The organism is Aeromicrobium sp. CF4.19 (genome assembly GCF_051262555.1).
Classification (GTDB): domain Bacteria; phylum Actinomycetota; class Actinomycetes; order Propionibacteriales; family Nocardioidaceae; genus Aeromicrobium.
Window position 1 is genome coordinate 392,230 of the sequence record NZ_JBIMEU010000002.1, and the last position, 108,656, is coordinate 500,885.

114 protein-coding genes and 1 tRNA gene (2 of these 115 only partly in view) are annotated in these 108,656 nt (G+C 69.0%); 63 read left to right on the forward strand and 52 right to left on the reverse strand.

The window, feature by feature from the left end; translation table 11 throughout:
* On the forward strand, window positions 1–818 hold the 3' portion of the coding sequence (locus ACHAAC_RS06490) for a hypothetical protein (protein WP_435715241.1). 928 nt of this gene lie to the left of the window's left edge; the window shows 818 of its 1,746 coding nt (coding positions 929–1,746); its start codon lies beyond the left edge, outside the window; its stop codon occupies window positions 816–818.
* 200 nt (window positions 819–1,018) lie between these two features.
* Here ACHAAC_RS06490 and prcA read toward each other — a convergent pair whose 3' ends face one another.
* From prcA to ACHAAC_RS06510, 4 genes are read right to left on the reverse strand one after another with little or no spacing between them, the layout of a single operon-like run.
* Entirely contained in the window at window positions 1,019–1,717 is a 699-nt protein-coding gene (gene prcA, locus ACHAAC_RS06495; protein WP_435715242.1) for a proteasome subunit alpha, read from the reverse strand.
* A 10-nt stretch (window positions 1,718–1,727) separates the two neighbouring features.
* The gene (prcB, locus tag ACHAAC_RS06500; protein ID WP_435715519.1) at window positions 1,728–2,555 is read right to left on the reverse strand and encodes a proteasome subunit beta; all 828 of its coding nucleotides are present in this window, start codon (window positions 2,553–2,555) and stop codon (window positions 1,728–1,730) included.
* Window positions 2,555–2,761, reverse strand: a complete 207-nt coding sequence (locus ACHAAC_RS06505) for a ubiquitin-like protein Pup (protein WP_435715243.1) — start codon at window positions 2,759–2,761, stop codon at window positions 2,555–2,557. Before ACHAAC_RS06505 ends, prcB begins: the two co-directional genes overlap by 1 nt.
* Before the next feature lie 57 nt (window positions 2,762–2,818).
* A complete protein-coding gene (locus tag ACHAAC_RS06510; protein ID WP_435715244.1) occupies window positions 2,819–3,730 on the reverse strand; it encodes a LysR family transcriptional regulator in 912 nt (303 codons plus the stop codon).
* 72 nt (window positions 3,731–3,802) lie between these two features.
* Here ACHAAC_RS06510 and ACHAAC_RS06515 point away from each other — a divergent pair, with 72 nt between their 5' ends.
* The 4 genes from ACHAAC_RS06515 to ACHAAC_RS06530 are packed head-to-tail and all read left to right on the forward strand — an operon-like array spanning window position 3,803 to window position 8,744.
* On the forward strand, window positions 3,803–5,839 hold the full coding sequence (locus ACHAAC_RS06515; protein ID WP_435715245.1) for an FAD-dependent oxidoreductase: 2,037 nt from the start codon (window positions 3,803–3,805) through the stop codon (window positions 5,837–5,839).
* 42 nt (window positions 5,840–5,881) lie between these two features.
* A complete protein-coding gene (locus ACHAAC_RS06520) occupies window positions 5,882–7,114 on the forward strand; it encodes an aromatic ring-hydroxylating oxygenase subunit alpha (RefSeq protein WP_435715246.1) in 1,233 nt (410 codons plus the stop codon).
* Complete coding sequence (locus ACHAAC_RS06525; RefSeq protein WP_435715247.1) at window positions 7,111–8,199, forward strand: FAD-binding oxidoreductase; 1,089 nt, start codon at window positions 7,111–7,113, stop codon at window positions 8,197–8,199. Before ACHAAC_RS06520 ends, ACHAAC_RS06525 begins: the two co-directional genes overlap by 4 nt.
* A gap of 41 nt (window positions 8,200–8,240) precedes the next feature.
* Window positions 8,241–8,744, forward strand: coding sequence for a GNAT family N-acetyltransferase (locus tag ACHAAC_RS06530; protein ID WP_435715248.1), 504 nt, complete (start codon window positions 8,241–8,243; stop codon window positions 8,742–8,744).
* Window positions 8,745–8,774: 30 nt separating this feature from the next.
* Here the strand turns inward: ACHAAC_RS06530 and ACHAAC_RS06535 are convergent, their stop codons facing one another.
* On the reverse strand, window positions 8,775–9,329 hold the full coding sequence (locus tag ACHAAC_RS06535; RefSeq protein WP_435715249.1) for a TetR family transcriptional regulator: 555 nt from the start codon (window positions 9,327–9,329) through the stop codon (window positions 8,775–8,777).
* Window positions 9,330–9,416: 87 nt separating this feature from the next.
* Here ACHAAC_RS06535 and ACHAAC_RS06540 point away from each other — a divergent pair, with 87 nt between their 5' ends.
* Complete coding sequence (locus tag ACHAAC_RS06540; protein WP_435715250.1) at window positions 9,417–10,163, forward strand: SDR family NAD(P)-dependent oxidoreductase; 747 nt, start codon at window positions 9,417–9,419, stop codon at window positions 10,161–10,163.
* Window positions 10,164–10,175: 12 nt separating this feature from the next.
* Here ACHAAC_RS06540 and dop read toward each other — a convergent pair whose 3' ends face one another.
* Complete coding sequence (gene dop / locus ACHAAC_RS06545) at window positions 10,176–11,678, reverse strand: depupylase/deamidase Dop (RefSeq protein ID WP_435715251.1); 1,503 nt, start codon at window positions 11,676–11,678, stop codon at window positions 10,176–10,178.
* Window positions 11,679–11,787: 109 nt separating this feature from the next.
* Between dop and ACHAAC_RS06550 the strand changes: the two genes are divergently transcribed.
* Window positions 11,788–12,966, forward strand: coding sequence for a glycosyltransferase family 4 protein (locus ACHAAC_RS06550; protein WP_435715252.1), 1,179 nt, complete (start codon window positions 11,788–11,790; stop codon window positions 12,964–12,966).
* 15 nt (window positions 12,967–12,981) lie between these two features.
* Here ACHAAC_RS06550 and ACHAAC_RS06555 read toward each other — a convergent pair whose 3' ends face one another.
* The 5 genes from ACHAAC_RS06555 to ACHAAC_RS06575 form a co-directional block, all read right to left on the reverse strand.
* Entirely contained in the window at window positions 12,982–13,983 is a 1,002-nt protein-coding gene (locus tag ACHAAC_RS06555) for an alpha/beta hydrolase fold domain-containing protein (protein ID WP_435715253.1), read from the reverse strand.
* Window positions 13,980–14,453: a GNAT family N-acetyltransferase gene (locus tag ACHAAC_RS06560; protein WP_435715254.1), complete on the reverse strand. Its 474-nt coding sequence runs from the start codon at window positions 14,451–14,453 to the stop codon at window positions 13,980–13,982. The genes ACHAAC_RS06555 and ACHAAC_RS06560 overlap by 4 nt, the downstream gene beginning before the upstream one ends.
* Window positions 14,454–14,461: 8 nt before the next feature.
* Window positions 14,462–16,186 carry a proteasome ATPase gene (arc, locus tag ACHAAC_RS06565; protein WP_435715255.1) on the reverse strand — a complete coding sequence of 575 codons (1,725 nt, stop codon included), beginning with the start codon at window positions 16,184–16,186 and terminating at the stop codon, window positions 14,462–14,464.
* Between the two features lie 124 nt (window positions 16,187–16,310).
* On the reverse strand, window positions 16,311–17,201 hold the full coding sequence (locus ACHAAC_RS06570) for a tRNA (adenine-N1)-methyltransferase (protein WP_435715256.1): 891 nt from the start codon (window positions 17,199–17,201) through the stop codon (window positions 16,311–16,313).
* Window positions 17,198–17,953 carry a M50 family metallopeptidase gene (locus tag ACHAAC_RS06575; protein WP_435715257.1) on the reverse strand — a complete coding sequence of 252 codons (756 nt, stop codon included), beginning with the start codon at window positions 17,951–17,953 and terminating at the stop codon, window positions 17,198–17,200. Before ACHAAC_RS06575 ends, ACHAAC_RS06570 begins: the two co-directional genes overlap by 4 nt.
* Window positions 17,954–18,030: 77 nt before the next feature.
* Between ACHAAC_RS06575 and ACHAAC_RS06580 the strand changes: the two genes are divergently transcribed.
* Window positions 18,031–18,894, forward strand: coding sequence for a RecB family exonuclease (locus tag ACHAAC_RS06580; protein ID WP_435715258.1), 864 nt, complete (start codon window positions 18,031–18,033; stop codon window positions 18,892–18,894).
* A gap of 4 nt (window positions 18,895–18,898) precedes the next feature.
* On the opposite strand, the gene ACHAAC_RS06585 is transcribed toward ACHAAC_RS06580, so the two are convergent.
* A complete protein-coding gene (locus tag ACHAAC_RS06585) occupies window positions 18,899–19,549 on the reverse strand; it encodes an HAD family hydrolase (RefSeq protein ID WP_435715259.1) in 651 nt (216 codons plus the stop codon).
* A gap of 45 nt (window positions 19,550–19,594) precedes the next feature.
* Between ACHAAC_RS06585 and ACHAAC_RS06590 the strand changes: the two genes are divergently transcribed.
* From ACHAAC_RS06590 to ACHAAC_RS06610, 5 genes are all read left to right on the forward strand, one after another.
* Window positions 19,595–20,626, forward strand: coding sequence for an MFS transporter (locus ACHAAC_RS06590; RefSeq protein ID WP_435715260.1), 1,032 nt, complete (start codon window positions 19,595–19,597; stop codon window positions 20,624–20,626).
* Window positions 20,605–20,904 carry a hypothetical protein gene (locus ACHAAC_RS06595; RefSeq protein WP_435715261.1) on the forward strand — a complete coding sequence of 100 codons (300 nt, stop codon included), beginning with the start codon at window positions 20,605–20,607 and terminating at the stop codon, window positions 20,902–20,904. The genes ACHAAC_RS06590 and ACHAAC_RS06595 overlap by 22 nt, the downstream gene beginning before the upstream one ends.
* A gap of 130 nt (window positions 20,905–21,034) precedes the next feature.
* On the forward strand, window positions 21,035–24,775 hold the full coding sequence (gene metH / locus ACHAAC_RS06600) for a methionine synthase (protein ID WP_435715262.1): 3,741 nt from the start codon (window positions 21,035–21,037) through the stop codon (window positions 24,773–24,775).
* A gap of 34 nt (window positions 24,776–24,809) precedes the next feature.
* A complete protein-coding gene (locus ACHAAC_RS06605; RefSeq protein WP_435715263.1) occupies window positions 24,810–25,655 on the forward strand; it encodes a PAC2 family protein in 846 nt (281 codons plus the stop codon).
* 3 nt (window positions 25,656–25,658) lie between these two features.
* The gene (locus tag ACHAAC_RS06610) at window positions 25,659–26,216 is read left to right on the forward strand and encodes a dihydrofolate reductase family protein (RefSeq protein ID WP_435715264.1); all 558 of its coding nucleotides are present in this window, start codon (window positions 25,659–25,661) and stop codon (window positions 26,214–26,216) included.
* 33 nt (window positions 26,217–26,249) lie between these two features.
* On the opposite strand, the gene ACHAAC_RS06615 is transcribed toward ACHAAC_RS06610, so the two are convergent.
* A complete protein-coding gene (locus ACHAAC_RS06615; protein WP_435715265.1) occupies window positions 26,250–26,738 on the reverse strand; it encodes a hypothetical protein in 489 nt (162 codons plus the stop codon).
* A 160-nt stretch (window positions 26,739–26,898) separates the two neighbouring features.
* Between ACHAAC_RS06615 and ACHAAC_RS06620 the strand changes: the two genes are divergently transcribed.
* The 3 genes from ACHAAC_RS06620 (at window position 26,899) to ACHAAC_RS06630 (ending at window position 29,365) form a co-directional block, all read left to right on the forward strand.
* The gene (locus ACHAAC_RS06620; RefSeq protein ID WP_435715266.1) at window positions 26,899–27,156 is read left to right on the forward strand and encodes a hypothetical protein; all 258 of its coding nucleotides are present in this window, start codon (window positions 26,899–26,901) and stop codon (window positions 27,154–27,156) included.
* 34 nt (window positions 27,157–27,190) lie between these two features.
* The gene (locus ACHAAC_RS06625; protein WP_435715267.1) at window positions 27,191–27,991 is read left to right on the forward strand and encodes an FHA domain-containing protein; all 801 of its coding nucleotides are present in this window, start codon (window positions 27,191–27,193) and stop codon (window positions 27,989–27,991) included.
* A 156-nt stretch (window positions 27,992–28,147) separates the two neighbouring features.
* Window positions 28,148–29,365, forward strand: coding sequence for a DUF222 domain-containing protein (locus ACHAAC_RS06630; RefSeq protein WP_435715268.1), 1,218 nt, complete (start codon window positions 28,148–28,150; stop codon window positions 29,363–29,365).
* Window positions 29,366–29,411: 46 nt separating this feature from the next.
* Here the strand turns inward: ACHAAC_RS06630 and mshC are convergent, their stop codons facing one another.
* Window positions 29,412–30,617 (reverse strand): cysteine--1-D-myo-inosityl 2-amino-2-deoxy-alpha-D-glucopyranoside ligase, encoded by a 1,206-nt coding sequence (mshC, locus tag ACHAAC_RS06635; protein WP_435715269.1) that lies wholly within the window; start codon window positions 30,615–30,617, stop codon window positions 29,412–29,414.
* 92 nt (window positions 30,618–30,709) lie between these two features.
* Between mshC and ACHAAC_RS06640 the strand changes: the two genes are divergently transcribed.
* The 11 genes from ACHAAC_RS06640 to ACHAAC_RS06690 all read left to right on the forward strand — a co-directional run bounded on the left by ACHAAC_RS06640 (window position 30,710) and on the right by ACHAAC_RS06690 (window position 38,922).
* Window positions 30,710–31,663: a magnesium and cobalt transport protein CorA gene (locus ACHAAC_RS06640; RefSeq protein WP_435715521.1), complete on the forward strand. Its 954-nt coding sequence runs from the start codon at window positions 30,710–30,712 to the stop codon at window positions 31,661–31,663.
* A 115-nt stretch (window positions 31,664–31,778) separates the two neighbouring features.
* Window positions 31,779–32,288 (forward strand): hypothetical protein, encoded by a 510-nt coding sequence (locus tag ACHAAC_RS06645; RefSeq protein ID WP_435715270.1) that lies wholly within the window; start codon window positions 31,779–31,781, stop codon window positions 32,286–32,288.
* Between the two features lie 429 nt (window positions 32,289–32,717).
* Window positions 32,718–33,143: a very short patch repair endonuclease gene (locus ACHAAC_RS06650; protein ID WP_435715271.1), complete on the forward strand. Its 426-nt coding sequence runs from the start codon at window positions 32,718–32,720 to the stop codon at window positions 33,141–33,143.
* Between the two features lie 1,287 nt (window positions 33,144–34,430).
* Window positions 34,431–34,676 carry a hypothetical protein gene (locus ACHAAC_RS06655; protein WP_435715272.1) on the forward strand — a complete coding sequence of 82 codons (246 nt, stop codon included), beginning with the start codon at window positions 34,431–34,433 and terminating at the stop codon, window positions 34,674–34,676.
* A gap of 80 nt (window positions 34,677–34,756) precedes the next feature.
* Window positions 34,757–34,987 carry a hypothetical protein gene (locus ACHAAC_RS06660; protein WP_435715273.1) on the forward strand — a complete coding sequence of 77 codons (231 nt, stop codon included), beginning with the start codon at window positions 34,757–34,759 and terminating at the stop codon, window positions 34,985–34,987.
* Window positions 34,980–35,720 (forward strand): hypothetical protein, encoded by a 741-nt coding sequence (locus ACHAAC_RS06665; RefSeq protein WP_435715274.1) that lies wholly within the window; start codon window positions 34,980–34,982, stop codon window positions 35,718–35,720. Before ACHAAC_RS06660 ends, ACHAAC_RS06665 begins: the two co-directional genes overlap by 8 nt.
* Window positions 35,721–36,027: 307 nt before the next feature.
* A complete protein-coding gene (locus tag ACHAAC_RS06670; protein ID WP_435715275.1) occupies window positions 36,028–37,143 on the forward strand; it encodes a hypothetical protein in 1,116 nt (371 codons plus the stop codon).
* 2 nt (window positions 37,144–37,145) lie between these two features.
* On the forward strand, window positions 37,146–37,463 hold the full coding sequence (locus ACHAAC_RS06675) for a hypothetical protein (protein WP_435715276.1): 318 nt from the start codon (window positions 37,146–37,148) through the stop codon (window positions 37,461–37,463).
* Between the two features lie 147 nt (window positions 37,464–37,610).
* Window positions 37,611–37,919 carry a hypothetical protein gene (locus tag ACHAAC_RS06680; protein WP_435715277.1) on the forward strand — a complete coding sequence of 103 codons (309 nt, stop codon included), beginning with the start codon at window positions 37,611–37,613 and terminating at the stop codon, window positions 37,917–37,919.
* Window positions 37,920–38,234: 315 nt separating this feature from the next.
* Window positions 38,235–38,531 (forward strand): hypothetical protein, encoded by a 297-nt coding sequence (locus ACHAAC_RS06685; protein ID WP_435715278.1) that lies wholly within the window; start codon window positions 38,235–38,237, stop codon window positions 38,529–38,531.
* Entirely contained in the window at window positions 38,506–38,922 is a 417-nt protein-coding gene (locus ACHAAC_RS06690) for a hypothetical protein (protein ID WP_435715279.1), read from the forward strand. Before ACHAAC_RS06685 ends, ACHAAC_RS06690 begins: the two co-directional genes overlap by 26 nt.
* A gap of 61 nt (window positions 38,923–38,983) precedes the next feature.
* On the opposite strand, the gene ACHAAC_RS06695 is transcribed toward ACHAAC_RS06690, so the two are convergent.
* The 4 genes from ACHAAC_RS06695 to ACHAAC_RS06710 form a co-directional block, all read right to left on the reverse strand.
* Entirely contained in the window at window positions 38,984–39,196 is a 213-nt protein-coding gene (locus ACHAAC_RS06695) for a hypothetical protein (RefSeq protein ID WP_435715280.1), read from the reverse strand.
* 88 nt (window positions 39,197–39,284) lie between these two features.
* The gene (locus ACHAAC_RS06700) at window positions 39,285–40,016 is read right to left on the reverse strand and encodes a hypothetical protein (protein WP_435715281.1); all 732 of its coding nucleotides are present in this window, start codon (window positions 40,014–40,016) and stop codon (window positions 39,285–39,287) included.
* 157 nt (window positions 40,017–40,173) lie between these two features.
* Entirely contained in the window at window positions 40,174–40,929 is a 756-nt protein-coding gene (locus tag ACHAAC_RS06705; RefSeq protein ID WP_435715282.1) for a hypothetical protein, read from the reverse strand.
* 333 nt (window positions 40,930–41,262) lie between these two features.
* Window positions 41,263–41,949 carry a hypothetical protein gene (locus ACHAAC_RS06710; protein ID WP_435715283.1) on the reverse strand — a complete coding sequence of 229 codons (687 nt, stop codon included), beginning with the start codon at window positions 41,947–41,949 and terminating at the stop codon, window positions 41,263–41,265.
* A 700-nt stretch (window positions 41,950–42,649) separates the two neighbouring features.
* Between ACHAAC_RS06710 and ACHAAC_RS06715 the strand changes: the two genes are divergently transcribed.
* The gene (locus ACHAAC_RS06715; RefSeq protein ID WP_435715284.1) at window positions 42,650–42,880 is read left to right on the forward strand and encodes a DUF2188 domain-containing protein; all 231 of its coding nucleotides are present in this window, start codon (window positions 42,650–42,652) and stop codon (window positions 42,878–42,880) included.
* A 216-nt stretch (window positions 42,881–43,096) separates the two neighbouring features.
* Here ACHAAC_RS06715 and ACHAAC_RS06720 read toward each other — a convergent pair whose 3' ends face one another.
* The 3 genes from ACHAAC_RS06720 to ACHAAC_RS06730 form a co-directional block, all read right to left on the reverse strand.
* Window positions 43,097–44,521 (reverse strand): recombinase family protein, encoded by a 1,425-nt coding sequence (locus ACHAAC_RS06720; protein WP_435715285.1) that lies wholly within the window; start codon window positions 44,519–44,521, stop codon window positions 43,097–43,099.
* Between the two features lie 157 nt (window positions 44,522–44,678).
* Complete coding sequence (locus ACHAAC_RS06725) at window positions 44,679–45,380, reverse strand: SDR family oxidoreductase (protein WP_435715286.1); 702 nt, start codon at window positions 45,378–45,380, stop codon at window positions 44,679–44,681.
* Window positions 45,380–46,219 carry an undecaprenyl-diphosphate phosphatase gene (locus tag ACHAAC_RS06730; RefSeq protein WP_435715287.1) on the reverse strand — a complete coding sequence of 280 codons (840 nt, stop codon included), beginning with the start codon at window positions 46,217–46,219 and terminating at the stop codon, window positions 45,380–45,382. Before ACHAAC_RS06730 ends, ACHAAC_RS06725 begins: the two co-directional genes overlap by 1 nt.
* A gap of 48 nt (window positions 46,220–46,267) precedes the next feature.
* Here ACHAAC_RS06730 and ACHAAC_RS06735 point away from each other — a divergent pair, with 48 nt between their 5' ends.
* Together ACHAAC_RS06735 and ACHAAC_RS06740 are read left to right on the forward strand one after the other, a co-directional pair.
* Entirely contained in the window at window positions 46,268–47,230 is a 963-nt protein-coding gene (locus ACHAAC_RS06735) for an aldo/keto reductase (RefSeq protein WP_435715288.1), read from the forward strand.
* On the forward strand, window positions 47,230–47,415 hold the full coding sequence (locus tag ACHAAC_RS06740) for a DUF5703 family protein (protein WP_435715289.1): 186 nt from the start codon (window positions 47,230–47,232) through the stop codon (window positions 47,413–47,415). The genes ACHAAC_RS06735 and ACHAAC_RS06740 overlap by 1 nt, the downstream gene beginning before the upstream one ends.
* On the opposite strand, the gene ACHAAC_RS06745 is transcribed toward ACHAAC_RS06740, so the two are convergent.
* Window positions 47,390–48,793 carry a PLP-dependent aminotransferase family protein gene (locus ACHAAC_RS06745; RefSeq protein WP_435715290.1) on the reverse strand — a complete coding sequence of 468 codons (1,404 nt, stop codon included), beginning with the start codon at window positions 48,791–48,793 and terminating at the stop codon, window positions 47,390–47,392. The two genes, ACHAAC_RS06740 and ACHAAC_RS06745, sit on opposite strands and share 26 nt — an antisense overlap.
* On the opposite strand from ACHAAC_RS06745, the gene ACHAAC_RS06750 reads away from it, so the two are divergent.
* The 8 genes from ACHAAC_RS06750 to ACHAAC_RS06785 all read left to right on the forward strand — a co-directional run bounded on the left by ACHAAC_RS06750 (window position 48,792) and on the right by ACHAAC_RS06785 (window position 54,179).
* Window positions 48,792–49,793, forward strand: coding sequence for a DMT family transporter (locus tag ACHAAC_RS06750; RefSeq protein ID WP_435715291.1), 1,002 nt, complete (start codon window positions 48,792–48,794; stop codon window positions 49,791–49,793). The two genes, ACHAAC_RS06745 and ACHAAC_RS06750, sit on opposite strands and share 2 nt — an antisense overlap.
* Window positions 49,790–50,065 carry a hypothetical protein gene (locus ACHAAC_RS06755; protein WP_435715292.1) on the forward strand — a complete coding sequence of 92 codons (276 nt, stop codon included), beginning with the start codon at window positions 49,790–49,792 and terminating at the stop codon, window positions 50,063–50,065. The genes ACHAAC_RS06750 and ACHAAC_RS06755 overlap by 4 nt, the downstream gene beginning before the upstream one ends.
* 113 nt (window positions 50,066–50,178) lie before the next feature.
* Window positions 50,179–50,850, forward strand: a complete 672-nt coding sequence (locus tag ACHAAC_RS06760; RefSeq protein WP_435715293.1) for a hypothetical protein — start codon at window positions 50,179–50,181, stop codon at window positions 50,848–50,850.
* 268 nt (window positions 50,851–51,118) lie between these two features.
* The gene (locus ACHAAC_RS06765; RefSeq protein WP_435715294.1) at window positions 51,119–51,739 is read left to right on the forward strand and encodes a maleylpyruvate isomerase family mycothiol-dependent enzyme; all 621 of its coding nucleotides are present in this window, start codon (window positions 51,119–51,121) and stop codon (window positions 51,737–51,739) included.
* A 129-nt stretch (window positions 51,740–51,868) separates the two neighbouring features.
* A complete protein-coding gene (locus ACHAAC_RS06770) occupies window positions 51,869–52,342 on the forward strand; it encodes a TetR/AcrR family transcriptional regulator (RefSeq protein ID WP_435715295.1) in 474 nt (157 codons plus the stop codon).
* Window positions 52,339–52,698 carry a DMT family transporter gene (locus ACHAAC_RS06775; RefSeq protein ID WP_435715296.1) on the forward strand — a complete coding sequence of 120 codons (360 nt, stop codon included), beginning with the start codon at window positions 52,339–52,341 and terminating at the stop codon, window positions 52,696–52,698. Before ACHAAC_RS06770 ends, ACHAAC_RS06775 begins: the two co-directional genes overlap by 4 nt.
* Window positions 52,698–53,021, forward strand: coding sequence for a DMT family transporter (locus tag ACHAAC_RS06780; RefSeq protein WP_435715297.1), 324 nt, complete (start codon window positions 52,698–52,700; stop codon window positions 53,019–53,021). The genes ACHAAC_RS06775 and ACHAAC_RS06780 overlap by 1 nt, the downstream gene beginning before the upstream one ends.
* A 207-nt stretch (window positions 53,022–53,228) precedes the next feature.
* Window positions 53,229–54,179 (forward strand): class II glutamine amidotransferase, encoded by a 951-nt coding sequence (locus ACHAAC_RS06785; protein ID WP_435715298.1) that lies wholly within the window; start codon window positions 53,229–53,231, stop codon window positions 54,177–54,179.
* An 83-nt stretch (window positions 54,180–54,262) separates the two neighbouring features.
* Here ACHAAC_RS06785 and ACHAAC_RS06790 read toward each other — a convergent pair whose 3' ends face one another.
* Together ACHAAC_RS06790 and ACHAAC_RS06795 are read right to left on the reverse strand one after the other, a co-directional pair.
* Entirely contained in the window at window positions 54,263–55,240 is a 978-nt protein-coding gene (locus ACHAAC_RS06790; protein ID WP_435715299.1) for a GlxA family transcriptional regulator, read from the reverse strand.
* Window positions 55,241–55,280: 40 nt separating this feature from the next.
* On the reverse strand, window positions 55,281–56,489 hold the full coding sequence (locus ACHAAC_RS06795) for an APC family permease (protein ID WP_435715300.1): 1,209 nt from the start codon (window positions 56,487–56,489) through the stop codon (window positions 55,281–55,283).
* A 175-nt stretch (window positions 56,490–56,664) separates the two neighbouring features.
* Here ACHAAC_RS06795 and ACHAAC_RS06800 point away from each other — a divergent pair, with 175 nt between their 5' ends.
* The 3 genes from ACHAAC_RS06800 to ACHAAC_RS06810 all read left to right on the forward strand — a co-directional run bounded on the left by ACHAAC_RS06800 (window position 56,665) and on the right by ACHAAC_RS06810 (window position 63,611).
* Window positions 56,665–58,125 (forward strand): protein adenylyltransferase SelO, encoded by a 1,461-nt coding sequence (locus ACHAAC_RS06800; protein ID WP_435715301.1) that lies wholly within the window; start codon window positions 56,665–56,667, stop codon window positions 58,123–58,125.
* Between the two features lie 209 nt (window positions 58,126–58,334).
* A complete protein-coding gene (locus ACHAAC_RS06805; RefSeq protein ID WP_435715302.1) occupies window positions 58,335–59,204 on the forward strand; it encodes a hypothetical protein in 870 nt (289 codons plus the stop codon).
* A 237-nt stretch (window positions 59,205–59,441) separates the two neighbouring features.
* On the forward strand, window positions 59,442–63,611 hold the full coding sequence (locus tag ACHAAC_RS06810) for a hypothetical protein (protein WP_435715303.1): 4,170 nt from the start codon (window positions 59,442–59,444) through the stop codon (window positions 63,609–63,611).
* 178 nt (window positions 63,612–63,789) lie between these two features.
* On the opposite strand, the gene ACHAAC_RS06815 is transcribed toward ACHAAC_RS06810, so the two are convergent.
* Genes ACHAAC_RS06815 through ACHAAC_RS06825 form a run of 3 tightly spaced genes read right to left on the reverse strand, consistent with a single transcriptional unit; the run spans window position 63,790 to window position 66,205 of the window.
* Window positions 63,790–64,494 (reverse strand): hypothetical protein, encoded by a 705-nt coding sequence (locus ACHAAC_RS06815; protein WP_435715304.1) that lies wholly within the window; start codon window positions 64,492–64,494, stop codon window positions 63,790–63,792.
* Between the two features lie 7 nt (window positions 64,495–64,501).
* A complete protein-coding gene (locus tag ACHAAC_RS06820; protein ID WP_435715305.1) occupies window positions 64,502–65,797 on the reverse strand; it encodes a M20/M25/M40 family metallo-hydrolase in 1,296 nt (431 codons plus the stop codon).
* A gap of 9 nt (window positions 65,798–65,806) precedes the next feature.
* Window positions 65,807–66,205: an SRPBCC family protein gene (locus ACHAAC_RS06825; RefSeq protein ID WP_435715306.1), complete on the reverse strand. Its 399-nt coding sequence runs from the start codon at window positions 66,203–66,205 to the stop codon at window positions 65,807–65,809.
* 36 nt (window positions 66,206–66,241) lie between these two features.
* Here ACHAAC_RS06825 and ACHAAC_RS06830 point away from each other — a divergent pair, with 36 nt between their 5' ends.
* From ACHAAC_RS06830 to ACHAAC_RS06850, 5 genes are all read left to right on the forward strand, one after another.
* Window positions 66,242–67,123, forward strand: coding sequence for an AAA family ATPase (locus tag ACHAAC_RS06830; protein ID WP_435715307.1), 882 nt, complete (start codon window positions 66,242–66,244; stop codon window positions 67,121–67,123).
* An 8-nt stretch (window positions 67,124–67,131) separates the two neighbouring features.
* Window positions 67,132–68,505, forward strand: coding sequence for a VWA domain-containing protein (locus ACHAAC_RS06835; protein WP_435715308.1), 1,374 nt, complete (start codon window positions 67,132–67,134; stop codon window positions 68,503–68,505).
* Between the two features lie 74 nt (window positions 68,506–68,579).
* Window positions 68,580–68,798: a DUF6458 family protein gene (locus ACHAAC_RS06840; RefSeq protein WP_435715309.1), complete on the forward strand. Its 219-nt coding sequence runs from the start codon at window positions 68,580–68,582 to the stop codon at window positions 68,796–68,798.
* 130 nt (window positions 68,799–68,928) lie between these two features.
* Entirely contained in the window at window positions 68,929–69,120 is a 192-nt protein-coding gene (locus ACHAAC_RS06845) for a DUF6458 family protein (RefSeq protein WP_435715310.1), read from the forward strand.
* A gap of 78 nt (window positions 69,121–69,198) precedes the next feature.
* Entirely contained in the window at window positions 69,199–69,636 is a 438-nt protein-coding gene (locus ACHAAC_RS06850) for a PGPGW domain-containing protein (protein WP_435715311.1), read from the forward strand.
* A 73-nt stretch (window positions 69,637–69,709) separates the two neighbouring features.
* Here ACHAAC_RS06850 and ACHAAC_RS06855 read toward each other — a convergent pair.
* Window positions 69,710–69,795, reverse strand: a tRNA-Leu gene (locus ACHAAC_RS06855).
* A 466-nt stretch (window positions 69,796–70,261) separates the two neighbouring features.
* Window positions 70,262–71,536, reverse strand: coding sequence for a DUF445 domain-containing protein (locus ACHAAC_RS06860; RefSeq protein WP_435715312.1), 1,275 nt, complete (start codon window positions 71,534–71,536; stop codon window positions 70,262–70,264).
* Window positions 71,537–71,588: 52 nt separating this feature from the next.
* On the opposite strand from ACHAAC_RS06860, the gene ypfJ reads away from it, so the two are divergent.
* The 4 genes from ypfJ (at window position 71,589) to hrpA (ending at window position 78,428) form a co-directional block, all read left to right on the forward strand.
* Complete coding sequence (gene ypfJ, locus ACHAAC_RS06865) at window positions 71,589–72,488, forward strand: KPN_02809 family neutral zinc metallopeptidase (protein WP_435715313.1); 900 nt, start codon at window positions 71,589–71,591, stop codon at window positions 72,486–72,488.
* Window positions 72,469–73,230, forward strand: a complete 762-nt coding sequence (locus ACHAAC_RS06870) for a CPBP family intramembrane glutamic endopeptidase (RefSeq protein ID WP_435715314.1) — start codon at window positions 72,469–72,471, stop codon at window positions 73,228–73,230. Before ypfJ ends, ACHAAC_RS06870 begins: the two co-directional genes overlap by 20 nt.
* A 113-nt stretch (window positions 73,231–73,343) precedes the next feature.
* Window positions 73,344–74,726, forward strand: coding sequence for a DUF222 domain-containing protein (locus ACHAAC_RS06875; protein WP_435715315.1), 1,383 nt, complete (start codon window positions 73,344–73,346; stop codon window positions 74,724–74,726).
* Window positions 74,727–74,828: 102 nt separating this feature from the next.
* Window positions 74,829–78,428 (forward strand): ATP-dependent RNA helicase HrpA, encoded by a 3,600-nt coding sequence (hrpA, locus tag ACHAAC_RS06880; protein WP_435715316.1) that lies wholly within the window; start codon window positions 74,829–74,831, stop codon window positions 78,426–78,428.
* Window positions 78,429–78,431: 3 nt separating this feature from the next.
* Here hrpA and ACHAAC_RS06885 read toward each other — a convergent pair whose 3' ends face one another.
* The gene (locus ACHAAC_RS06885) at window positions 78,432–78,794 is read right to left on the reverse strand and encodes an FKBP-type peptidyl-prolyl cis-trans isomerase (protein WP_435715317.1); all 363 of its coding nucleotides are present in this window, start codon (window positions 78,792–78,794) and stop codon (window positions 78,432–78,434) included.
* A gap of 59 nt (window positions 78,795–78,853) precedes the next feature.
* Between ACHAAC_RS06885 and ACHAAC_RS06890 the strand changes: the two genes are divergently transcribed.
* Window positions 78,854–79,873 carry a zinc-binding dehydrogenase gene (locus tag ACHAAC_RS06890; RefSeq protein WP_435715318.1) on the forward strand — a complete coding sequence of 340 codons (1,020 nt, stop codon included), beginning with the start codon at window positions 78,854–78,856 and terminating at the stop codon, window positions 79,871–79,873.
* Between the two features lie 7 nt (window positions 79,874–79,880).
* Here the strand turns inward: ACHAAC_RS06890 and ACHAAC_RS06895 are convergent, their stop codons facing one another.
* From ACHAAC_RS06895 to ACHAAC_RS06905, 3 genes are read right to left on the reverse strand one after another with little or no spacing between them, the layout of a single operon-like run.
* Window positions 79,881–80,333, reverse strand: coding sequence for a MarR family winged helix-turn-helix transcriptional regulator (locus ACHAAC_RS06895; RefSeq protein ID WP_435715319.1), 453 nt, complete (start codon window positions 80,331–80,333; stop codon window positions 79,881–79,883).
* A gap of 46 nt (window positions 80,334–80,379) precedes the next feature.
* Window positions 80,380–81,594 (reverse strand): acyl-CoA dehydrogenase family protein, encoded by a 1,215-nt coding sequence (locus ACHAAC_RS06900; RefSeq protein ID WP_435715320.1) that lies wholly within the window; start codon window positions 81,592–81,594, stop codon window positions 80,380–80,382.
* A 13-nt stretch (window positions 81,595–81,607) separates the two neighbouring features.
* The gene (locus ACHAAC_RS06905; protein WP_435715321.1) at window positions 81,608–82,915 is read right to left on the reverse strand and encodes an acyl-CoA dehydrogenase family protein; all 1,308 of its coding nucleotides are present in this window, start codon (window positions 82,913–82,915) and stop codon (window positions 81,608–81,610) included.
* Between the two features lie 182 nt (window positions 82,916–83,097).
* Here ACHAAC_RS06905 and def point away from each other — a divergent pair, with 182 nt between their 5' ends.
* A complete protein-coding gene (gene def, locus ACHAAC_RS06910) occupies window positions 83,098–83,691 on the forward strand; it encodes a peptide deformylase (protein ID WP_435715322.1) in 594 nt (197 codons plus the stop codon).
* 6 nt (window positions 83,692–83,697) lie between these two features.
* On the opposite strand, the gene ACHAAC_RS06915 is transcribed toward def, so the two are convergent.
* Together ACHAAC_RS06915 and ACHAAC_RS06920 are read right to left on the reverse strand one after the other, a co-directional pair.
* Window positions 83,698–84,270: a 1-acyl-sn-glycerol-3-phosphate acyltransferase gene (locus ACHAAC_RS06915; protein ID WP_435715323.1), complete on the reverse strand. Its 573-nt coding sequence runs from the start codon at window positions 84,268–84,270 to the stop codon at window positions 83,698–83,700.
* A gap of 49 nt (window positions 84,271–84,319) precedes the next feature.
* Window positions 84,320–85,135 (reverse strand): TrmH family RNA methyltransferase, encoded by an 816-nt coding sequence (locus ACHAAC_RS06920; protein WP_435715324.1) that lies wholly within the window; start codon window positions 85,133–85,135, stop codon window positions 84,320–84,322.
* An 18-nt stretch (window positions 85,136–85,153) separates the two neighbouring features.
* Between ACHAAC_RS06920 and ACHAAC_RS06925 the strand changes: the two genes are divergently transcribed.
* Entirely contained in the window at window positions 85,154–85,681 is a 528-nt protein-coding gene (locus tag ACHAAC_RS06925) for a YbhB/YbcL family Raf kinase inhibitor-like protein (RefSeq protein WP_435715325.1), read from the forward strand.
* 7 nt (window positions 85,682–85,688) lie between these two features.
* Here ACHAAC_RS06925 and bluB read toward each other — a convergent pair whose 3' ends face one another.
* The 4 genes from bluB to ACHAAC_RS06945 all read right to left on the reverse strand — a co-directional run bounded on the left by bluB (window position 85,689) and on the right by ACHAAC_RS06945 (window position 88,790).
* Window positions 85,689–86,318 (reverse strand): 5,6-dimethylbenzimidazole synthase, encoded by a 630-nt coding sequence (bluB, locus tag ACHAAC_RS06930; RefSeq protein WP_435715326.1) that lies wholly within the window; start codon window positions 86,316–86,318, stop codon window positions 85,689–85,691.
* The gene (locus tag ACHAAC_RS06935; RefSeq protein ID WP_435715327.1) at window positions 86,315–87,394 is read right to left on the reverse strand and encodes an SPFH domain-containing protein; all 1,080 of its coding nucleotides are present in this window, start codon (window positions 87,392–87,394) and stop codon (window positions 86,315–86,317) included. The genes bluB and ACHAAC_RS06935 overlap by 4 nt, the downstream gene beginning before the upstream one ends.
* Before the next feature lie 40 nt (window positions 87,395–87,434).
* Window positions 87,435–87,878: an NfeD family protein gene (locus ACHAAC_RS06940; protein WP_435715328.1), complete on the reverse strand. Its 444-nt coding sequence runs from the start codon at window positions 87,876–87,878 to the stop codon at window positions 87,435–87,437.
* Between the two features lie 108 nt (window positions 87,879–87,986).
* The gene (locus ACHAAC_RS06945) at window positions 87,987–88,790 is read right to left on the reverse strand and encodes an ABC transporter ATP-binding protein (RefSeq protein ID WP_435715329.1); all 804 of its coding nucleotides are present in this window, start codon (window positions 88,788–88,790) and stop codon (window positions 87,987–87,989) included.
* Between the two features lie 92 nt (window positions 88,791–88,882).
* On the opposite strand from ACHAAC_RS06945, the gene serB reads away from it, so the two are divergent.
* Both serB and ACHAAC_RS06955 read left to right on the forward strand, forming a co-directional pair.
* A complete protein-coding gene (gene serB / locus ACHAAC_RS06950; RefSeq protein ID WP_435715330.1) occupies window positions 88,883–90,094 on the forward strand; it encodes a phosphoserine phosphatase SerB in 1,212 nt (403 codons plus the stop codon).
* A 4-nt stretch (window positions 90,095–90,098) separates the two neighbouring features.
* The gene (locus ACHAAC_RS06955; RefSeq protein ID WP_435715331.1) at window positions 90,099–91,268 is read left to right on the forward strand and encodes an MFS transporter; all 1,170 of its coding nucleotides are present in this window, start codon (window positions 90,099–90,101) and stop codon (window positions 91,266–91,268) included.
* Between the two features lie 3 nt (window positions 91,269–91,271).
* Here ACHAAC_RS06955 and ACHAAC_RS06960 read toward each other — a convergent pair whose 3' ends face one another.
* Window positions 91,272–91,487 carry a dodecin gene (locus ACHAAC_RS06960; protein WP_435715332.1) on the reverse strand — a complete coding sequence of 72 codons (216 nt, stop codon included), beginning with the start codon at window positions 91,485–91,487 and terminating at the stop codon, window positions 91,272–91,274.
* A gap of 43 nt (window positions 91,488–91,530) precedes the next feature.
* On the opposite strand from ACHAAC_RS06960, the gene ACHAAC_RS06965 reads away from it, so the two are divergent.
* Window positions 91,531–91,884: a DUF3099 domain-containing protein gene (locus ACHAAC_RS06965; RefSeq protein WP_435715333.1), complete on the forward strand. Its 354-nt coding sequence runs from the start codon at window positions 91,531–91,533 to the stop codon at window positions 91,882–91,884.
* The gene (locus ACHAAC_RS06970; RefSeq protein WP_435715334.1) at window positions 91,881–92,081 is read left to right on the forward strand and encodes an acetone carboxylase; all 201 of its coding nucleotides are present in this window, start codon (window positions 91,881–91,883) and stop codon (window positions 92,079–92,081) included. The genes ACHAAC_RS06965 and ACHAAC_RS06970 overlap by 4 nt, the downstream gene beginning before the upstream one ends.
* A gap of 25 nt (window positions 92,082–92,106) precedes the next feature.
* Here the strand turns inward: ACHAAC_RS06970 and moaA are convergent, their stop codons facing one another.
* Window positions 92,107–93,093: a GTP 3',8-cyclase MoaA gene (moaA, locus tag ACHAAC_RS06975; RefSeq protein ID WP_435715335.1), complete on the reverse strand. Its 987-nt coding sequence runs from the start codon at window positions 93,091–93,093 to the stop codon at window positions 92,107–92,109.
* Between the two features lie 70 nt (window positions 93,094–93,163).
* Between moaA and ACHAAC_RS06980 the strand changes: the two genes are divergently transcribed.
* The 3 genes from ACHAAC_RS06980 to ACHAAC_RS06990 are packed head-to-tail and all read left to right on the forward strand — an operon-like array spanning window position 93,164 to window position 96,697.
* A complete protein-coding gene (locus ACHAAC_RS06980) occupies window positions 93,164–93,931 on the forward strand; it encodes an SURF1 family cytochrome oxidase biogenesis protein (RefSeq protein ID WP_435715336.1) in 768 nt (255 codons plus the stop codon).
* 10 nt (window positions 93,932–93,941) lie between these two features.
* A complete protein-coding gene (gene asnB / locus ACHAAC_RS06985; protein WP_435715337.1) occupies window positions 93,942–95,441 on the forward strand; it encodes an asparagine synthase (glutamine-hydrolyzing) in 1,500 nt (499 codons plus the stop codon).
* Complete coding sequence (locus ACHAAC_RS06990; RefSeq protein ID WP_435715338.1) at window positions 95,438–96,697, forward strand: amidase; 1,260 nt, start codon at window positions 95,438–95,440, stop codon at window positions 96,695–96,697. The genes asnB and ACHAAC_RS06990 overlap by 4 nt, the downstream gene beginning before the upstream one ends.
* 11 nt (window positions 96,698–96,708) lie before the next feature.
* On the opposite strand, the gene ACHAAC_RS06995 is transcribed toward ACHAAC_RS06990, so the two are convergent.
* Both ACHAAC_RS06995 and ACHAAC_RS07000 read right to left on the reverse strand, forming a co-directional pair.
* Window positions 96,709–96,855 carry a hypothetical protein gene (locus ACHAAC_RS06995; RefSeq protein ID WP_435715339.1) on the reverse strand — a complete coding sequence of 49 codons (147 nt, stop codon included), beginning with the start codon at window positions 96,853–96,855 and terminating at the stop codon, window positions 96,709–96,711.
* Window positions 96,852–97,916 (reverse strand): DUF222 domain-containing protein, encoded by a 1,065-nt coding sequence (locus ACHAAC_RS07000; protein ID WP_435715340.1) that lies wholly within the window; start codon window positions 97,914–97,916, stop codon window positions 96,852–96,854. Before ACHAAC_RS07000 ends, ACHAAC_RS06995 begins: the two co-directional genes overlap by 4 nt.
* Window positions 97,917–98,030: 114 nt before the next feature.
* Between ACHAAC_RS07000 and ACHAAC_RS07005 the strand changes: the two genes are divergently transcribed.
* The gene (locus tag ACHAAC_RS07005) at window positions 98,031–98,417 is read left to right on the forward strand and encodes a VOC family protein (protein WP_435715341.1); all 387 of its coding nucleotides are present in this window, start codon (window positions 98,031–98,033) and stop codon (window positions 98,415–98,417) included.
* Between the two features lie 15 nt (window positions 98,418–98,432).
* On the opposite strand, the gene ACHAAC_RS07010 is transcribed toward ACHAAC_RS07005, so the two are convergent.
* The 9 genes from ACHAAC_RS07010 to ACHAAC_RS07050 form a co-directional block, all read right to left on the reverse strand.
* Window positions 98,433–100,031, reverse strand: coding sequence for an ABC-F family ATP-binding cassette domain-containing protein (locus ACHAAC_RS07010; RefSeq protein WP_435715342.1), 1,599 nt, complete (start codon window positions 100,029–100,031; stop codon window positions 98,433–98,435).
* A gap of 225 nt (window positions 100,032–100,256) precedes the next feature.
* Entirely contained in the window at window positions 100,257–100,628 is a 372-nt protein-coding gene (locus ACHAAC_RS07015; RefSeq protein WP_435715343.1) for a metal-sulfur cluster assembly factor, read from the reverse strand.
* Window positions 100,625–101,104 (reverse strand): Fe-S cluster assembly sulfur transfer protein SufU, encoded by a 480-nt coding sequence (gene sufU / locus ACHAAC_RS07020; RefSeq protein WP_435715523.1) that lies wholly within the window; start codon window positions 101,102–101,104, stop codon window positions 100,625–100,627. The genes ACHAAC_RS07015 and sufU overlap by 4 nt, the downstream gene beginning before the upstream one ends.
* Window positions 101,105–101,115: 11 nt before the next feature.
* Window positions 101,116–102,399, reverse strand: a complete 1,284-nt coding sequence (locus ACHAAC_RS07025; protein WP_435715344.1) for a cysteine desulfurase — start codon at window positions 102,397–102,399, stop codon at window positions 101,116–101,118.
* 2 nt (window positions 102,400–102,401) lie between these two features.
* Window positions 102,402–103,166, reverse strand: coding sequence for a Fe-S cluster assembly ATPase SufC (sufC, locus tag ACHAAC_RS07030; protein WP_435715345.1), 765 nt, complete (start codon window positions 103,164–103,166; stop codon window positions 102,402–102,404).
* Window positions 103,167–103,198: 32 nt separating this feature from the next.
* Complete coding sequence (locus ACHAAC_RS07035; protein ID WP_435715346.1) at window positions 103,199–103,516, reverse strand: non-heme iron oxygenase ferredoxin subunit; 318 nt, start codon at window positions 103,514–103,516, stop codon at window positions 103,199–103,201.
* Window positions 103,513–104,724 (reverse strand): Fe-S cluster assembly protein SufD, encoded by a 1,212-nt coding sequence (gene sufD / locus ACHAAC_RS07040; protein ID WP_435715347.1) that lies wholly within the window; start codon window positions 104,722–104,724, stop codon window positions 103,513–103,515. The genes ACHAAC_RS07035 and sufD overlap by 4 nt, the downstream gene beginning before the upstream one ends.
* Window positions 104,721–106,145: a Fe-S cluster assembly protein SufB gene (gene sufB / locus ACHAAC_RS07045; RefSeq protein ID WP_435715348.1), complete on the reverse strand. Its 1,425-nt coding sequence runs from the start codon at window positions 106,143–106,145 to the stop codon at window positions 104,721–104,723. The genes sufD and sufB overlap by 4 nt, the downstream gene beginning before the upstream one ends.
* Window positions 106,142–106,837 (reverse strand): helix-turn-helix transcriptional regulator, encoded by a 696-nt coding sequence (locus ACHAAC_RS07050; protein WP_435715524.1) that lies wholly within the window; start codon window positions 106,835–106,837, stop codon window positions 106,142–106,144. The genes sufB and ACHAAC_RS07050 overlap by 4 nt, the downstream gene beginning before the upstream one ends.
* 121 nt (window positions 106,838–106,958) lie before the next feature.
* Between ACHAAC_RS07050 and ACHAAC_RS07055 the strand changes: the two genes are divergently transcribed.
* Both ACHAAC_RS07055 and ACHAAC_RS07060 read left to right on the forward strand, forming a co-directional pair.
* Complete coding sequence (locus tag ACHAAC_RS07055; protein WP_435715349.1) at window positions 106,959–108,056, forward strand: DNA polymerase domain-containing protein; 1,098 nt, start codon at window positions 106,959–106,961, stop codon at window positions 108,054–108,056.
* Window positions 108,057–108,066: 10 nt separating this feature from the next.
* Window positions 108,067–108,656 carry the 5' portion of a GTP pyrophosphokinase gene (locus ACHAAC_RS07060; RefSeq protein WP_435715350.1) on the forward strand. It continues 199 nt past the right edge of the window, so the window shows 590 of its 789 coding nt (coding positions 1–590); its start codon is at window positions 108,067–108,069; its stop codon lies off the right edge, out of view.

Sequence of the window (108,656 nt, forward strand, 5' to 3'; positions counted from 1 at the left end):
GCACGACTCCCACCGCCAACCCGGACCTCGGAGCCGACACCGAACTCACGTTCGAGGTGCTCGGCCCTGAAGCTGATGTCCTGGCCCGCGCCGACGTCGACCGCACCGACCAGAGCAGCGGCACCGCCGGTCTGCGGACCGTACTCAGCGAGGTCGACGGAGTCTTCGAGATCGTCGCCATGCTCAACCTCAAGGATCAGACCATGGGCCTGACGCTGACCCTCAAGGACATCGAGGGACTCCCAGTCGCGCGGGCGCTACCTGCCGTCGAGTTCTTGGCCGCGTTCTGCCACCCGAACACCTATCGGCTCTTCCCCCGGCACGTGCCTGCTCACCTGGGCGTCAACGAGACCATCCCCACGGGCAACGACGAACTAACCCGACGAATGCTCGGGCTTGCACACCGTCTGCGCCCGCTCGACACCCTGCAACAGCACACCCGCTCGACCATCCGGGTACCCGACCTTGAGGCCATCGCCGGCCATTACCGCGAGTGGGCGTTCGTCGCGAAGATCGTCAACGGTGATGACGTCGCTGTCACAGCGAACGAAGGCGACGAGTTCCATGTCGTCCTCCCCGAGACCACGACGCTGCCGGACGTGACCTTCCGAGTCGCGCTGCCCCTGCGCACCCGGGTCGGCGACCAGCTCCTCGAATTCGGAACGGTCCTCGGCGAGTTCGTCGACCCCGAGATCCTCAGCAAGTCCGACCCGAAGGACGGACAGATCGTCTACGCCGTGCGAACCCCGGACCGCTCGATGCGGTATATCCCGGACACCGAGGACGTCGAACCACCCGAGAGCACCAGCGAGGCCTAGCTGCGAAGCGACCAGAGAGCGCACGTAACCGGCATCCGGCCCGCGGGAGGCAACGTCAGGGGATGGACCAGATCGCCGCGTTTCGGATGCCATCGCCGATACGACCGACCATCGGACCTGCGTCATTCTGAGCGGAAGGGCTACAAGGTCGACGGGCGGCCGACGTTGCCTTGAGGGGAGACGCGCCTTGAACGACTCAGTCAGTCGTGCGAGAGGGCTTCGGCGACGGCGTCGTCGCCGAGCCGCTTGAACTTGCGGGGCTGGCTGCGGGTGCGATCGAGCACGGCGACCTCCAGGTCGGGTGCGTCGATGCTGCGTGCCGGGCTCTGGTCCTGCCCGAGGGCCTGGACGGCCAGGGCGAGCGCCTCGGCGAGGGCAAGACCGTCCCTATGGTGCTCGGTGAGGTAGGCGTCCACCTGCTCGCTCTGGCCCCCCATGACGGCGTGCCCGCGGATGTCGGCCACGGACCCGTCGTACATGAGGCGGTAGATCTGGTCGCCCGAGGGCTCGTGGCCGAGCTCGGCCACGAAGATCTCGACCTCCCAGGGCTTCTCGCCGCCGGAGGAGAAGATCGTGCCGAGGGTCTGGGCGTAGGCGTTGGCCAGCCCGCGGCCGCTGACGTCGCGGCGGTCGTAGGAGTAGCCGCGCAGGTCGGCGAGGCGGACCCCGGCGATCCGCAGGTTCTCGAACTCGTTGTAGCGGCCAACGGCAGCGAAGCCGATGCGGTCGTAGATCTCGCTGATCTTGTGCAGTGCCCGTGAGGGGTTCTCCCCGACGAACAGGATGCCGTCGGCGAACTGCAGGACGGCCACGCTGCGGCCCCGGGCGATGCCCTTGCGGGCGAAGTCCGCCCGGTCCTTCATGAGCTGCTCGGGCGAGACGTAGAACGGTGCGGTCATGACAGGCTCCTCACGTGAGGGGGGCGGCTGGGCCGTCGGGGCGGGACATGCGTCCGGTGATGACCTCATCGGCGATGCCGGCGGTGGCGTCCTCGTCCCACGTGCGGTAGCCGTCGGCGGTGATGACCGAGACCAGCGGGAAGATGCGTCGGGTCAGGTCCGGTCCGCCGGTGGCGGTGTCGTCGTCCGCAGCGTCGTACAGCGCCTGGATGACGGCCGTGACGGCTGAGCGCTCGTCCATGCCCTCGGAGTAGAGCTTCTTCAGCGACCCGCGGGCGAAGGTGGAGCCCGAGCCGACGGAGTGGAAGGTGCGCTCCTCGTTCTTGTTGCCGGTGACGTCGAATGCGACGATGCGGCCGCAGCCCGCGGCGAGGTCGTAGGCGGCGAAGAGCGGGACGACGGCCAGACCCTGCATGGCCATCCCGAGGTTGCCCCGGATCAGGGTCGCGAGCCGGTTGGCCTTGCCGTCGGTGGAGAGCGTGGCGCCCTCGATCTTCTCGTAGTGCTCGAGCTCGACCTGGAACAGCCGCGTCATCTCGATGGCGATGCCGGCGGTCCCGGCGATGCCGACGCAGGAGTACTCGTCGGTCGGGAAGACCTTCTGGATGTCGCGCTGGGCGATGACGTTGCCCATCGTCGCGCGGCGGTCACCGGCCATCACGACGCCCTTGTCGAACGTCGCGGCCACGATCGTGGTCCCGTGCGTGACCCCCGCGAGCTCACCGGCGGTGGCCTGGCGGGCACCGGGCAGCATCTCGGGTGCCTGCGTGGCCAGGAAGTCGGCGAAGGAGGTGCCACCCACGGATCGGAAGTCCTCGGGCAGCATCGCCGAACCCATCATTGACCGCCCTTCTGCACGAAGCTGCGGACGAACTCCTCGGCGTTCTCCTCCAGGACGTCGTCGATGTCGCCGAGGATCGAGTCGACGTCGTCGTCGAGCTTCTCCTTGCGCTCTGAGTCCACTGCGGCGTCGACCTCGGTGGTGTCGACCTGCTCCTCGTCCTCGGTGGACTTCCGGGTGCTCTTGTGCTGCTGCTCGGCCATGTGACCAGCCTATCCCTCGAGCGTGCACACGGCCCTCCACCGAGGTCAGCCGGTCGATCAGGCGGTCACGACTCCCCCGGCGACCTCGTCGAGTGCGGCGAGGGCGGTGGCGATCGCCGGTTGGCCCAGGCTTCCGCGGCGCACGCCGGTGAGCACGTGCCGTGACGGAGCAGGCTCGCCACGCAGAGGCACCCGCACGATGCGGTAGCCCTCCGGCAGTCGGGCCAGGCGCGGGACCAATGCGACTCCGAGACCGGCGCCGACGAGCGCGGCGCCGGTCTGCCACTCCGCGGCTTCGTGCGCCGCAGCCGGTGTGAAGCCGGCCTGGCTGCACGCGGCGACGACGAGGCCATGGTGGGGACGGCCCGGGCGGTCCAGGATCCAGTCCGCCTCGGCGGCCTCGCTGAGCAGGACGGACGAGCGACCGGCCAGCTCGTGATCCTCGTGCACCAGCAGGTCGAGCGGGTCGTCCAGGAGCGGTCGCTGGTCGAACCGGGGATCCGCACGGGGCGGCAGCGACGCGGTGGAGACCGCGACGGCGAGGTCGGCCCGCTCGGTCAGCAACAGGTCGAAGCACTCCTCGGGGTCCGCCTCGATGATCTGCACGGTGCAGTACGGGAACGTGGCGCGCACGACCGAGGCAGCATGGGGCAGCAGGGCCGCCGCTGCGGTGGAGAAGCCGCACAGCCGCAGCGACTCGCTGGTCCGCTCCGCCACCACGGCCAGCTCGGCGCGGACCTCCTCCCAGCGCGCGGAGAGCTCATCGGCCCGTCGCAGCAGGACGTGGGCGGCGCCGGTCAGGCGGATGCCGCGCCCGGCCGGCTCGAGGAGCGTGACACCCAGGTCGCGGGCCAGTGCGCGCAGCTGGTGGGAGACCGTGGACGGTGTGTAGTTCAGAGCCTGCGCGGCGCCGGTGACGGTACCTCGGGCGGCGACGACGCGGAGCACCTGGATCCTGTGGTCGATCATGCAAGACCATGACACAGTTTCGTGCAGAAATGTTCACTTCTCTTCAGGGTTCTTCGGTCGCACACTCAGAAGATGCACGTCGCCGACCCGCTGCTCCAGCCCTACCGGCTGCGACACCTCACGCTGCGCAACCGGGTGGTCAGCACGTCCCACGAGCCGGCCTACGCCGAGGACGGCATGCCCAAGGACCGGTACCGGCGCTACCACGTGGAGAAGGCCCGCGGCGGGGTCGGGCTGACGATGATCGGCGGCTCGGCGGTCGTCTCCCCCGACAGCCCGCCGGCGTTCGGCAACCTCGAGCTCCACCGGGACGAGATCGTGCCCTGGTTGCGCCGGCTCGCCGACGAGGTCCACGAGCACGGGGCAGCGGTGATGACGCAGGTGACCCACCTCGGCCGACGGACCAGCAGCTTCTCCGGTGACTGGCTGCCGCTGGTCTACCCCTCCGCGCTGCGCGAGCCCGCCCACCGGTCCTTCCCCAAGGTCGCCGAGGTCTGGGACCTCGAGCGCATCATCGGGCAGTACGCCGACGCAGCGGCCCGCTGCTGCGAGGCGGGGTTGGACGGCATCGAGCTGCAGGCCTACGGCCACCTGCTCGATGCGTTCCTCTCCCCCGCCACGAACCACCGGGACGACGCCTTCGGCGGCGACCTCGAGCACCGGATGGAGTTTCCGCGGCGCGTGATCAGCGCCGTGCGCAAGGCCGTCGGTCCGGAGTTCATCGTGGGGATCCGCATGTCGATGGACGAGGACCGCGTCGACGGCCTGCACACCGAGGAGGCCCTGACGGCGCTGGACCGGTACGCCCAGGACGGCATCGACTTCCTCAGCGTCATCAAGGGCACGATCGAGAGCGACGCGAGCCTGGCCAAGGTGATCCCCTCGATGGGCACCCCCTCGGCGCCGTTCCTGGAGTTCGCCGGCCAGATCCGTCGGGCGGTGGACATCCCGGTGATGCACGCCTCGCGGATCGCCGACGTGGCGACGGCGCGGCACGCCGTCTCTGACGGGCTGCTCGACCTGGTCGGCATGACCCGCGCGCAGCTGACCGAGCCGTACCTGGTGGCGAAGCTCGCCGCCGGCCAGGAGGATCGGATCCGCCCCTGCGTGGGTGCGAACTACTGCCTGGACGCGATCTATGAGTCCGGTGACGCCAAGTGCATCCACAACCCCGCCACCGGACGGGAGCTGCACCTGCCGCAGGTCATCGCCCCGGGCCAGGGGGTTCGGCGCGCCGTCGTCGTGGGTGCCGGCCCGGCCGGGCTGGAGGCGGCCAGGGTGCTCGGCGAGCGCGGTCACCAGGTGACGGTGCTCGAGGCGGCCGACCGGCCCGGCGGGCAGATCCGCCTCGCGGCGTCCTCGACGCGGCGCCGCGACCTCATCGGCATCGTCGACTGGCGTGTCGCCGAGGCCGAGCACGCCGGCGTCACGTTCCGCTTCGGCACCTTCGCTGAGGCGGCCGACGTGACCGCCGAGGCGCCGGACCTCGTGGTCATCGCCACCGGTGGCACGCCCAATCGGGCGTTCCTGCCGGTGGGACAGGAGCTGGTCGGCGACACCTGGGACGTCATGGACGGGTCGCTGCGGCCCGGAGGCGAGGTGCTGGTCTACGACGACAACGGCGCCGAGGCCGCGCTGGACGCGACCGAGCTGCTCGCCGGCGCAGGCAGCCGGGTCGAGTACGTCACGCCCGAGCGCATCGTGGGCCCCGCCGTCGGCAGCATGAACTCCCCTGCCTACCTGCGCGCCTTCGCCGAGCACGACGTCACAGTGACCCTGGCCAGCCGGCTGGTCGGGGTGTCGCGGCGCGACGGACGGCTCGTCGCCGAGCTGCGCCACGAGTACGCCGACCGGACCGTCGAGCGTGTCGTGGACCGGGTGGTCGTCGAGCACGGGACCTCGGCGAACGACGAGCTGTACCTCGCGCTCGTCGACGGCTCGGTCAACCTCGGCGAGGTCGACCACGCCGCCCTGCTCGCCGGCAGCCCCCAGGCCGTCCGGACCAACCCCGAGGGCGGCTACCAGCTGTTCCGCGTCGGGGACGCGGTGGCGAGCCGCAACATCCACGCAGCGATCTACGACGCACTCCGACTCTGTCACCCGCTCTGAACCGTGCACCGTGACTGAGCACTCTGAATGGGGAGGTTACCGATGACTGTTCTCGCCGAACCCGGCCGAACGGCCGGCTACGCGCTCGACGCGGCGTACTACGTCGATCCGCAGGTCCACGAGCTCGACCTCGCCGCCATCTTCGCGCGGCACTGGATCTTCGTGGCGACGGAGGCGGAGGTCCGCGAGCCGGGTGACTACGTGACGATCGAGCTGGGCCGGTACTCGGTGATCGTGCTCCGTGACGACGACGGCACGGTGCAGGCGTTGCACAACGTCTGCCGGCACCGCGGCTCGCGGGTCCTCGCCGAGGCGCGCGGATCGGTCGGCAACCTGGTGTGCGGCTACCACCAGTGGACCTACGCCACGGACGGTTCCCTGCTGCACGCCGGCCAGCAGCCCGCCGGCTTCGACAAGAGCTGCCTCGGCCTGAAGAAGGTGGCAGTGCGCTCCGTGGCGGGGCTGGTCTACATCTGCCTCGCGGACGAGCCCCCGAACGACTTCGAGGAGGTCGCAGGGTGGATCACGCCCTACCTCGTTCCCCACGCGTTGGAGCGGACCAAGGTCGCCGCCCAGGAGGACCTGGTCGAGCACGCCAACTGGAAGCTGGTGATGGAGAACAACCGGGAGTGCTACCACTGCGAGGCGGGGCACCCCGAGCTGACCTCGACGTTCTTCCCCACCTACGGCTACGCGGTCGAGGAGATCCCGCCGCGGTTGATGCCGGCCCACGCCCGGTACGTCCGGGCCGAGGCGGAGCTCAGGCGGACCTGTGACGAGCGGGGCCTCCCCCACGCGCTCGTCGAGGAGCTGCACGGACGGCCGACGGCGGTGCGGATCGCCCGCGAAGCCCTGGACGGCGCCGGGGAGTCCTACACCCGCGACGGCCGAGCGGCCTCTCGCAAGCTCCTCGGCGATCTGGACACGCCCAGGCTCGGGCGGCTCAGCCTGCACCACCAGCCGAACGCGTGGTTCCACTTCCTCGGTGACCACGCGGTGACCTTCTCCGTGCTGCCGCTGGCCGCGGACCGGACGCTGGTGAGGACGACCTGGCTGGTCCACGAGGACGCCGTGGAGGGCGTCGACTACGACGTCGAGTCGCTCACCGAGGTCTGGCGGGCGACGAACGAGCAGGACGCGGAGCTCGTCGCCCGGGCGCAGGCGGGCGTAGGCAGCCCGGCCTACGAGCCCGGACCCTACGCACCCAACGAGTACCAGGTGGACGCCTTCGTCGCCTGGTACCTGGAACGACTGAAGGAGCACGTGACGTCATGACCGACCTCCTCGCACCTGAGACCCTCACCCCGGCCCGGGCCCCTGCCCTGCCGCCACGCTGGATCAACGAGGTCGACGGCCTCCTGCAGTGCACGGAGATCGTCGACGTCACGCACGACGTGAAGAGCTTCACCTTCGGGCTCCCCGGCGGAGCATCCTTGCGGTTCCTGCCCGGGCAGTACCTCACCGTCGGCCTCGACGTCGACGGTGTGCCGCTCGAGCGGTGCTACACCATTGCGTCGGCATCGGCGCGAACCGATCGGGTGACCATCACCGTCAAGCGCTCCCCGGGCGGAGTGGTGTCGAGCTGGCTGCACGACCATCTTCGCGTGGGCGACACGGTGACGGCCACCGGGCCGTTCGGGTGCTTCAGCTCGGCGCTCCACCCCACGGATCGGTACCTCTTCCTGTCCGCCGGCAGCGGCATCACGCCCTCGATGTCGATGCTGCGGACGGCGTGCGCCACCGACGATCCGGCCGACATCGCGTTCGTGCACAGCGCCCGCACGCCGGCCGACATCATCTTCCGGCACGAGCTGGACGACCTGGGTGCCCGTCAGGGCGTGGAGGTCACGGTGCTGTGCGAGACCGATGCGTCGCAGGAGGTCTGGGACGGGCCCCGTGGCCGGCTGAGCCTGTCCTCCCTGCTGACCCACGTGCCCGACCTGCTCGACCGGGAGATCTTCACGTGTGGCCCGCCGGCGTACATGGCGTCGGTCCGCGAGATGCTCGCCCTGCTCGGGGTCGATGCCTCACGCTGCCACGAGGAGTCCTTCGAGCTAGGAGGCTCGGCCTCAGACGCCGTGACCGTGGGCACCGGGGTCCAGCACCAGGTCGAGTTCCGTCGCAGCGGCGTGGTCGTCGACTGTGACGAGACCACCACGGTGCTCTCCGCAGCCGCACGTGCCGGTCTGACGTTGCCGTCGTCCTGCGCCGAGGGCGTGTGCGGCACCTGCAAGAGCGGACTGCTGTCGGGCAGAGTCGACATGCAGCACGCCGGCGGCATCCGTCCTCGGGAGATCGACCAGGGCAAGATCCTGCTCTGCTGCTCCACCCCGCAGGACGACCTGGTCGTCGACGCCTGAGGGATGCCGCTGCCGGCGGCCGGCGACGATATCGTCGCGAGATGGACGGACTCTCGACCTCTCGGCTCCTGCTCCCACCGCTGACGCGTGACCACTTGATAGACATGTCGGAGCTGTACGCCGATCCGGAGGTCGCCCGCTACGTCGGTGGTGACGCGCTCACTGCCGAGAGGATCGCTGAGCAGGTGGGACGGTTCGAGCAGGAGTGGACGACACGCGGCTACGGTCAGTCGGCCGTCATCCTGCGGACCAGCAGTGAGTTCGTCGGCAGGATCGGCCTGCACTACTGGCCGCACTGGGACGAGGTGGAGCTTGGGTACATCCTGAAGCGTTCGGCCCAAGGCATCGGCCTGGCCAGTGAAGGATCGCGAGCCTGGATCGCGTGGGCTGGGTCCACCGTCGACATCGACTCGCTCATCGCCAACATCGCTCCTCGCAACGCACCGTCCATCGCCCTGGCGGAGAGGCTCGGCTTCACCTTCGAGCGCCACGACGTCACCCCGACGGGCAAGCCCACGCTGATCTATCGCCTGCTGACAAGCTGAGTCAGGCTTCACGTCCGCCTCAGGTCGGGTTCACACCCGCAGCATCCGCTCGACCGCGGTGATGACAGCTGTCCGGTGTGCCACCAGCCGGTCACGGTGGTGGGGGTCGCCTTCTAGCCCCGTCAATCCCCGCGGTGACAGCTCCCAGGCTTGTGCGATGGCGTAGACGAAGACGAGGACGTCGACGGGCGTGAGTGGGCTGGCTCCGGCTGTCGCGACGGCGAGCGTCTTGTCGCGATACACGTCGAGCGGCTCGGCCATGGCTTCCGGTCGTTCGAGCTGGGCCCACATGCTCAACCGAAGCACCTCGGGGTAGCGCTGGTGATGGTCGAACACCTCTCCTGCCCAGCCGGGGAGATCCTCTGGTCGAGGTGGGACGTTCTCTGCCATGCGGCGCAGTGCCTGTGCGAGGGTCGCGTCGAACAGGCGGCTCTTGCCGCCGTAGTAGGCGTAGATCATCCGCACGTTGCTCGTCGCGTGGGTGGCGATGCGCTCCACGCGTCCGCCGGCGAAGCCGTGGGCGGCGAACTCCACGGTGGCCGCCTGGAGGATTCGTTCTTTCGTGGCGTCAGCGTCTCGGGCCATGACGGCCTCCTCACGGTGCGAATTGACTGGGTCGGGCTCGGAAGCTACCTTACAAGTAAGTATTCATTTACTTATCCTGGAGGCGACATGACCCGCATTGCCCTCATCACTGGAGCGAACCGCGGACTCGGGCGAGCCACGGCTCTCGCCCTGGGCCGCAAGAACGTTCGCGTGGTGGTGTCGTCACGAGACGGAGCCACGGACGTGGCCGAGGAGATCGTGGCGGCCGGTGGTGAAGCCCTCCCCCTCCGGCTCGACGTCGCCGAGCCCGCATCGATCGGGACCGGATGCGAGGCGCTCCTCGCCACCATCCGCCGGGAGTGGAACGCGGACAGCGTCGACATCCTCGTGAACAACGCCGGCGTGGGACTGTTCGCCCCGCTGGGTGCGCTCACCGTGGAGGACTTCGACACGACCTTCGCCGTCAACGTGCGCGGCCCGCTGCTCCTGACCCAGGCGCTCCTGCCGCATCTCGCCGACGGCGCCCGCGTCGTGAACGTCTCGAGCTCGCTGAGCCGGCACTCGAGCCCCGCGACCTCCGTCTACGCCGCGTCGAAGAAGGCGCTGGAGGCCATCACCCGCAGCCTTGCCCTGGAGCTCGGCCCCAGGGGTGTCCGGGTGAACTCGATCGCCCCCGGGCCGACCGCCACGGACTTCAACGGAGGTGCCATGCGCGACGACGAGGCCATGCGCGACGTTCTCTCCCAGCAGACCGCGCTCGGCCGAGTCGGACACCCGGAGGAGATCGCCGACGCCATCGTCGCGCTCGTCTCCGACGAGCTCCGCTGGGTGACCGGAGAGCGCCTGGAAGCCTCCGGCGGGGTACTCATGTGAACGATGCTCTCCTCAGCGGGCGGTGATGGCGCGGAAGAGCTCGGTCGCTGTGGCGCTGGTCTCGAACAGCTGGCCGACGTGGTCGGCCGTCCCCCGCAGCGGTTCCATCGTGGGGATGCGCTGGAGGGAGTCGTGGCCGGGCAGGTCGAAGATGACCGAGTCCCAGGAGGCTGCCGCGATGTCGGTCGCGAACCGGGTCAGGCACATCCCGCGGAAGTAGGCACGGGTGTCCCGGGGTGGCTCGCTCACCGCGGCGGCGATCTGGTCGTCGGTGAGCAGCCGCTCCATCCGACCGGCCCGTTCGAGCCGATGGTGGATGCCCCGCTCCAGCCGGACGTCGTGGTACTGCAGGTCCACGAGGTGCAGCTTGGCGTGGTCCCAGTCGAGCCCGTCGCGCTCGCGGTACTGCTCCAGCAGGGCGAGCTTGGCCACCCAGTCGAGCTCGCGGACGCACTCGAAGGGATCGCGCGCGAGCCGGGTCAGGATGCTCTCCCAGCGCTCCAGGACGTCGTCGGTCTGCTCGTCGGACCCCTCACGCGCCACGAAGGAACGCGCGTGCTCCAGGTACCGTTCCTGGATCTCCAGCGCGGTGATCGTCCGTCCGTCGTCCAGCGTGACCACGGCCCGCAGAGTGGGGTCGTGGGAGATGTCGTGCATCGCCTTGACGGGCTGGGCGAGGACGAGGTCCTGGGGCAGCGCACCGGCCTCCACCATCGCGAGCACGAGCGACGTCGTGCCGTGCTTGAGGTAGATCGCCACCTCCGAGCAGTTGGCGTCCCCGATGATCACGTGCAGCCGGCGGTACTTCTTGGGATCGGCGTGCGGCTCGTCGCGCGTGTTGATGATCGGTCGCTTGAGCGTCGTCTCCAGGCCCACGCCGACCTCGACGTAGTCCGCCCGCTGGCTGATCTGGAAGGCGTGGACGCTGCCGTCCTGGCGCTGCCCCACGCGGCCCGCCCCGCAGATGACCGGGCGCGAGGCGAAGAACGGGGTCAGGTGCTGGACCACGGCCTCGAAGGGGACGTCGCGCCGCATCAGGTAGTTCTCGTGCGAGCCGTAGGAGGCGCCCTTGTTGTCGATGTTGTTCTTGTAGAGGACGATCGGTGCGTTGCCGGGCAGCTCCCCCGCCAGCTCCGCGCCGCGGCGCATCACCAGCTCCCCGGCCCGCTCCCACCGCACGACGTCCAGCGGCGAGGTCACCTCGGGGCTGGCGTACTCGGGGTGCGCGTGGTCGACGTACAGGCGGGCACCGTTGGTGAGGATGATGTTGGCCAGACCGAGGTCCTCGTCGGTCAGCTGGGTCGGGTCGGCGACGTCCCGGCTGAGGTCGAAGCCGCGCGCATCGCGCAGCGGGCTCTCCTCCTCGAAGTCCCAGCGGGCCCGGCGCGTGAGCCCGTGGGCGGCCGCGTAGGAGTTGACGACGTGCGTGGCCGCCACCATCGGGTTGGCGCTGGGCTGTCCCTGGACGGTGATGCCGTACTCGACCTCGCTGCCCTGCACGCGTCGCACCGTCATGCTGGCAGCCTACGGTGCGCCGCGAGCAGCGCCGGATCGTTGCCCGGTGGTGGCCGACACGACACCGTGGCGTCGGTGTCGCGTCACCCGGGCTCACGAGGCTGGCGCCATGAAGGTTGCCATCATCACTGAGTCCTTCCTCCCCCAGACCAACGGCGTGGTGCACACCGTGCTGCGCGTCGTGGAGCACCTCCAGAGCCGTGGCGACGAGGTTCTCGTCATCGCCCCGGATGCTCGTGGCACCGTCCCGGCCACCATCGGCTCGTCGCGCGTCGTCACCGTCCCGGCGTGGTCCTTCCCCGGCTACGCCGACGTGCGGGTGGCCACCGGACGGGTCGCGCCGATCCGGGCGGTCCTGCGCGACTTCGCACCCGACGTGGTCCACCTGGCCTCGCCCTTCGCCCTGGGGTGGCGCGGAGCGATCGCCGCTCGCTCACTGGACCTGCCGATCGTCGCCGTCTACCAGACCGACGTGCCCGGGTACGCCTGCCGCTACGGCTTGAAGGCCACCGCCGCGCTGCTCTGGCGCCGGGTCCGCGACATCCACGGCCTCGCGACCCTCACCCTGGTGCCCTCCACCGCCACCCAGCGCGAGCTCGAGGACCAGGGCGTACGGCGGATCCGGATGTGGCGCCGCGGGGTGGACAGCGAGCGCTTCGCGCCGGAGCACCGTTCCCACGCGTGGCGGCGCTCGGTGTCGCCCGCCGGGGAGCAGCTGGTGGGCTTCGTCGGTCGACTCGCACCGGAGAAGCAGGCCCACGACCTGCTGGCGCTGCGCGACGTGCCGGGCGTCAAGCTGGTCATCATCGGGGACGGCCCCGAGCGCGATCGCCTGCAGAAGCTCCTCCCCCACGCCCACTTCACCGGGATGCTGCACGGTGACGAGCTGGCCCGCGCGATGGCCAGCCTGGACGTGGTGGTGAACACCAGCGAGACGGAGACGTTCTGCCAGGTCGTGCAGGAGGCGCTGGCCAGCGGCGTCCCGGTCGTGGCCTCGGCCGCGGGCGGGCCACTGGACCTGGTGGACCACAGCCGCACGGGCTGGCTCTACGCCCCGGGCGACCTGGACTCGATGGTGCGCCACGTGAAGGACCTCACCGGAGACGAGTCCAAGCGGGCTGCCTTCGGCCGAGCGGCCCGTCGATCGGTGGTCCTGCGCGGCTGGCGTCCGGTGTGCTCAGAGCTCGTCGGGCACTACGCGACGGCGGTGGAGCAGCACGACCCCTCGGGCCTGGACACCATCGGCCTGCGTCACCTCGGTGCCCGCCGCACCACCAGGGGCGCCTAGCAACCCACGGCGCGGCTAGAGATCCAGTCCCTCACGCAGCGCCGTACGGACACGCGCGCGGAACCCGGCAGTGGTGGTGGCGCGGTCCGCGTGGGAGATGTCGGCCGCGTGATGCATGCCCGGCACGACGTCGAGCTTCACGGGCACCCCGGCCTCCCGCAGGCGTCGTGCGTGCTCGACGTCCTCGTCGTGGAAGAGGTCGATGTCCCCGACACCGATCCACGTCGGCGGCAGCCCGGTCAGGTCCTCCCGGCGCGCCGGCGCGGCATGCTCCGGAAGGTCCCGGGCTCCGGGCCGGGTACCGAGGTAGGACTGCCAGGCGAAGCGGTTGGACCCGGGGGTCCAGACCAGCCGGGGGCCGCGGCTGGTCGGTCCGAGGACCGTTCGGTCGTCGAGCATGGGGTAGATCAGCAGCTGCAGGGCGGGCTCGAGCGGTCCCTCGTCGACCAGGCGGTGCACGAGCGCCGCGGCGAGACCGCCACCCGCGCTGGCTCCGGCGACAGCCACACGACCCGGGTCGACGCCCATCCCCGCGGTGGTCACGAGCCACTCCGCCACGGCGTGGCAGTCGTCCAGCGCTGCCGGGAAGGGGTGCTCGGGCGCGAGACGGTACTCGACGCTCACCACCAGGATGCCGAGGTCGCGGGCGAGCTCGCTGCAGGGCGTGTGGTCTCGCGCCGCTGCTCCGGCGATGTAGCCGCCCCCGTGCATCCAGAGCAGGGCGGCCCCGCCGTCCCAGCCGTCAGGCCGGTAGACGTGGGCGGTGGGCACGTGGCCGTCTCGGCCGGGCCGCGGCGCGTGCTCGGTGTGCACGACGCCATCGACGATCGGGGTGGGGATGGCCAGGACGCGACGCAACGGCCGCAGCAGCGGACCGCGGAAGGACAGCGGGACGTAGAGCGAGCGCTCGCGCAGATCTGGGGCCACCCGGGCGACCATCGCGTGGGTGCGTCGCACCCGCAAGGCGAGGGCCGTGGCGCCGGCCCCCACCGCGACGGCCACGACGCCCCGTCTCATCGGGGGATCGTCTTGGCGAGGTGCACGCTGAGCGGAGATGAAGCGTAGAAGCCGAACGGCTCGACGTCGGTGTACCCGCACGAGCGGTACAGGGCGATCGCCTCCGGCTGGGCCCGGCCGGTCTCCAGCACGAGGCGCACGACGCCCGCATCGGCGGCGCTGCGCTCGAGGTCGGCCAGCACGACGCGCGAGAGGCCCTGCCCCCGCCACGTCGGACGGACGTACATCCGCTTGATCTCGGCATCCCCCTCACCGTCCGGGCCCCCGCGGCGCCAGCCGCCCATCGCCACGGACTCACCGTCCACCGCGGCCACGACGAAGTACCCGTGCGGGGCCGCGAACTCATCGACGGCGATCGGCGCGACGTCGCCGGAACCGCCGTACCGCACGCCGTACTCGGCCTGCACCTGGGTCGTCATGTCCACGACGTCGACGTCGTCGTAGGCGCCGCGCCGCAGCACGGCGCGCACGCGCGTGCTCAGAGGTACTGCCCCGTGTTGGCGACCGTGTCGATCGAGCGGCCGGGCTCGTTGCCACCCTTGCCGGTGATGAGGGTGCGGATGAACACGATGCGCTCACCCTTCTTGCCCGAGATCCGCGCCCAGTCGTCGGGGTTGGTGGTGTTGGGCAGGTCCTCGTTCTCCTTGAACTCATCGACGCAGGCCTGGAGCATGTGCTGGACCCGCAGGCCGCGCTGGCCGGTGTCGAGCAGGTCCTTGATCGCCATCTTCTTCGCGCGGTCGACGATGTTCTGGATCATCGCGCCGGAGTTGAAGTCCTTGAAGTACAGGATCTCCTTGTCGCCATTGGCGTAGGTGACCTCGAGGAACTGGTTGTCCTCGGACTCCTCGTACATCCGCTCGACCGTGCGCTGGACCATGCCCTGGGTCGTGGCGACGGGATCGCCGCCCCACTCCCCCAGGTCGTCGGCGTGCAGCGGCAGGGTCGGCGTCAGGTACTTGCTGAAGATGTCGCGCGCGGACTCCGCGTCCGGTCGCTCGATCTTGATCTTCACGTCCAGGCGACCTGGACGCAGGATGGCCGGGTCGATCATGTCCTCACGGTTGGAGGCGCCGATCACCAGGACGTTCTCCAGGCCCTCGACACCGTCGATCTCGCTCAGCAGCTGCGGCACGATGGTGTTCTCCACGTCGGAGGAGACACCGGAGCCGCGGGTGCGGAACAGCGAGTCCATCTCGTCGAAGAACACGATGACCGGCGTGCCCTCGTTGGCCTTCTCCCGAGCACGCTGGAAGACCAACCGGATGTGCCGCTCGGTCTCGCCGACGTACTTGTTCAGCAGCTCGGGGCCCTTGATGTTCAGGAAGTAGCTGCGGCCCTCTTCCCCGGTGCGCTCGGTGACCTTCTTGGCCAGCGAGGACGCGACAGCCTTGGCGATCATCGTCTTGCCGCAGCCGGGCGGGCCGTACAGCAGCACGCCCTTGGGCGGCTTGAGCTCGTGCTCGATGAAGATCTCGGGGTGCAGGTACGGCAGCTCCACCGCGTCGCGGATGGACTCGATCTGGCCCCGCAGGCCGCCGATCGACTCGTAGTCGATGTCGGGGACCTCCTCCAGCACCAGCTCCTCGACCTCGCTCTTGGGCACGCGCTCGTAGACGTAGCCGGCCCTGGAGTCCATCAGCAACGAGTCGCCGGCACGCAGCTTCAGGCCGATGAGGGACTGCGCCAGCCGGACGACGGTCTCCTCGTCGGCATTGCCGAGCACGAGGGCACGCTCGCCGTCCGCGAGGATCTCCTTGAGCATGACGACCTGGCCGACGGTCTCGAACTCCAGGGCCTGCACGACGTTCATCGCCTCGTTGAGGATGACCTCCTGGCCCTTGCGGAGCTCGTCCTTGTCCACCGCGGGGCTGACGTTCACCCGCAGCTTCCGGCCGCCGGTGAAGACGTCGACGGAGTCGTCCTCGTTGCGCTGCAGGAACGTGCCGAAGCCGACGGGCGGCTGGGCCAGCCGGTCGACCTCCTCCTTGAGGGTGACGATCTGGTCGCGCGCCTCGCGGAGCGTCGTGGTCAGACGCTCGTTCTGCATGGTCGTGGTGGAGAGTCGTGCCTCGAGGTCGGAGAGCCGAGAATCGACGGTGCCCTCGGACCCCATCCGGCGCCGCAGGTGCTCGACCTCGGCGCGCAGGTAGGCCAGCTCGTGGTCCGCATCGCCGTGACGGGGAACATCGTGGTCGGTCATGAGTCGCCACCTCCTGCTCGTTGTTGACCGACCCTACCCGCGAGAAGGTGGCGCCGCCGTTGCACACGTCGCATCGTCGATGACGATCTGGTGGCGGCCCGTCGGCGGATCCAGCGGCGTGCCCTCAGGTCTGGGGCTCGGTGCCGGCCGGACGCGGGCCGGTGTAGTCCGGGCCGTAGGCGCCGGGCGCGGGACGTCGCGACTTCTCCAGCGCACGGTGGCCGGGAGCCATCCGGCGTGCCGTGACCAGGAAGGCGGTGTGACCCACCATCCGGTGGTCCGGCCGCACCGCGAGGCCCTCCAGGTGCCACTGGCGCTGCATCGTCTCCCACGCGACGGGCTCGGTGAACCCGCCGTCGACGCGCAACGTCTCGACGAACAGCGAGAGCTGCGTCGTCGTGGCGACGTACGCGCACACGACGCCCCCGGGCACCAGGCGCTGCGCTGCGAGGTCGACGCACGTCCAGGGGTCGACCATGTCCAGGATCAGCCGGTCGATCTCCGGCTCCGCCATGACCTCACGGACGTCGCCGACGGTGAGCGTCCACGCCGGGTGGTCACCGGCCACCTGCTCGACGTTGGCCCGGGCCTGCTCGGCGAACTCCTCGCGCAGCTCGTAGGACCCGAGGTGACCGCTCTCACCGACGGCGCGCAGCAGGTAGGTGGTCAGGCTGCCCGACCCCACCCCGGCCTCGACCACACGAGCGCCGGGGAAGATGTCGGCCATCGTGATGATCTGCGAGGCGTCCTTGGGGTAGATGATCGCGGCGCCGCGCGGCATGGAGACGACGTACTCGTGCAGCAGCGGGCGGAAGACCTGGTACTTCCCCTCCAGGGTGGACTCGATGACGATGCCCTCGGGCTCGCCGAGGATGTCGTCGTGGCGGATCTGACCCTTCTTGGTGGAGAACTCCCGCCCCGCCTCCAGGCGGATGTTGTGCTTGCGGCCCTTGGCGTCGTTGAGGCGCACCCACTCACCCTCGACGAAGGGTCCGCTGCGGATGGGGTCGGTCATGAGGGTCTCCCGGTGGGGTCGTGGTGGTCGAGGTGGCGGGCGGTGCGCAGCGCCTGGCCGGCTCCCGCCCACAGGAAGGCGCCGACGAGCAGCGCGATGGCGACGTCGAGCAGGCCGCCGGTCTCGCCGAGTCGCACGATGGCGACGACGAGGACGAGGGCACCGGCCACGACGCGGCCGCTGGTGCAGGCCGCGCGCACACCCGTGGCCTGGCGGCCGGTCCTGGCCCAGACTGCGGCCGCGAGCACGCGTCCGCCGTCCAGCGGCAGGGCGGGTAGCAGGTTGAAGGCGCCGACCAGCAGGTTGATCCAGCCCAGCGACCACAGCACCTGCTGCGTGGCCGGTGAGCTGGTGGCATCGACGAGTGCGAGGGACGTCGCTCCGACGAGTCCGGACGCGACCGGCCCGACGATGCTGGTCAAGACCTCCTGCGTGGGTGTCCGCAGCCCGCCGGCGATGATCGTCTCCCCACCGAGCAGGTGCAGGGTCACGCGCGGGACCCGCAGGCCGAAGGCCCGGGCGACGGCGACGTGGGCGAGCTCGTGCGCCAGGACCGAGAGGTAGAGGGCGAGCACGAAGACCACGGCGACGACGTACCGGTCCGTGCTGTCGCCGGCGAAGCGTGGCGCGAACAGGACCGCGATGACCGCGCCCATGAGGAGCAGGGACGGCCGGGCCAGCAGGTCCGTGGAGCCCAGGCGACCGAACCGGACGGTGCCGCGCGGTCGCGGCGTCGCGTCGGTGGTGTCCACACCCCCAACCTATCCGCCGTGACCGTGCGGCTCCGACCCGGCGAAGGCTGTCGGTGGGGCTGGTTAGCGTGGGGATCGTGGAAGCCATCGAGACACTCTCCGGCGATGCAGTCAGCGTGCGCCGGTCCCTGTCCCCCAGCCGGGCTTCGGACTTCCTCACCTGTCCGTTGCTCTACCGGTTCCGCACCGTCGACCGGCTCCCCGAGGCCCCCGATCCGGCGGCAGCCCGCGGCACCCTGGTCCACGCGGTGCTGGAGGAGCTCTTCGAGACCGAGGCGGCCGGCCGCACGCTGGAGCGGGCGCGCGAGCTCCTCGCCCCGCAGTGGGAGCAGCTGGTGGCCGGCGACGATCGTCTCGCCGGCCTGTTCACCGCCGACCAGGCGGCTGAGCAGGCAGCGTGGCTCTCCTCCTCCGAGGACCTGCTGGCGTCCTACTTCGCGATGGAGGACCCACGCTGGCTCGAGCCGGCCGATCGGGAGCTGCGCGTCGACCACGTCCTGGAGTCCGGCCTCGGCCTGGGCGGCATCGTCGATCGTGTCGACGTCGCCCCGGACGGTCGCATCCGCGTGGTGGACTACAAGAGCGGCAGGTCCCCCGGGGAGCGGTTCGAGGAGAAGGCGCTGTTCCAGATGCGCTTCTACGCCCTGGTCATCTGGCGCACTCGCGGTGTCGTGCCCACCCTGCTCCAGCTGATGTACCTCGGTGATCGCACGATCCTGAGCCACGAGCCGACGGAGGCCGAGCTGGTGGCCACCGAGCGCAAGCTCCAGGCGCTGTGGGACGCCATCGCGCAGGCGTTCGCCTCCGGCGAGTTCGTGCCCAGGCCCAGCGCCCTGTGCCGCTGGTGCTCGCATCGCGAGCACTGCCCGGAGTGGGGCGGCGTCACCCCTGCGCTGCCGCTGCTGCAGATCGTCCCGCCGGGGACCCCTCGCGAGTCCTGACGCCTCAGGCGTGGGCCGACCAGATCTCCCGCAGGCCCTCGACGTGCAGGCCGACCAGGCTCTCCCGCACGATGCGGCGCGGCGACGTCGGCACGTCCACCATGAGCGGCACGACGATCACGAGGCAGCCGGCAGCCTCCGCGGACGCAGCGCCGGTGGCGGAGTCCTCGATCGCCAGGCACGCGGACGCCTCCACACCGAGCAGGTCGGCGGCCCGCAGGTAGGGCTCGGGGTGCGGCTTGCCGTGGGTCACGGCGTCCCCGGTCACGACGGCGCCGAACGGCAGCGCCTGCGCGACCGGCGCGGCGATCTCGGCGTAGGACATCGTCACCAGCGCCTGCGGGACGCCTGCCTCTGCCACGGACGCGACCACCTCACGGCCGCCGGGCTGCCAGGGAATCGCTCCGCGCAGGGAGCCGGCCATGGCAGCGACGAGGTGGTCCACGACGCCCTCCGGCGTCATCGCGCCACCGAGCCGCTCGCTGATGTAGCGGCCGGACTCGCTGAGCGCGTTGCCGACGAGCGCCAGCCCGTCCGCCTCGCTCCACTCCACGCCGTGGGCGCGCGCCAGCGCGACCTCCTCGGCCATCCAGAGCGGCTCGGTGTCGACGAGGGTGCCGTCGAGGTCCCACAGGACGGCGGCGGGTGAGGTCACCCGATCACCGTAGGTGTCACCGACCCGTCCTAGGTTGTCAGGGTCATGAGCATCCCACCCGTCCCCGGCAGCACCACTCCCGTGGCGCGGTGGGCGCGAGGGCCGCTGCGGCCCTTCCGTCACGTGCAGTACCGCTGGCTCTCGGCCGCGACCGCCCTCGAGCTCGCGGGCGAGGGTGTGTGGATCATCGCGATCGTCTGGCAGGTGATCGCCCTCGGCGGTGGTCCGACGCAGCTCTCCATGGCGGTCACCGGCTACGCGGTGGGCATGGTGGCCACGGCCCTCATCGGCGGCGTGGTCGCCGACCGCGTACCCCGACGCCGGATCCTCCTCGCCACCACGAGCGTCCGCGCCGTTGCCGTCGGCGTCGTGGCGCTGCTCGCTCTCACGGGAGCCGTCCAGGTCTGGCACCTGGGCGTCGGGAGCCTGGTCGTCGGCATGGCGGTGGGCTTCTACTTCCCCGCCTACAGCGCCCTGCTGCCCTCGATCGTCGACCGTGACGACCTGCTCGCGGCCAACGGGGTCGAGGGCTTCCTGCGTCCCACGTTGCAGCACGCCGGCGGGCCTGCGCTGGGCAGCCTCGTGGTCGCGGGGACGTCGCCGGCGTGGGCGTTCACGATGGTGCTCGTGCTGCAGCTCGCCTGCCTGACGGCCCTGCTGGGCCTGCGCCCGGTCGCCCTGAGCCGCGATCCGCAGACCCTCGGATCGCACCCCGTCCGCGGGGCGCTCGCCGACCTGCGCAGCGGCGTCCGCTACATGGTGAGCACGCCCTGGTTCTTCGCGACCCTGCTGTTCGCCTGCATCATGATCCTGATGGTGGTCGGGCCGATGGAGGTCCTGATCCCCTTCGTGGTGGAGCGCGGCGGCGGTGGCCCCACCGACCACGCCACGATCCTCGCCGCCTACGGCATCGGGGGCGCCGTCGCCGCCCTGGGCATCAGCATGTTCCGCATGCCCCGGCGCTACCTCACGGTCATGAACGCGATGTGGGGGTGGCCTGTCTGCCACTGCTGGTGGTGGGGTTCAGCTCCTCGGTGCCGCTCATCGCGACGGCCATGTTCCTCGTCGGAGCGCTGATGTCGGCGCCGATGGTGATCTGGGGGACGCTGCTGCAGCGTCGGGTGCCGCCGCAGATGCTGGGTCGCGCCTCCAGCCTGGACTTCTTCGTGTCGCTGCTCTTCATGCCGGTCTCCATGGCGGTTGCCGGCCCGGTCGGTGAGCTGGTGGGCGTGCGCACCGTGTTCGTGGTGGCTGCGGTCATCCCGCTCGCCGTGGCGGCGCTCGCGATCACCTGGGCCCGCATGCCTGCGGACGAGATCGCCCATCCGCTGGAGGGGCCCCGTCCCACCGGGTGAGGAACCACGCTCGTGCGTTGCGCGGTGTGGAAGAATGGGGGTGAACCCCCGTGAAGGTCCACGCGAGCCCGCCGCCGGCTGGAGGTTCCCCACCAGACCAGATCTCATCTCGTCATCCGTGGAGGAACGCGTGTCGAACACCCCGTCGTGGCGCCCCGACGTCACCGCAGAGCTCACCGCGATGCTGGAGCAGCGCATCATGGTGCTCGACGGTGCGATGGGCACGGCCATCCAGCGGGACCGTCCCGACGAGGCCGGCTACCGCGGTGAGCGCTTCGCCGACTGGCCCAGCGACGTCGTGGGCAACAACGACCTGCTCACGCTGACCCAGCCGGACATCATCGCCAGCATCCACCGCGAGTACCTGGAGTCCGGCGCCGACATCATCGAGACCAACACCTTCAACGCCAACGCCATCTCGCTGAGCGACTACGGCATGCAGGAGCTGGCCTACGAGCTCAACGTCGAGGCTGCCCGCCTGGCCCGCAGTGCGTGCGACGTCGTCTCGGAGCAGACCCCGGACCGGCCGCGTTACGTCGCCGGCGCGCTGGGCCCCACCACGCGCACGGCTTCCATCTCCCCCGACGTCAACGACCCCGGGGCCCGCAACATCACCTACGACCAGCTCGTCGAGGCCTACGCAGAGGCCACGCGTGGCCTCCTGGACGGCGGTGCCGACCTCATCATCATCGAGACGATCTTCGACACGCTGAACGCCCGTGCGGCGATCTTCGCCGTCGAGACGGTCTTCGAGGAGCACGGCCGACGCTGGCCCATCATCATCTCCGGCACCATCACCGACGCGTCGGGCCGCACGCTCTCCGGTCAGACCGCCGAGGCGTTCTGGTACTCCGTGCGCCACGCCCAACCCCTCCTCGTGGGCCTGAACTGTGCGCTTGGGGCCAAGGACATGCGTCCCTACATCGCGGAGATCTCGCGCCTGGCCGACACCTTCGTCTCCTGCTACCCCAACGCCGGCCTGCCCAACGCCTTCGGCGAGTACGACGAGCAGCCGTACGAGACCGCCGCGATCATCCGCGAGTTCGCCGACAGCGGCTTCGTCAACGTCGTCGGCGGCTGCTGCGGCACCACACCGGACCACATCCACGACATCGCGAGGACGGTCGAGGGCCTCACACCGCGCGAGCGCCCCGCGTCCTCGCACGCCCTGCGCCTCTCCGGCCTGGAACCGCTGAAGGTCACGGAGGACTCGCTGTTCCTCAACGTCGGCGAACGCACCAACATCACCGGCTCGGCGCGCTTTCGCAACCTGATCCGCGACGGCGACTACGACACGGCCCTCACGGTCGCCCTGCAGCAGGTGGAGAACGGCGCGCAGGTCATCGACGTCAACATGGACGAGGGCATGATCGACGGCATCGCCGCGATGGACCGCTTCCTCAAGCTCGTGGCGGCCGAGCCGGACATCTGCAAGGTGCCCGTCATGGTCGACTCCTCCAAGTGGGAGGTCATCGAGGCCGGCCTGAAGTGCCTGCAGGGCAAGTCGATCGTCAACTCCATCTCCCTCAAGGAGGGCGTGGAGCCGTTCGTGGAGCACGCCCGCCTGTGCCGCAAGTACGGCGCGGCGATCGTGGTCATGGCCTTCGACGAGGACGGCCAGGCCGACAACCTGCAGCGCCGTCAGAAGATCTGTGAGCGCGCCTACCGGATCCTGGTGGACGACGTCGGCTTCCCGGCCGAGGACATCATCTTCGACCCCAACGTCTTCGCCGTGGGAACGGGCATCGAGGAGCACGCCGAGTACGGCATCGACTTCATCGAGGGCACGCGCTGGATCAAGCAGAACCTGCCGGGCGCACTGATCTCCGGCGGGGTCTCGAACGTCTCGTTCTCCTTCCGGGGCAACAACCCGGTCCGCGAGGCCATCCACGCCGTCTTCCTGTTCCACGCCATCAAGGCCGGCATGGACATGGGCATCGTCAACGCGGGTGCGCTCGTGGTCTACGACCAGGTCGACGAGCGGCTGCGCGAGCGCATCGAGGACGTCATCCTCAACCGGCGTGACGACGCCACCGAGCGGCTGCTGGAGATCGCCGGCGAGTTCTCCGTCGGCGGCGAGAAGGTCGAGGCCGCCACCGAGGAGTGGCGTGAGCTTCCGGTCGGCGAGCGCATCACCCATGCCCTCGTCAAGGGCATCGATGCCCATGCCGAGGCCGACACCGAGGAGCTTCGCCAGGAGATCGCGGCCCGTGGAGGCAAGCCCATCGAGGTCATCGAGGGTCCCCTCATGGACGGCATGAACGTCGTGGGCGACCTGTTCGGGGACGGCAAGATGTTCCTGCCGCAGGTAGTCAAGTCCGCCCGCGTGATGAAGAAGTCGGTCGCGTACCTCATCCCGTTCATCGAGGAGGAGAAGGATCCCGACGAGGCCAGCCGCAGCAACGGCACGGTCATCATGGCCACGGTCAAGGGGGACGTCCACGACATCGGCAAGAACATCGTCGGCGTCGTGCTGCAGTGCAACAACTACGACGTCATCGACCTCGGCGTGATGGTGCCGGCGCAGAAGATCCTCGACGCCGCCACGGAGGCCAACGCTGACATCATCGGACTCTCCGGCCTGATCACGCCGTCGCTGGATGAGATGGTGAACATGGCCTCGGAGATGGAGCGGCAGGGGTTCGAGGTGCCGTTGCTCATCGGTGGCGCCACGACGTCGCGCGCGCACACCGCCGTCAAGGTCGACCAGAAGTACCACGGTCCCGTCGTGTGGGTGAAGGACGCGTCACGCTCTGTCCCGGTGGTCTCCTCGCTGTTGTCCGACACCCAGCGGCCCAAGCTGCTGACGGACCTCAAGGAGGACTACGACTCCCTGCGCGAGCGTCACGAGTCCCGCCAGGACACCCGCAAGATCCTGCCGATCGAGAAGGCGCGCGCCAACGCCACGCCGATCGAGTGGGAGGGCTACGAGCCGCCGCAGCCCGCGTGGGAGGTAGGGGTCCCGCACGTCTTCGACGACTACGACCTTGCCGAGCTGCGCCCCTACATCGACTGGCAGCCCTTCTTCAACGCGTGGGAGATGAAGGGCAAGTTCCCCGACATCCTCAACAACCCCGCCACGGGCGAGACCGCACGCAAGCTCTACGACGACGCGCAGACGATGCTCGATGAGCTGATCGAGGGCCGTTGGCTGCGGGCGTCCGCCGTGGCCGGCATCTTCCCCGCGAACCAGGTGGGACACGACGACCTCGAGCTCTACACCGATGGCGAGCGCGGCGAGGTGCTCACGACCCTGCACCACCTGCGCCAGCAGACCGAGCACCGTGAGGGCGTCGCGCACAAGTCCCTCGCGGACTTCGTGGCGCCGAAGGACACCGGCCTGCCCGACCACGTCGGCGCGTTCGCCGTGACGGCGGGGCTCGGCAGCCAGGACAAGGTCGCGGAGTTCAAGGAGGCGCTGGACGACTACAGCGCCATCTTGCTGGAGTCCCTCGCGGACCGGTTGGCCGAGGCGTTCGCCGAGCGCCTGCACGAACGGGTGCGCCAGGAGATCTGGGCCTACGAGCCACAGGAGTCTCTCGCGAACGAGGACCTCATCGCCGAGAAGTACACCGGCATCCGACCCGCGCCGGGTTACCCGGCCTGTCCCGAGCACACCGAGAAGGCGCTCCTGTGGGAGCTGCTGGAGGTGCAGAAGCACACGGGCATCGAGCTCACCGACAGCATGGCGATGTGGCCGGGCGCCGCGGTCAGCGGTTGGTACTTCTCGCACCCGAAGTCGCAGTACATGGTGGTCGGGCGCATCGGGCGTGACCAGGTCACCGAGTACGCCGAGCGCAAGGGCATGACGGTCGCCGAGGCCGAGAGGTGGCTTGCACCGAACCTCGGGTACCGCTCCGACAACGACTGACCCGGCGCGCGAGCCCTGCCCGTAGGCTTGAGGCGTGGAAGACGTCTCGATCCCCCCGCTCAACGACCCCTGGATGGTCGCCGCCTTCGAGGGCTGGAACGACGCCGGTGACGCCGCGACCTCGCTGATCGACCATCTCGTCGACGAGTGGGACGCCCAGGTGCTCACCGAGCTCGACCCCGACGACTACTACGACTTCCAGCTGACCCGACCGGTCCTCGAGCGTGACGACGAGGGCACGGGCGTGCTGACGTGGCCGACCCCCGTGCTCTTCCTCGCCCGCCCGCCGGGGTTCGAGCGGGACGTGCTGCTGCTCCGGGCGCCGGAGCCCAACTTCCGCTGGAAGGCATTCTGCTCCACGATCATCGGCATCGCCCGGCTCGCCGGGGTGACGGAGCTGGTGACCCTGGGTGCGTTGCTCACCGACGCCCCGCACACCCGGCCGGTCCCGGTCACGGGAACGACGTCAGACCCCTCGCTCGCCGACCGGTTGGCCTTGCAGCCCTCGCGCTACTCCGGGCCGGTGGGCATCAACGCCGTGCTGATGCAGACGGCGGCGCACGAGGGCGTGCCGTCGCTCTCGCTCTGGGCCGCCGTGCCGCACTACCTCGCCGAGCCCCCGTGCCCCAAGGCGACGCTCGCCCTGCTCGGGGCGCTGGAGGACGCCGTCGGCGACCCGCTCCCCCAGGGCGAGCTGGAGGACGACGCCGAGGCATGGCAGCGCGGGGCGGACGAGGTGGCCTCGCAGGACCCGGAGATCACCGAGTACGTCGAGGAGCTGGAGAAGGCCCAGGACGAGGACGCACTGCCCGAGGCGAGCGGCGAGTCCATCGCCCGTGAGTTCGAGCGGTACCTGCGCCGCCGTGGCGCGGAGGGCTGAGTCGTGGGCCGCCTCATCCACTCGGTGATCGCCTCGCTGGACGGGTACACGGTCGATGCGGACGGTGGTTTCGAGTGGGCCATGCCGTCCGAGGAGGTCATCGCCGTGCTGACCGAGCAAACGAGCACGGTCAGCACCTTCCTCTACGGGCGGCGCATGTACGAGACGATGGCGGTCTGGGAGACCGACCCCTCCACCGCCGACCAGTCCGACGAGTCCGCCCGGTGGGCCGAGGCCTGGTTGGCTACGGACAAGGTCGTGTACTCCACGACCCTCGCCGACGTCTGGACCGAACGGACCCGGCTCGCGCGCCGCTTCGACGTGGACGAGGTGCGCGCGCTCAAGGAGTCGGCCGATGGTGACCTGACGGCCGAGGGCCCGACCCTCGCCGCCCAGGCACTGCGGCTTGGCCTGGTGGACCTCATCGACGTCGTCCTGGTGCCGGTCGTCGTCGGTGGGGGTACCCCCTACCTGCCCTCGGGCCTGAAGCTGGACCTGCAGCTGTGGGACCAGCGCCGCTTCGCCAACGGCATGGTCCAGCTGCGCTACGCGGTGCAGTAGAGCGGTCCGCCGCCGGCAGCACGCGAGCAGTGCCTACTCCCACCGGCGCGGGTCACAGACCCTCAGGGCCTCGGCCGGACCGCCCGGCGCGCACTGCCCGTCCACGAGAGTGCGGTCGCCCAACGCCTCGCCGAGGTCGACCACGTAGGGCTCGAGGTCGTTCGACTGGCACGTGGCTGCCCCCTCGATTTTCGGCGAGACCTCGAAGGTGATGACGATCTCGGTGTCATCGCGCAAGACGTGAGGCTCGAGCACCTTGCCGGTCAGCCCGCTGTTGCAGTCGATGCGCGCGACCAGCACGTCCACGCTCCGGGTCGAGGCCTGCAGGCTCCCCCGGTCGGCGAGCTTCCACACGGCCGGTGAGGCTCCGCTGCGTTCTCCTGGTTCGGGGCCGGAGGTCGACGGGCTCGAGCTGGCCTCGGTCGGGGCCGGTCCGGCACGGTCGTCGGACGAGCCGCAGCCGGCCGTCAGGACGACGAGGGCGACGACCGCAGCGAGGATCGGGCGGGTGGAGCTGCTCATGGAGGGATCATGTCCGGCGCAGGCAGATCGTCTCAAGAGCCGCCCGCAGGGCGCGCTGGCGCCTCCGGGCCCCGACGCGACTCATCTGTCCGAGGCCGAGTTGCCCTTTACCGTTGTGGTGTCACAGTCGAGGCATCGACGAGCACTGGAGGCGACCACCATGAGCACCGAGTCCACCCCTGACGTCCCCCCGTCCGGTCCGCAGCCCATCCGCGACTGGACCGACCTGGGCCAGGAGATGTGGGAGTACCTCACCGGTCGTGGCGCAGCCGTCAACTACGAGTTCAAGGAGCTCGTCGTGGAGGTCCCACGCGACACGGGCGCCGACGCCCCACGAGCGACGTGGACCCTCAACGGCACGGTGCGGGTGACCACGAGCGACGACGAGCTGCCGGGCTCCGACCAGCACCGGGGCTGACATGTCCACCGTGCACGCCGACCTACGATTCTCCGTGCAGACACCGGAGGGGCGGACGGTCAGCGGACGGCTCACCAGCAACGGCCAGCACATCACGGTGACGGCGGACGACCTGGAGACCCTGGCCGCCGGTCGCGACGGCGGAGACCTGCGCCGGCTGGCGGGCCAGGTGGCCGAGCGCGGACTCGTGGTGGAGATCGGCGACGACGACGGGCCGCTGATGCGGGTCGGCGCCGTCCGGCGGCGGTTCCTGCACCGTCTGGTCACCGGAACCCGTCATGCCCAGGTCGTTCGCTGGCGCGCGGCGTCGGCCCTCAAGGCCCAGGTGGTCGCGGGGTCGGGCGACACGCTGGCTGCCCCGCCCGTCGCGCTCGTCAACGGTCTGCCGAGGATGCCGTGGTTGAGGCGCTCCCCCACGACGACCCACGACCCGTACGGCGGAGGGCATCCGCGGCTCTACCTGGCCGACAGTCGGGTGGCGAGCACCGGCCGCGAGGTCGGAGTGATGCACCTGGCGCCGGGCACCACCCGGATCGGCAGCGGTGAGGAGGCCGAGGTCCGTCTCGACGGCATGGATGCGGTGCAGGCCGTCGTCGAGCGCACGGAGGACGACGAGTACGTCCTGAAGGCCGTCGGACGCTCCGTGCACACGTTCATGAACGGACGAGAGCTGCCCACCCAGACGCTGCGGACGGGCTGCCGGATCGAGATCGGGCCGTGGCGACTCACCTACGTCCGCGACGAGTACGCCGACCACGGCCGGCCGTTCTCCGGTCGCGTCGGTGGCGAGCTCGGCCGTCAGCGAGCGCAGAACACCCCGCGCTACCAGCGGTGACGGTCCCGCCGGGCCTCAGGAGAGCCGAGTCCTGCGGGCCTGGCCCCACCGGGACGGGAGCAGCTCCTGGTGCGGGCGACCGGCAGAGCGACGTTGCGGGCACCGGTTCCACAGCGTCCGTGAGAAGTGTCGGAACCCCCTTCTAGTATCGATGGTATGTTCGAAGGTGTCGAGGTGCAGGCGGTGCTGACTGAGGTCGGCGTGCACGACTTCACCGAGTCCGACGGCATCGACGCGGCCGACCGGCTCGACGCCGTCGTCGCCCTGGACCGGGTGATCGCCAACGCCCAGGCGCTGCAGTACCGCCACGTGGAGGCCATGCACCGTTCCCGGGCCCGTGAATGCACGCTGGCGCACGGCGACCCGGCACTGTCGGTGATCGGCGAGGTCGCCATGGCTCGCAAAGTCGCCCCCGACGTCGCCGGCACGCACTTCGGCAACGCCCTCACGCTGGCCACCCTGCCGTCCGTGGCCGCCGCCCTCGAGCAGGGCACGATCCGGGACGCCACGGCCCGGGCCATCGCCCGCGAGGTCGAGGCGCTGTGCGACGACGACCGCACCGTGCTGGACGCCGAGATCACCCCGCACCTGGCGGGCCTCACGCCTGGACGGGCGGCACGGCTCGCCCGCCGCCTCGTCCTCGAGATCGACGCCGAGGCCGCTCGCGAACGCGCCCGCAGGGCTCGCGACACGCAGTTCGTCACCCTGCTGCCCGAGGCCGACGGGGTCGCGATGCTGCATGTGCGAGGTCCGGCGGAGATGATCGTCGCCGCCCACCGCGAGCTCGAGACCCACGCCCGGGGCCTGGGTGCCGCCGGCGATCCGCGCACCACGGGGCAGATCATGTGCCAGACGCTCGTGGAGCGGGTGACCGGCCTGGAGAACGCCTCACACATGGACGTCGAGCTCGGCATCGTCATCAGCGCCGAGACCCTCCTCGGTGCGGATGACACGCCTGCCGACCTCGACGGGTACGGCCCGATCCCACCCAGCGTGGCCGACGACATCCTCGGCTCCGCCCCGCGTGCCTTCTACCGCCGTCTCATCACCGATCCCGTCACCGACGTCCTCACCGTCCGCGACCCCCGGCGTCGCCGCTTCGACGGCCCGCTCGCCGGCATGCTCAAGGCCCGCGACCGCTGGTGCCGTCAGCCGGGTTGCGATCGCAGGTCGCGGGAGCTCGACCACATCGAGGCCTGGGCCGATGGCGGCATCACCGTCCACTCCAACGGTCAGGGCCTGTGCAGCCGTTCCCACACCCTCAAGCACCAACCGGGCTGGAGCGTCCGCGCCGGTCCCGACGGCACCGAGTGGTCCACCCCCACCGGCCACACCTACCGCTCCCCCACCCCGAAGCTCCTCGGGATCTCCTAGCAGGGCACACAGACTGCTTTGCCCAAGTGGGTGCTCCCCCCGGGAGCTACAGCTCGACGCCGAGGAGGGCGTCGACGGCGGCCCGGACCTGGGCCCCCGCCTTGGCGTCGTCGCCGTCCTCCGCCATCCAGGCGTCGAGAGCCACGAGGGCGGTCGGAGCGTCGAGGTCGTCGGCGAGGGCCTCTCGCACGGCGGCGATGACGGGGTCCGCCGGCGGGGCCGTCGGGCGCTGGACGGCATCGCGCCAGCGGGCCAGGCGGGTCTCGGCCTCGTCGATCTCGCCGCCAAACCACTCCCAGTCGCTGCGGTAGTGGTGGGCCAGGAGGGCGAGGCGGATGGCGGCCGGGTCGCGACCCTCGGCGCGCAGGGCAGAGACGAGCACGAGGTTGCCCTTGGACTTGCTCATCTTCTCGCCCTCGTAGCCCACCATCCCGGCGTGCACGAAGGCGTGGGCGAACTCCTGACCGGTGGCCACACGAGCCTCCGACGCGGACATCTCGTGGTGTGGGAAGACGAGGTCGGAGCCGCCGCCCTGCACGTCGAAGGCCGGGCCGAGGTTGTCCAGGGCGATGGCCGCACACTCGATGTGCCAGCCGGGACGCCCGGGGCCGAGCGGGGACTCCCAGGAGGGCTCCCCCGCCCGTGGGGCCTGCCAGACGAGGCAGTCCAGCGGATGCTTCTTGCCCGGACGGTCAGGGTCTCCCCCGCGCTCGCCGAACAGCACACGCATCGTCGCCTCGTCGAGGCCGGAGACGTCGCCGAACGCCGGGTCGGCGTGCACGTCGAAGTACAGGTCGTCGTCCACGCTGTAGACGGAGTCGCCAAGACGCTGCACGAGGTCCGCGACGAGGTCGATCGACTCCACGGCCCCGATGTAGTGGTCGGGCGCGAGCACCCGCAGGGCCGTCATGTCCTCGCGGAACAGCTGGGTCTCGCGCTCGGCGAGCTCGGACCACTCGACCCCGGTGGCGGTGGCGCGCTCCAGGAGCGGGTCGTCGACGTCGGTGACGTTCTGCGTGTAGACGACGTCGAGCCCGCGGTCGCGCCACTGCCGCTGCAGCAGGTCGAAGGCCAGGTACGTGGCCGCGTGGCCGAGGTGCGTGGCGTCGTAGGGCGTGATGCCACAGACGTAGAGCCGGGCGTCGCCCTCGGGCATGGAGGCCACCGGGCCGCCGGTCCGCGAGTCGTGCAGCCGCAGGACGGGTGGGTCGCCGTCGACGGAGGGGACGTCGGGGCTCGACCAGGCGCGCATGGTGCGAGCGTATCGGCGCGAGCCGCACGACCCGCCACCCGGCCTGTCGACGCCCTCGCCACGGCTCGTGGCGTCACAATGGCGTCGTGATCATGGACTGCGCCATCTACCGTGACGGCGAGCGTGAGGACGTCGGCACGGACCGGGCGACCCTCACCGCGCGCCTGGCCACGCTCGACAGCGACGACTTCGTCTGGATCGGCCTCAACGAGCCGAGCCCGGAGGAGCTGCAGGAGATCGCGGACCCGCTGGCACTGCACCCGCTCGCCGTCGAGGACGCCCTCGAGGCGCACCAGCGGCCCAAGGTGGAGCGGTACTCCGACCACCTCTTCGTCTCCCTGCGTGCCGTCACCTACGAGGACGACGACATCACCACGAGCGAGGTCAACATCTTCCTCGGCGAGCGGTACCTCCTCACGGTCCGCCACGGCGGCGAGTCGCTCACCGGGGCACGACGACGTGCGGAACGCCTCAGCGAGGCCCTCTCCCACGGACCGATGGTGGCGCTGCACGCCGTGGTGGACTCCATCGTGGACCGCTACGAGGACGTGGCCGCCGAGCTGGAGCAGGACGTGGAGGAGGTGGAGTCGTCGGTCTTCTCCCCCGAGCGCACCAGCGACTCCATCCGCATCTACCGCCTCAAGCGCGAGACGTTGGAGTTCCGTCGTGCGGTGGTGCCACTGAAGGACCCGTTCCACCGCTTCGCTGCCTCCGCGACACCGGAGGAGGCCAGGCCTTACTTCCGCGACATCGCCGACCACCTCACCCGCGCGGCGGAGGCCATCGACGCCATCGAGCACCTGCTGGACAACGCCCTGACCGCCCACCTGGCGCAGCTGAGCGTCCAGCAGAACGAGGACATGCGCAAGCTCACGGCGGGCGCCACGATCTTCGCCGTGCCCACGGCGATCGCCGGCATCTACGGCATGAACTTCAAGTTGACGTCTTTCCAGCAGTGGGGTGGTGGCTTCTATGTCACAACCGCAGTCACCCTCGTACTAGTGGGGTTCATTTGGCGTGCGTTCAAGAGGTCGGGATGGATCTGATCGACCAGTACTCTCGCGAGCCTGACCAGACTGATCTCGCAGTCCTCGACATGTGGCGACGTGGGCTCTCCCGCTTCCTAGACCGGTCCCCCACCCAGCTGACTAACTTGGACGCATGAGTACAGCGGCCTGGACCATCGTCGGTGTGTTTGTCGGCGCAGTACTGCCAGTTCTAGCGGCTGTCTGGACCGACCACGGCGCGGCGAAGCGCGCCGACGCCGACAGAACCGAGCGTCGCGCGACTCGGCTGTTCGACGCAAAACGCACTGCTTTCGAGACGTTTCAGTCGGAGGCCCGGCTCCTGATCGACGCAGCGTGGGATGCGAAGTACGAGGGTCCGCGGGCGTCGAACCTTGGAGAGGTCCTTGCCCGCGATGAAGAGACGGTCCGTGCGCATCGGCTCAAGTTCGGTGACCTGACGCGGGCACTCGAAGCCGTGCGGTTGTATGCCTCACCCGCGACGATGAGAGCTGCCGGGGAGCTGCACAGCGCCGTCGAGACTTACACGTTCGGCACGGACCCCGCGGACGCGCCTAGCGCGGAGGCTCACGCCGAAGCCTACGACTGGGCGTGCGACTTCATCACGTCGTTCGCCACGGAGGCGCGTGCGGACCTCGCTCGATGATCCACGGCTCCTTACGACGAGGTCGAGCGTCGGCGGCCTCGCGGTTGCCGACGAGGGTCAGCTGCGATCGCCGTCGCTGATCGGGATCCTCTCTGGTCGTGGCTGGCCTTTCGAGCAGGTCAGTCATGCCCCCCAAACTTCCTCCTGATGTAGTTGAGCAGTACGGCACGCCAGCCGGCCAACACCCAGCGCGTACTGGACAAAGCTGCGTAGATCCCAAGGCACACCGGCAAGAGCGGGGACGCCTTCGACGCCATCGGCATCACCGTCCTCAACTTCGTGAACGACTTCAGTGGTCCCGTCATCATCGTCGAACGCCCTCCGGCCCCGAAGGCGGGAAGCACTTTCACTACGACGACATGATCGTGCGAATGGCGAACGAGTACGCCGCGACCTTCCATCACATCTGACCGGACGTAGCGTGTTGGCATGCCACCCGAGTCGTGGGCGTCCAGCCCGGCAACTCGTCGCTCGATGCTCGGGAACAAGCGCGCCGACACTAAGCCCGAAGTCGCCCTGAGATCTGCGCTTCACGCCGATGGGTACCGCTTCTGCAAGGACCACCGGATCGACCTAGGCACGATCAAGGTTCGGCCCGACATCGTGTTCACACGAGCGAAGGTGGCCATCTTCGTTGACGGCTGTTACTGGCACTCCTGTCCCGAGCACGGCACCCAGCCGAAGGCGAACGCGGAGTTCTGGGCATCCAAGCTGGCCCGCAACGTGGAGCGGGACCGAGAGCAGGCTGAGGCTCTCACGCGGGCCGGCTGGAAGGTCCAGCGACTCTGGGAGCACGTGCCGCTCGACGAGGCCCTCGCCATCGTCGCGGCCCTCCTGGCCGATCGCGGGCACTGAACAGCCAGTGTTCTGACACCTGCGTGCCTGGCGGGACGGCGAAGCCCTGGCCCGAGCCAGAGGGTCCGCATGCTAGAGTACTCTCCCGAGATCGCAAGATGATCCCGGTCACACCACCACCACTGCCAACTGAGAGAAGGTGAGGGGCGAACCACTTCGTCTCACACGACACCGCGCGAGTCGGCCATCTTGGCTCTCGCGACCGAGACGAAGGAGGACCCCTTGCTAGACCCCGAGGAACCCCAGCCTGAAGCGATCTCCTACAGCGCCGAAGAGACGTACGGCGGTGAGGGTTACGTGTGGCCGTACGCCGCTCGCCCTCGCCAGTGGGATCACTTCCTGAATGGCTATCCCCCGGGGCCGGGCCGACCGAAGGGCACGAAGAAGGCCGACTTGTCAGGTCAGGTCTTCGAACTCCTGACAGTGCTTGAGCGTGTAGAGGATCACGTGACGCCTGTGGGCAGACGCCACCCCCGCTACCGATGCCAGTGCGTCTGTGGCGAGACAATTCACGCGCTTGGATCCAACCTCAAGGCGGGAAGGACAAAGACCTGTGGATGCAAGTCCGCAGATCTCCGCAAGGCGTGGCGCGAGCAAGAACAAGAGCGGCTCCGGCGACACTCTCATCAGCTAGGCGAGAAGCAAGAGTCTTGGAGGGTGAGCCGCACTCGCGAGGCGGCAGATCGTCAGCGTCGCGAGGCTGAGCGGCGAAGGAATGGCCTCGCGAACTAGCCGGATCGAGAAACTTCTTTCACCGATGTTGTGAAGTCTCGTATGGCATAAACACTACACAAGTGTAGGCGCGATGCGGAGCGGTCTCCGCCCTCGTCTCCTGCGCCAACTCTCCTCCCTGGCTGGTCCGCCTCAGCCTCTAGGAGCACTCCTCAGCGCGAGAGTGCGAAGACCCTCAGTCCCTTCGGGCTGGGGGTCTTTCTCTTGGCCATCCAACGGTAGTGAGACATCACCCGGACCGACCGGGGAGCCCGCGCTCCAGGGCACCCACTAGCGCCCGCGAGTCATCCGCGTTCACCATCCAGCCTGCCCCGTCGCATCTCGTGGCGGGGCTTCGTCATGTCCGCACAACGAAAGGCAGTCAATGTTCAACATCGACGGTCAGGAGTACCTGACCACGACTGAAGCCGCCGCGCAGATCGGCTACTCACTTCAGGGTTGGCACAACAGGCGATCGCGCGAGGGAGACCGCTTTATCCAAGGTCACGAGCTCGTGCCAGGACGATTGTTCTACCGCCGACCCGACGTGCTTCGAGTCGCCAGCGAGCGCGGTCGATGACCGACACCACCGCCCCGCAGGTTCGTGCCCATGAGATGGCAATCGAACGAGACGACCAGCGAGCGAACGACCTTGTGGGCCGGCGCATCGGACAGCTCCTGATCGAGCGTGTCTTCAGGAATGCCCGTGGACGCAACACCTACGTGGCGAGGCGCGACGACGGCAAGGCCATCGGGCTGAAGGGCTACGAGGTGAACCGTCTGATCGTGCTCGCCCGACGAGATGGCGTGGCTATCCGATGACTGAGGCAAGACCAACCACACCACCCACTAGTTGAGCCAGAACAGCGACTCACCCTGACCGATGGAGGAGACAAGTAAGCATGACAACCGCACAGGTCAAGCCTGACCCGCTGAAAGACATCTACCAACTCTCGATCGCCAAGGCGCACGACGCTGCCCTCGACGTCGAGGTTCCGATCGAACTCGTACCTGAGTACGTCGATGCCGCTGCGTACTTCGGAGTGCGGCTCGGCAAGACGTGGGACGACGTGATGACTGACTGCATCAATTACTCCATCACTGAGATGCAACGGAGTGGTGAGCATGAATGAGTTCAAGCCGCTCGACGTCGCACGAGCGATCCGAGACGACGAGGAGCTCTCCAAAGTAGACAAACCGTTCATGTGGGCCGCGACGCTTCGTACGGACAACAAGTCGCGGAAGGTCAGGGCGAGCCTGGAGATGCTCGCCAAGGATGCCGGCTTTCATCCGAACACCGCGTACAAGGTCTTCGCGTCGAACAACAAGGCGGTCATGCGCTACTTCGAGCAGCCGGAGCGCAGCGCGCGATCGGTTCAGTTGCGATGGCTCAGCACGCCGACCGAGAACCTGACTCCCACACCGCATGGGGACTCCGACCGTGTCCGGGAGGCAGTCGCATGCCCGACCCCCACACCGGAAGTGGACTCGGAAGACGTCTGGGCGCTGGCTCGGAGCCGACCCCCGCACGGGGAGGGGGCTGAGTGCCCGTCGGAAGTGGACTCAGTGCCCATGGAGAGTGGACCATCTGCCTCCATCTGCTCTCCATCTGCTGGCACTGCTCCTCTTCCTTCATCGTCTCCTGTTTTTCTGGAGAACGGGTACGAGGAGGCTGCGGACACCGCGACCCCTTCGGGGCCGCTCCCCGGTGAGCCGCTGGCCGGCGAAAGCGAAGCGACGGCGGAGGCCGGGGAAGACACTCGGGGCATGGGGTTGAGGAGATCCTTCGGTGACAGGAAGTCTCCCGCCGCTGAGGGGGCTACCCCGGTCTCCCACTACCGAGGTCGAGGGCGAAGCCTCTCCTGACCCTGATCGCTCGGGCCTGTCGACGGGGCTAGCCGCTGGCGGGTAGCCAGCTGGGCCGCTGGCGCGGCCACCATCTCCACCTTCTCCGCCGCTGCCTCTCCGGCGGCGTGCAGGAGTGAGGACTCGGAGCACATCGCCGCTGGCGCGGCTTCGCGCTCGCGTGCTTACTGCCGCACCCACCTACCCCGTCAGCACCTGCTGGCGAGGGGCAACGACCACCTCGAAAGGAGCTGGGAAGCGAGACATCACGACCTGCAAGAGCACCAACGGAGTCGGGAACGACCCGACTCACTACATAAGGAGAGCTATGAGCAACATCAAGCACGAGACGACCGGGATCGACCGCTTCAGCGAGATCACCAGCAAGATCCAGGCGCTGAAGGCCGAGCGGGCGAAGATCAACAAGGATCTTCGATCCGCCGGCATCGAGGCCGACGAGCAGATCGAGGCCGACCTCTCGAACGCTGCGCAGGAGGCGCGGCAGAAGCTCGCTGACCTGGACCGCCAGATCCATGAGGCCCAGGCGCGCCAAGCCGCCCTGGAGGCGGCTCTGGATCGCGGGGAAGGCTCCCAGGAGGACGACCTGGAGCTGTTCAGTGCAGGAACCGCTGTCCGTCGTTTGCGAGGCACTCGCAAGTCTGTCGAGGCCGAGTCCCGCAAGGCTCAGCGAGCCGTCGAGCTCTTCTCAGCAGATGACCACCTCGCCCTGCTCGCGGCTGACACGCTCGGGGATCTGGTGGATGTTCCGGTGCTGGCCCGCAAGCGAGTCGGTGACGTGCGAGGCATCACCGACGCCGTTGTTCTGAGTCAGGTCGAGCCGACCGAGGACTACGGCACTTTCAAGCCGAGTGGCTGTGTGAGGTTCACCGAACTCGGCACAACCGGGCTTGACCTGGAGGCTCTGGAGACTGCTCTTCGGGACACTGGCTCTGACGTTCGGGTCCACTCCGGTCTGATCGACTTCGAGGTCGCCCTCTGGCCGGTGCCTCGCCTGAAGCATCCCTCGCAGGATGGAGTCGGTGAGTTCGCCCGCGTGCTCGCTTCTGTCTTCCAGAAGACCGTCGAGGGGCCAACAACGAACCGTGGCTACTCGAACTACTCGACGCTCTGGGAGACGACGGAGGCGTCCTTGGAGGTCGTTGAGCCCGGCGGGACCAAGGGGAAGGTCGTCGCCAACGTCGGCATCGAGCGAGAGCGGCCGCCGCTGTTCCAGATGCGTCAGTTCATCGACAAGGCGCTCTCTCACTTCGAGGCTGGAGTACACACCAGCGCTGGCCTACTGGACGAGATCTCTGTGGTCGAGGTCTTGGACGCTGGCCTGTGGGTGGCAGACGGTGAGCCGTTTATTCACAACCGTGACTACCCGGCACGCTTCCTGGTCACGATCGAACTCGACTACTCCTACTTCCCTGTGGAGGTCTGAGCGTGAGCAACTACATCGACCCCCACCTCCCAGGCGATGAGCTGATCCGAAGGGACTCCCGGCTGTCCCGGCGACAGTCTCGGAAGGACTTCCTTTCGGCTCAGGCGGAGGGTGGCTTCGACGCCGCCATCGCTGACAGCAAGCGGCGCGAGAAGGCAGTCCTGCGAGACGGCTTCAAGAGGATCCCCGGCGCGAGCCGATCTGGTGCTCTCACGCCTCAGACGAAGTCGAGGCTGGAGCGGCAGGAGCGTGAAGGGCTCGTTGAGCTCCAGCGCGACGTCTGCGGCGAGATCGCTGGCTACCGCGAGACGCAACGCTAGACCCGCCACAACATCCGAGAGCGCCGTCGCTGAGGGCACCTACGGGTGCCCTTTCGCATGCCCGGACCAACTGTCCAGCAAGACCGTTGGCGGTCCGTGAACGCCGTCAACGACCTCATCCACCATCGAAGAAGGAGGCGCTACAACGTGCCCACCGAAAGCCTGACCGCTCCCGAGCGGGAGACCATCATCAACACCGACGATGAGACCAGCACCGTCCGCATCTGGACCGCCCAGCGATCCGTCATCACCTCGATGAGGAAGAAGCCCGACTCGTTCCACGAGACCGACTCCGGCCACTACGGCGCTACCGAATGGGCTGAGTTCATCATCCCGGTCACTGACGTGAACTGGGGAGCACTCGCCAAGCGGACGGGCACTCCACGCCCGAACGCGGCGACGAACCTGCCATCCGCATCGGTGACGCGCTCCACCGACCACAAGGATGCCGCGTGACCCACGAGCCCCGGAAGTCGGCATGACGGGCAGGGCCTTCCCCTTCGTCGGTCTCGCCATGTGCCGCCGCTGCGGCAGGGAGTTCCCGATGCGTTCGGGCATTCACACCTACTGCACCCCCGCGTGCAGGGCGATGGAACAGAAGCCGCACCGAAGGTTCGGGCCACGGGACTTCCGATGCATCGACTGCGGCATCGAGGGAGCGGCCGGCAAGTCCGGTCCGCTCCCCCGCCGGTGCCTGGACTGCAAGCGCCGCTGGGACTGCCGTCCCGAACGCCTGCAACAGAAGCGACGACGCAGCACGAAGGAGAAGTGATGGACAGATATCCGACCGCTGCCTACTTGATGGGCGCGATGCTCAAAGACGGCATCGACATTGACCTCGCTCTGAGGATCGCCGGCGGCTACGACGAGGCCCGCGACAACTTGGACGACGAGAAGACGCAGCAGTGGCTCACGGCGATGCTCCACCGGCTCGGACCGGGTCACAACAGCACCGCGCTGGCGGTGCTCGCCTCCCCGAGCGACCACGACGCGACCAAGTACGAACAACTTGCCCGTGAGAACGGGTGGAAGGAGGGCGACGATGCCCACGCTCCCGAACAGAAGTGAAGACCTGACGTCAGCTGGCGAACGCAAGCGCAAAGAGCGCGACACGACCGTTGCACGTGGTAGGAGCATCCCTGCGACGCTCCCTGAGCCTGATCCGCAGTGGTGTACTGCCGCTCGGATGATCTGGGACTCGATGTTGGAGAGTGGCGGCGCGGCCTACTTCGAGTCCAGTGACTACGCGGTCCTTCACCTGACTGCTGACCAGATCGACCATCTCTACCAACAGGGAGGCCGACGCTCCCCCGAATACCTCCGCGTCATCATGCAGACCCTCGGAAGCCTTCTCGCGACTGAAGGAGACCGTCGAAGACTCCGGATCGAACTCCAGGACGCCCCCGACGATGACGAAGGCTTCCTAGCCGGCTTGGAGGAGCTGTTCGCGGACGCCTGACTAGGGAAGCAACCTGCGGCCACAGGGGTTCGAACTCTCGGCCGCAGGTCGCTTCGGCTTTCTACTGTTCCTTCAGCTTGGCCTCGCGCTCACGCAGCGCGATCTCCCGCTCACGCAGTTCGAGTTCACGCTCACGCAACTCTCGATCGGACTGAGTGCGCTCCTTGTAGGCGTTCTTCTTCGACCGCTCAGCAGCAGCCGAACGCTCGTTGTGGTCACGCCAATCCACGAACCCAGCAGTGCTGAGGCTCATCGTCTTTCGGAACAGTCCCATGTCGTCTTCGTCCTTCTGTAGCGGATCGAGTACGCGTCTCAGCCTGTACTAGAGAAGGGGCCAAGAACAAGGATGCGCAGCGCGGCCGTCATCCGCCCCAACGCCACCGGTTTCTTTCGATCCACGCTGCCAAGAACTTCCGCGATCCGGCGACCAGTCCCTTCGACCGGACAGTCCTCGCGAGTTCCTCAACGGCGAACTCTCGCAACTCCCGCCGAGTCTCTCGATCGTGATCTGACGTCAGGACGCGCAACGCGTTGTGCGTCTTCATCGACCTCAAGCTCCTATTCAAGTCTTCGAGGGCATGGGCGACCTCGGGTAGCCCCTTCTTCGGCATAAGGGTGTCCTCGTAGGTCGCGAGGTCGAACGGGTAGTCCTCCCGCGTCTTCCATCTTCGCGAGTCCCTGTACTCCACCGTCGCCACGTACTCCGTTGGCAGATCATGGCGTTTGAGCCGGTCTGGCATCCGGTCGAACGGAACTTGGATCGTCCTTCCTGGAGCGATCATCGGGATCGGACGCTTGAAGGCGGCGACGTCCTCCAGCGGCTTCCGTCGAGTCATCGTGGTCTCCAACGTCTTGTCGAAACCAACTCGGACGTCGTAGGCGGGGGTCGCACCGATGTTCTGGATGACAATGCTCACCCCGGTGCCCCGGAAGTCGATGTCCACGATCACGTAAGGGCGGGCTTTCTCTTCGCGAAGGCGCTTGGCCTGCCGCAACTGAACCCACGCGAAGCCCGCGACGACGAGGGCAACGACCAGGCCACCCACCGCCGCCGCCGCTGAGACCTCCGGGGCTCCCCAGCTCGACATATTCACGTCCGAACTCTACGAGTGGACACAGACGCTTCCAGACCTCTGAGCGTCACAGGATGCTTGCCGCTATGACGAGGCGGTCCCCCACGACAGGCTCAGGGGTCATGCCCCCATCCTGGCCCGACGGGCACAGTGTTCCGGGTTGGCGCTCGGTCTGCACCTAGGGAGCCTCGCAGCGTTGGTCGAATAAGGACCACCCTCGTCGCAGTAGTTCGAACGAGCAGATGAACGGTTGCGCGATCTGCGAGGCGTTGCCTCTGATCGCGATGACAGCAAGGCCGCTGTTGCGATCCGGGGCGACGGAATGGTGGCGCTGGGCAACTGACCATCCCAGAGCATGAGCGTCCGAGCCCATCTGCTTCCAGAGCAGAAAGCCAGCCTCACGCTTGGCTCGGTCCTCGAAGGTGAACTGGAGTGCCGCCGTGATCATGTCTGTCACGTTCAACGACTCCTGCGTGCGCCTCAGGGCTGCGACCTGCGCCTCGCGCTCCGCGACCCACCCGAGTTGCTCAGCGAGCTCAACCTTCTGACTGGCATCAAGTCGCACTCCTTCGAGTGCCCCGTAGTACTTGTGCATCTGCATGTACATCTCGGCCAGAGCCTTGAGTCCACGCTGAACCCGCGAGTCTCGGTCGTCCGGCGCCATGATCCAGACTGCTTGGGACGCGCCTACGAGCGCGCCGCGAAGAGCAGTGAAGTGTGCACTGGGGTACAAGTTGCCCGACTCGATGGCGTCTCGGGAGAGACGCAAGTGCTCGCCTGCCGTGACCAGGGACTGCCGAGCCAACTCGCTGATCGGGTACTTGGGAAACACTTGATCGTCCGAGTCAAACTCACTGCCGGACTGAGGTTGTTCCGGGTCGGCTTTCGCCGCGCGGCGTTGCCAGCCTTCCAACTGTCGGTAGGTCTCGCGCATTCTCCCGATGTACTGCGCCTCTGTCACGCGACCGTCGTCTCCCACCCGACCGGCGAACTCTGCCTCGTTCGAGCTAGAAAGGCCACTTCCACCCGTCCGCCTTGCGAGCCGGCTGCGATGCTTCGGGAAGCTTCCGCACCCCCGACTCTCGACCACTCTCTGACGGATGCAGCAGTTCCGGCCCGTAGGGGTGCTCGGTCCCATCGGCATCTAACACAAGGCTCATGCTGCTCATGTTGTAGTCACTCATGACCTCCACCCTGCACCCCACGGACTCTGCCCAGGTGGAGAACGCCGAAGACGCTCACGAAGTTCTCACTCAAGCGTGAGGAGCTACTTCGCGCGCCGCCACGGTTTGGTGATCTCGACACTGAGCCCGAGCGACGGCTCCCCGTGCTCCGCCCTGAACTTGTCCAGAAGAGCCGCGACGCCGTTCATCATCGCGGGGAAGACGTCGGCCAGTGGGACCGACTTCTTCCCGTCAGTGACCAGTAGGTGGAGTTCGACCTCGCTCACAGGGAGTCTGAGGCGACCAGGATCGCTCGGGTCGGCGTAAGCCCCGTTACGGTCAACGCGAAAGCGCAAGGTCGGGGACAACTCGACCGCGCTCCGGTGTTTGTCCGCATTACTGAAGCGGATCAGGTCCCCCGCCCAAGCCACACCGGCGAACGGCTGAACATCACGTATCCAACTTCGGTGCTCGGACGACAACCACTTGACCGACTTTCGTGTGGACCTGTCGTCCCAAGCGGTAGGTGTCTCAACCGCAGGGAACTTAGTACCTGAGCGCGCCTTGCCACTGTCACGCTCCGAGGCTTCGTAGACAAGGAGGTCAAGACAGGTCCTGAGTCCGTGAAGAGCCTCGCTCCCCAGCAGAGACAAGTCCTCCCGCTGCTGCGAGGTTGTGAAGTCCTTCCAGTCGAACTTGACGCCTAAGGGCTCGCTCGCGAGGGCAGACTTTTCGATCGAAGCACTCGGCACGTTGCTTGCGTCCCACATGCTTGTGAACAACTCCATCATCTCGTTGAAGCGAGTCGCCCCTTGTTGAAAGCGCGCCAGGGCAGGTCTGTATGGCGACGCCTCCGTCCGTGACACGAGAGCGAAGTAGATGGGCGCTGAGGAGTTTGAACTTGGCGGGGGTTTCGTCATTTACGCTCTCTGTGACACGGCTTGATGATTGGGCAGGCAGCCTCCCGATGGTCCCGCCGCATTTTCGGATCATGTTGCGACATCCCGACCGCGGATACAAGAAGGCGACCGGAAGCTGCGGACTGAGATGTCAGTCGCGCGAGTTAGGCACTGCCTCATGCTCAGCTGCGGCCCGCATGAGATCGGCCTCGGTGATGAACGCCTGATCCGGCAGTGTGCGCGTTCCCTGATCTGCGCCATTTGCGCGAAGACCACGGTGAACGGCAGGACGACGAAGACCACGGGGAGGCTCCGCGCGATCTCTTTGCGGCAACGATCTCCCAGAGGTCGGCACCACCAAACCACCAAGGAACCCTGCGTCGAGCACCTGGGCTCGGACTGCGGTCGGTCTCGGCAATCCTTGAGAACACCGTGAACTTCTCCACGACTCACTTATTGCCTCCTCGCACTTACGGGCGAAACTTCGAACGGGCGAGGCCACGTCCGCGTTCATTTCCAACGTTCGATGTCGGCCCGCCCACGTAGCGTCATGTGTAACCCCCGACCCGCAGGGGCAACTGAAGGACTCGACATGGCAGCTGGAGACATCGAGACGTACTACGAGGACGGGCAGTGGAAGAACCGCCCGCAGGGCAACGGCCGCGCGTCGAACATGCACGACCGCAAGGCCGATGCTCAGTCCGTTGGTCGCGACATGGCCAAGGACCGGGGAGTCGAGCACGTCATCAAGAAGAAGGACGGCACGATCGGCGAGAAGAACACCTACCCGCGTTCCCGCGACCCGCGGGACAGCAAGGGCTGATGTTCTGAGCTGACGCCGTGAGGGCCCCGAGACGAAGCAAGCGTCTCGGGGCCCTTCGCCGTCACTCCAGACTAGACACCGTGCTCTTGCGCCAGTCGGGTGAGGAGCTGATGAACGTGCCAAACATGATGATCCGCGACCATCCCTTACGGATGGCGTGCAGCGAAACTGAAGCGAGTCCTCCCAAGCAGTAGAACGCCGAGCCCCCGATGTGCGTCAGGCGGGCATCAGGAAGGTGTTCTGGTCATGGAGCGCGTCAGTCTGACTGCCGACCTGATGGGTGAGCAGTTCGAGCAGCATTGCGTCTGGCTGGTGTTCGATCTTCCGCTCTACGGGCAGCCGTCCGGGGTGAACGATCCACTTGCCCACGACGCCGAGCATCCGGCACCGCTCGCCAGCATCACCGCGTTCCCAGTGCTCTGCCACCGTGTAGCCCGCATCCTGGACTTGGAAGACTCGCTCCTCGGGCATGTTCTGTGCGGCCCTGAGAGCCCGTTTGGCATCCCTCAGAGCCTGAAGTACTTCGTCCTCCTGTTCGTCGTCCAGGTCAGCGAGGAACGCCTGCTGCGCTGCCTCTAGGTGGATCTGCGCCGAGGCGATGGCTTCGGTCTTTGTGTCTGCCGAGTCTGTCCATGACGCGATCAATACGTCACGGCTGCCGTACTGGCTGAGGAACGTCTGCTCGATGTGACTGTCTGCTGTGTGAACCATCACCGAGGCTGAGGGCGAGCCCTTGGCGTGCTTGGCCCGGCCGCACTTGTAGGCGTTGTTGTTCGGTCTCGACACTCCCCCGCTGCTCTTGTAGAGCCTGAAACCACACTCGCTGCACGTGAGGGCAGCCCCGTACCCATCTTGATGAGCCCAGGGCTTCTTGTCCGGTCGGTTCATGTGCTCGCGGAGCCTGTTCCACTCAGCCATCGTCAGCAGGGCAGCGTCAGGGTCGATGCGAGGCACACCGTCGATGGTGACTACGCCATCGCCTTCGGGGGTCATGCCGGCAAGTCGGGGGTTGCGGAGCAGCGCGCTGAAGCCGGCCTTGCCGATCGGGAGATCCTCGACCACGCGAGCCTGGGCCTCTCCAGTGAGCACTCGGTCGATGGCGCTCTTCAGGATGGGTGCCTGTTCGTCCCAGTCAGGTCTGATGACGAGTCCTCGCCCGTTCGGGTTGTCCACCGACTTGAAACCGAAGGGGGCAGCGCCAACAGCATGGCGACCCTCCCTAGCGAATGCGGTCAGTGACTCCCGCCGACGCTCTCCGATGATGCCCGCTTCTAGCTCAGCGATCGCACCGAGCAGAGTGAGCAGGAAGCGACCCATCGGACCAGCCGTGTCGATGTTCTGCTCGATGAACGCGATAGACGCTCCCTGCGCCTCGATGCGTTCCACAAGATCGAGCAGGTCTCTCACGTTGCGCGCTGCCCGGTCGATCTTGGTGACGAGCACTCGGTCGCCGGGTCGCAGATCGTCCAGCAGCCGCTTGCCCGCGGGTCTCTCAGCAAACGGGATCTTGGACCCGCTCACGCTCTCGTCGGTGTAGTGGATCACCTCTGAGCCGAAGGCTTCGATCCGGCTAGTCTGCTTCGAGATCGAACCCGACCGTTCATTGTCCAGGCTGATCCGCTCATATCCGCGGTCTGTCATGGCGACATCCTACTCGGGGAGATCGTCAATCCCAGGAACTTCGAGAACATGCCCGAGCTGACGTGGACGTACGGCTACCCGGCCTGCATGGCCCTCATCGGCGGGCTGTGCGCGTACATCTACACCCGGTTCAAGAAGTCCGGCTGGCTGTAGCGCTTCAGCCCTTGGGCGAGAGGGTCGGCCGGACCGAGATGGTCTCGAACTGCGCCTCGTGCGGGGCGTCGACCGCCGTGCGCACCGCAGCGGCGATGGTCTCCGGGGCGATCATCCGCTCGGGGTGACCGTCCCCGCCGATGCCCGAGCGTCCCATGTCGGTGTCGACGAAGCCGGGGTGCACCGAGACGACGCGGACGCCGTTCTCGCGCTCCTCCTCGCGCAGGCAGTCACCGAAGGTGCGCAGGGCGAACTTGGTGGCGGAGTAGATCGAGCCGCCGGCGGTGGAGAACAGCCCGGCGCCGGAGTTCATCAGCACGACGGTGCCCTTGGCCTCCCGCAGGGCAGGCAGGAGACGAGCGGTGAGGTCGGCGACGCCGAAGACGTTCAGCTCGAACGCGGAGCGCCACTGCTCCCGCGTCGTGTCGATGACGTCCGGGCCGCCTGACGTGCCCGCGCAGTGCACCAGGACGTCGAGCCGTACCGGCAGCTCGGCGGCGTCCACGGACTCGCCGTCGGCGACGTCCAGCACGAGCACGGAGGCGTCGTCCAGCTGCGCCGCCAGCTCGGCGAGTGCGTCCTCGGTGCGGCCGACGAGCACGACGTGATGGGTCGCGGCGAGGTCGGTGGCGACGGCCCGGCCGATGCCGCGGGAGGCTCCGGTGACGAGGGCCACGGGACGCTGTGAGTGGGTGCTGACAGGCATCAGCCCACGGTAACCGAGGCGGTGATGACCCCGGCGCCCACGAGCACGAGCACCACGCTGCCCAGGGCGATGCGATAGGCCACGAAGGGGGCGTAGGAGTGCTTGCTGACGTACTGCAGCAGCCAGTGGATCACCGCGAGCCCGACCACGAACGCCACGACGGTGCCGACGATGGTCGGTCCCCAGCCGTACGCGTTCTCGCCACCGGGAATGTCCTTGAGCTTGTAGACGCCGGCGCCCACCACGGCCGGGATGGCCAGCAGGAACGCGTACCGCGTCGCGGCGGCCCGCTCGTACCCCAGGGCCAGGCCCATGCTGATCGTGGCGCCGGAGCGGGAGACGCCCGGCACGACGGCTGCGGCCTGCGCGGCACCGAGCAGCACGGCGTGTCCCCAGGAGAGGTCGGAGATGGGCTTGGCGTTGCGGCCGATCTTCTCCGCGACGCCCAGCACGATGCCCAGCGCGATGAGCATCGTGCCGATCACCCAGAGGTTGCGGAACTCCCGCTCGATGAAGTCCTCCAGCAGGAGACCGACGAGGACGATCGGCAGCGAGCCGATGATGATGAACCAGCCCATCCGCCACTCGAACGCCCGACGGGCCTCTGCGGAGAAGAGACCGCGCAGCCAGCCCGTCGCGATCGTCCAGATGTCGCGCCAGAAGTAGAGGACCACCGCCACCTCGGTGCCGATCTGCACGACGGCCGTGTAGGCGGCGCCGGGGTCGTCCCAGCCGAAGAACTTGGGGAAGATCGCCAGGTGGGCACTGCTGGAGATGGGCAGGAACTCGGTGAGCCCCTGCAGCAGCCCGAGCACCGCGGCGCGTAGGAAGTCGTCCACCGTGCGAGCCTAGCCACCGGCCCACCAGCGGCGGTCTAGGGTTCTCTCATGCGATACGGGCGTGTCGGCCATTCCGGGCTGGAGGTCTCCGGACTGGGGCTGGGGACGATGATGTTCGGCGTCCAGCTCGATGACCTGGCGGCCGAGGAGCAGCTGACCAGCTTCCTCGATGCCGGCGGAACTCTCGTGGACACGGCCCCCGTCTACGGCGACGGCGCCGGTGAGCAGGTCCTGGGCGCCGTGCTGGGCAAGCTCGGGGTGCGTGACGACGTCGTGCTGGCCAGCAAGTGCGCCGTCGGCGTGCGGCGCGGCGAGCTGGCAGCAGACGCCTCTCGTCGGGCCGTGCTCAGGCAGCTCGACGAGTCGCTGCGAGCGTTGGGCACCGACCACCTCGACCTGTGGCAGCTGCACGGGTGGGACGCCACCACCCCGTTCGACGAGACGCTCAGCGCGCTGGAGCACGCCGTCTCCTCCGGCCGCGTGCGCTACGTCGGCTTCTCCAACTTCAGTGGCTGGCAGACCGCCCTCGCGCAGACGGCCGTCGAGGCTCGACCGGCCGGGCTTTCCTTCATCAGCACGCAGATGCAGTACTCCCTGCTCGACCGCACCATCGAGGACGAGGTCGTCCCGGCGGCCCAGCACGTCGGCCTCGGACTCATCGCGTGGTCGCCGCTGGCTCGCGGCGTCCTCACCGGCAAGTACCGTCTCGGGACGCCCGCCGGCTCCCGAGCGGCCAACCCCGCGTGGGGCGTGCACATGGACCACTACCTGGGCCCCGAGTCCACTGCCATCGTCGATGCCGTGGTGCGTGCGGCGGAGGGACTGGACGTCGCGCCCACCCACGTGGCCCTGGCCTGGCTGCGCGGCCGGCCGACCGTCGCCTCACAGCTCGTCGGCGCCCGCACCACCGAACAGCTCGCGGTCAGCCTGGCGTCGGAGGACGTCGAGCTTCCCCCGGAGATCATCCAGGCCCTGGACGACGTCTCCTCGCCGGACGGGTGGGAGGACTGATGATCGAGTACGAGTTCTGGAACCTCGCCATTCCCCGGACACAGTCCCGCAACGCCGTCTGCCGCATGCTCACCCAGGCCGCCGAGTACCAGGGCTGGGAGCTGGACCGCCTGCGCAAGGACCCCTCCGGCCACCGCAGTGTCCGTCTGCGCCGCAAGATCATCCGGATGCGTCCGACGTTCTGAGCGACTCGGCGAGCAGCCGGGCTGCTGTCCCGAATGCCCCTGGGTCGGGTCCGGCGTAGTTGAGCCTGATGTACGGGCCGGAGGCCTCCGCGGGAAAGGACTCGTCCCCGGAGGTCACCAGCAGCCCGCGGGTCTCGCAGCTGCTGACGAGCCGATCCACCGCCGTCCCGTCCGGCAGACCAGCCCAGAGGTTCAGGCCCCCGCGCGGCACGGCTCCGATGGCGAGTGCCGGAGCGTGCTCGCGGATGTTCTCGACGAGAAGGTCCCTGCGGGAGCGCAGCTGGTGGCTCAGGCTGCGCAGGTGGGTGGGCCACCCCGGCTGGGTGAGGACATCCAGAGCGGCTGCCTGGAGCAGTCCACTGACGTACATCGCCTCGGCGCCGTTGTCGGCGAGGATGCGGTCGCGCACGGGGCCCCGGGCGATGACGGCTGCGACGCGGACGGACGGGGAGATGCTCTTGGTCAACGAGCGGAGGTAGATGACGTGGCCCGAGTCGTCACGAGCCGCGACGGGCTCGGCACGTGCATCGATGCCGAAGTCGTGGGCCCAGTCGTCCTCGATGAGGAACGCACCGTGGTCACGAATCACCTCGAGCACCTGTCCGGAGACCTCAGGCGACCACTGGGTGCCGGTGGGGTTGGCGAAGTTCGGCTGGACGTAGAACGCCCGGGCGCCGGTCTCGTCCAGGGCCCGGGCCACCGCTGACGGGTCTGGCCCGTCGGGGCCGGAGGGGATGGGCACGGCCTCGACGCCGGCTTGGGCGGCGGCCCGGATGGCGCCCCAGTAGGTGGGTGACTCGATGAGCAGGGTCTGGCCATCGGGGACGACCGAGCGGAACACCGACGCGAGACCGCTCTGGCTGCCGGGGACGACGACGACGTCGTTGGCGGTCGGCGACCCGATGCCGCCGAGCTCGTTGGCGAACCACGCTCGGAGATCTGCCAGGCCGGCAGCCGGTGCGCGCTCGAGTGCCGCGGCACTGCGCGACGCGCGGGTCAGGGCAGTCCTGACCAGGCGTTCGGGCAGCAAGCTGGAGTCCGGGTAGCCGGAGTGCAGCGTCAGCGTGTCAGCCGGTGTGGGCCGAAGGGCGGCAGCGACCGGTGGCAGGACGCGGCGAGGCCGACGGAGCGCGTCGGTCTGCCAGCTGTAGTCGTGCGACGCGGTCGCACGTGCCACCTGCGCGAAGGTCCCCACCCCGGGCCGGCTCTCGATGAGGCCTTGCGCGGTCAGCACCCGCAGTGCCTTCTGCACCGTGACCGGACTGACCTGGTGTTGTGCGACGAGGTCACGGGTCGAGGGCAGGCGTGATCCTGGAGTCGCTTCACCCAGCCAGGCGCGCAGCGCAGCGACGATGCGGGCGGTGCTATCGTTGGACATGTCAGATCATAGTAGCGCTATCGTTCGACCGTGGGGCCTGCTACCGGCCGATCATGCTGGGCTCTGGTGGGGGTTCCTGGGCGTCCTCGCCTTCTCCTTCACCGTGGTGCTCACTCGAGTCGCCGTGGACACGATGACCCCGTTGTTCATCGGTGCCGGCCGCGCCGTGGTCGCCGCCGCACTCGCGGGCGCCGCCCTGTGGATGACCCGCCAGGTGCTCCCGAGCAGGACCCAGTGGTTGCGCCTCTGCGTCGTTGGCGGAGGCGTCGTCATCGGATTCCCGCTGCTGACCTCCTTCGCTCTAGTCACAGCACCGGCCAGCCACGGCGCGATGGTCATCGCGCTCCTGCCGGCGGCCACGGCGGTCATGGTGGTCATCCGCGGCAAGGAGAACCCCCCGACGGCCTTCTGGGTCGCCGCCGGCGTCGGCGCCGTCGCGGCAGTGGGCTTCGCCTCCGTCCAGGGCGGGCGGATCGGGCAGCCTCACTGGGCGGACCTGCTGCTGCTGGGCGCCGTCGTGGCGGCCGCCATCGGGTATGCCGAGGGCGGGCTTCTCGCCCGCCAGCTCGGCGCCTGGCAGACGGTGTCCTGGGCGCTCGTGCTCTGCGCTCCACTCATGGTGGTGCTGACCGCGATTGCGGCGCTTCGCGACACGCCCTCCGGCGGAGCCGCGGAGTGGGCTTCGTTCGTCTACCTGGCCGTGGTCAGCATGTTCCTGGGCTTCTTCGCCTGGTACCGCGGTCTGGCGATCGGGCCGATGGCCCGTGTCAGTCAGATCCAGCTGCTCCAACCCGTTCTCAGCATCTGCTGGGCAGTGCTGCTGCTTCGCGAGCACGTCTCCTGGGCCACCGGCGCAGGTGCCGTTGCCGTCATCGTCTGCGCCGGGATCGCTGTGCGCGTCCGACTTCGAGAGGCCCGTCCCACCAGGACGACGGGAGGCGCGTGTGACGATGTTGAGACCTGCACGAGCGATCGAGGAGGGTCATGTCGGACTGGGTGAAACGCATTCTGCTGGTGGGGGTCGGGCTCCTCGTCTTCTCCGCCGTCCTGCGGGCCGTCTACGGATGGCTGATCTCCCTCGTCGCCGAGTCCGTCGCGAGCGGGGCCGAGGGCGAGCGGCGAGCCATCGACGTCATTGCGTTCGTGCTCGACATGGTGATCACCATCGCGACGCCCCTGGGTGCCGCCCTCGTCGCCGGTGCCGTCGTCCTGCACGGCCAACGCCCCGGACCCAGGACGAGCGAGGCCTCGACCTCCGAGGACAACACGTGATCACGTCCCGGCTGGCGGAGCCGGCTCTGGGCGCCATCCCCCATGCGACCCTCCCGCCGCAGGCTGGGAGGATCGGACGATGTCATGCCACCTGAGCCGCGAGCCCTGATCCGATGCAAGAGACACCCGGCAGCCAGCCGTACCGCATCATGCTGCGTCCGATCGCCAACCCCTTGCCGATCGGTCTGCTGGCGCTGCTGATCTCCACGACCAGCGTGGCCGCCCTGCAGCTGGGCTGGATCCCGGCGGACCAGTCGGTGGCGGTGGGGCGGATCGTCGTGGTCCTTGCGCTCGCCGTCCAGCTTCCCGGTGCCGCCTTCGGATTCCTCGCCCGCGACCCAGCGGCCGGGACGGGCATGGCCGTGCTCGGCGGCACCTGGTTGGCCATCGGCCTCACGTTGTCCCTCGGCGAGCCGGGCAGCACCAGCCCCGGTCTCGGCATCGCTCTGATCGCAGCCTCGGTGGCCCTGCTCGTTCCGATCGCCGTCTCGCTCGCCAAGCCGGTGACGATGATCGTGCTCTCCGTCAGCGCCGTGCGCTTCGCCCTGACGGGCGTAGTCCAGCTCGGCGCCCCGCCGGTGTGGGAGACGGCGGCCGGAGTCGTCGGAATCGTGCTGGGAGTCCTCGCGCTGTACGCCGCGATGGCCTTCGAGCTGGAGGACGTCCACCACCGCACGATCCTCCCGCTGGGACGCACCGGCCCGGCGCACCACGCCATGGAGTCCGGCATCGACGAGCAGCTGCGCGGCATCGAGCAGGAGGCCGGGGTCCGCCAGCAGCTCTGAGCCAGGAGCTCGGGCGGGCGGTGCGGAGCAGTGGTCAAGTGGTCCGTGGGCGGAACCAACGCCAGAGCATGTCCAGTTCACCAGGGCGTCAGCAAGGATGACGCCCAGGGCGAGGACCACGCCCGCCCTGCGGCGCAGGGCGAGGAGCAGTGCGGTGACCGGGTCGAGCACCGTGAGGGAGGCCCAGAACAGGCGTAGCGCGGCCGGGAACCCCGCGTAGGCGTCGATGCCGCCCACCACGAGGTCGAGCACGATCTAGCATCGGCTCATGGACACGATGGTCGCCGCCGTGCAGGAGCGGGCTGAGCTGCTCGACCTCCTCGAGGACCTGCGTGCCGATGAGTGGTCGGTGCAGTCGCTGTGTACAGGCTGGACGGTGCGCGACGTCGTGGCGCACCTGCTCAGCTACGAGGGCGTCGGGGCGGCCGACCTCGTGAAGCGGATGGTCCGTGGCCGGGGGCGGTTCGACCGGATCAACGCCGTGTCTGCCACCGGACTCGAGCACATGGACCCTGCTGAGCTGATCGAACGCCTGCGGGCCTTTCCCAGGCCAACGGGTCTGACCGCCGCGCGAGGTGGGGCGGTGGGTCTGGTCGACTGCCTGCTCCACCAGCAGGACATCCGTCGCCCCCTGGACCGACCGCGCGTGATCGACCCCGAGCGGCTCCGCTATGCGCTGGGCTTCACCGTCACCGCCCCGCCGCTGCGCGGCTTCTGGCACGTTCGCGGGACACGCGTCGTCGCCACCGACGTGGACTGGGCCCTCGGTCGAGGCCCGGAGGCCCGAGGGCCGGCCGAAGCGGTCCTGATGGCCCTCGCAGGACGCTCAGGCCCGGCCCACGAGCTGAACGGACCCGGAGCAGAGACCCTCCAGCAGCGACTGGGCTGAGCGGCTGGGCTCGAGGTTACTTTACCAACCGGAAGGTATGGTGGGGATAGGCCGTCAGCAGCCCACCGACCGTCGCAGCGCGAGGCAGCGATCACCGCAGCCCTCGGAGTCGTCCGAGAGGGCGGCGCCTTGTCCCTTGACTCCGCGGCTCGCGCGGCCGGCCTGACCAAGCCCGGGTTGATGTACCACTTCAGGACCAAGGAAGCGCTCGTGGCAGCCATGGTCGATCACGTCATCGACGTCCTTGAGGACGACCTCGCGAGCCTGGCCGCGGCATCTCGAGCCGATGCGACGCCGAAGGAACGACTGCGCGCCTACCTCACCTGGGCCACCTCCCGCCCGCATGATGCGGCCGATCTCGTCATGCTCAGCGACCCCAGGCTCAGGCTGCAGATGAGCGCACGCTGGGCCGACCGGTTCGGGCCATGGGTCGAGGTCCCCGACGACCTGCCGGCCCCCGAACGCGCCCGCCTGCACGCGGTCCGCCTCATCGCGGATGGCTGCTGGTTCTCCTCGGCCAGTGGCGTCCTCCCCCTCTCCGAGACCGACGGCCGCGCGGTGCTGCAGGCCGGTCTCGAGCTGCTCGAGGGGACCGTGGAATGACCAAGTGGCTCCTGCTCATCGGCGCTGTCGCCAGCGAGGTGACCGGGTCGCTGTCCCTCAAGGGCGCCCTCGACCATCCGCCGCTCTACGCCCTGGTGGCCCTGGGCTTCATCGCCGCCTTCGGTCTGCTCTCCGCGGTGCTGCGACGCGGCATGCCCCTGGGCGTGGCCTACGGCATCTGGGGAGCAATGGGCGTCTCAGCCACGGCAACGCTTTCCGCGCTCATCTACGACGAACCCCTCACGCCCCTCATGGTCGTCGGCCTCGTCCTCATCATCCTCGGTGTCCTCGTGGTCGAGCTGGGTTCACAGGCCGCGCAGAAGAAGACCCGCGACGCACCGGCAGAGGCCCCCTGATGCAGTGGTTCTTCCTCGCCTCGGCGATCGCCACCGAGCTCGTCGGCACCCTGTGCCTGCGCATGGCCGCGACGACCGACCGGCGCGCCTGGTACGCCGGCGTCGTCGCCGGCTACCTCCTCGCCTTCACCTTTCTCGCACTCACCCTCGACGAAGGCCTTGGCCTCGGCGTCGCCTACGGATTCTGGGCCGCTCTGGGCATCGCGCTCGCGGCTGTCGCCTCCCGCGTCCTCTTCAAGGAGCCGCTCACCCCGCTCATGGGAGCAGGCATCGCCCTCATCGTCACCGGCGTCCTCATCGTGGAGATCGGTGCCACCCACTGACGCGGTCCGGCTCAGCTTCAGAGGGTCAGTGTGGCGGGGTTGGTCATGGGATGACGTCGACGCTGCGTGGGGCGCCTCCTGGCCATAGGCTGCAGACGCTCGTGGTGTGCTGATCAGGTGTCTGAAGACACCCAGCCTCTCGAGGGGACACCGTGCCTGCGTCGAGCAGCACGCCACCGACCGAAGACCCGTCAGTGAGGGAGACGTATGTGCCGAGTGCTCGCCTACATCGGACCAGAAGTACCGCTGGAGAACCTGCTGCTCAAGCCGGAGAACAGTCTCGTCAACCAGGCCCTCGACCCGGAGGGCCACCCGGAGCTCCAGCTGGCGGGGTGGGGGTTCGGGGCCTGGAGCGAGCACCTGCTGAAGCCCGAGGCGCCCCTGCTGTACCGCCGCCCCATGGCCGCCTTCTACGACGACAACTCCACCGGCATCATCCCCAGCCTGCAGGCCAGCACCATGCTGGCCCACGTGCGGGCGAGCGCCTACGACGCGGGCGTCGTCCTGGCCGATGAGAACTGCCACCCCTTCTCCTACGAGGGCACCCCGTGGATCGTCGCCCAGAACGGTGACCTGCCGGGCTGGAAGGTCCTGCAGCGCGAGCTGCTCGCGCACTGCAAGGACGAGTACCTGACGCAGATGGTCGGCACCACGGACACCGAGTTCCTCTACGTGCTGCTGCTCTCCCTGCTCGAGGATGACAGCGACGAGGGCGTGCAGCGAGCTCTTGAGGAGATGGTGCGACTCATCGCCCAGGCGATGAAGGACCTCGACCTCGTCGCGCTGACCAAGCTGAAGATGGCCCTGGTCGCCCCCGACCGGATCATCGGCGTGAACGTCGGCCTGGGCCACGACGGTGAGACCCATCCGGAAGGGGACTGGAAGGAGCTCCGCGAGTCCGGCCCCGGCACCGACGACTACGCCCTCTCGATGCTCCTGGAGCCGATGTACCTGCTCATGGGCCGCAACTTCGAGCACGACGACACGACCTACGGCTTCGAGGACTGCGGCGAGGACGAGGCGACGGCCGTCATCTTCGCGTCCGAGCCCCTGACCGACAGCGTCGATGACTGGTTGACCCTGGAGTTCGGTGAGATCGTCTTCCTCGAGAAGAAGGGCGCGCACATCACGAGGAGCGTCAGCACGCTGAACGTGTAGGGGCGCTGGGAGCCAGGGGGATGATCCCCTCAGGCCGGCGGACGTGGGCCGCCCCGAGTGCCGCGCACCGGCTGTCGCGCTGCTCACTCAAGGGCGAACAGCGTTCGGTAGGAGCGCGGGCTGGTGCCCACGATCCGGTGGAACTGTGATCTCAGGGTCGACGCCGACTCGAAACCCACCGTCGCGGCGATCTCGGCCACCGTCAGCGTCGTCCGTTCGAGGTGTTCCTGCGCACGGCGGACCCGTTGCTCGGTCAGCCACGTCGTCGGTGTCATCCCGAGCTGTTCACCGAAGTGACGGGACAGCGTCCGTGTGCTGACGTGGCCTGCCGCGGCCATCTCGCCCACCGTGATGCCCTCGTGCAGGTGCTCCAGGCTCCAGTCGAGCACCGGGGCAAGGCTGCGGTCGGCAACTGCAACCGGTTGCGGCCGGATGAACTGGGCCTGGCCGCCCTCGCGGTGCGGCGCCACCACCATGCCTCTGGCCACGTCGTTGGCCACGGCTGCACCGTGGTCGCGCCGGACGAGCTCCAGGCACAGGTCGAGTCCGGAAGCCGTTCCTGCCGATGTCATCACGTCGGCGGTGCCCGCGTAGAGGACGTTCGGGTCGACCTTCACCCGAGGGTGCCGTGCAGCGAGCTGGTCGGCGTACATCCAGTGGGTGGTGGCGGGGATGCCGTCGAGGAGTCCGGCAGCCGCGAGCGTGAACGCCCCAGTGCACAGTCCGACGACCCGAGCGCCCCGTGCGTGCGCGGTCTTGATGGCGTCCACGAGCGCGGTGGGTACGTCGTGGTCCCAGGTCGGGAGCGCCGGCACCACGACGGTGTCCGCCTCCGCCAGGACGTCGAGCCCGCTCAACGAGCCCAGCATGAACGATCCGAAGTCGGCGCTCGGGTCCTCAGCACACAGGGCGACGTCGTACGGCGGCTCGACCAACCCGGGACGCGGAGTGGCGAAGACCTCCAGCGGAACGGCGATCTCGAACAGCGGCATGCCGGGGATCACGGCGACGGCAACCGTCCGCGAGCGCCTCGCGTCCTGGTCACGCTCGGACGGCTTCATCGATGTCCTCCGCTTCCTGATCGGTACCCTACGTGGAGCCTCAGCGGGGTGCGACGACCGTTTGCCGGCCCGGACGCAGCCGCCTCCACACGACCGTCGCGGTGACGATGACGACTGGGCAGATCAGGTAGGCACCCGCGGCCACCAGCAGCGCGGCCACCGCGACGACTGCCGCCAGCGCCGCCCACCAGGCAGCGGTCGCTCCGGGAAGGATGCGCAGAGCCGCGCCGCACGACAGGAGCAGCACCGGGACCTGTGACGCGGCGGTCACTCCGACCAGGACGGTCGCCGCGTCGGCCCGTCCCCACGTCGCCGCGAGGCTTGCCACGGCGATGACCGTCGGGATCCACAGGCTCGCGTCGTGCCGGCTGGGTAGACGCGGCACCAGGTCGCGGCCCAGCGCGCCGAGGCTGGCGACGTAGGAGTTCATGTTGGCGAGCGTGAGCGTGAGCGCGAGCACGACGGCCACGACGACTCCCCACGGCCCGATCGCCACCCTCAAGAGGTCCGCCACGGGTGAGGCGCTGGTGTTCTCCGACCCGAGCACCCCGACCAGCGTGAGGGACAGACCCAGGAAGGCGACGGCGATGATGACCACGGCCGTGGTCGTGATCCGGAGGACGTCACCCGGACGGAGGGTGGCGAACAGGTTCGCTGACGCCTCCCAGCCGGTCAGGGCCCACACGAGGAGGAAGGCGGCCGGGGCCATCGCGCCCCAGCCGTGCGGCGCGAAGGGGGTGAAGTTCGTGCCGGTCGCGTGGGGGGCCGCCAGCACGATCGCCACCAGCAACAGCGTCAACAGGATGCCGGTCAGCAGCACCTGCGCCGCCGACGACAGACGGAGGCCGGCGGCGTTGAGTGCGTAGGTCAGCGCGATGAGGACCAGCGCCACCGCGGCGGGCGTGTGCTGCCCGCCAACGGCCGCGCGCAGGTACTCGCCCCCGAACAGTCCCAGCGCGGCGACGCCCGGAGGGACCCCGACGTAGAAGAGCACGCCGACCACGGCCCCTGCCGTGTCACCGAAGCCCTGACGTACGTAGTCAGCGAGACCCCTTCCACCCGTCGCTCTGCCCAGCCCGACGAAGGTGACCGCCAGCAGGGCCGACAGCACGAGGATCAGCACCAGGGGGATGAGGAACGCGGGCCCGGCGGTCCGTGCTGCGAGCGCCGGAAGCGTCAGGATGCCCGGCCCGAGCACCGCCGCAACGTAGAGGGCGGTCCCCCGGGTGAAGCTGAGCTGAGTCGTCATGGGACCAATGCTGGCGGCGTCCGAGCGTCGAGGTCGTGTCCATCGAGACAGGTATCGCCTGGATCCGGACAAGCCTGCGGGCGCTCGTTCCGGCCACGCCAGGTGTCGCGCAACGACGGCGTTAGATCGCTCTGAGGCAATCGACTCGCGAGGTCCGGCCGGTACGCTGGACGGGGTGACGACGACTTCCGTGGCACGTCCGTTCGCCAACAGGTTCGCTGTGGAGCTCCCAGAGCTGGCGCGGGTGTGGCAGGCCGAAGAGGTGCCGAACCCACGGTTGCTGGTGCTCAACGATCCGTTGGCCTGCGAGCTCGGGATCGACCCAGACGCGCTTCGCGGCACGGACGGCCTTGGTCTGCTCACCGGCACGCTGGTGCCGCCTGGTGCCACTCCGATCGCCCAGGCCTACGCCGGCCACCAGTTCGGCGGCTACGCGCCGCGGCTCGGTGATGGTCGGGCTCTCTTGATCGGCGAGCTGACCGACCGCGATGGACGGCTCCGTGACCTTCACCTGAAGGGGTCGGGGCGCACGCCGTTCGCGCGAGGCGGCGACGGTCGTGCCGCGGTTGGTCCGATGCTGCGCGAGTACGTGATCAGCGAGGCGATGCACGCTCTGGGCGTGCCGACGACCCGCGCGTTGGGGGTGGTCGCGACCGGCCGGCAGGTGCGTCGCGAGACCATCCTGCCCGGTGCCGTGCTGGCCCGGGTGGCGAGCAGCCATCTTCGGGTGGGCACGTTTCAGCTCGCCGCCTCGACCGGTGACGTCGAGCTGTTGCGACGTCTGGCCGACCATGCGATCGAGCGTCACCATCCGGCCGTGGCCTCCGCGGAGCACCCGTACCGCGCGCTGTTCGAGGCCGTGGTCGCGGCACAGGCCGACCTCGTGGCGCGGTGGATGCTCGTCGGCTTCGTGCACGGAGTGATGAACACCGACAACATGACGATCTCCGGCGAGACCATCGACTACGGACCGTGCGCGTTCATGGAGGCGTTCGACCCCGCTGCGGTCTACAGCTCGATCGACGTCGCCGGCCGCTACGCCTACGGCAGCCAGCCGGCGGCCGCGCAGTGGAACCTTGCGCGGTTCGCCGAGACGCTTCTCCCGCTGTTCGCCGAGGACCAGGATCGCGCGGTGACGCTCGCGGAGGAGTCGCTCAGCGTGTTCCACACGAGCTACTCGACCACCTACTCGGCAGGCCTTCGCGCAAAGCTCGGGTTCCCCGCGGAGGTGGCCAACACAGTCACGGCGGAGCTCGGCGAGGAGCTGCTGGAGCTACTTCGCAGCAGCCAGGTCGATTGGACCAGCTGCTTCCGCGCCCTGGGGGCAGCGGCCCGCGGCGACGTGCAGCCGGTCCGCGGACAGTTTCTCGAGCTTGCCACGATCGACGATTGGCTCGCCCGCTGGCAGGCGCTCGACCCCGACCCGGACCTGATGGACCGCACGAACCCCGCCTACATACCGCGCAACCATCTGGTGGAGGAGGCGCTCGATGCTGCGACCGCCGGTGACCTCGGCGCAGTCCAGCGGCTCCTGGAGGTCGTTCAACACCCCTTCGAGGCGCGTCCCGGTCTGGAGCGTTACGCCGCACCGGCCCCGCAGGACTTCGGGCGCTACACCACCTACTGCGGCACCTGAGAGCTTCCCCGTCGGAGACCGACATCGGCCGGTCGTGCCGACCCCGCCTCCCCCCCTGGCAACTGGCACAGCCGCGGCTCGCGAGGCCCAAAGGCGGCGGAATGACTCAAACCCCGCACGCGCTCGGAGACCCCCCACGCAACGGCGGCGCCCCGAACGAAGCCGCTGGGTAACGAGGTGTTGGTCCGGAAGGAAGTTACCCTCGCTACATGCCTGAGGTAGTGGATGAGGCGAACGTTGCTAGGTGGAAAGAGATTGCTACTAGTTCGCGATGGTCCTTGAGAGTCCTGTCCCAGGTGGGCGACCCAGCCGACGGCTCGCCATTTGCACAGGTGAACATGGTCCACACCGAGAAGGCGTCAGATTGGTGTCGAGGCTTTCTGGACGCGTCGGCGGAACACATGCGCCACTGGGCTGACTTTGCCGCGCCCCTGAAGTGGCACCCCGACCATGTCGTGACCCACACGTTCAGGCCGACGCAGACGCTGGCGCGTGCGGCTATGGAGTCAGCGGCCCAGGCGGTGTGGATCATGGCCCCCGATGACCCGAACGAGTGCATCCGACGGCACCTTTGCTTGATCCGGTGGGACTACTCCGAATACCGCAAGAGCCTTCCGGCAGACCGCAAGGCCATTGCGCGCGAGCAGGACCAGCGCCTGCTCGAGAGCGTCAGCGCGCACTTCACGGAGGACCAGCTCCGTCCGCCGAGCTATTTGTCGGTCCTCCGTGAGACGGCAAGCGTGGTCCGACGGGATCCTGACGAGGTCGAGGCGGTCTGGCGCGCCTCAAGCGGGTCAGCGCATGGAAAGCGATGGGCGGCACATGCGCTGCAACGGGTCACTCCAGGAGAGGAGTACGAGCCTGGGCAGTTCCGTGCCCTGCTCATGCCGGACCCCACAGCTATGACACGCGCGCTGGACGTAGCCGACGCGCTGCTGACATATGGCGTGTCGCGATTCCTACAACAGTCAGGAGCAGATTTCGCGGCCGCACATCAGGACGCGATGCAGTGGCTTGAGTCCGTCGTTCCCATGCGCCGCGGAGATGACGCGTCTGTCCCAGGAGACGACCCTGCATAGGCCGACTCTCCAAGGCGTCCGCGTGGGTTTACGGACACCGGGCATGGCCAGCTCGCAGCGGTTTGACGCGCTGCGGGCCTCTCGGCGCAGGGATTCTCCGCGTCCTCCCCGCGGGGTTAGGTCACCAGGGACGCGCGGAGACGACCGCTTCGCCTGGTATGCATTGCCATCGCCATTCGAGCTGAGAATCACCATCAGAGTCCGCATTGCGTCGGCTGCACTGCATCGGTTTACGGCATGATCTCTGTCGTGGCCAACGGAAGCACTTTCGCTGTAGACGTGGAAGGTGGCGCTCCGCCCGACGACCTAGTGCGTCGTTCATGGGACGAGATTCGCAACCACCCGGTTCAAGAAATAGTTCCTGCGCAGGACCCCAAGCTTCCGCTCGCGGAGATGCCTCCCGAAGCGTTCGAGCGGCTGTGCGCAGAGCTGGTTGACAGGGAGTCGAAGCAGGGCGGGGTCCACGTCTACGGACGCCGCGGCCAGAAGCAGTACGGCATCGACATCGTCGAGTTCGCCAAGGAACCGCAAGGGGAAAGTCCAGCCCCTGCGCACGTCTACCAGGTGAAACGGTTTCAGGTCATTACCCCAGCCGAGCTCCGGAATGCTGTCGAGCTATATGCCGCGTCGCATCGATTCAAGGCGGAAAAGTTCACTGTCATGACGTCCGCTCCGACTGATGACAAACGCTTGATAGACGAACTCGCGGAGTTGCGAGAGCAGTTCAAGGGCCAGTTCGAGGTTCAGCTCGAAGGGCCGGCCCACATGCAGAACCGTCTGAGGAACCATGCGACGACTGTTCGTGCCGTCTTCGGTAAGGCGATGGCCGAGGCCCTGTGCGGCGACCCGGGCGAAGCACCGCCCGCGCTAGTTCGCGACATCTCGTCGCCGGAGCCGCATATCCGCACTTTGAAGATGGCGATGGAACAGGACTTCCACGAGGACAACGCGGTCCGTTTCAACGAGGCTGACCTCGTCGGGCCGAGCGTCGATGCGATGTTCGTCGATGTACCCGTCGTGGCACACGCGCGCACCCGAGCGGGCCAGCTCCTGAAAGGCCTTGCCCTGGAAGGCGTACAGCTCGATTGGAATAGCAGGCAAGAGTTCGCAGCCTCATTGGCACCTTCGCACGCGCCATCACAGCACGCCACCGGCACCGGCACCGGCACCTCAGGGATGATCGGCCCCATCAGCATGAAGGCTGGGCAGGCCGGTTACGAACCCATGGAATCTGCGGGTGGAGCCCAGGCCCTCCTGCATCCCCGGTGGCTGGAATCCACCGTCATTGTTGGCGGTCCCGGGCAAGGCAAGTCGACCCTGCTGCAGTACATCTGCCAAACACAGCGCGCGCGGCACCTGGGCATGCACGAGTACGAGCACGAGGACCACCAGATCCAGGCCACGGCAGCCATGCCCCGCATCCCGTTTCGGATCGACCTGAGGCTGTACGCCAAAATGCGCCGCGAGGCCCTTCTGAAAGCCGCCGGCCACGACCCGCAGGCCAGGAAGGGGCGGCGTCCAAAGAAGAAGAAGCTGGGCCAGGACATTAACGACCCCGCCTGGCTCAAAGGTCTCCCCGCCGAAACCCGACTGAAAATCTTGCTAGAGAACTACATTAGCGAGCAGGTGTCCATCGCCGCTGCTGGCACAGAGTTCACCGTCGATCATCTGATCAACGTCGTTAGTCGTTGGCCCGTTTTATTCGCTTTCGACGGCCTCGACGAGGTCGCGCCTCTTACCGACCGTGCGGCAGTGTCAGACGTCATCCGCGACTTCCGGAACCGATACAGCTCTGACGGCTTGGACGCCCTCGTTGTCGTAACCACCCGCCCTGGTGTCGTCGAACGACCTATTTGGAATGACCCAAACTTCGCGACGCTCCAACTCGGTGATCTCGTACCTGCGCTCAAGATGCGCTACGTCGAGAAGTGGGCGCGGAGCGTAGACCTGCCCTCAGCGCGGCGAGAACAGCTCGTGACCACGTTCGAAGCTGAGCACTACAAGCCCCACGTTCGCGAGGTCTCCTCGAACCCAATGCAGTTGGCGATTCTGTGCCGCCTCCTCGAACGTCGCACGGTCATCCCTGACCAGCGCACAGCGCTGTACGACGAGTACATTGGGGTTTTTTTCGACCGAGAGTTTGAGAAAAGCGACATCATTGGCCAGTACCGCCCGACCCTCGCCAAAATCCACGCGTACCTGGGCTGGTGGATGCACACGAAAGCTGAGGGCGGAAACTCCAACGGAACGATCGATCTCGCGACGCTCAGGGAACTTCTCCACGAGTTTCTGGGAGGTATCGGGCAGCCGACCGACATGGTCGACGAGCTGTACAACGAGATGCAGGCGCGCGTCATCTGCCTGGTGCAGCGGAGGCAGGGCAGCGGAGTCTTCGAATTCGAGGTTCAAGGGATCCGCGAGTATTTCGCCGCGCAGTACCTCGTTAAGGAACTTTCGGCCTCGTCGAGCGGAACTAAGGGCAAGCGCCTTGGCGAGGCGATACGCCGACCGTACTGGTGGAACACTATGCGGTTCGCCGCCGGCATGTTCGACGATGGAGAGTTGCCCGACATCGTGTACGTCTGTCGAGAACTGCAGCGCGCGGAGTTCAACCGACTCCCTCTTCCGCGTCAGGCAGCCAAGCAACTCCTCGACGATCACATTTTCCGCACTGTCAACTTGACCGTGGCTGAAGACCTTATCCGTGACGTTCTCTCCGGTACCGGCATCTTTCTCGCGGTCGATGGGATGCTCCAGCCAGGATCTGCACCGTTCACGTTTCCCCCAGGCGCGACAGCCTGGGCGCTGGCCACAGTGCTGAAGGAGAGGATCCTGGCAGGGCCTCGCGACGAGTGTCTGGCGGCCTCGACTCTGCTCTGCCGTCAGCTCGACCTTGCCGATGCAGACGGCGTAATGCGGAGCGAGATCTGGCAGTGGTGGTGGGGGGACGGCGACGCTCCTGAAGTTGTCCGGAACACGGCACCTTCAGACTGGCTCGAGGTCGCGAGCACGCTTCGACTTCTCAGTGATCTCCGGCGGGACGAGGAAGAACTGCTATGCAGCGTCATTGACCGAGCCCGCCCCGGAGCCCCGATTGACGTCCTGGAGCTTCTCGCCCGCGGGGGCCGGTGGTCCCCAGGCTCCCGCCTCCACGAACTCTGCGTCACAGATCTCGCCGCCGGCGCCGCTGACGGCTACCTACCTCCGGCGCCGACTATTGCCGACCCGCGAGTAGCAAACGACGACGACCGCTCAAGGGAGCAACTGGACAAGGGCGACGATCTCGAAGGTGAAGACCCCGAGGACGAGACCGACGACCACGGACGCCTTCTCATCAGTGGGCAGCTTGGCCAGCTCATCCGCGCATCGCAGGTCGACCGGTGTCTTGTGGCCTCCAAGAAGCTTGGAGAGATCGCCGGGACTGAGCTACCGAAACGGGCGTCTAGCCGACGACGTATCCGCGGACACGATAGGGACATCCGTATCAAGGTCGCCGCACTCGACGACGCGTTCGACGCTCTTCTGACGCAACCAGATGCGTCTGGATGGGCAACGCTTCTCGACGTCCTCGAAGAGGAGTGGGGTGACTCCTGGCTTCTTCGACAGATCATTCTGCTCACCCTCACTGCCTCAACCCAGGCCGCAGCTGCCCGCGTCACGCGCAACGATGCGAACGCACCGATACACGCGTGGCCTGACCTTGTCACATGGGCTGCAAGCGCCAAGCGGAACCGCAACGACGCTGATTGGTGGCGATCAGCCCTCACCGCCGCCGCAGACGAGGACGCCGGGCACGGGGCGCAAAGCATGTTCGTTTTGGCTGCAGCTGTCGCACTGCTCAACGGCTTGCCCATGTCGCAGCTCGCGCCCGAGTTGAACTCACTGTGTTCCCGTTTGACGCACAAGCAGTGGGGGCGGGTTGCAGCGAGCTGCGCTCGAGCCGCGGCAGAATACTCCCGTCCTTTGCGACTGGGCCAGCAACTTCGCACGACGTTCAAGCCTTCGTCGCGTCTCGCCGTTCTGCTGCTTACCCGAGCAGACGACGCCACCGCGTCGGAGTCGATCCGTTTCGTCTTTCCCGACCTCAATACGCTCTGGCAAGCTTCGCCTGCTGTCGACAGTCTGGTACGACGGCTTGTTGCTTCCGCGCCCCGCAAGGTCGACCTTGATCAGCTCCGCGGATCGCGTGGCTCCCTGCCGGCGGACCGCTTCTTCAACTTGCCTCCCATGCAAAATCTCACCGTGGCGGCTTCTGAGCGAGTCCTTGAACAACCCGCCCACTGGCCGGCGGACCTCGTCAGGGCAGCAGCCGAGAACGCGGAAGCACGCATCGCCGCCAAGCTGCCGAGCATGGGGGACCTGGCTGCGAGTAGGAACTGGACGGTTCCGGGGACTACGCCTTCCTGAGCCAACCAGATCTCGCCGGCCAATGGGTTGGTCAGGCCGGGCAGGTGAAAGAAGCAGGCTGAGCGTCACAGCCTTGACGTCGGGTCACGCTGAATGATGCGCCGAGGCGAGCGTCGAGTTAGGCGCTTCGACTTGCGTCTATGTGGGCGAAAAGGGCCGGGGCTGCCTTCGCCAGGTGCTACTGATCCGCGGCGACGGCTCTGGCCAGTGTGCTGATCTGCGATGCCACGGTGTCAGGCTCGATCAGCTGGTGCAGGTGGCCTCCGTCGAGACGGGTGGTCGGCCAGCCCAGCGCTTCGGCGCGTTCGAGCTCGGCGGCGTAGGTGTCACCGAAGGCGAGGTAGGCGCCGGGGAGCGTGTCGGTCCAGTCGAGCGGGACGTCGATGGTCGACCGCAGGTAGCCGAGCGTGACGCGGGGCTGGACTGCCTCGACCTCCCAACGGATCGGGCCGGGTGGGAAGAGCGGCGCCACGTCGTCGTCGGGCCACCACTGGGTCCAGCCGGGCAGCATGCCCGCCTCGTCGGCGAGTGGGGCCACCGTCTCCAGCAACGCGGCCGGCGCCATCGGGCACCGACCACCCTCGGGCAGGCCGGCGTCCACGAGGACGAGACCGGTCACCCGCCGACGCTCCGCGACGAGCGGCGCGAGCAGGCCCGCGTTGGAGTGCGCGACGAGCGTGACGTCCCGATCCTTCGGCACGTCGACGAGCAGGTCCTCCAGCGCATCGTCCGGGGACGTCAGGACGTCGCGCCCCCGCGTCGACGCCACCCGGACGTCGTGCCCCCGCGCGCGCAGGACGCTTGCCGCCGGTTCCCACACCAGGGGGCCGAGCAACGGGCTGCCGGCCAGGACGAGCAGCGGCTGCTCCCCCTCATCGATCACAGAGTCATCAGACGATGTTCAGCAGCTCGTCGAAGACGCGGGCACCGAACGCCAGGGAGTCCACCGGCACGCGCTCGTCGACGCCGTGGAACAGGGCGGTGAAGTCCAGGTCGCCGGGCAGGCGAAGCGGGGTGAAGCCGTAGGACGTGATCCCCAGCCGGCTCCAGGCCTTGGCGTCGGTACCGCCGGACATCAGGTACGGGGCGATGTGCGCCTCCGGGTCCTGGCTGTGCAGCGCCACCGTCATCGCATCCACGAGGTCGCCCTCGAAGGGGTACTCCAGGGCGATGTCGGTGATGTGCGGCTCGACGAGCACCCGGTCGCCCACGACGTCCTGCACCGCGGGCAGGAAGGAGTCGGCGTGGCCGGGCAGGTAGCGGCCGTCGACGAAGGCGACGGCCTCGCCCGGCACGACGTTGTGCTTGTACCCGGCCTCCAACATCGTCGCGTTGGTGGTGTTGCGCAGGCCCGAGCCGATCATCCGAATGGCCGGTCCGACGTGCTCCAGCACCATCTGCGGGTCGGTGGACGGCTCCCCGGTCAGCTCGCGCACCTTGGCGATGAGCTGCTGCATCGACGGGCCGGGGCTCTGCGGCCACTCGTGCTCCCCCAGCGCCACGAGCGCCTTGGCCAGGTGGGTGACGGCGTTGTCCGGCTGGGCCATCGAGCCGTGCCCGGCCGTGCCGCGGGCCTTCAGCCGCATCCAGCTGATGCCCTTCTCGCCGGACTCGATGAGGTAGAGCCGCTGGCCACCGACCTCCACGGAGAATCCGCCCACCTCGCCGATCGCCTCGGTGCACCCCTCGAGCAGCTCGGGCTTGTGGTCGACGATCCAGTGCGCACCCTGGCGGCTGCCCGCCTCCTCGTCGGCGGTGAAGACCAGGGTGATGGGGCGCTTGGGGATGGCGCCGGCGCGCTGACGCGCCCGCACCACCGACAGCAGCATCGCGTCGAAGTCCTTCATGTCGACGGCGCCGCGACCCCACAGGTACCCGTCGAGGATCTCACCGGCGAACGGGTCGACCTGCCAGTCGTCGGCCTGGGCCGGGACGACGTCGAGATGGCCGTGGATGAGCAGGCCGTCGCGCGAGGAGGTCTGGTCGCCCCAGCGTGCGACGACGTTGGTGCGACCCGGAGCAGCGTCGAAGACCTCGGACTCGATGCCCACCTCGGCCAGCGAAGCAGCGACGTACTCGGCCGCCTTCCGCTCCCCCGGGCCCGTTCCGTCGCCGTAGTTGGAGGTGTCGATGCGAATCAGGTCGCGGCAGATCTCGAGCGCCTCGGCGTCAGGGAGGTACGTCATGTCGTCACCCTACGTCCGGAGCACGCCGTCGATGACCCGGCCGAACAGTCGGCGACCTGCGGCGGCCTCCACGCCCCCGAGGGCTCCCGGTACGCCGATCCAGTGCGCCACCTCGCGCCACTCCACGCGGCAGCCCAGGTCCAGTGGCGTCACGTCGATCTCGGCCCACCCGGTCACGACGCGGCCGCGCTTCTCCAGCCGGCAGTGCCGTGGCGGGTCCCACGTGACGACCTCCATCTCGTCGTCGAACGCGAGCCGACCGGAACCCGTCCGCGCGACGAACCCGCGCTCGGTTCGGGTGATGGTGGTGAGCGGCACGTGCTCACCGTGGCGCGGCCAGTCGGTCAGCCGGGCCCAGGCCTCCTCGGCCGGCATCGGCACCTCGCGCACCACGCTGAACTCGCTCACGGCACGATGGTAGGCACCAGCGCCGAAAGGGGCACGATGGCCACCACGCCGTTCACGTCGGTCGACGACGTCAAGACCAGGCTCGCCGAGGTCGGGTACCTCGCATCCGACGCCGTCGCGACGACGGTCTACCTCGCCAGCGAGCTCGGCAAGCCGCTGCTCGTCGAGGGCCCGGCGGGCGTCGGCAAGACCGACCTCGCCCGTGCCGTCGCGGAGGCCGGAGGCGCCGGGCTCGTCCGCCTGCAGTGCTACGAGGGCGTCGACGAGGCCCGCGCGTTGTACGAGTGGAACCACGCCAAGCAGCTGCTGCGCATCACCGCAGGCCGTGACGAGACGTGGGACCAGGCGCGTGACGACATCTTCAGCGAGGAGTTCCTGCTCCCCCGCCCGCTGCTCACCGCCATCCGGCGCGACGAGCCCACGGTGCTGCTCGTGGACGAGACGGACAAGGCCGACGTCGAGATCGAGGGCCTGCTGCTGGAGGTGCTCGGTGACTTCCAGATCACCGTCCCCGAGCTCGGCACCATCACCGCCACGACTCGCCCGTTCGTCGTGCTGACGTCCAACGCCACGCGCGAGCTGTCCGAGGCGTTGCGTCGTCGGTGCCTGTTTCTGCACGTCGACTTCCCGGACGCGGAGCTGGAGCGACGCATCATCGAGCTCAAGGTGCCCGAGCTGGACGCCAGCCTGGCCGAGTCCGTGGTCCGCGTCATCAACGCGCTGCGCGCCCTGCCGCTGCGCAAGGCGCCGTCGATCTCGGAGACCATCGACTGGGCGCGCACCCTGCTCGCCCTGGGCGCCGACGTCCTCGACGACGACGTCGTCAGGGACAGCCTCGGTGTCATCCTCAAGCACGCCGACGACGCCGCGAAGGCCCGCGCGTCGCTCGACCTGGACGCGGTGCTCTCACGCCAGTGATGAGCTCTGTGAACGAGACCGAGGGCCTCCCACAGCGGCTCGTCGAGTTCGTCGGCGCGCTGCGCTCCAAGGGTGTGCCCGCCGGAACCAGCGAGACGGTCGACGCCGCACGCGTCGCCTCCGTCCTCGGCTTCGACGACCGCACCCTGCTGCGCGAGGGCCTTGCCTCCGCCCTCGTGCGACGTGGCGGCCAGCGCGACGTCTTCGACATGACCTTCGACCTCTACTTCCCCGCCGGTGTCGGCACCCCGGAGGCCGTGCAGGAGCTCGACGAGGCCGTCTCCATCCAGGACCTGCGCGACCTGCTCACCATGAGCCTCGCCGACGGTGACCTGCGCACCCTCGAGCAGGTGGCCGAGATCGCCGTCGACGCCCTCGGCGAGGTCGGCGCCCCCGGTACCCAGACCGGCGGCTGGTCCGCCTTCCAGACCTTGGACCGGCTCCAGCCGCAGACCACGCTCGTGGCCGCGATGGCGGCCCGGGGTGGCGGCAGCGGCGCACCGGCGCCGGGTGACGTGACGCAGCGGATCGAGCGCGACGAGGTCCGTCGCCTCGTGGAGGCCTTCCGACAGATGGTGGCGGCGGAGGCCCGCCGCCGTACAGCCGAGGTGCGCGGACGCGACGTCGTCACGCGTCACGCCGTCCGGCCCTCCACCGACCACGTCGACTTCCTCAGCGCCAACCGGCAGCAGCTGGAGGAGCTGCGCGCCAGCGTGCGCCCGCTCGCCCGCCGCCTCGCCACCCGGCTCGCCGCCCGGCGGCGTCGGGCCAGACGCGGTCGCATCGACGTCCGTCGCACGATGCGCCGGGCCATGGGCACCGGCGGCGTGCCGCTCGAGCCGGTCTTCGAGCGCCCGCGCCAGTCCAAGCCCGAGCTGGTGCTGCTGTGCGACGTGTCCGGCTCGGTCTCCGGCTTCTCCAGCTTCACGATGCTGCTCGTGCGGGCCCTCAGCGACCAGTTCACCCGGGTGCGGGTGTTCGCCTTCGTCAACGCGATGGCCGAGGTCACCGACATCGTCAAGGAGGCCGACGACCCCTCCCGCGCCATCACCGAGCAGGCGCGCATCACCAAGTGGCACACCAGCAGCGACTACGGCGAGGCGCTCGCGGACTTCGCCGAGGACCACCTCGACGCCATCGGGCCGCGCACCAGCGTGCTGATCCTGGGCGACGCTCGCAACAACAACCAGCCGGCCAACCTCGACGCCCTGCACCGCATCGGCGAGCGGGCCAAGCGGGTCTTCTGGCTCAATCCCGAGCACGAGAGCCGTTGGGGCCTGGGCGACTCCATCGCCCCTCTGTACGCCGAGGTCGTGGAGATGCACGAGTGCGCCACCGTGGACCAGCTCTCCCGCTTCGTCTCCAGACTCCTGCCCGTCTGAACGCCGTTCAGGGTGCGCCGAGCCGCCAAGAACGCCACGCTGGGTGCGTCCCACCCCCAACCGGAGGAGTCACCATGCAGATCGGTGGATCCCTGTTCATGATCGCGCTCGGCGCGATCCTCTCCTTTGCCGTCGCCGACGCCATCAACGGCGTCGACCTCACGATGGTCGGCTACATCCTCATGGCCGTCGGTGCCCTGGGCCTGGTGCTGTCGCTCGTGTTCGCCTCGCGTCGTCGCGATGCTCCCCCACCGCAGCAGCCGCCGCCGGCCCAGCAGCCCCCGCCGCGCTGAGCACGTCCTGATCCAGCCGATGGCGGGCGCAGGGCCGACTCTCGGCGCCGCGCCCGCCATCTGCAGGGCGCAGCCAGCCGTGTCACGGTAGGTTGACGTCCGACGAGTCACCGAAAGTGGAGGTCATCCCATGTCCTTGGGAGTGTCGCTGTTCCTGCTCGCCGCTGGCGCGGTCATGTCGTTCGCGATCGAGAACGACACCGTCTCGTGGATCGACCTCGTCGTCGTCGGCTACATCCTCATGGCGGTGGGTGCGCTCGGCGTCGTCCTGACGCTCGTGCAGTCCGCCCAGGCCAGCTCCGGCCGCCGTCGCGACTACTGACGCTCCGGTCGACGTCGCCACCTTCCGGGGTCGCCGACCGGATCATGGCGGCCTTCGCCGTAGGCAGGACGGTGGATCATGAGACTTCCCCTCGGCCGGAAGGCACAGCACCTCGTCCTGGAAGTGCTGGGCTGGATCCTCGTGGTCCTCGGCACCGCCGCGCTGTTCCTGCCCGGCCCCGGCCTGTTGGCGCTGTTCGCCGGACTCACGCTGTTGTCCCAGCGGTACACCTGGGCCGAACGACGTGTCGAGCCGGTCAAGAGGAAGGCGCTCGAGGCTGCCGAGACCGGTGTGCAGTCCTGGTGGCGCATCGCTGGCTCCGTCCTGGCCGCACTCACCCTCGTCGGACTCGGCATCTACTGGGGCCTGCGCCCACCGGCTCCGTCCTGGTGGCCTCTGCGCGACACCTGGTGGTTGCTCGGCGGCTGGGGCACCGGCGGGACGTTGATCTTCTCCGGACTCGTGGCGCTCGGCCTCATGGTCTACAGCTACCGCCGGTATCGCCCCCGGGTCTGACCCGGCCTGTGAGCAGTGGCAGCACCTGACAGCACAAGGCCCCCGTACCGGCGAGAGTACGAGGGCCTTGCAGTGTCCGAGGGGGGACTTGAACCCCCACAGCCCTATCGGGCCACTAGCACCTCAAGCTAGCGCGTCTACCTATTCCGCCACCCGGACTCAAGTGGTGCGCACCATCGGCGCGCGATCGCCAACACTAGCAAACCGTCCGCCGCCGAGCCCTCATGGGGCCGGCCACCTCCGGGCGTGCTGATCGCCGCGAGAGCCAGCGGGCGAAGACGTCGTAGAATGGCCGAGGCCCCGGGAAGTATGAGTTCCCGGGGCCTCTGCGATCCAAGCGTGATGCTCTCCGATCGATCACGGTTCCAGGGTCTCGATCCGCCAACCGCATCACCGGCTGGTGGTCGGCCACCGAAGTGGCCGGCGTGGGTCTGAGTTTTCGATCCGATCCCGCTCTCCCGAAGGAGTGCGTGAGGACAGTTCTACGCCCGACACGGAGCCTTCCGCAAGGGTTTCTCCCCTGTTCTTGCAGTATTTTCTCGCCGTCCACACGATGCTGGTAGTTGCCCACAGGATCGGCCGCTTGTGCACAGCGCCATCCACACCTTGTGCACAAGAACGGGCTTCAGAGGACGTCGGAGAGGGTGTGGATCACCAGGCCGGCGAGCGCGCCCACGACGGTGCCGTTGATGCGAATGAACTGCAGGTCGCGGCCCACGTGCAGCTCGATCCGTTGGGCGGTCTCCTTGCCGTCCCACCGGTTGACGGTGGCGGAGATGATCGTCGCCACCTCCGACCCGTAGCGGTCCACCACGTAGGAGGCGGCGTCGGCCACGGCGAGGTCGACCCGCTCCCCCAGCGCCTCGTCGGTCTGCAGGCGCTCGGCTAGCACTCGCAGCTCCTCCAGGGCACGCCGGCGCACGAGGCCGTCGGGGTCCTCCAGGGAGCCGATGAACGCCCGCCGCAGCGCGTCCCAGATGGCGATGGAGGTCTTGGCCACCTGCGGCTGGGTCAAGACCCGCTGCTTCAGGCGCTCCGCCCGCTCCTGCGTCTCGGGGTCGTGCTGGAGGTCGGCGGACAGGTCCTCCAGCCAGTGGTTCAGGGCGTGGCGGGCGCGGTGGTCCTGGTCGTCGAGGATCTCACCGACCCACCTGACGGCCTCGCCGTGAAGGCGGACGGCCACTCGGTCGTCGACCCATTGCGGAGTCCACCACGGTGCCCGCTCGACGACGATCCCGGTGACCTCGTCCTCGTTCTTCAGCAGCCAGCGGTGCAGCTCGGCGAGCGTGAGGTCGACCAGCCCGGTGTGGGCTCGTTCGGCCACCACCTCCCCCAGTGCCTGGCCGGCCATCGGGCTCAGCGGCTCCTCCAGCAGGCGTGGGATGAGCGCATCGGTCACGACGGCGCTCACGTCGTCCGCCTTGACCCTGGCCAGCGCCCGCGCACCCATGCGGGCGCCCTCGTCGACGACCCGCTCGGCGTGACGTCCCGCCGCGAGCCAGGCGCCTGCCCGCCGGGCGGGGTCGGCCCCGAGGATGCGTTCGCGGACGACGTCCTCGCGCAGGAAGTTCTCCGTCACGAACTCCTGCAGGCTCGCCCCGAGGGACTCCTTGCGCCGCGGGATGATCGCGGTGTGCGGGATGGGCAGTCCGAGGGGGTGCCGGAACAGTGCGGTGACGGCGAACCAGTCGGCGATCGCACCCACCATCGCGGCCTCGGCTCCGGCGTTGACGTAGCCGAGGAACCCGTCCTCGTCGCGGGTGAGCACGTAGAGCACGGCCGCCAGCACCAGCAGCGACGACGCCACGGTGCGCATCCTGCGCAGCCTGCGACGCCGTTCGACGTCCGCCGCGCTCGAACCGATGTCCAGGCCTGCGTCGGGCGCGTCGAGGGTGCTCACCGGACGAGCCTAGTCACGCCGGCCCGGGCCGCACGCTGCGTAGACTTCGCCCATGAGCTTCAACGAGGGCGCGGACCTCGACACGAGCCAGGTCACCGGCGGCGGGCGCCGGGGCGGCGCGATCATCGGTGGCGGCCTCGGTGGCGTCGTGATCCTGCTCATCGGTGCATTCCTCGGCGTGGACCTCAGCAGCGTCACCGGCTCGAGCAGCCCCTTCGATGCCAGTCAGCTCGACACCGCCGGCAGCGCCGCCGAGTCGGACTTCTCCGAGTGCCAGACGGGGGCCGACGCCAACCGCGACGACGTCTGTCGCATCATCGGCACCGTCAACAGCGTCCAGGCCTACTGGAACGAGGCCCTCCCTGCCGACGTCGACCGGCAGTACCGCGCCTCCAAGACCGTGATCTACGACGGCAGCGCCCAGTCCGCGTGTGGCACCGCCTCCGCCCAGACCGGCCCCTTCTACTGCCCGGCCGACGAGCGCATCTACATCGACGCCGGCTTCTTCGACGAGCTCAGCACCCGCTTCGGGGCCGATGACGGTGCACTCGCCCAGGAGTACGTGGTGGCCCACGAGTACGGGCACCACGTCCAGCACGTCCTGGGTCTGCTCTCCCGCGGCCAGGACGGACAGACGGGACCCAGCAGCGGCGGCGTGCGCGTCGAGCTCATGGCCGACTGCCTCGCCGGCGTCTGGGCCTCCAACGCCAGCTCCACCACCGACGCCGAAGGGACCACCCTCCTCGAGCCGTTGACGCCCGACGACGTCCGCTCGGCCCTGTCCGCCGCCTCCGCCGTCGGCGACGACCGGATCCAGTCCTCCGCCGGCGGGCAGGTCAACCCAGAGTCCTGGACCCACGGCTCCAGCGATCAGCGTCAACGCTGGTTCCTCGCCGGCTACGAGTCCGGCACGATCAACCGGTGCGACACCTTTGCGACCAACACACTCTGAGCCCGGCCGGCGCCTGCTGGGCGTCGAGATCTGGATCGTCCTCGGGATCTCGCTCGGCCAGTCCGCCGTCTACGCGGTCATCAGTCTCGTCGCACAGCTCACACGCGGGCCTCTGCGCGACTCCACGGCCACCCTCAACTCCTCCCGCAGCGACCGCGAGTGGCTCGACCTCACCTACCAGGTGCTGGGCATCGGGTTCGCCATGGTCCCGGTGCTCCTCGCGCTGTACCTGCTGTGGCGCGACGACCCGCGGCTCGTCCGTGGGATGGGCCTGACCGACGCCCGACCGCTGCGAGCCCTCGCCCACGGGGCCGGCCTCGCCGCCGTCATCGGCATCCCCGGCATCGGGGTCTACCTCCTCGGTCGGGCGCTGGGCGTCACGGCCGAGATCCTCACCGTGCCGGAGAACGTCTACTGGTGGACCATCGTCATCCTCGTGCTCTCTGCGCTGCAGAACGGCCTCCTCGAGGAGGTCGTGGTCGTCGGCTACCTGTTCACCCGGCTGGGCCAGCTCGGATGGGGCCAGTGGCAGATCATCGTCACCAGTGCCGCGCTGCGCGGGACGTACCACCTGTACCAGGGCTTCGGTCAAGGTCTGGGGAACTTCATCATGGGGCTGGTCTTCGGCTGGTGGTACCTGCGCACCAAGCGCGTGCTGCCGCTCGTCATCGCGCACACCGTGCTGGACGTGTTCGCGTTCGTCGGCGTCCTGCTCGTCGGGGAGCAGCTCGGCCTGCGCTGAGCCGTCCCGGAGGTGTCGGGCTGTTTCTCCACAGCCCGGCTTGGTGTCTGTTGTGGGTGTCGGCGGTGGGTTCTATGATGGGAACATACAGTCGATAGAAGGATGACTCGCCGATGACCGCACCCTCGCTGGAGCAGCACCCCGTCACTGCTGGTGACGTGGCCGCGACGCTCGCACGGGTGCATGCACTTCTGGATGCGCTGCCAACCCAGGCGTACTCGGGGCTGGCTGGTCGTGAGCAGCGTGAGGCGGCCGGCTCGCTGGCGAGACTCAAGGCCCGGGTCACCGCGCACGAGCTGGCAGCCGTGGCTGCGGTGGAGTCCTCTGGAACTGCTCGACGTGAAGGTGCCTCCTCGACCGGTTCTCTGTTGGCGGGTGACTTCGGCCGTGACCGCCGCGGTGCGGACGCCGTGGTGCGCCAGGCCAAGCAGATCGACCAGACACCCCAGACGCACGAGGCGATGGCCGAGGGTCGGTTGTCGGCCCGGCAGGTGAGGTCGATCGGTCGGGCCCTGGACCAGCTCCCCACAACCGTCACCCCCACGCAGCGGGAGGCGTGCGAGACCCAGCTCGTCGAGGACGCACCCCGCATGGACCTGAAGCTGTTTGAACGTCACGCGGATCGGGTGGTGGGCCACTTCCTCACCGACTCCGATGACGAGTCCGATCTCGATGCCGCGGAGAACGACCTCGTCGAGCAGCGGGAGAAGAAGGCCTGGGCGGCGGCCGAGTTCTGGATGGGGCCAGCGGTCGACGGCTCCGTCAAGGGCGGGTTCACCATCCCCGAGGCGCAGGCCGCGCAGCTACGCGTGGCGGTGGACGCACTGTGCGCACCACAGGTGGAGATCACCGGACCATCCAGCCTGTCCCGAAGGTCCGGCGAGGTCCTGCTTGACGAGCGCCCCTCCTACCGGACTCGTCAGGGGTGGGCGCTCACCTACCTCTGCGAGCTCCTCCCGACCGAGAAGCTTCCCGAGACCAACAACCTCGGCCCGATCGTGACCATCAACCTCGACCACGAGACGTTGATTGAACGACTCAAGGTCGCGACCCTCTCCACCGGCGAGAGGATCTCCGCCGGACAGGCCAGGCGGATGGCGTGTGAGCACCGGCTCCTGCCCGCCGTCTTCGGTGGCGAGTCACTCCCACTCGACCTGGGACGAGACAAGCGACTCTTCAGCCTCGCCCAACGACGCGGGCTCGAATTCCGAGACCAAGGCTGCGTCTTCCCGGGTTGCGACCGACCACCCGGATGGTGCGTCGCCCACCACGCCCGCAGAACCTGGGCCGACGGCGGCGGCACCGACCTCACCGACGGGGTCCTGCTCTGTCCCCATCATCACCGGATACTCCACGACGACGGGTGGGACATCACCTTCAACGAACGAGGCCACCCAGCCCTCGTCCCACCCGCGACACTCGACCCGCACCGACGACCCCGCCTGCACGACCGCTTCCGCTGGCACGCAGACGGCGCCCCCAGACCGCACGCTTGAGGACCATCGGGAGGGCTCTGCCCTCAGGCCGGGCGCTGGCGCACCCCACGCCGGACCGCCGGGACGGCGCTCGGGGACCCGCCCGCCTAGACTGGACGGGCCGTGAAGCTCTCCTTCGACCCAGTCCTGCCGATCGCCCAACGGCACGACGAGATCACCGAGGCGATCCGCGACCACCAGGTCGTCGTCGTGGCCGGCGAGACCGGGTCGGGCAAGACCACGCAGCTGCCCAAGATGGCGCTGAAGTCCGGCCGCAGCCGGATCGCGCACACCCAGCCCCGACGCATCGCGGCCCGCTCGGTGGCCAGACGCATCGCCCAGGAGTGCGAGGTCGAGCTCGGAGCCGAGGTCGGCTACGCGGTCCGCTTCGACGACGTCTCCACCCCCGAGACCGCCGTGCGACTGGTCACCGACGGCCTGCTGCTCGCCGAGATCAACCGGGACCCCGAGCTGAGCCGGTACGACTGCGTCATCATCGACGAGGCCCACGAGCGCACCCTCGCCATCGACTTCCTCCTCGGCTACCTCAAGCGCCTGCTCCCCCGCCGGCCCGAGCTCAAGCTCATCATCACCTCGGCCACGATCGACGTGGAGCGGTTCGGTGAGATGTTCGAGGCACCCGTGATCGAGGTCAGTGGGCGCACCTATCCGGTCGAGGTCCGCTACCGGCCCCCGAGCGACGCCGATGAGGGCATGCTCGACGCCATCTCCACCGCACTCGATGAGCTGCCCCGCGACGGCGACGTGCTGGTCTTCCTCTCCGGCGAGCGTGAGATCCGCGACGCGGCCGACGTCCTGGCCGGCCGCAAGCTCCCTCGTACCGAGGTGCTCCCCCTCTACGGCCGCCTCTCCACGCAGGACCAGCAGAAGATCTTCAGCGACCACCCGGGGCGACGCATCGTGCTGGCGACCAACGTCGCCGAGACGTCGTTGACGGTCCCGGGGATCCGGCACGTCATCGACACCGGCTACGCCCGCATCTCCCGCTACAGCCAGCGGCTCAAGGTGCAGCGCCTGCCGATCGAGCCGATCTCCCAGGCCAGTGCCGCCCAGCGAGCCGGCCGCTGCGGACGCGTCGCCGACGGCATCTGCATCCGGCTGTACGACGAGGACGACCACGACGGCCGGCCCGAGTTCACCGACCCGGAGATCCTGCGCACCAACCTGGCGTCGGTGCTGCTGCAGATGGCCTCGCAGGACCTTGGCGACATCGCCGACTTCCCGTTCCTCGACCCCCCGGACTCCCGGGCCGTGAGCGACGGTCTCAACCTGCTGCGAGAGCTGGGCGCGCTGGAGGGACGCCGGGACGGCAGCGACCGGCTGACCAGCCTGGGCCGCACCATGGCCGGGCTGCCGCTGGACCCGCGCATGGCACGGATGCTGCTCGCCGCCGACCGGCTCGGCTGCCTGGCCGACGTCCTCGTGGTGGTCTCGGCGATGTCCATCCAGGACCCCCGCGAGAGGCCGCTTGAGCGCCAGGCCGCGGCCGATGAGAAGCACGCACGCTTCCGCCAGCCGGACTCGGACTTCCTGTCCTACCTGGCGCTGTGGCGCTACCTGCAGGAGAAGCGGCGCGAGCTGTCGGGCAACGCCTTCCGCCGCCTGTGCAAGGAGGAGTACCTGCACCACCTGCGCATCCGTGAGTGGCAGGACGTCCACGCCCAGCTGCGCCGCACCGCCAAGGAGCTCGGGATGAAGGCGGGCTCCGGCGAGGCCGATCCCGACGACGTCCACCGCGCGCTGCTGACCGGGCTGCTCTCGCACGTCGGTCTGCGCGAGGGTGACGGCAAGGAGTTCCTCGGTGCCCGGGGCGCCAAGTTCATGGTCTTCCCGGGCTCGGCGCTGTCCCGCAAGCCACCACGGTGGGTGGTCGCCGGCGAGCTGGTCGAGACGAGCCGACTGTGGGGTCGGACGGTGGCCAAGGTCGAGCCGGAGTGGATCGAGAAGGCGGCCGGCCACCTGGTGAAGCGTCAGTACGCCGAGCCGCACTGGTCCACGAAGCGGGGCGCCGCCATGGCCAAGGAACGGGTCACGCTCTACGGCGTCCCCCTCGTGGCCGATCGCCTCGTCCCCCTCTCGCGCACCGACCCCGCCCTGGCCAGGGAGCTCTTCATCCGCCACGCCCTCGTGCAGGGCGAGTGGCGCACCCAGCACCGGTTCTGGCACGAGAACCAGCGACTGATCGCCGAGGGCGAGCAGGTGGAGGAGCGGGTGCGGCGCCGCGGCCTGCGGGTCGACGACGAGACGCTCGTGGACTTCTACGACGCCAGGGTCCCCGCCGACGTCACCTCGGTGCGCCACTTCGACGCCTGGTGGAAGAAGACACGACGGGACTCCCCGGACCTGCTGACCTTCGATCCCGCGCTCGTCGCGGTCGACGCCGGCGACGTGGACCAGCAGTACCCGACGACGTGGAGCTCGCAGAGCTCGGACTACGCCGTCTCCTACGCCTTCGAGCCGGGCAGCGAGACCGACGGCGTGACCGTGGACGTCCCGCTGGACGACCTGCTCGCCCTCGATGCCAGGGAGTTCGTCTGGAACGTGCCCGGTCACCGGATCGAGCTCGTCACCGAGCTGATCAGGTCACTGCCCAAGCGGCTGCGTCGCGAGCTCGTGCCCGCTCCCCAGCACGCGCAGGACCTCGTTGCGGCCATGGACGGCGGAGCACCGGACCTCACCGCCGAGCTGGTCTCCCAGATCCGTCGTCGCACGGGAACCCTGGTCCAGGCCGACGACTTCGACCTCACGGCGGTGCCCGCCCACCTGCGCGTGGTGTTCCGCGTCCGGGACGAGGACGGGACGGAGCTGGCCCGCGGCCGTGACCTGCCGGCCCTGCGCGAGCGCCTGGAGCCCCAGCTGCGCCGCGAGCTCGACCGTGCCGCCGAGCAGGAGGAGCAGTCCGGCCTCACGACGTGGAGCGTGGGCAGCATCGAGCCGATTCTGAGGGCCGGTCGGGTCGACGGGTACCCGGCGCTGGTGGACGAGGGGGACTCGGTCGCCCTGCGCGTCCTGCCCACCAGGGTCGAGCAGGAGGTGGCGATGGTGCGCGGCCAGGCCAGGTTGCTCTCCATGGTGCTGCCCACCACGACCCCGAGGCTCGGCGCCTCGCTCGACCTGCGTCAGAAGCTGACCCTGGCCGCGGCTCCCTACCGCGATGCGGCGGCCGTGCTCGACGACGCGAGACTGGCCGCCCTGGACGATCTCGTGGCACGCCACGGCGTGGCATGGGACGAGGCAGGTTTCGAGGCACTGCGCCAGACGGTGGGCGCCGAGGTGCCCGAGGCGACCGAGGCCGTCGTCCGGGACGTCCTGCGCAGCGTGGAGGCGCTCGCCGACGTCACGCCCGATGCCAGCGAGGCCGGCGAGGACGTCCGCGTCCAGCTGAGCTGGCTGGTCTTCGAGGGCTTCGTGCGGGAGGTCGGTCGGGTCCAGCTGCGCCGACTGCCCACGTACCTGCGCGCCGCCAAGCGACGCCTGACGGCGCCGTCGTCGGCGAAGGCCGTCGACGTCCAGGAGCTGGAGGCGGAGCTGCACGCCCTCACCGACGGCTGGACCCGGCTGCGCCGGATGGCACCGGACGTGCAGCAGGTCCGGTGGGCGCTCGAGGAGCTCCGGGTGAGCCTGTTCGCCCAGAACCTGGGAACGGCCCACCCGGTCTCCGTCAAGCGGGTGCGCAGCCTGATCGCCGCGCTGCGGGAATGAGTCTCAGCCGACGTCGAGCAGGTCGATGACGAAGACGAGCGTCTTGCCGGAGAGGCGATGGCCGCCACCGGCGGCGCCGTAGGCCAGCTCGGGCGGAGCCACGATCTGACGGCGTCCACCGACCTTCATGCCGGGGATGCCCTCCTGCCAGGCACCGATGAGGTGCGGCAGGGGGAAGCGGGCGGACTGGCCGCGGTCCCACGAGGCGTCGAACTGCTCGCCGGTCTCGAAGTCCACGCCCACGTAGTGGACGTCGACGACGCCACCGGGCACGGCCTCGGCGCCGTCGCCCTCGACGATGTCGCTGATCTGCAGGTCGGTGGGCGCGGGGCCCTCGATGAAGTCGACTTCAGGCTTGGAGGTCATGCCACCGATCCTCGCACAGCCGTCGGGCACCCTCTCGGCCCGTCTGGGAGGATCGACCCATGCGTGCCACGATGCTCCACTCCCCCGGCGACATTCGACTGGAGACCCTCGACGACCCCGAGCTGGTCGACGACACCGACGCGATCGTGCGGGTCGTCGCGTCCTGCGTGTGTGGCAGCGACCTGTGGCCCTTCCGTGGTCTCAACGGCGAGCAAGGCGGTCCCCAGCAGATCGGCCACGAGTTCATCGGGATCGTCGAGCGGGTCGGGACGGACGTCTCCCACGTCACGTCCGGCGACTTCGTGATCGCGCCCTTCCTCTACAGCGACAACACCTGCCGGCTGTGCGTGAAGGGCGTGCACACGTCCTGCGTCAACGGCGGCGGGTACGCCGGGTGCCAGGCCGAGCTCGTGCGCGTCCCACAGGCCGACGGCACCCTCGTCACGGTCCCCTCGCCCGTCGACGACGCCCTCGTCCCGCACCTGCTGACGCTCTCGGACGTCTTCCCGACGGGTCACCACGCCGCCGTCTCGGCCGGTGTCGAGGCCGGCAGCACCGTCGTCGTCGTCGGTGACGGTGCGGTCGGCCTGAGCGGGGTCCTCGCGGCCAAGCGCCTCGGTGCCGCCACGATCGTCGCGATGTCCCGGCACGAGCCCCGCCAGGAGGTGGCCCGCGCGTTCGGCGCCGACCACGTGGTCGCCACCCGTGGCAAGGAAGGGGCCGGTGAGGTCAAGGAGATTCTCGGCGGCATCGGAGCCGACTCCGTGCTGGAGTGCGTCGGCACCAAGGACTCCATGAAGCAGGCCTTCCTCTCCCTGCGGCCCGGAGGCACGGTGGGGTACGTCGGGATGCCGCACGGCGTGGAGCTCAACCTGCCGATCATGTTCGCCACCAACTCCGGCCTCGCCGGTGGTGTGGCACCGGTCCGCCACTATCTCGACGAGCTGTTGCCCGACGTGCTGGACGGCACCATCGAGCCCGGTCGGGTCTTCGACCTCGACGTGCCCCTGAGCGACGTCGCGCACGCCTACCGGGCCATGGACGAGCGCGTTGCCATCAAGGCCCTGCTGAGGCCCTGAGGGGGCCTCAGGGGTGGCTGCGCTCCATCGCGTCGCTCAGCCGCCCCAGCTGGGAGGCGAACGAGGCAAGCTCCTCGGGCTCCCAGTCCGCAATGAGCCCGGCGAGCCATTCGTGGCTGTCCGAGCGGTAGCGCTCGAGCTTCGCCAGGCTGTCCGGCCGCGGCGTGAGCAGCTGGGCGCGGCCGTCCTCCGGGTCGCTGACCCGGTCCACGAGGCCCTGTCGCTCCATGGCGCCGACGGCTCGGCTGATCGTGGACTTGTGGACGTTGAGGTTCTCCGCGAGGTCGGACGCACGGATGCCGGACGGTGCGTCACACACGGCGATGAAGACCACGAAGGTGTTGTAGTCCAGGTCGGGGTGGAAGGACTCCAGCCGCGCCAAGGACCGCGCACGGACGTGGCGGACGAGCCGAGCGAGCTCGTAGTCGACGTGGAAGTCGTCGGGCAGCGGGCGGCTCATGCGCACATCCTAGGCAGGAGCCGGGCCACCACCGACGACCCGTCGATCAGCGCAGCTGGGACGACGTGAGGTCCAGCAGGCGACGCGCGACGATGAGCTGCTGGATCTGCTGCGTCCCCTCGAAGATGTCGAGGATCTTGGAGTCCCGTGACCACTTCTCCAGCAGCTCCGTCTCGGCGTAGCCGAGGGTGCCGGCGAGCTCCACGCACTTCAGCGTGATCTCGTTTCCGACCCGACCGGCCTTGGCCTTGGACATCGAGGCCTCGACGGAGTTGGGCTTGCGGTTGTCCGCCAGCCAGGCGGCCTCCAAGGTCAGCAGCAGTGCTGCCTCCCAGTCGGCCTCCATCTGGATGAACGTCGCTGCGGCGTGCGGCTGCACCGCCAGCGGACGGTCGTAGTCGATGGCAACGCCGGCGTCCTCCAGCAGCTCGCGGGTGAGCTCCAGCGCAGCGCGGGCGCAGCCGACCGCCATGCCGGCCACGAGTGGCCGTGTGTTGTCGAAGGTCGCCATGGCCCCGGCGAAGCCCTGCTTGGTGTCAATCTCCGGGTTGCCGAGCAGGTTCTCGGCCGGGACGCGGCAGTTGTCGAGCAGGATGACCGCGGTGTCGGAGGCCTTGATGCCGAGCTTGTGCTCCAGCCGCTCCACCCGGATGCCGGGCAGGGACTTGGGCACGACGAAGCTCTTGATGGCGGCACGGCCCATCGACTTGTCCAGCGTGGCCCAGACGACCACCGAGTCGGCCCGGTCGCCGGACGTGACGTAGATCTTCTCGCCGTTGAGGACGTAGGCGTCCCCGTCCTTGACTGCCGTGGTCCTGATCGCGGCGGAGTCCGAGCCGAAGCTGGGCTCGGTGATCGCCATCGCGGCCCAGGTGCCCTTGAAGCGCTCGAGCTGCTCATCGGTGGCGACCGACGCGATGGCGGAGTTGCCCAGACCCTGGCGCGGCATCGAGAGCAGCAGGCCGACGTCGCCCCAGCACATCTCGATGACCGAGAGCACCGAGGACAGGTTGGTGCCGTTCTTGACCTTGCCCTTGGTGATCTCGTCCTCACCACGGCGTACGCCGGCGGCGCCGGCACCCTGACCCTGGCCGGAGTCGCCCATGCCGTCCACGAGGGAGGCGAGCAGGTCCAGCTCCTTGGGGTAGGCGTGCTCGGCGAGGTCGTACTTGCGTGAGTTGGCGCGCAGGAACTCAGCGGCGACCTGGTTGGCCTGGCCGACGAAGGCGCGGAACTTCTTGGGTGTGTCGAGATTGATCATCGTTTCAGCGCCCTCAGACGAGGACGACTCCTTCCATGACGGCGACGGCGCGCAGGTCGCGGTACCAACGCTCCACCGGGTGCTCCTTGACGAAGCCGTGGCCTCCGAGCAGCTGGACGCCGTCGGTGCCGATCTTCATGCCGTAGTCGGCGGCGAGGCGACGCGCGAGCGCCACCTCACGGGAGGCATCGCGTCCCTGCTCAGCGCGCGAGGCCGCTTTGAGGGTGACCAGTCGCAGCCCCTCGAGCTCGATCGCGATGTTGGCGACCATGAAGGCCACCGACTGACGGTGGGCAATGGGCTCACCGAACGCCTCGCGGGTCTTGACGTACTCCTTGACGTAGTCGAGCACGGCCTTGCCGGTGCCGACGGCCAGACCGGCCCAGGCGATGCGGGAGAGCCGGACGCACTCGCGGTAGTCCTCGCTCGTGCCGAGGACGGCCGACTCCGGGACCGTGACCCCGTCGAGCTTGAGGCGGGTCAGGGAGGCTGCGCGGAGTCCCATGCTGGGGTCCTCGGCCAGCGAGACTCCGGTGGCCCCGGACTCCACGATGATCAGCCGCGGCTCGCCGTCCAGCAGCGCGCCGACGACGAAGAGCTCGGCCTCGGTGCCACGGATGACGGCGGACTTGATGCCGTCCAGGACGATCGCGTCGCCCTGACGGGTGGCCGTGGTGCCGGGCGACAACGGGTCGAACAGGGCGGCCGGCTCGGACAGGGCGAGTGCGGCAGCCGGGACGTCGTCGCCGGTGAAGGCGGGAAGGTACGTCTGCTGCTGCTCGTCGGAGCCCCACAGCGAGATCGCCGTGGCGACGGCTGCAGGGGCGAGGCAGGCGACGGCCTGGCCCATGTCGCCCTCGGCAAGCGCCTCGCTCACCAGGACGCCGGTCACGGCCGAGCGCTCCTCGGACAACCCACCCAGCTCCTCGGGGACGTTGAGAAGCGTCAGGCCGAACTCGCTGGTCTGCGCGAGCACCTCCTTCGGCGTGAGGTCGGCGCCGTCGGCCTCGTCCGCGCCCGGACGCAGGACCTCGGCGGCGAACTCGCGCACGACGCCGACGATCATCTCCTGGTCCTCGGTGGGCGTGAGGTCGAACAGGCCGCTGTCGCTCGCGGAGGACTGTCGGCGGGCCTTGCCCGTGCCCTTCACGCGCTTGAACGTGCGGTTCGCCGTTCCGACAGCCTGGAAGCCGGACTTCGCACCCTGGTAGACGGCGCGCTCGGCTGCCTTGCGCAGACCGAGCCGGTCGATGGCCGGCGAGCTGGCGATGCGGTTCAGCACCGCCAGTCCGATGCCCATGGGGTCCTTGCGATTGGCCATGGAAGCTCCTTGGAGAACAGCCGTGGTCGGACCGAGGTGCCCGCCACGGGGCAACTGTAACTCAGAGTTGCATCTACCCGCTCGGAACGGTGCGACAGATCACCTCCGGATCACCGCACCGGGCCGCGCGACCGTGCCGATAGATTGGCGTCCGCCCATTCCACGTCGTCCAGGAGTCCTTGGTGTCGTACCCCCATTCTCGTCCGCTGCCCACCGGCGGATCCGCCCGGCCGATCACCCGGTGGGGCACCGCGGTGATGCACCGCGAGCTGGCGGAGGTCACCGCGTTCGACGACGACCTCGCAACCCTCGTGGCCGACATGGCGGCGACCATGGAGGCTGCCAACGGAGTCGGCCTGGCGGCCAACCAGGTGGGTGTCGACCTGAAGGTCTTCGTCTTCGACTGTCCCGATGACGACGACGTCCGCGTCACCGGGGTCGTGTGCAACCCGGTGCTGACCCTGCCGGAGGGGCTGGATCGTCAGCTGGAGGAGGCCGACGAGGGCTGCCTCTCTCTGCCGGGCGCCTTCACCGCGTGCTCGCGCCCCGACACGGCCACCGTCACGGGCTTGGACGAGAAGGGGAAGGCCGTGGAGTTCCACGGCACGGGGCTGCTCGCTCGTTGCCTGCAGCACGAGACCGACCACCTGCACGGCACGGTCTTCGGCGACCGGATCCCGGAGAAGTCGCGCAAGAAGCTGCACAAGCAGCACCACGAGAACGCCGAGCACTACCCCGAGGACTGGCCGCTCTCTCGCAGCACCATCGACGACTGAGTCTCCTCAGTCCTGCGGCGCGTCCTCCTCGCGGAGTCGGGCGGGGGTGGCGTTGGCCGGCTTGATGCCGTGCTTGTCGGCGAAGAACGCGCGCACGAGGTCCATGTCGGCGCGGACGTCGTCGCTGGCGTGGAACGTCGGCCCGAAGCCCATCGTCCTGGTGGGCGGGTCGAAGAAGGCCAGCGTCACGGGCAGGCCGGTGTCGCGGGAGAGGCGCAGGAAGCCCGACTTCCAGTACTCCCCCTTGGTCCGGGTGCCCTCGGCGGCCAGGATGAGCCGGAACGGTCGGCCGCTGCCGGCCTCCTCGGCGAGCTCCTGCACGACGCCGGCGGCGTTCTCACGATCCAGCGGGACGCCGCCCAGGCCGCGCAGCACCCAGGCGAGCGGCCCGCGGAAGAGCTGTCGCTTCACGAGCACCCGCGGGTGCGCCCCGCCGTGCCACATGACCATGAGCATGGTGATGAAGTCCCAGTTGGACGTGTGCGGCGCCCCGACGAGGATGCCGGTGGGCGGGACCTCGCCGACCATCCGGTAGCCCGTGACCTTGGCGAGACCCCTCGCGAATCGCTGTCGCATCATGGGCCGAGCCTAGATCGACCGGCGGAACGCCGACACGGCGGACGGAGGGTCACGATTCGTCGTTGCGGGGGCGCAGGTGCCAGCAGGCCACGGCGGCCGATGCGGCCACGTTGAGCGAGTCGATGTCCGCCGCCATCGGGATCCTCACCCGCAGGTCCGACTCACGCTGCCAATGCTCGGTCAGGCCGTGCCCCTCAGAGCCCAGCACCACGGCGAGCCGAGCTGCGGTGGCGTCCACCTCGTCCAGGCTCACGGCGTCCTCGGACAGCGTCATGGCGCAGGTGGTGAAGCCGCCGTCGCGCAGCAACGAGGGGGCCGAGTACCAGTCCTCGATGCGGGCGTACGGGAGCCGGAACACCGTGCCCATCGACACCTTGATCGCGCGACGGTAGAGCGGGTCGGCACACCGAGGAGACAGCAGCACGGCATCGAAGCCGAACGCCGCCACGCTGCGGAAGACCGCCCCGACGTTGGTGTGGTCGGTCAGGTCCTCCAGGACCACGACGCGTCGCGCCCCGCGCAGGACCTCCGCCGGCGAGCGTGGTTCGGGACGCTCCAGCGCGGCCAACGCGCCCCGGTGCACGTGGAACCCGGTGAGCTGCTCGATGGCTGCCTCGTCCAGCACGAAGCAGGGCACATCGTGGGTGTCCATGAGGTCTCGCAGCCCGTCCACCCAGCGTGGCGCCATCAAGAAGGACCGTGGGCGGTGCCCGGCCTCCAGGGCTCGGCGAACGACCTTCTCGCCCTCGGCCAGGAAGATCCCGCGCTCGCCCTCCATCGCCCGGCGCAGCTGGACGTCGCGCAGGTCGACGTAGTCGCGCAGTCGCGGGTCGGTCACGTCGTCGACGTGTGTCAGCTCGGCCACCTCGCTAGCGTAGGTGGCATGAGCCTCGACCGACCCGTCACACCCGATCCCTACCCCCTGCTGCCGAGCGTGCCCTCGTTCGATGTCACGAGCACCGACGTGACCGTCGGGCAGCCGCTGAAGGACGACCAGGTCAACGCCGCCGGTGACACCTCTGCGCAGCTGTCCTGGTCGGGCGCGCCGGAGGGTACGCAGTCCTACGTCGTCACGTGCTTCGACCCCGACGCCCCCACGGTGTCCGGCTTCTGGCACTGGGTCGCCGTCGACCTCCCGGCCGACGTCACCTCCCTGGAGACCGGTGCCGGCGCGGGAGACGACTCGCTGCCCGGTGGCGCCTTCCACGTGCGCAACGACGGCGGCGGGCACGCCTTCATGGGCGCCGCTCCCCCCGAGGGTGACCAAATGCACCGCTACTTCTTCGTCATCCATGCCGTCTCCAAGCCGACGCTGGGCGTCGACGCCGACGCCTCACCCGCCGTGGTCGGGTTCAACCTGGCCTTCAAGACGCTCGGCCGGGCCGTGCTGCACGGTACCTACCAGCACTGAGCCACCCTCAGCGCTCCTCCACGAGCTCCTCCAGGGGCCTGGCCTGCGTCCAGCGCTCCTGGAGGAGCATCGGCCGGTCGTAGAACCGGTCCACCGGCCCCAGGCACAGCACAGCCACCGGCTCCGAGCCCGGGGGCAGCTCAAGGAGCTCCGCCAGCCGGGCCGGCTCGAACATCGAGACCCAGCCCATTCCCAGGTTCTCCGCACGGGCGGCCAACCACAGGTTCTGGATCGCGCAGGCCACGGAGGCGAGGTCCATGTGCGGCATGGTGCGCCGCCCGAAGACGTGCTCCTCGCGGCCCGGGCCGAGGCTGACGACGAGCAGCTCGGCACACTCCTGGATCCCCTCCACCTTCAGGGCAAGGAACTCGGCGGCCCGCTCGTCCATCGCCTCGGCCGTGCGATCGCGCTCGTCCGCCACGAGCCCGGCGATGCCGTCACGGACTGCGGGGTCCGTGACCCGCAGGAAGCGCCACGGCTGCATCAGTCCGACGCTGGGCGCAGCATGTGCCGCCTCGAGCAACCTGCGCAGGACCGCCGCGTCCACAGAGCCACCGCTGAAGTGCCGCATGTCGCGACGCTCTGCGATGACGCGGTAGACCGCGGCGCGTTCCTGCTCGTCGAAGTGCTGTGTCACTCCGTCGGGGGCGGCGTGCCCTTGGGACGTCCGCCGGTGGGACCCTCGGCATCCTTGGCGGCCTCCAGCGCGGCCTCGACGGCTTCCTGGGTGGCTGCGGTGTCGGGGGCGTCCTCGACCACGGGCTCGTCGAGGTTCACCCGCTTCTTGCTGCCACCGCCGTCCACCGGGACCGTCCCGATCGCACCGCCCAGAGTTCCGAGGGCCTGGGTGAGCTCGGCGGGGACGATCCACGTCGACGCGTTCTCGCCGTCGGCGATCTTCGGGAGCATCTGCAGGTACTGGTAGGACAGCAGCTTCTGGTCCGGGTTGCCGTCGTGGATGGCCTGGAAGACGGTCTGGATGGCCTGCCCCTCGCCCTGGGCCCGCAGGATCGCGGCCTGGCGGTCGGCCTGCGCGTTGAGGATCTGGGCCTGCTTCTCGCCCTCGGCGGTCAGGATGGAGGCCTGCTTGGAGCCCTCGGCCGAGAGGATCGCGGACTGGCGCTCGCCCTCGGCGGTCAGGATGGCGGCACGCTTGTCACGCTCGGCGCGCATCTGCTTCTCCATGGCGTCGGAGATGGACGGCGGCGGGTCGATGCCCTTGAGCTCGACGCGGTTGACGCGGATGCCCCACTTGCCGGTGGCGCCGTCCAGCTCGCCGCGCAGCGCGTTGTTGATCTGGTCACGGCTGGTCAGGGCGTGCTCCAGCGTCATGCCACCGATGATGTTGCGCAACGTGGTCATCGTGAGCTGCTCGATGCCCTGGATGTAGTGGGCGATCTCGTAGGTCGCGGCGACCGGGTCGGTGACCTGGAAGTAGATGACGGTGTCGATGGAGACCGTCAGGTTGTCCTCGGTGATGACCGGCTGGGGCGGGAACGAGACGACCTGCTCGCGCAGGTCGATCATGTAGCGGACCTTGTCGATGAACGGCATCACGATGCTCAGGCCGGCGGGCAGCGTGATCCGGTACTTGCCGAATCTCTCGACGATGCCGGCGCGCGCCTGCGGCACGATCTTGACGGTCATCGTCACGACGACGATCGCGAGGATCGCCAGCAGGACGAGGACGATGGTCAGGGCGGAGGCGAACATCAATGCTCCTTGTGGGGTGGTGGTTCAGGGTGGGCTGGGCTCAGCGGGAGGTCACGACCGCCGTGGCCCCGTCGATGCGGGTGACGACGACCTCGGACCCGACGGGCAGCTCGGTCGAGGCCTCGGTGCGGGCCGACCAGATCTCGCCGGCGAGCTCGACCCGTCCGCCGTGGACACCGACGGGCTCGGCGACGAGCGCCGTGCGTCCGACGAGGGCGTGGTGCCCTGTGGTCAGGGTGGGGCCTTGGTGCAGCCGAGCCACCATCGGCGGGCGGGCGAAGTAGAGCAGACCGACCGCAACGGCCCCGAAGACCAGCAGTGCCAGCCACAGTGGACCGCCGAAGCCGCTGACGACGGCGGCCGCCAGCGCAGCGAGCGCGAACATGAGCAGGACGAGGTCCATGCTCATCATCTCGGCGACGGCCAGGACCACGGCGAGGCCGATCCAGACCACCCAGACGTTCTCGCTGAGCCATTCGATCATGTCCGGAGACCTCCGTGCTGTCGATGCGTCGGCGGGTGTCTCACGCTACCAGCGCGCCCGGTACCCGGCTCGGCTCGCGAGGCGTCCGCAGGAGGGAGGTGGGGACCATCAGTGCGCCCGGTGCCCGAAGGCGGAACGACGGGCGGTGTAGCGGCCGTCGACCAGCTCCAGCTCCAGCCGCATGCCGAAGGTGCGCCCCAGTGTCTGGGCGGTGAGCGTCTCCTCGATGGGGCCGTGGGCGATGATCTTCCCGTCGCGCAGCATCAACACGTGGGTGAAACCGGCGGGGATCTCCTCGACATGGTGGGAGACCATCACCAGCACCGGGGCCCCCGGTGCGCTGGACAGCATGTCCAGGCTCATCAGGAGGTCCTCGCGTGCGCCGAGGTCCAGGCCGGCTCCCGGCTCGTCGAGCAGGAGCAGCTCGGGGTCCGTCATGAGCGCCCGGGCGATCAGCGTCCGCTTGCGCTCCCCCTCCGACAGGGTGCCGAAGGTCCGGTGCGCGAGGGCGCCGATCCGCAGCTCGGCCATGATCTGCCGGGCGCGCTCCAGATCGGCCGCGTCGTACTGCTCGCGCCAGCGGCCCGTGACAGCGTGCGCGGCCGAGACGATGCAGTCCTCCACGGTCTCGCGTGGCGGGATGCGCTCGGCGATCGCCGTGCCGCTGTGCCCGATGCGGGTGCGCAGGTCGAAGACCTCGGTCTCGCCGAGCCGCTCCCCCAGGATCGTCGCGGTGCCCGTCGTGGGGTACATCTGCGCGCCGACGATCTGCATGAGCGTGCTCTTCCCGGCGCCGTTCGCACCCAGGACGACCCATCGCTGGGAGTCCTCGACCGTCCAGGAGACGTCCTGCAGCAGTGCCTTGCCGGGGCGCAGGACCGTGACGGAGTCGAGCTCGACCACCGCGGTCATGCGTCCTCCTCGTGGGCTCAGGGAATGCGGTCCCAACCTATCGTGGTGGGCGTGAGCGTCGTGGAGGGCCCGGGCCGATAGCCTCAGCCTCGATGACCGAGCACGTGCCTGCCCAGCACCTCACCGATGCGACCGTCCTGGTGACCCTCACCGGGCCCGACCGCAGCGGCGTCTCGACGCGCCTGTTCGAGGTGCTCGCCGGCTTCGATGTCGAGGTCGTCGACGTCGAGCAGCTGGTGGTCCGGGGCCGGCTCGTGCTGAGCGTGCTGGCCACCGAGCCGGACGATCTCGACGCGCTGTCCGCCGCGGTGCGGCAGGCGGGCACGGCGCTCGACCTCGACGTCGAGATCGAGCGAGGGGTCGGTGACAACCGCCCCCGTCGCGTCGGGCGCAGCCAGGTGACGCTGCTGGGCCACCCCTTGCGCCCCGCAGCGATGGCCGCGCTGACGGCCCGGATCAAGGCCGCGGGCGGCAACATCGACCGCATCCTCCGCCTGGCGCGGTACCCGGTCACCGCGCTGCGCCTGGAGGTGTCCGGCGCGGATCCCGACCAGCTCCAGTCCGACCTGGCCGAGGCTGCCTTCGAGCACCGGCTGGACCTCGCGGTCGAGGAGCGCGGCATCCTGCGGCACGCACAGCGCCTGGTCGTCATGGACGTCGACTCCACGCTGATCCAGGGTGAGGTCATCGAGATGCTCGCCGAGCACGCCGGCTGCTCGGTGGAGGTGGCGGCGGTCACCGAGGCGGCCATGCGCGGCGAGGTGGACTTCGAGGAGTCCCTGCGGACGCGGGTCGCGCAGCTGGAGGGCGTCCCGGCCCAGGCTCTGGACGCGGTCTACGAGGGGCTCGTCTACACCCCCGGCGCCCGCACCATGATCCGTACCCTCAAGCGGCTCGGCTACCGCTTCGCCCTGGTGAGCGGCGGCTTCACCCAGATCATCGAGCGGATCGCCGAGGACCTCGGGATCGACTACCACGCGGCCAACGAGCTGGAGATCGTCGACGGCCGGCTGACCGGTGCCATCGTGGGCAACGTCGTGGACCGTGCGGGCAAGGCCGATGCCCTGAGGTCCTTCGCTGCCGACGCCCGCATCGGTCTGAAGAACACCGTCGCGGTGGGAGACGGCGCCAACGACCTCGACATGCTCGCCGCAGCGGGGCTCGGCATCGCCTTCAACGCCAAGCCGCTCGTGCGCGACCAGGCACGGACGTCCCTCAACTCGCCGTACCTGGACTCCATCGTCTACCTCCTGGGGATCACGCGGGAAGAGGTCGAGGCCGCCGACGCCGGCGACCTCGACTGACCCGATGGCTCGACTCTCCTCCCGCACGTCGTTCGGGGTCATGCTCGTCGCCGTCCTGGCGATGCTGGCCGGTGCCAGCGCCCCCTCGCCGTTCTACCCCGTGCTGCAGACGCAGCTGGGCTTCGGCGACGCCGCGCTCACGGCGATCTTCGCGATCTACGTCCTCACCCTGCTGGCGACGTTGCTGGTGACCGGGTCGCTGTCGGACCACGTCGGGCGGCGCCCGGTCGTCGTGGCCGGTCTCGGCGTCCTCTCCCTGAGCATGGTGGGACTCGCGCTGGCCGGCTCGGTCCCCGCCCTGCTGGCGGCCCGTGCCGTGCAGGGCCTCGCCGCCGGCCTGCTGCTCTCCAGTCTCTCCGCCGCGGTCGTCGACCTCGAGCCGCCGGACCGGCCGGGTTCCGCACCGGTGGCCAACACCGTCCTGCCACTGGCTGGCCTCGCCGTCGGTGCTCTCGTCGCCGGCATCGCGATCGACGTCCTCGCCGGCCCGGGCCCCGTGGTCTTCGGCGCCTTCGCCGGCGGCTACGTCGCGCTCGCCGTCCTGGTGGTCCTGACGCCGGAGACCTCGCCCCGCTCCCCCGGGTGGGCGCGCAGCCTGCGGCCGCACGTCACGGTGGCGCCCGAGTCGCGGGTGATGTTCGTGCGGGTCCTGCCGGCGATGGTGGCGGGCTGGGCCACCGGCGGGCTCTACCTCTCCCTCGTGGCGCCGTTGGTCGCACGCGAGCTCGACGGCGGTTCCCACACCGTGCAGGGACTGGCCGTCGCGACGCTCATGGCGTCCGGATCCGTGGGCTGCTTCGTCGTGCGGCGGATGCCCGCCCGGCGCATCGCGCTGGTGGGCACGACCGCACTGGCCGTCGGCACGGCCCTGACACTGGTGATGCTGATCGCGCACACGCTGGCCGGCTTCCTGCTGGCCGTCGTGGTCGCGGGCTTCGGCTTCGGGACGGCGTTCCTGGGAGTGATGCAGTCGCTGACCCCGACCGCCTCCCCGGAGCACCGGGGAGGGCTGTTCGCCGCGATCTTCACCGCCAGCTACCTCGCGTTCAGCGTGCCGGCCGTCCTGCTGGGACTGCTCGTGCCAGTAGTCGGCCTCCTGCCGGCCACGCTCGGCTACGGCTCGGTGGTTACCGCGTTGTCCGCGGCGGCCGCCGTCATGAGGCTTCGGGCCTGAGCCCTACTCCTGGTCCTCCAGGCGGAAGCCCAGCTTCATCGTGACCTGGTAGTGCTGGACGTCGGTGTCGGTGATCTGCCCGCGGATCTGCTGAACCTCGAACCAGTCGAGGTGGCGCAGGGTCTCACCAGCGCGACGAATACCGTTCTCGATGGCCTCGGTCACGCCGTCCGGGGAGGTGCCGACGATCTCGCTGACGCGGTAGGTGCGGTTGCTCATGGACCCATCATGCAGCCTCATGGTCCCGGCGTAGGCTGGAGGTGTGCCAGCCGGAGAGCAGCAGGATCCCGACCGCCGTCGCGGCGAGGACAAGGTCTACTCGATCACCTCGGCCTCGACCGGTCACAGTGACGAGCTGGGGGCGCGCGAGATCCGCTACGCGATCTCGATGGCGATCCGCTCCGTGTGCTTCGTGGGTGGCGTGGTCGTGTGGCAGTACCAGACGTGGGTGGGCGTCGTCCTGCTCGCGCTCGCGATCTTCCTGCCGTACACCTCGGTGGTGCTGGCCAACGCCGGCGTCCGCACCAAGGCCAGCGGGTCAGACCTGATGGCCCCCGAGCCGCATGCGGAGCTGACCGACGGGCCGGCCGACGACCGCCCGGTCGAACGGACGTGATCGCTGACGGGCCCGGGGAGATGATCTGCTCCTCGAAGGGCTGCACGGCGCACGCGCTCCACCGGATCGAGTGGAACAACCCCAAGATCCACACGCCGGATCGTCGCAAGACCTGGCTGGCGTGCGAGGAGCACGAGCAGACGTTGCGTCGGTTCCTGGACGCTCGCGGCTTCTACAAGGAGACCGTCCCGCTCTGAGCCGGCACCGCGCTCTCGCGTGGGTTCAGCCGCCGATGGACGACATGGGTCGAGTGGGCTGCAGGAAGCTCGGGTCGTTGATCCCGTGGCCGGGGAGCTTCGTGGCCATGGCGGCGACCCAGCGGTGGGCGATGTCCTCGTCGCTCGCTCCCCCACGCAGCGCGGCGCGCAGGTCGGACTCCTCCCGCGCGAACAGGCAGTTGCGGACCTGCCCGTCAGCGGTGAGACGGACGCGGTTGCAGTCGCCACAGAAGGGCCGGGTGACCGATCCGATGATGCCGACGGTCTGGGGCCCCCCGTCCACCAGGAAGCGCTCCGCCGGAGCGGAGCCGCGTCCACCCTGCGGCTCCAGATCGACGTGCTCGGACAGCAGGGCCAGCGTCTCGTCGGCGGTGACCATCGCCTCGCGGCTCCAGCCGTGCTGGGCGTCCAGGGGCATCTGCTCGATGAAGCGCAGCTCGTACTCGTGCTTCAGGCACCACCGCAGGAGGTCGGGGGCCTCCAGGTCGTTGATGCCGCGCAGCAGGACGGCGTTCACCTTGACCGGCGTCATGCCGGCGGCCTTGGCCGCGGCCAGGCCGTCCAGGACGTCGTCGAGGCGATCGCGGCGGGTGATGGTGCGGAAGGTCTCGGGGTCCGTCGTGTCGAGGCTGACGTTCACCCGGTCCAGGCCGGCCTCCGCCAGCGCGCGAGCCGTGTGCTTGAGGCCGAGGCCGTTGGAGGTGATGGCCGTCCGCGGCGTGCCCTCCAGCGCCTTGGTGGCCGCCACGATGCCGGGCAGACCGCGACGCAGCAGGGGCTCGCCGCCGGTGAAGCGGACGTCCCGCACGCCGAGCAGCTCCACCCCGATGCGGATGAGCCGGATGAGCTCGTCATCGGCCAGGACCTCCTCGGTGGGCATCCAGTCCAGACCCTCCGGCGGCATGCAGTACTGGCAGCGCAGGTTGCAGCGATCCGTGAGGGAGACCCGCAGGTCGGTGGCGATCCGGCCGTGGGTATCGAGGAGCTGCATCCCTCCACTGTAGGTCCCCGGCACCACCCCTGCCGGGCATGGTCTTGGGCCGGAGAACTAGGTTCGGGACGTGTACGGCTTCCTGCTCTCGCGACGCTGGATCGGCTTTGCGCTCGTCGTCGTGCTGCTCGCCTCGATCTGCGTCCGGGCCGGGTTCTGGCAGCTGCACAAGCTCGATGACCGCAAGGCAGAGAATGCCGTCGCACGGGCCAATCTGGTGGCCGACCCGGCGTCGCTCGACGCGGTGGCCCCGTCGGGCGAGCAGGTCTCCCCCGACGACGAGTGGTCCACCGTGAGGCTGACCGGGAGGTACGAGCGGTCCGACGAGCTGACCGTGAAGTTCCGCACCCGTGACGGCTCGCCCGGCGTGGACGTCCTGACTCCGCTCGTGCTGCAGGACGGGACCGCGGTCCTGGTCAACCGGGGCTGGATGCCCACCGCCAACAACAGCGAGCGTCCGTCGGACATCCAGGCGCCTCCCGACGGGACGGTCGAGGTCGTGGGCTGGCTTCGACCCGACAGTCCTGCCGGGGACGAGGCCGTCGCCCCGTTCGAGGGCCAGGTGCGGGCGGTCTCCAGCGCTGCCGTGGCCGAGGCCACCGACCTCACCCTGCGCAGCGGCTACGTCGACCTGCAGGAGCAGACCGGCGGGCCGGGTGATCTCCGCCTCGAGCCGGTCCCGGACCTGGGCGAGGGCCCGCACTTCTTCTACGCGCTGCAGTGGTGGTTCTTCGGCCTGCTCGCCGTGATCGGCTTCTTCTGGTTCGCGTGGTCGGAGGCTCGCGAGAGACGTGATCCCAGCGTGGGCCGACAGGCACACGCCGTGGGCGGGTCGTAGGCTCGACACGATGTGCGGAGTCGTCGCGATCCATGCCCCGTCCGGATCGACCGAGGAGGTCGGTCGGGTCGGTCGAGCCATGCTCGAGCGGATCCGGCACCGCGGGCCGGACGGTCTCGGTGAGCGGCAGGTGGGTGGCACCTGGCTGGGCCACGTCAGGCTGTCGATCGTGGACCTCGATGGCGGCGACCAGCCGCTGGGACCGGTGCAGGGCCACTGGGCCGTGGTGAACGGCGAGATCTACAACCATCGCGATCTGCGCCGGACGGGCCTGGAGCCCAGGACGGACTCCGACAGCGAGGCCGCCCTCGACGCCGTCGTCGCCGGGGACCTGCAGGCGCTCGCCGCACTACGAGGCATGTACGCCTTCGTCGTCGCGCACGAGGACGGCAGGATCGTCGCGGTCAGGGACCCCCTGGGCGTGAAGCCGCTCTACTGGGCCCGCACCGACGACGCGACGCTGTTCGCCTCGGAGCTGGTGGCCTTCGAGCCGGCGGTGCGCCCCCTCGTCGAGGAGTTTCCGCCCGGGCACCGCTGGACCCCCGAGGAGGGCCTGGTGCGGTTCCGTGAGCTGCACGTCACCGGGGAGCCCGTCGGGGACCGGGGTGAAGCGCGGGTGGCGATCCGCGAGACCCTGATGACCGCTGTCCGCCACCGGATGATGGCCGACGTGCCCGTCGGCGTCTTCCTGTCCGGAGGGCTGGACTCCAGCCTGGTGGCGGCCGTCATGGCCTCCTTCGCCCACGACGTCCCCGGGCCGATCCACTCCTTCGCCGCTGGCACCGAGGGCAGCTCGGACCTCGTGGCTGCCCGGCGCGTGGCCGAGCACCTCGGGCTCGAGCACCACGAGCGCGTCTACGACGCCGACGAGGTCGTCGAGGTGCTGCCGCGGGTCGTCGCGTCCATCGAGTCCTACGAGCCGTCCCTGGTGCGCAGCGCCGTGCCGAACTTCCTCCTGGCCGAGACGACGGCACCTGTCGTGAAGGTAGTGCTCACCGGGGAGGGTGCCGACGAGCTCTTCGCCGGGTATGCCCACTACCGCGACATCGAGACGGCCGGTGACCTGCACGAGGAGCTCCTGCGCGGCATCTCCGGCCTGCATCACCTGAACCTGCAGCGCTGCGACCGGGTGACGATGGCCCACGGCCTGGAGGCCCGGGTCCCGTTCCTGGACCGGGACCTGGTGGACCTCGCTGGCCGCATCCCCATCGAGTGGCGGCTACCGGGCGATCACGGGCAGGAGAAGGCACTGCTGCGCGAGGCGTTCACCGGATGGCTGCCGGAGGACCTGCTGTGGCGGCCCAAGGAACAGTTCGGTGATGGCAGTGGTACCGCCGACGTGATGAGCCGGCAGGCCGCCATCCTGGTCCCCGAGGACTCGTGGGCCGACGAGCGCGTGGCCGGGCTGCCTGCACCGCGCAGCCGGGAGGAGCTGGCCTATCAGCGGATGTTCGCCCAGCAGCTGGCCGGGATCGACGCACGCGTCCTCGGCCGCTTCGCCACCGCGTGAGCGCGTCGCGGCTGGAGCGGGTCCTCGCTCTCGTCGCCGAGCACGACGACCGGCTCGGTGCCTTCGTGCACGTCGATGCGGACGGGGCTCGAGCACAGGTCGCCACGGCGCCTCCGGGGCCACTCGCGGGGCGCCTCGTGGCGGTCAAGGACAACATCGCCGTCCGAGGGGCGCCGTGGTCGTGCGGCTCCGCTGCACGCATGCACCTCGGCCCGGCCGGCCACGATGCCGAGGTGGTTCGGCGGGTCCGGGCCGCCGGTGGTGTCATCGTCGGCACGACCAACCTGGACGAGTTCGCGATGGGGGCGTCGACGGAGAGCTCGGCCTTCGGCCCCACCCGCAACCCGTGGGACCAGACGCGGACGGCCGGTGGGTCCAGTGGTGGGTCGGCCGCTGCGGTGGCCGCCTACGACCTGCTGGGGGTGGGGACGGACACCGGCGGGTCCATCCGTGAGCCGGCCGCGTTCTGCGGCGTCGTCGGGGTGGCGCCCTCCCCCGGCACCGTCCCGACCGACGGGGTCGTCGACTTCGCGCCGACGCTCGACCGAGTCGGGCCGATGGGGCCCGACGTGCAGAGCACCGCGATCCTGCACGACGTCCTGGCCGGATCGACGTCGATGCTGGCAGCCGCCCGGCGCGGTGCTGCGAGTCCTGACCTGGCCGGCCGCCGGATCGCCAGGCTGACGCCGATGTCCGGCGACCGGAACGATCCCGGCGTGCTGCTCCGGTTCGAGGAGGCGGTCGAGGCCCTGCGCACGTTGGGCGCGGAGGTGGTGGACGTGACGATCCCCCGCTTCGGCGACCTGCTCGACGTCTACCTGGCCCTGACGTCCGTCGAGGCTCTGCCGATCCTGCAGGCGCACGAGAACGCCGCTCTGGGTGCGGAGGCCCACAGCCGCCTGGAGATCGGTCGCCGGCTCCAAGGCAGTCCCGAGCTGACCGAGGCACTGGCCCTGCGCGAGCACATCGCGGCCGACGCCCGAGCGGTGCTGGCACATTCCCACGTCATGATCAGTCCGACCGTCCCGCTGGTCGCACCACGGCTGGGTCGCCGCGGCATGGACGACCCACTGGCCAGACCCCGGACGGACTGGTGGACGGTCGAGGCCAACCTGGCCCGACTGCCCGCGATGTCCCTTCCCTGCGGCCTCAGCGAGGGGCTCCCGGTGGGGTTGCAGCTCATGGCATCTCCGGGCTCGGACGCTCGCCTCTATCGGGTCGCCGCGACGCTGGAGACCATGCTGACCCAGCACTGACGACGCCAGCCTCATCGCGTCGGGTGATCGATGACCGTCATGGCGAGCCGGTGCTCGGCGGGTGAGGCCTCGACTGGTCTGATCTGGTGCTCCGGGGTGCCTGCGGGGACGGCCTGGCCGGAGGGCAGGACCCACTGCAGGACCTGGTGTCCCTTCATGGCGTGGTGACGTCTGCACAGTGCCCAGATGTTCGATGCGTTGGTGGCCCGCTGGGCCAGGGTTCTCGATGATCCAGATCGCAGCGTTCAGCCGGCACACGACAGCCCGGGGCACGACATACGCCGTCCCTGAACTGGATCGCCTTGGTGAGGAGCTCGGGAGCGAAGCGTCCGATGTATTGGTGGGCAAGGATGTCCTCGCTGATCGGGTTGATGAGGATCCGATGCCAGAACGCGGTCCCGGTGAGGGCTTCGTCGAGGATCCAGGAGGCGGGGACGGCCCAGGACCCGTCGGAGCTGGCGGCGAAGCCGTCCTTGGGTCCGGTGAGGACGTCGGCCTCGATGGTCACGGCGATGTCCGAGACCAGTGTGGTCTCGGTCGACTCTGAGGTGGTGGTCCAGGAGGCGAGGAGGTCGGCCATCCGCTGCGGCTTGGTGCGGGGGTCATCACTGCCGAGGGCCTTGGCCTCACGCACCAGGCGCCTCTCGATGGCCGCGGCCACGTGGCTGGGCAGGTAGGCGTTGATCCAGGCCATCGAGTCCTCCACATGCACGACCTCCACGTGCCGGTCCTCGCGGGCCTTCTCGGCACCCTCGCGCTGCAGGTCCTCCTCCACGCGCAGGATGAAGCGCTTCAACCAGGCCCGCAGCTCGGTCACCGTGTGCGAGGACGCGTAGGCGATGACCGACTGGTCCAGCCGCATCCACGACTCAGCCCGTTCCAGACGATCCAACGCCGAGGAGATCTCCCGTACTCGGGCGGCATCGATCCGGCCCGCCTGAAAGGCCAGCCACGCGTGCGGTGCCCGTTCACGGACCCGGTCTGCGACCGCGAGCCGGGCATGAACCTGGGCCTCGGACAAGCTCAAGGCTTGCGCGATCTCGAGGCTGATCCCGGCTCGCTCGGCCAGCCGCCGCAACGGCGACTCCAGCGCATCGATACGAACCATCTCGGCCTCGCGGAAGGCGAGCATTGCCTGCCACTCCGTCGCCTCGACCTGCGCACGCATCCGCCCGAGCTCGGTCAACCGGGCACTCGACGGGGCCTGCGTGATGTCCATGAATCCAACATACATTCGACCACTGACAGTTCCAGGACGCCATGTGCAGGAAGATCCCCGAGCGCCCCCACGGTGAGGGAGGCCCGTCGCCCCCCATCAGGCACACTCGACCGTGTGGAGGTCTTGAGCAGCCGAGTCCTGTTGCGTTCGACGGATCCCGCGCGCAGCCGACAGTTCTACGGCGACGTGCTTGGGCTCGCCGTCCACCGCGAGTTCGGTGACCCGGACGACCCCGGTGTGGTGTTCTTCATCGGTGGTGGCCTGCTGGAGGTCTCGAGCCGTTCGGCCGCGGCCGGTGTCCAGATCACCTCGCTGTGGCTCCAGGTGCGTGACGTCGCCGCTGAGCACTCCCGGCTCGCCGATGCAGGGGTGCCGGTGCTCCGAGAGCCGAGACAGGAGCCGTGGGGCCTCATCGAGTGCTGGATCGAGGATCCCGACGGGATCCGCATCGTCCTCGTCCAGGTGCCGCAGGACCATCCCCTCAGGCGCGACCAGCGGTAGCCGAGCGCAGCGGACTCAGGCCAAGCTGATGAGGTCCGCGTAGGTGTCCGACCAGAGGTCCTCGTCGCCGTCGGGCAGCAGCAGGACGCGGTCCGGCTCCAGCGCCGTCACAGCGCCCTCGTCGTGCGAGACCAGGACGATGGCGCCCTCGTAGGTACGGATCGCCCGGAGCACCTCCTCGCGGGAGGCGGGGTCGAGGTTGTTGGTGGGCTCATCGAGCAGCAGGACGTTGGCGCTGGAGACGATCAGGCTCGCCAGGGCGAGCCTGGTCTTCTCGCCACCGGACAGCACCTCGGCCGGCTTCTGCGCGTCGTCGCCGCTGAAGAGGAACGATCCGAGCACGCTGCGCGCCTGGGTGTCGGTGAGCTGCGGTGCCGCGGTCTGCATGTTCTGCAGCACCGTTCGGGAGGTGTCCAGCGTCTCGTGCTCCTGCGCGAAGTAGCCGACCTTGAGGCCATGGCCCGGCTGGATCTCGCCGGTGTCTGCCTCCAACGCACCAGCGAGGATGCGCAGCAGGGTGGTCTTTCCAGCGCCGTTGAGACCCAGCACGACCACGCGGCTGCCCTTGTCGATGGCCAGGTCCACGTCGGTGAAGATCTCCAGCGAGCCGTAGGACTTGGACAACCCCTCGGCCATGAGCGGCGTCTTGCCGCAGGGCGCCGGCTTGGGGAAGGCGATGTGCGCCACCTTGTCGTTCGCCCGCTCACCCTCCAGCCCGGAGACGAGCTGCTCGGCGCGACGCAGCATCTGCTGGGCCGTCGCCGCCTTCGAGGCCTTGGCACGGAACTTGTTGGCCTGGGTGATGAGGTGGTCGGCCTTCTTCTCCGCGAGCGCTCGCTCGCGCTTGCGCCGGTGCTCGTCGGCCTCACGCTGCTTGAGGTAGGAGCTCCACCCCATGTTGTAGATGTCGATCGTGGCCCGGTTGGCGTCGAGGTAGAAGACCTTGTTGACGGTCTCCTCGATCAGCTCCACGTCGTGGCTGATGACCACGAGGCCACCGGAGAAGCTCCTCAGGAAACCACGCAGCCACACCACGGAGTCGGCGTCCAGGTGGTTCGTCGGCTCGTCGAGCAGAAGCGTGTCGGCATCGGAGAACAGGATCCGGGCCAGCTCGATCCGCCGACGCTGTCCGCCGGAGAGGGTCGAGAGGGGCTGGCCCAGCACGCGGTCCGGCAGGCCCAGACTGACTGCGATGGTGGCCGCTTCGGACTCGGCCGCGTACCCGCCGCCGGCCCCGAAAGCGGCATCGGCGCGGGTGTAGGCGCGCATGGCCTTCTCGGCGATCTCCGGATCGGGCGAGCCCATGTCGAGCTCGGCCTTGCGCATCGCGGTGAGCGCCTCGTCGAGCCCGCGGGCCCCGAGGATCCGGTCGCGCGCCGTCATCGACAGGTCACCCGTCTTGGGGTCCTGCGGGAGGTAGCCGATCGTGCCCGAGGACGTGATCGAACCCTCCGACGGCTGGCCGTCCCCGGAGAGCATGCGCGTCAGGGTGGTCTTCCCGGCACCGTTGCGGCCGACGAGACCGACCTTGTCGCCCTTGTCGACGCGGAAGGAGACGTCGGACATGAGGACGCGGGCGCCGAAGCGCAGCGTCACGTTGCTGACGGTGATCATGGAGAACTTTCCGATGGTGGGAACAGGTCGATGCGGCGCTCGGGCACACGGCCGAGCAGCGACGTCACTCGATCTGCGGGAAGCTCACCGGATCAGTCTAGGTGACGGCCGGCGATGAGCCGAGTGGGTGAGACGAGAGGCACAGGACGGCGCGCCCGAGCGAGCGCCGGACGACTCCCCGTTGACCAGCGCTCGCTCCGAGCTCGCCTCGGTCGAGCCGAGGTACTAGCCGACGTTGAAGCCGAGGGCGCGCAGCATCTCGCGGCCGTCGTCGGTGATCTTGTCCGGGCCCCACGGCGGCATCCAGACCCACTCGATCCGGAAGTCGTTGACGAGGCCGTCGAGCGCCTGGCGCGTCTGGTCCTCGATGACGTCGGTGAGCGGGCAGGCGGCTGACGTGAGGGTCATCGACAGCACGGTGTTGCTGTGCTCGTCGACGTCGACACCGTAGACGAGGCCGAGGTCGACGACGTTGATGCCGAGCTCGGGGTCGACGACGTCCTTCATCGCCTCCCAGATGTCCTCGCCGGAGGTGGCGCCCGACGGTGCGGTGACCTCGGGCAGGTCGGAGTGGTCGGTCTGCACGTTCTCGGTCATGGTGCCTCCTGGGTCTGGTCGGACGGGGCGGTCTGGGTCTGCGCGGCGAGCGCCTGGGACGTGGCGTCCTTGAACGCCATCCAGGACAGCAGCGCGCACTTGATACGGGCAGGGAACTGCGCAACGCCGGCGAAGGCGATCGCGTCCTCCAGGACGTCCTCGTCGGGCTCGACCTTGCCGCGTCCCTGCATGAGCTCGGTGAAGGCGTCCAGCACGGCGAACGCCTCCTCGACCTCCTTGCCCTCGACGAGGTCGAACATCACCGAGGTCGACGCCTGGCTGATCGAGCAGCCCTCGGCGTCGTAGGACACGTCGGTCACGGTGTTGCCATCGAGGTGCACGCGCAACGTGATCTCGTCACCGCACGTGGGGTTGACGTGATGGGACTCGGCCTCGAAGGGCTCCCTGAGCCCAGCACCGTGCGGACGCTTGTAGTGGTCGAGGATGATCTCCTGGTAGAGCGCATCGACGTTCATGGCCTGGCTCATCAGCGGCTCCCGAAGTACTGCTGCGTGTACAGGATCGCCTCCACGAGGGCGTCGATCTCCTGCTCCGTCGTGTAGAGGTAGAACGACGCGCGGGTGGTCGACTGCACGCCGAAACGACGATGGGCCGGCTTGGCACAGTGGTGCCCGGCCCGGACGGCGACGCCACGGGCGTCGAGCAGCTGCGCGACGTCGTGGGGGTGCACGTCGTCGAGCGTGAAGCTGATCGCTCCCCCTCGCAGCACCGGCTCGGTCGGGCCGACGACGGTCAGCCCGTCGACCTCCTGCATCCGGGCCAAGGCGTACGCGGTGATCTGCTGCTCGTGCGCGGCGACGTTGTCCATGCCGAGGCCCGAGAGGTACCGCGCGGCAGCGCCCAGCCCGACGGCTTGCGCGATCGGCGGGGTACCCGCCTCGAAGCGCGAGGGTGGGGCCGCGAACGTGGAGCGTTCCATCGTGACCGTCTCGATCATCTCGCCGCCGCCGAGGAAGGGCGGCAGCTCGGCCAGCAGGTCGTACCGCCCCCACAGCACGCCGATGCCGGTGGGCCCGACCATCTTGTGGCCGGTGAACGCGACGAAGTCGGCCCCGAGGGCGGCGACGTCGACCGGGAGCTGGGGCACCGCCTGGGAGGCGTCGACCACCACGAGCGCGCCGGCCTCGTGCGCCCGGCGGATCACCGCGTCGAGCGGATTGATGGTGCCCAGCATGTTGGAGACCCACGTGAGCGAGACGACCTTGGTGCGCTCGGTGATGAGCTGCTCCACCTCGCCGAGGTCGAGGCGGCCCTCGTCGGTGATGCCGAACCAGCGCAGGGTGGCGCCGGTGCGCTCGGTGAGCAGCTGCCACGGCACGATGTTGGAGTGGTGCTCCATCTCGCTGATGACGACCTCGTCACCGGCGCCGACCGTGCCGGCGTCGCCCAGGACACGAGCCACGAGGTTGAGCGCCTCGGAGGCGTTCTTGGTGAACACGACCTCCTCGCGCCGCGGGGCGCCGATGAAGGACGCCACCTCCGTGCGGGCGTCCTCGAACGCCTCGGAGGCCTCTGCGCCCAGCTGGTGCATCGCGCGAGCGACGTTGGCGTTGTGCGCCAGGTAGTGCTGCTCGATCGCCTCGACGACCTGGCGAGGCTTCTGCGACGTGTTGGCGCTGTCGAGGTAGACGAGCGGGAGGTCGCCGGCCAGACGCCGCTGCAGGATCGGGAAGTCCTCCCGGATCCTGTCGACGTCGTAGCCCGCGGCCTGCCCGGTGGGAGCGCCGTCCTGAGCCTGTCGAAGGGTCATGCTCAGGCCTGGACCGCTGCCCGCGTGTACTTGTCGTAGCCCTCGGCCTCGAGCTGGTCGGCCAGCTCACGACCGCCGGACTCAGCCAGGCGGCCGGCGACGAAGACGTGCACGTAGTCGGGCTTGATGTACTGCAGGATGCGCGTGTAGTGCGTGATCAGCAGGACGCCGCGGTCGCCCTGCTCGCTGTAGCGGTTGACGCCGTCGGAGACGACGCGCAGGGCGTCGATGTCCAGGCCGGAGTCGGTCTCGTCGAGGATGGCGAACCGGGGGTTGAGCAGCTCGAGCTGGGCGACCTCGTGACGCTTCTTCTCGCCACCGGAGAACCCCTCGTTCACGCTGCGCTGCGCGAACTCCTTGTCCATGTTGAGCCGCTCCATGACCTGGTTGACGTCCTTGACCCACGTGCGGAGCTTGGGCGCCTCGCCGTCGATCGCCGTCTTGGCCGAGCGCAAGAAGTTCGAGACGGAGACGCCGGGAACCTCCACGGGGTACTGCATGGCCAGGAAGAGGCCGGCACGAGCGCGCTCGTCGACGCTGAGCTCGAGGATGTCCTCACCGTCGAGCGTCACCGAGCCGCTGGTGATCGTGTACTTGGGGTGACCCGCGATGGAGTACGCGAGGGTCGACTTGCCCGAGCCGTTGGGGCCCATGATGGCGTGCACCTCGCCCGAGCGGACGGTCAGGTTGACGCCGCGCAGGATCTCCTTGGGGCCGTCCTCGGTCTCGACCGAGGCGTGCAGGTCCTTGATGTCCAGGGTGGTCATGTTTCAGCTCCTGTGCTGTCAGACAGCGTTGGTCAGTTGGGGGTGGAGAGGTCGACCATGACGTCGGCGCCCTCGATGCTGGTGCGGTAGGTGGGAACGGGCTCGGTGGCCGGGAGGTTGAGTGCCTTGCCGCTGCGGACGTCGAAGCGCGAGCCGTGCAGCCAGCACTCGATCTCGCAACCCTCCACCTCGCCCTCGGAGAGCGGGATGGCGGCGTGCGAGCACTCGTCGCGGATCGCGAAGACCTCGTCGCCGGAGCGCACGAGCGCGAGCTCCGTGCCGTCCACCTCGACGGCGAGGACGCCGCCTTCGGGGACGTCGGCGAGGGCGGCCGCACGAACGGACGTCATGCCAGACGTCCCACGTTCTCGGCCAGCTCGTCCTCGATGGCGCTGACGAGGCGCTCCTGCAGCTCGGGGACACCGATCCGGCGGATGATGTCGTTGAAGAACCCGTGCACGACGAGGCGGCGTGCCTCGTCCTCGGGGATTCCCCGGCTCTGCAGGTAGAACAGGTGCTGGTCGTCGAAACGCCCGGTGGTGCTGGCGTGGCCGGCGCCGGCGATCTCGCCGGTCTCGATCTCCAGGTTGGGCACCGAGTCGGCCTTGGCACCGTCGGTCAGGACGAGGTTGTCGTTCTGCTCGAAGGTGTCGATGCCTTCCGCGACCTTGCGGATGAGCACGTTGCCGATCCAGACCGTGTGCGCGTCCTGACCCTGCAGCGCGCCCTTGTAGAGGACGTTGCTCTTGGTCCGGGGCGCGGTGTGGTCGATGAACTGGCGGTGCTCGATGTGCTGGCCGGCGTCGGCGAAGTAGACGCCGTAGACGTCGGCCGAGCCACCGGGGCCGGCGTAGTCGACGTTGACGCTGGTGCGGACGAGGTCGCCACCGAGGCTGATCTCGAACAGGCGCACTGTGGCGTCGCGGCCGACCCGCAGGTTGTACTGGCCGGCGTGGACGGCGTCGTCCTCCCAGTCGTTGACGGTCACCAGGTCCAGCTGGGCACCGTCCCCGACGATCACCGGGGAGAACACGTCGTACGTGGCGCTGCCGGCGTGGTCCAGCACGACCTTGGCCTTGGCGTGGGTGCCGACCCGGATGACGACGTGGCTCCAGACCGTGGTGTCGGCCGAGTCACCGGTGAGCCGCACGAGGACGGGCTCGTCGAGCTCGGTGTTCGCCGGCACGTCGATCAGGACGGCGCTGCCGGCGTTGGCCGCAGCGAGTGCTCCGAGCCGATCGAACGGCGCGGAGACGGCGAGGGCCTGCGCCTCGGCGGTGCTGATGGTCGTCAGCGTCACGCCCTCGGGCAGCGTCTGCTCCCAGCGCAGCGCGGCGTCCGACGGTGCACCGTCCAGCAGCCCACGCAGGCGCTTGAGCGGCGTGAACCGCCAGATCTCCTCCATGCCCGTGGGCACGGGGTGCGCCTCGACGTCGTAGGACGGCTCGGGGTGCAGATGAGATTCGACGTGCTCCAGGGCAGCCGCAGCGTTCTCGCTCGCAGCACCGGTGGTGTCGTGGATTGCCTCTCGGGTACCGAGATCGGTCGACGCGGTCATCCGACCGCCCCCTCCATCTGCAGCTCGATGAGGCGGTTCAGCTCCAGCGCGTACTCCATCGGCAGCTCACGGGCGATCGGCTCGACGAAGCCGCGGACGATCATCGCCATGGCCTCGTCCTCCTCCATGCCACGAGACATGAAGTAGAAGAGCTGATCGTCGCTGATCTTGGAGACCGTGGCCTCGTGACCGAGAGTCACGTCGTCCTCGCGGACGTCGACGTAGGGGTAGGTGTCGGACCTGCTGACCTGGTCCACCAGCAAGGCGTCGCACTTGACCGTGCTCGCCGAGCCGTGGGCACCGTCGAGGACCTGCAGGAGGCCTCGGTAGGAGGTCCGTCCACCGCCACGCGCCACGGACTTGCTCAGGATCGAGCTGGACGTGTTCGGTGCGGCGTGCACCATCTTGGCGCCGGCATCCTGGTGCTGACCCTCACCGGCGAAGGCGATGGACAGCGTCTCGCCACGGGCCTGCTCGCCCATGAGGTAGACGGCCGGGTACTTCATGGTGACCTTGGAGCCGATGTTGCCGTCGACCCACTCCATCGTGGCGCCGGCCTCGCACGTGGCCCGCTTGGTCACGAGGTTGTAGACGTTGTTCGACCAGTTCTGGATCGTCGTGTAGCGCACGCGGGCGCCCTTCTTCACGATGATCTCCACGACGGCGGAGTGCAGGGAGTCGCTGGAGTAGATGGGCGCCGTGCAGCCCTCGACGTAGTGGACGTAGGAGTCCTCGTCGGCGATGATCAGCGTCCGCTCGAACTGGCCCATGTTCTCGGTGTTGATCCGGAAGTAGGCCTGCAGCGGGATGTCCACGTGGACGCCCTTGGGCACGTAGATGAACGAGCCGCCGGACCAGACCGCGGAGTTGAGCGCGGAGAACTTGTTGTCGCCGACGGGGATGACCGTCGCGAAGTACTCCTCGAACAGCTCCGGGTGCTCCTTGAGCGCCGTGTCGGTGTCCAGGAACAGGACGCCCTGCTCCTCCAGGTCCTCACGGATCGAGTGGTAGACGACCTCGGACTCGTACTGCGCGGCGACGCCGGAGACCAGGCGCTGCTTCTCGGCCTCGGGGATGCCGAGCCGGTCGTAGGTGTTCTTGATGTCCTCGGGCAGGTCCTCCCAGGACTGGGCCTGCTTCTCGGTGGACCGCACGAAGTACTTGATGTTGTCGAAGTCGATGCCGCCGAGGTCGGAGCCCCAGACGGGCATCGGCTTGCGGCCGAAGAGCTTGAGGCCCTTGAGTCGCTGGTCGAGCATCCACTGCGGCTCGTCCTTGAGGCCGGAGATGTTGCGGACGACGTCCTCGGAGAGGCCGCGCTGGACGTTGGCGCCCTTGTCGTCGGCGTCGGACCAGCCGAACTCGTAGCGGCCGACGTCCTTGAGACCCGGGTTGAGGTCCTCGATCGAGTTGGTGGTCATGGAGACACCCTCTCTGTGTGGAGTGCGTTGGTGGACTGGGTGGACTGGGTTGGTCGTGCGGCGGGGAGGTGCGTCGTGCACACACCGTCGCCGTGGGCGATGGTGGCAAGTCGTTGGACGTGGGTGTCGAGCAGCTCGGCGAACATCTCGGTCTCGGCCTCGCAGAGCTGCGGGAACTCACCGGCGACGTGCGCCACGGGGCAGTGGTGCTGGCAGATCTGCTCACCGGCGGGTGTCGACCCGACCGACGCGGCATAGCCGTCGGCGCTGAGCGCCTCGGCCAGGGCTCCGGGGCGATCGGCCGGGTCCGCCTGCTCGACGAGCGAGCGGTACCGACCGGCGAACTCGCGCATCCGGCGCCGGGCAAAGGCCGCCACCGCCTCGTCTCCCCCGCTCTCGCGCAGGAAGCGCAGGGCGTCGGCTGCGAGGTCGTCGTACGCGTGGGCGAAGGTGTCGCGTCCGGCGTCGGTGATCATGAATACCTTGGCGGGTCGGCCGCGACCACGACCGGCGAGAGCGCGCGGCTCGCGCTGCCTGACGACGCCGTCGGCGAGCAGCTGCTCCAGGTGTCGTCTGACGGCTGCGGCGGTCAGGCCGAGACCCTCGGCCAGGGCGGCCGCAGTGGAGGGCCCGTGCTCCAGGATGGACGTCGCGACGCGCTCGCGCGTGGGTGCGTCGTCGGTCACGGACATCACCTCCTGCGGCGGGCTCATGTATTTCACAACATCAGTGTGCCGTTATTGATTCCGACCGTTCAACGAAGGTGAGCCTCAGTGACGCCTCGAGGTGTCACTGAGGTCCTAGGGTGGGCCCATGGCGAAAGCGGCAGCGGTGGAGGTCGATGCCGGCGGGCGGGCGGTCCGGGTCTCCAGCCCTGACCGGGTCATCTTCCCTGCCGGCCCCCACGGCCCGGAGGTGACGAAGCTCCAGGTCGTCGAGTACTACGTGGCCGTCACCGACGGCATCGAGCGGGCGCTGCGGGACCGCCCCACCTCCCTGGAGCGCTGGCCGAAGGGAGTCCTGCCCGGCATGGAGCTGACCGCTCGCGACGCCACACCGCGTCATGGAGGGGGACGTGGTCCGCAAGGGGACGCGTTCTACCAGAAGCGACTCATGCGCGGCATGCCCGACTGGGCGCGCTCGGTGCGGGTGCACTTTCCGTCCGGCCGCACGGCCGACGAGCTGTGCCCGGACCACGTGGCGGTGGCGGCGTGGGCGGCCCAGATGGGCACCATCACCTTCCACCCCTGGCCGGTGCGCCGCGGCGACGTCGACCGGCCCGACGAGCTGCGCATCGATCTCGACCCGCATGGCGCCACGAACTTCGGCGACGCGGTGCGGTCGGCCGGAGCCGTCCGGGAGCTGCTGTCCGACGTCGGCATCCGTGGCTTCCCCAAGACGAGCGGCAAGGGCGGCATCCACGTCTACGTCCGCATCGCGCCCCGCTGGACCTTCACCGACGTCCGACACGCCGCCATCGCCCTCGGCCGCGAGCTGGAGCGACGCACCGCCGGCGTCACGACGGCATGGTGGAAGGAAGAACGCGGGGACAACGTCTTCGTCGACTTCAACCAGAACGCCCGGGACCGCACGATCGCCTCGGCCTACAGCCTGAGACCCAAGCCCGGCGCCCCGGTCTCGATGCCACTGGCCTGGGACGACCTGGCCGGTGTCACCGACCCGATGGCCTACACGCTGCACACCGTGCCGGACCTGCTGGCCGAGCGCGGTGACGCTCATGGCGAGATCGACGACGTGCAGCACGACCTCACGCCGCTGCTCGACTGGTACCGCCGCGACCTCGAGTCCGGCCTGACTGACATGCCCTATCCGCCGGAGTACCCGAAGATGCCGGGCGAGCCCAGACGGGTCCAGCCGAGCAAGGCCCGGGCTCAGCCCGAGCCCACGTAGGGTGGTCGCCGTGGAGCCTCACCACGCACCGCTTCCCGATCTCGCCGACGACGACTCAGTCATCCGGATCGGCGACCTGCGCACCTTGCGGCACGACTTCACCCGCTTCATGATGCGCCACCGCTTCGGGATGGAGGAGGTCGTCACCAAGCTGACGATCCTGCGCGACGAGTTCGCGCTCCTGCACCAGACCAACCCGATCGAGCACGTCGCCTCACGGCTCAAGTCGCCCGACAGCCTCGCCGAGAAGATGCAGCGCAAGGGCACGCAGCCCACGTTCGCCTCCATGCGCGAGACGATCACCGACATCGCCGGGGTCCGGGTCACGTGCAGCTTCGTCTCCGACGTCCACCGGGTCTTCGAGCTGCTCACGGGTCAGTCCGATCTCAAGGTCATCGACGTCCGCGACTACATCGCCACGCCCAAGCAGAACGGCTACCGCAGCCTGCACACGCTGATCGAGGTGCCCGTCTACCTCTCCGACGGCACCGTGCCAGTGACAGTCGAGGTGCAGCTCCGCACCATCGCGATGGACTTCTGGGCCAGCCTGGAGCACAAGATCCACTACAAGTACCGGGGCCTGGTGCCCGACGACCTGCA

Excerpts from the sequence above, each read along its gene's own strand:
- ACHAAC_RS06905 (WP_435715321.1), bottom strand. The coding sequence starts at position 82,915 with ATGGCCAATCGCAAGGACCCCATGGGCATCGGACTGGCGGTGCTGAAC.
- ACHAAC_RS06935 (WP_435715327.1), bottom strand. The coding sequence starts at position 87,394 with ATGTTCGCCTCCGCCCTGACCATCGTCCTCGTCCTGCTGGCGATCCTC.
- ACHAAC_RS06665 (WP_435715274.1), top strand. The coding sequence starts at position 34,980 with ATGAATGAGTTCAAGCCGCTCGACGTCGCACGAGCGATCCGAGACGAC.
- ACHAAC_RS06640 (WP_435715521.1), top strand. The coding sequence starts at position 30,710 with ATGGACTGCGCCATCTACCGTGACGGCGAGCGTGAGGACGTCGGCACG.
- ACHAAC_RS06760 (WP_435715293.1), top strand. The coding sequence starts at position 50,179 with ATGCAAGAGACACCCGGCAGCCAGCCGTACCGCATCATGCTGCGTCCG.
- ACHAAC_RS06525 (WP_435715247.1), top strand. The coding sequence starts at position 7,111 with ATGACCGACCTCCTCGCACCTGAGACCCTCACCCCGGCCCGGGCCCCT.
- ACHAAC_RS06960 (WP_435715332.1), bottom strand. The coding sequence starts at position 91,487 with ATGAGCAACCGCACCTACCGCGTCAGCGAGATCGTCGGCACCTCCCCG.
- ACHAAC_RS06650 (WP_435715271.1), top strand. The coding sequence starts at position 32,718 with ATGCCACCCGAGTCGTGGGCGTCCAGCCCGGCAACTCGTCGCTCGATG.
- ACHAAC_RS06555 (WP_435715253.1), bottom strand. The coding sequence starts at position 13,983 with ATGAGACGGGGCGTCGTGGCCGTCGCGGTGGGGGCCGGCGCCACGGCC.
- ACHAAC_RS07025 (WP_435715344.1), bottom strand. The coding sequence starts at position 102,399 with ATGACCCTTCGACAGGCTCAGGACGGCGCTCCCACCGGGCAGGCCGCG.
- ACHAAC_RS06885 (WP_435715317.1), bottom strand. The coding sequence starts at position 78,794 with ATGACCTCCAAGCCTGAAGTCGACTTCATCGAGGGCCCCGCGCCCACC.
- ACHAAC_RS06735 (WP_435715288.1), top strand. The coding sequence starts at position 46,268 with ATGCGATACGGGCGTGTCGGCCATTCCGGGCTGGAGGTCTCCGGACTG.
- ACHAAC_RS06845 (WP_435715310.1), top strand. The coding sequence starts at position 68,929 with ATGTCCTTGGGAGTGTCGCTGTTCCTGCTCGCCGCTGGCGCGGTCATG.
- ACHAAC_RS06840 (WP_435715309.1), top strand. The coding sequence starts at position 68,580 with ATGCAGATCGGTGGATCCCTGTTCATGATCGCGCTCGGCGCGATCCTC.
- ACHAAC_RS06830 (WP_435715307.1), top strand. The coding sequence starts at position 66,242 with ATGGCCACCACGCCGTTCACGTCGGTCGACGACGTCAAGACCAGGCTC.
- ACHAAC_RS06915 (WP_435715323.1), bottom strand. The coding sequence starts at position 84,270 with ATGATGCGACAGCGATTCGCGAGGGGTCTCGCCAAGGTCACGGGCTAC.
- ACHAAC_RS06745 (WP_435715290.1), bottom strand. The coding sequence starts at position 48,793 with ATGTCCAACGATAGCACCGCCCGCATCGTCGCTGCGCTGCGCGCCTGG.
- ACHAAC_RS06740 (WP_435715289.1), top strand. The coding sequence starts at position 47,230 with ATGATCGAGTACGAGTTCTGGAACCTCGCCATTCCCCGGACACAGTCC.
- ACHAAC_RS07035 (WP_435715346.1), bottom strand. The coding sequence starts at position 103,516 with ATGACGTCCGTTCGTGCGGCCGCCCTCGCCGACGTCCCCGAAGGCGGC.
- ACHAAC_RS06690 (WP_435715279.1), top strand. The coding sequence starts at position 38,506 with ATGCCCACGCTCCCGAACAGAAGTGAAGACCTGACGTCAGCTGGCGAA.
- ACHAAC_RS06945 (WP_435715329.1), bottom strand. The coding sequence starts at position 88,790 with ATGACCGCGGTGGTCGAGCTCGACTCCGTCACGGTCCTGCGCCCCGGC.
- ACHAAC_RS06895 (WP_435715319.1), bottom strand. The coding sequence starts at position 80,333 with ATGAGCCGCCCGCTGCCCGACGACTTCCACGTCGACTACGAGCTCGCT.
- ACHAAC_RS06590 (WP_435715260.1), top strand. The coding sequence starts at position 19,595 with ATGAGCATCCCACCCGTCCCCGGCAGCACCACTCCCGTGGCGCGGTGG.
- ACHAAC_RS07015 (WP_435715343.1), bottom strand. The coding sequence starts at position 100,628 with ATGACCGAGAACGTGCAGACCGACCACTCCGACCTGCCCGAGGTCACC.
- ACHAAC_RS06710 (WP_435715283.1), bottom strand. The coding sequence starts at position 41,949 with ATGATGGAGTTGTTCACAAGCATGTGGGACGCAAGCAACGTGCCGAGT.
- ACHAAC_RS06775 (WP_435715296.1), top strand. The coding sequence starts at position 52,339 with ATGACCAAGTGGCTCCTGCTCATCGGCGCTGTCGCCAGCGAGGTGACC.
- ACHAAC_RS06530 (WP_435715248.1), top strand. The coding sequence starts at position 8,241 with ATGGACGGACTCTCGACCTCTCGGCTCCTGCTCCCACCGCTGACGCGT.
- ACHAAC_RS07000 (WP_435715340.1), bottom strand. The coding sequence starts at position 97,916 with ATGGACATCACGCAGGCCCCGTCGAGTGCCCGGTTGACCGAGCTCGGG.
- ACHAAC_RS06890 (WP_435715318.1), top strand. The coding sequence starts at position 78,854 with ATGCGTGCCACGATGCTCCACTCCCCCGGCGACATTCGACTGGAGACC.
- ACHAAC_RS06780 (WP_435715297.1), top strand. The coding sequence starts at position 52,698 with ATGCAGTGGTTCTTCCTCGCCTCGGCGATCGCCACCGAGCTCGTCGGC.
- ACHAAC_RS06725 (WP_435715286.1), bottom strand. The coding sequence starts at position 45,380 with ATGCCTGTCAGCACCCACTCACAGCGTCCCGTGGCCCTCGTCACCGGA.
- ACHAAC_RS06630 (WP_435715268.1), top strand. The coding sequence starts at position 28,148 with ATGTTCGAAGGTGTCGAGGTGCAGGCGGTGCTGACTGAGGTCGGCGTG.
- ACHAAC_RS06685 (WP_435715278.1), top strand. The coding sequence starts at position 38,235 with ATGGACAGATATCCGACCGCTGCCTACTTGATGGGCGCGATGCTCAAA.
- ACHAAC_RS06810 (WP_435715303.1), top strand. The coding sequence starts at position 59,442 with ATGATCTCTGTCGTGGCCAACGGAAGCACTTTCGCTGTAGACGTGGAA.
- ACHAAC_RS06720 (WP_435715285.1), bottom strand. The coding sequence starts at position 44,521 with ATGACAGACCGCGGATATGAGCGGATCAGCCTGGACAATGAACGGTCG.
- ACHAAC_RS06900 (WP_435715320.1), bottom strand. The coding sequence starts at position 81,594 with ATGATCAATCTCGACACACCCAAGAAGTTCCGCGCCTTCGTCGGCCAG.
- ACHAAC_RS06570 (WP_435715256.1), bottom strand. The coding sequence starts at position 17,201 with ATGACCGACCCCATCCGCAGCGGACCCTTCGTCGAGGGTGAGTGGGTG.
- ACHAAC_RS06595 (WP_435715261.1), top strand. The coding sequence starts at position 20,605 with ATGTTCCTCGTCGGAGCGCTGATGTCGGCGCCGATGGTGATCTGGGGG.
- ACHAAC_RS06875 (WP_435715315.1), top strand. The coding sequence starts at position 73,344 with ATGACCGCACCCTCGCTGGAGCAGCACCCCGTCACTGCTGGTGACGTG.
- ACHAAC_RS06820 (WP_435715305.1), bottom strand. The coding sequence starts at position 65,797 with ATGACGTACCTCCCTGACGCCGAGGCGCTCGAGATCTGCCGCGACCTG.
- ACHAAC_RS06955 (WP_435715331.1), top strand. The coding sequence starts at position 90,099 with ATGGCTCGACTCTCCTCCCGCACGTCGTTCGGGGTCATGCTCGTCGCC.
- ACHAAC_RS06850 (WP_435715311.1), top strand. The coding sequence starts at position 69,199 with ATGAGACTTCCCCTCGGCCGGAAGGCACAGCACCTCGTCCTGGAAGTG.
- ACHAAC_RS06620 (WP_435715266.1), top strand. The coding sequence starts at position 26,899 with ATGAGCACCGAGTCCACCCCTGACGTCCCCCCGTCCGGTCCGCAGCCC.
- ACHAAC_RS06645 (WP_435715270.1), top strand. The coding sequence starts at position 31,779 with ATGAGTACAGCGGCCTGGACCATCGTCGGTGTGTTTGTCGGCGCAGTA.
- ypfJ (WP_435715313.1), top strand. The coding sequence starts at position 71,589 with ATGAGCTTCAACGAGGGCGCGGACCTCGACACGAGCCAGGTCACCGGC.
- ACHAAC_RS06795 (WP_435715300.1), bottom strand. The coding sequence starts at position 56,489 with ATGACGACTCAGCTCAGCTTCACCCGGGGGACCGCCCTCTACGTTGCG.
- sufB (WP_435715348.1), bottom strand. The coding sequence starts at position 106,145 with ATGACCACCAACTCGATCGAGGACCTCAACCCGGGTCTCAAGGACGTC.
- serB (WP_435715330.1), top strand. The coding sequence starts at position 88,883 with ATGACCGAGCACGTGCCTGCCCAGCACCTCACCGATGCGACCGTCCTG.
- mshC (WP_435715269.1), bottom strand. The coding sequence starts at position 30,617 with ATGCGCGCCTGGTCGAGCCCCGACGTCCCCTCCGTCGACGGCGACCCA.
- ACHAAC_RS06940 (WP_435715328.1), bottom strand. The coding sequence starts at position 87,878 with ATGATCGAATGGCTCAGCGAGAACGTCTGGGTGGTCTGGATCGGCCTC.
- prcA (WP_435715242.1), bottom strand. The coding sequence starts at position 1,717 with ATGACCGCACCGTTCTACGTCTCGCCCGAGCAGCTCATGAAGGACCGG.
- arc (WP_435715255.1), bottom strand. The coding sequence starts at position 16,186 with ATGACCGACCACGATGTTCCCCGTCACGGCGATGCGGACCACGAGCTG.
- ACHAAC_RS06550 (WP_435715252.1), top strand. The coding sequence starts at position 11,788 with ATGAAGGTTGCCATCATCACTGAGTCCTTCCTCCCCCAGACCAACGGC.
- moaA (WP_435715335.1), bottom strand. The coding sequence starts at position 93,093 with ATGCAGCTCCTCGATACCCACGGCCGGATCGCCACCGACCTGCGGGTC.
- ACHAAC_RS06655 (WP_435715272.1), top strand. The coding sequence starts at position 34,431 with ATGACCGACACCACCGCCCCGCAGGTTCGTGCCCATGAGATGGCAATC.
- ACHAAC_RS06520 (WP_435715246.1), top strand. The coding sequence starts at position 5,882 with ATGACTGTTCTCGCCGAACCCGGCCGAACGGCCGGCTACGCGCTCGAC.
- prcB (WP_435715519.1), bottom strand. The coding sequence starts at position 2,555 with ATGGGTTCGGCGATGCTGCCCGAGGACTTCCGATCCGTGGGTGGCACC.
- asnB (WP_435715337.1), top strand. The coding sequence starts at position 93,942 with ATGTGCGGAGTCGTCGCGATCCATGCCCCGTCCGGATCGACCGAGGAG.
- ACHAAC_RS07050 (WP_435715524.1), bottom strand. The coding sequence starts at position 106,837 with ATGTCCGTGACCGACGACGCACCCACGCGCGAGCGCGTCGCGACGTCC.
- ACHAAC_RS06785 (WP_435715298.1), top strand. The coding sequence starts at position 53,229 with ATGTGCCGAGTGCTCGCCTACATCGGACCAGAAGTACCGCTGGAGAAC.
- ACHAAC_RS06715 (WP_435715284.1), top strand. The coding sequence starts at position 42,650 with ATGGCAGCTGGAGACATCGAGACGTACTACGAGGACGGGCAGTGGAAG.
- ACHAAC_RS06695 (WP_435715280.1), bottom strand. The coding sequence starts at position 39,196 with ATGGGACTGTTCCGAAAGACGATGAGCCTCAGCACTGCTGGGTTCGTG.
- ACHAAC_RS06805 (WP_435715302.1), top strand. The coding sequence starts at position 58,335 with ATGCCTGAGGTAGTGGATGAGGCGAACGTTGCTAGGTGGAAAGAGATT.
- ACHAAC_RS06705 (WP_435715282.1), bottom strand. The coding sequence starts at position 40,929 with ATGCGCGAGACCTACCGACAGTTGGAAGGCTGGCAACGCCGCGCGGCG.
- ACHAAC_RS07055 (WP_435715349.1), top strand. The coding sequence starts at position 106,959 with ATGGCGAAAGCGGCAGCGGTGGAGGTCGATGCCGGCGGGCGGGCGGTC.
- ACHAAC_RS06505 (WP_435715243.1), bottom strand. The coding sequence starts at position 2,761 with ATGGCCGAGCAGCAGCACAAGAGCACCCGGAAGTCCACCGAGGACGAG.
- ACHAAC_RS06925 (WP_435715325.1), top strand. The coding sequence starts at position 85,154 with ATGAGCCTCGACCGACCCGTCACACCCGATCCCTACCCCCTGCTGCCG.
- sufD (WP_435715347.1), bottom strand. The coding sequence starts at position 104,724 with ATGACCGCGTCGACCGATCTCGGTACCCGAGAGGCAATCCACGACACC.
- ACHAAC_RS06615 (WP_435715265.1), bottom strand. The coding sequence starts at position 26,738 with ATGAGCAGCTCCACCCGCCCGATCCTCGCTGCGGTCGTCGCCCTCGTC.
- ACHAAC_RS06660 (WP_435715273.1), top strand. The coding sequence starts at position 34,757 with ATGACAACCGCACAGGTCAAGCCTGACCCGCTGAAAGACATCTACCAA.
- ACHAAC_RS06515 (WP_435715245.1), top strand. The coding sequence starts at position 3,803 with ATGCACGTCGCCGACCCGCTGCTCCAGCCCTACCGGCTGCGACACCTC.
- sufC (WP_435715345.1), bottom strand. The coding sequence starts at position 103,166 with ATGACCACCCTGGACATCAAGGACCTGCACGCCTCGGTCGAGACCGAG.
- sufU (WP_435715523.1), bottom strand. The coding sequence starts at position 101,104 with ATGAACGTCGATGCGCTCTACCAGGAGATCATCCTCGACCACTACAAG.
- ACHAAC_RS06510 (WP_435715244.1), bottom strand. The coding sequence starts at position 3,730 with ATGATCGACCACAGGATCCAGGTGCTCCGCGTCGTCGCCGCCCGAGGT.
- ACHAAC_RS06535 (WP_435715249.1), bottom strand. The coding sequence starts at position 9,329 with ATGGCCCGAGACGCTGACGCCACGAAAGAACGAATCCTCCAGGCGGCC.
- ACHAAC_RS06790 (WP_435715299.1), bottom strand. The coding sequence starts at position 55,240 with ATGAAGCCGTCCGAGCGTGACCAGGACGCGAGGCGCTCGCGGACGGTT.
- ACHAAC_RS06750 (WP_435715291.1), top strand. The coding sequence starts at position 48,792 with ATGTCAGATCATAGTAGCGCTATCGTTCGACCGTGGGGCCTGCTACCG.
- ACHAAC_RS06670 (WP_435715275.1), top strand. The coding sequence starts at position 36,028 with ATGAGCAACATCAAGCACGAGACGACCGGGATCGACCGCTTCAGCGAG.
- ACHAAC_RS06765 (WP_435715294.1), top strand. The coding sequence starts at position 51,119 with ATGGACACGATGGTCGCCGCCGTGCAGGAGCGGGCTGAGCTGCTCGAC.
- ACHAAC_RS06995 (WP_435715339.1), bottom strand. The coding sequence starts at position 96,855 with ATGAAGGGACACCAGGTCCTGCAGTGGGTCCTGCCCTCCGGCCAGGCC.
- ACHAAC_RS07010 (WP_435715342.1), bottom strand. The coding sequence starts at position 100,031 with ATGATCACCGTCAGCAACGTGACGCTGCGCTTCGGCGCCCGCGTCCTC.
- dop (WP_435715251.1), bottom strand. The coding sequence starts at position 11,678 with ATGACGGTGCGACGCGTGCAGGGCAGCGAGGTCGAGTACGGCATCACC.
- ACHAAC_RS06540 (WP_435715250.1), top strand. The coding sequence starts at position 9,417 with ATGACCCGCATTGCCCTCATCACTGGAGCGAACCGCGGACTCGGGCGA.